This is a genomic window from Enterococcus sp. VV15 (assembly GCF_005236045.1).
Lineage (GTDB): Bacteria > Bacillota > Bacilli > Lactobacillales > Enterococcaceae > Enterococcus_B > Enterococcus_B durans.
In genome coordinates, this window is the sequence record NZ_QPTY01000001.1 from 1 (window position 1) to 115,343 (window position 115,343).

The following is a 115,343-nucleotide window of genomic DNA, read 5'->3' on the forward strand; positions in this document are numbered from 1 at the left end:
TTCCATTCTTTGCAAGTAAAATGATAAAAAGATTCTTCTTTTTCTAAATAACGAGGATGGGACCTCATAGTGATTTTTATATATGTGCTAACTTATATTATCCATCGGGAAATGTTATTCCATCCAAGCAAGATGTGCAGTTTACAAGAAGAGTACAGAGATGTGGAGAGATGATGGGGATCGATGTATTGGATCATTTGATCATTGGGCAAAAGCAATATTTTAGTTTACGAGAAGAAGGAATATTAGAAGAATAAGAGTGGCTTTCTTGCAAAAAAAATGAAGCAAGTGTACAATTATATTGTAATTTTGTTTGGGAATAGAAGTTGAAACATCTGTTGCACCTCTATCGTACGCGAGCAATGTTACAATCAATTAAGTGCTTAGGCACGAGGAGGGTATTATTAATGGAAAACGGAACAGTTAAATGGTTCAACGCTGAAAAAGGATTTGGTTTTATTTCACGTGAAGATGGAAGTGACGTATTTGTTCACTTTTCAGCTATCCAAGGTGACGGATTCAAAACTTTAGAAGAAGGTCAAGCAGTAACTTTCGATGTTGAAGAATCAGATCGTGGCCCACAAGCTACGAATGTTGAAAAAGCATAATTTCATTGAAAAAGCCAAACAAGTGTTGTTCACCTACTGATTTGTAGGAAAAGAATAAATACTGTTTATAAGAGGTTGTTATAAAAGTATTTGTAGTCAATATAGATCACTTTTAAACACTAATCCAAAAGAGACCGTAATTATTACGGTCTCTTTTTTTGTCTAAAAATAAAAAAGAGAAGTGAACTTCTAAGTCTAAGGGCAAATGATGATTTTTCCAATCGGTAGAATGTGAGACAAATCTAAAAATCAGTTTTACTGCAGACTCTAGTTCGGGATGAACGAATTTTGTCTCGAACTCCTCCATCAAATGATTTTTATTGTATTCAACAGCAGCTCCGTGGTATCAAGTTGGAAGAGGGGATTCCCATTTTCTTAGCTCTATTGTGTCTTTGGATCTATATTTCCTTCGACTTTTGATCAGACACGATAATCAAAAAAAGCAGACAGCCTCTAAAGGCTGCCTGCTTTTTATATTGAACAAACTTTTTTAAAAGCTTTTATTTTTCTTCGTCAGGTGTCATCACCATAGGAAGAATCATTGGATGTCTTTCAGTCCGTTCAAATAAGAACGGTTGTAAGGCACCTGTCATGGCTTCTTTTAATTTATGCTCTGAACAATCTGGTGCATTCAAGACATCGCGAAGAGCGTGGAATAAGATTCGTTGCGCTTCATTGATCATTTCACCAGATTCACGCATATAAACAAAACCGCGAGATAGAATATCTGGTCCAGCTAAGATTTCTCTCTTCTTGATATCGACAGTCGCAACTGCTAAGACCAGACCTTCTTCAGATAGTAGGTGACGATCTCTTAATACAACATTACCGATATCACCGATGCCGCTGCCATCGATGTAAACATCACCAGCAACGAAATGACCAGCGGGACGTGCACTATCGCTAGTTAAAGCTAGCACATCACCATTCTCCATGATAAAACAGTTCTCAGCTGGAACTCCTGTGGCTTGGGCCAATGAAGCATGGATTTTCAACATTCTGAATTCCCCATGAACTGGAACAAAATATTTTGGTTTCATTAAACGAAGCATCAATTTTTGCTCTTCTTGACCACCATGACCAGAAGTATGGACGTTATTGATTTTGCCGTGGATAACTTCTGCACCTGCTTCAGATAACAAGTTGATCAAATGATTGACACTTGTTGTATTTCCTGGAATAGGTGAACTTGAAAAGATGACTGTATCATCAGGTTGGATTTGGATCTGACGATGCGTGCCATTTGCGATCCGACTCAACGCAGCCATTGGTTCACCTTGAGAACCAGTACATAAAATCATTGTTTCATTTGCTGGTAAACGATTGATTTCATGTGCATCCACAAATGTCCCATCTGGCACTTTGATATATCCTAGACGCTGACCATTGACGATTGCATTTTCCATGCTACGACCAAATACAGCGATTTTTCGACCCGTCGCAACAGCAGCATCTGCAGCTTGCTGTAAACGGAAAATATTTGACGCAAAACTAGCAAATATGATGCGACCTTCAATCTTTTCAAAAATCTTTAAGATAGAAAGACCAATCGTTTTTTCAGATTTTGTGAACGTTGGGATCTCTGCATTTGTACTATCAGATAGCAAGCAAAGAACACCTTCTTCACCAATACGCGCCATTTTGTGTAAGTTTGCAGGTTCACCAACTGGCGTAAAGTCAAATTTGAAGTCACCTGTGGCAACGATGTTACCAGAAGGTGTTTTTACAACGACACCTAATGCATCAGGGATACTATGGGTCGTTCTGAAGAAGCTAACTGATGTTTTTCTGAATCGGATCACAGTATCTTCATTAATCTCATGCATTTCAGCATCTCGTAACAAACCGTGTTCGTCAAGCTTATTTGTTATCAACGCTAACGCAAGGGGGCCAGCATAGATAGGGATATTTGCTTGTTTCAATAAATAAGGGATCCCACCAATATGGTCTTCATGCCCATGAGTGATCACAAGTGCTTTCACTTTGTGTATATTTTGAACGATATAGTTGTAGTCAGGAATTACGTAGTCAATTCCAAGAAGGTCATCTTCTGGAAACTTGATTCCAGCATCAATGATGATGATTTCATCTTGAAATTGTACCCCATACGTGTTTTTCCCGATTTCACCTAATCCACCAACCGCAAAGACGCCTGTCTCGTTATTTTTGATGGAAAGTTTCATCTTAAAACTCCACTAAAGTGAATTCGGCATTTTCTTTTTCGTATTCTAGATGGCTTCCTTCTAGAAGTTGAACGAATTCAATATTGTATGGGGTATTTTCTTCCACTTTTTGACGTGCTTCGACATCGCTACTTGCTTCAATGTAAAGTGATTGAGTTTCTTCTCGTTTGGGATTACGAATCTTTGTTTCTTGATAGTATACTTTGTAAATCATTAGTAAGTCTCCTTTATCTGCGTATAGCAGTAATTTAGCTAGTTGATTTTAGACAACACAAAACGAGGGGACAAGCCACCTAGTTTTTCATATGCTTTGAGTAAAATGATCGATTTTACTCAAAGAGACAAGCCTCGTTTTGCTTATCCATTCAGATTATTCTTCAACCGTGCCCTTCTGTATGGTTTTCACATACAATAGTTAATTGCTATTTTAGCATAAAATTGGTGATAAGTATAGAAATCGACTAAGTGGAAAGGAAAATTGTTTTTATCATCCGAATATAATAAAAAAATTTTTTTCCCACTAGAAGTGTTCTATATAGTCACGGAGTATGCTATTATTTTTATTAATGGCTAAATTTAATTTGATTAAAAGGAGATGAGAAAGTGAAATTGATGTGGCATTACACCATGCGCTATAAAAAATATCTTGTATTGAATTTTATCTGCGTATTTGGTTTTATTTTGATCGAGTTGGGGTTACCAACGATCTTGGCTCGAATGATCGATGTCGGCATTCGCAACAACGATTTCGATTATGTCAAACAACAAGGAATTTTCATGATCATCATTACGGTGATAGGGATCATTATGAATATATTGTTAGGCTATTTTGGTTCTCGGATCACGACGAATATCGTAGCAGATATCAGAGATGATCTATTCAAAAAAATCCAAAGTTACTCACACCAAGAATATGAAACATTAGGGGTAGCATCTTTGATTACTCGAACAACGAATGATGCGTATCAAATCATGCTATTTTTACAAAATATCTTGAGAATCGGTTTTATGACGCCGATGATGTTCGTGGTGAGTCTCTACATGGTCATGCGTACAAGCGTATCATTAAGTTTGTATGTGATCGGGGCGTTACCTCTCTTATTAATCGCCGTGGTAGCAATTGCTAAATTTTCTGAACCATTGTCAAAAAGACAACAGAAAAATTTAGATAAAATCAATAGTATATTACGTGAAAATCTATCTGGTTTACGAGTTATTCGTGCGTTCGTCAATGAAAAATTCGAAGAAAAACGTTTTGCCAAGGTAAATAAGAACTATGCTTCTAGTTCAAAGAGTCTCTTTCGTTTGATGGCTGTTGCGCAACCTGGTTTTTACTTTTTGTTCAATATTGTTATGGTCTTGATCATTTGGAGCGGAACAGTTCAAATTGAAGCAGGAGCGTTACAAGTAGGTGACTTGATCGCATTTATCGAATATATTTTCCATGCGCTATTTTCATTCATGCTATTTGCAAGTGTCTTCATGATGTACCCGCGTGCAGCAGTTTCTGCTGGTCGTATCCAAGAAGCATTGGATGCTTCTCCATCAATCACTGAAGATCCTAATGGCGTTTCTGAAACAAAAACAAAAGGGTATATTGAATTTAAAAATGTGACCTTTGCTTATCCAGGACACTCACAAGAGCCAGTGATCCGCAACGTAAGCTTTACTGCCTCTCCTGGAGAAACGGTAGCATTTATTGGGAGTACTGGTAGTGGGAAATCAACACTGATCCAACTGATTCCTCGTTTTTACGATGTCAGTGACGGCGAGATTTTAATTGATGGAGTAGATGTGCGTGACTATCGCTTAAGCAAACTTCGAGATAAAATCGGCTTTATTCCACAAAAAGCGCTGTTGTTTACTGGAACGATCGCTGAAAATTTGAGATATGGTAAAGAGGATGCAACCCAAGAAGAGATGGAACAAGCTGCAGAAATTGCTCAGGCAGCGGATTTTATATCTAAGAAAACCGATGGATATGATGAACATCTTTCCGAAGGGGGAGCAAACTTTTCAGGTGGACAAAAACAACGGCTTGCAATAGCACGTGCAATTGTTCGCAGACCGGAGATCTATATTTTTGATGACAGTTTCTCTGCATTGGATTATCAAACGGATGCGAAGCTTCGTGCAAGACTGAAAAAAGAAACGACAGAATCAACTGTCTTGATCGTGGCACAACGTGTAGGAACGATCATGCATGCTGATAAGATCATTGTCTTGAATGAGGGGGAAGTGGTAGGTATGGGCACGCATCGAGAGTTATTGGAAAATTGCCCGATCTATTATGATATAGCTGCTTCACAGTTATCGAAGGAGGAATTAGCATGAAAAATACATTTGCTTCCTTAAAACGATTAGCTCGTTATATCAAACCCTACAAATTGACGTTTATCTTTGTTTTGTTGTTTACTGTATTGACGGTCGCATTCAATGTCGCACTACCTTACGTAGTTGGTTTGCCAACCACTGAAATCAGCAATAATATTGCGAATGGTGAGTCGATCAACTTTGATTATATTTTTAAGTGTTTGATTTGGATCACAGTTGTTGGGATCGGTTATTGTGTTTCACAATTGCTTTCAGGTGTTTTGATGACCAATGTTGTGCAAAGTGCAATGCAAGATCTGAGAAGAGATATCGAAGAAAAAATCAATCGCTTACCGGTTTCTTATTTTGACAAGAACCAGCAAGGAAATATTTTATCTCGTGTCACTAACGATGTGGATGCTGTCAGCGGTGCTTTGCAACAAGCGTTTATTGGTGTCGTGAATGCGATTTTAGGAATTACGATGGCAGCGGTAATGATGTTTTATATACAACCAATCATGGCTCTGATTTCAATGATCATGATCCCAGCTTCCATCTGGATCTCTAAACGAGTGATCAATGCTTCCCAAAAATACTTCCAACAAATGCAAAATTCATTGGGGGAATTGAATGGCTATGTTCAAGAAAATATGACTGGTTTTAGTGTATTGAAAGTCTATGGTCGGGAACAAGAGACCTTTGAAGGATTTAAAAAGGTCAATCATTCATTGAAACATTATGGATTCAAAGCAGCGTTTATTTCTGGCCTGATGATGCCTTTAGTTCAACTTACCGCCTATGCTACGTATATCGGAATGGCTGTATTGGGTAGTTTTTATGTGATTTCAGGTGTGATCGTTGTGGGGCAACTACAAGCGTTCATCCAATATATTTGGCAAATCAGCCAACCAATGGGAAATATCACGCAATTGTCTTCTGTTCTACAAAGTGCTTCGGCGGCTACGAAGCGTGTCTTTGAGATTTTAGATGAACCAGAGGAAAAAGAAAATAAAGTAGATGTCACTCTTCCAGAAACAATATTAGGAAATGTTTCTTTTGAACATGTGGACTTTGCCTATGATCCAAAAAAACCGTTGATCCAAGACTTGAATTTTGAGGTCAAAGCAGGGCAGACGGTAGCAGTCGTAGGTCCTACAGGTGCAGGAAAAACAACGTTGATCAACCTATTGATGCGTTTTTATGATGTGACACATGGAGCTATAAAAATCGATGGTATCGATACAAAATCAATGAGCCGAAGTGATGTTCGGTCATTGTTCGGTATGGTTCTGCAAGATGCATGGCTATATGAAGGAACGATTGCGGACAATATCCGGTTCGGTAAATTGGATGCGACAGATTATGAAGTGGTTGATGCTGCGAAAACAGCCAATGTTGATCACTTTATTCGAACGATGCCAGATGGCTATGAAATGGAGATCAATTCTGAAGGGGACAATGTTTCTCTAGGGCAAAAGCAACTGTTGACGATTGCTCGTGCAGTGGTTTCTGATCCTAAGATTTTGATTTTAGATGAAGCAACCAGTTCAGTGGACACACGTCTTGAGGCATTGATCCAAAAAGCAATGGATCGCGTGATGAAAGGACGAACCAGTTTCGTGATCGCCCATCGGTTATCCACGATTCGAGATGCTGATCTGATCTTAGTGATGGATCAAGGACAGATCATCGAAAAAGGAACGCATGAAAGCTTGCTTGCACAAGGCGGTTTTTATGAAAAACTCTACAATAGTCAATTTGCAAAAGAAGTAATAGAGGCGTAAAAAGCGCAACAAAAAAGAAGGTTTATTTTTGTTTTTCTGTGTCATTGGTGTTACGCTTAATGTATCAAATAAGAAGCGGAGATGGGATTATGCAAGAATTTTTGGACAAAAAAATTGCTGAAACAAAGAAGGAAATCGACCGTTTGACAACACGCCGACAAGAAGAACTAGGAAATTCCATTAATTTTATTGAAAATGAACTACAAATCGAACGGTTACGAGCACAAGTTGTGGCATATGAATCTGTATTAGAACATTTAGAAGCCTAAAAGAGAAGTATCAAACCATGAGAAATAAGCTGCGATTCACAGAAATCACTTTACAAATTTTTGAGAATCTTGATTTCTTTTCGAAGAGACTACTATTTCTACTGTTTGATTTAGAAGATGAGTGAAAGGTAAATTTTCCTTTTTCTCATCTTCTTTTTGTTGCAGTCATCACGATTCTGTTATAATGAACAACAAAAGAAGGGGGAGCATGGATGAAAGAACGATTTATTGCCCCAAACGCCACTGTTGTCGGTGAGGTTGAACTTGGGGAAGGAGTAACTGTTTGGTATCAAGCAGTTGTACGTGGTGACAGTAACGCGATCAAGATTGGCTCAAACACTAATATTCAAGATGGCACGATTATTCATGTGGATCATAATGCACCTGTCGAAGTCGCTGAAAATGTGACTATTGGGCACCAATGTTTGCTGCATGGCTGTACGATTGAAAAAGGGGCGCTGATCGGCATGGGTTCCACGATTTTGAATCATGCAGTGATTGGAGAAAATAGCTTGATCGGCGCTGGATCGCTAGTAACGGAAGGAAAAGTCATCCCACCCAGTGTATTGGCTTTTGGCCGACCGGCCAAAGTAATCCGCCCGCTTACGGAAGAAGAAATCGAAAAGAATCGGCAAAATATCCAGCATTATGTCGATCTAGGAGAAAAATACCTGAAAGGCGAGTTCGATCAGATACAGTAGCATGAAGATTTTTTGGGGAGTCTACTTTTGACTGCCTTGTCTAACGGATAAAAAATGTATTTCTTCTGGATAAACGAAACGAGCCGAATAACGGAAAAAACTACTTAGATAGTTTTCGTTATTCGGCTCGTTTGTTGTACGAATTTTTAGGCACGGAACTTATTCAGCACTCTCCGATTAGTTTAAAGAAGCACTGTTTTCCATTACTTCATCGATCAAACCGTATGCTTTTGCTTGTTCAGCAGTCATGTAGTTGTCACGATCTGTATCTTTTTCGATTACTTCAAGTGGTTGACCAGTACGTTCAGCCAAGATTTTATTTAAACGTTCACGAGTTTGTAAAATGTGACGCGCTGCAATCTCGATTTCTGTTGCTTGTCCTTGTGCTCCGCCAAGAGGTTGATGGATCATGATTTCAGCGTTTGGTAAAGCAAAACGTTTGCCTTTTTTCCCAGCTGTAAGTAAGAAGCTACCCATAGAAGCAGCCATACCCATAACGATTGTTTGAACATCTGCTTTCACGAAGTTCATCGTATCGTAGATCGCCATACCAGCTGTAACAGATCCACCAGGTGAGTTGATGTATAGATAGATGTCTTTTTCAGAATCTTGTGCATCTAGGAAAAGTAATTGAGCGATGATTGAATTTGCTAAATCATCTGTTACTTGTCCACTCAGCATGATGATCCGGTCTTTTAATAGACGAGAATAAATATCGTAGGCTCTTTCGCCACGAGAGGATTGTTCGATAACTGTAGGGATTAAATTCATAATAAGGTTCCTCCTTGATTTCTTTAGAAATAGTGTAACATAAATTGATTTCTAATACCTAGAATGTAGTATACATTTTTGGTCAATAAAGGTCAAATAAAAAACTTTGGCGAAATAGGTCTATCATATGAATTTATGTTATGATAAAAATTGAAATGCAAAACAAGGAGGAATAAGAATTGGTAGTTGGTATCATAGGTTTTATTGGCGTCTTATTAGGTGCTATCATCGTATATATAGGAATGGCTGTCCAAATGCGCCATCTTGAAAATAAAGAACAACGAAGACGTGAATTAGAATTGAAAGTCAAAGAAATAGAAACGTTGAATCAATTAAATAAGAAAATCAATGAGATATTGCAAAAAAGAGCGACCTTATTAGATGAATATGTTAGTTTTGATGCATTCGATGATTGCTATATCACGATCGATGATTTTGCTTATTTACAGTCTTTCTCCGCTCAAAATAATTTTTACCTACCGAACTATATCTTGGACGAGTTGTTTAAAAATATCGCCCATCGAAAAGTCATTCTTTCTCCGGATGAAACAATGAAAATCGGAGGATATGCCTATAAAGGTGGACGGGTCATTTTGGAAAATTTCACCGATAACTTAAATGAAATGATCATTGAAAAAAAAGCACAATTAAAGAATGTTACAAGACAACCAATCGGCTTTTTCTCAAAAGATGATGTATGGAGCTAGTAGCCTGTGGGATGCTATTCTCATGAAAGTGGCGAAATAAAAGTCGTTTAGGTTTGAAAAATTGGAGAGAAAAACGAACAATACGTTTTTTGTATTGCTCGTTTTTTTTGAAATTTCCGAAAAAACTGACTTTTGGACGCTGTTTATTCGAGAGTCTGTAGCAAAACTGATTTTTTGATTTGTTCCACATTGCTTTATTTGGTTTGCTACACGTGAAGTGAGTTGATAGTTGCTATATCAATTGGTGTTTTTTTACATATGGATAGGATAAATCACAGTTGTCACTACTTTTTCCTGTGTTACAATAAAGTGGATCGGAGTGAAGTGATATGGTACAGATTTTTGCCCATCGAGGCAGTAGTGGGACGCATCCAGAAAATACATTGCCAGCATTTGCTGAAGCTGTTCGTGTAAATGCAGATGGCATTGAGTTGGATGTTCATTTGACAGAAGATGGCGAGTTGGTCGTGATCCATGACGAAGAGGTGGATCGAACAACCAACGGCAAAGGACTTGTTCGAGAAAAGACACTAGAAGAAATCAAAAAGTTGAATGCGGGTCTTTGGTTCAATGACAAGTTTCCAGCAGCTAAGATTCCGACGTTAAAAGAAGTGTTGGATCTACTCTTGCAAAAAAACTATCGTGGAACAGTGATGATTGAAATCAAAACAGATAAATATGAATATGCAGGCATTGAAGAAAAAGTCTCCAAGCTATTGACCAATAGTGTTTGGCCTTTTCAACATGCGTATTGCAGTTTCAATATAGATTCTTTAAAGCGGCTATCTCTTTTAGAAACCGATGTACAGCTGGATCTATTATTAAGTAGCTCGCAGAAAAAAGTGACCTTAGCCAAAAATACAACTTATTTAGAAGGAATCCATCCTAAAGTTGATTGGTACTTTTCCAATCTGGAAGAAGTCCAAGCGTTTCCTAAGGCAATCAGATGTTGGACGATCAATGAAGAAGCACAAATGATCCGATGCTTCAATCAGCCGATGGATGCAATCATCACGGATTTTCCTGAAAGAGCAATAAGACTAAAACAATCAATGAAAAAGTAGGATAACGATGGAAAAAGTACTTGTGATCGTCGGACCCACAGCGGTCGGGAAAACCGCCCTTAGTGTGGAATTGGCAAAAAAATTCAATGGAGAGATCATTAGTGGAGACTCTCTGCAAATCTATAAAAAACTTGATATTGGAACTGCAAAAATCAGTACTTCAGAGATGAGTGGGATTCCCCATCATTTGATCGATGTGATCGAACCAACAGATAATTATTCTGTAGCAGATTTCCAAAAGGCTGGTAGACAGCTGATTACTGAAATAACTGAGAGAGGGCATCTACCGATCATTGCTGGCGGGACAGGACTTTATATACAATCGTTGCTTTATGACTACCAGCTGGGAGCAAAAGAAGAAGTGGTGTCTGAAGTTCGAAAAAAATATGAAGAGTTGGCTGAAAAAATCGGGAAAAAACAATTATGGGAGTATTTAAAAGAAAAAGATCCATTGGCAGCTGAAAAGATCCATTGGAACAATCAAAGAAAAGTCATCCGTGCTTTAGAAGTGTTTGAAGTAACTGGTTATAGTATCATGACACCAAAAGAAAAACCGCAATGCTTATATGAATATTGTATGATCGGGCTAGATACAGACAGGAAACTTCTGTATCAACGAATTGATCAGCGAGTGGACCAAATGATCGCAGCGGGGTTGGTTGACGAAGCACGCTTTGTTTACAGCTTGGGTGAGATACAGGCAAGCCAGGGAATCGGTTACAAAGAATTGTACCCTTATTTTAAAGGAGAAATAACCTTGGAAGAGGCTGTTGAACAAATCAAACAGAACTCAAGACGTTACGCAAAACGACAATTGACTTGGTTTCGTAATCGGCTAAAAGCGCAATGGTTTGACTTGTTAAAACAGCCAAAGCAACAAGAAGAGATCGAGCGAGTGATCAAAAAGTGGCTGGAGGAAAAATAGATGGAAAATGGACAGGAAAAAGTCATCATCGTGGGCGTTGAAACAGAAGAAAATCAACGCTATTTTGAAGAATCAATGACTGAATTAAGTAAGCTGACTATGACAGCTTCTGGGAAAGTGGTATTCACATTGACACAAAAAAGACCACAAGTAGATCGGCAAACGATCATTGGAAAAGGGAAGCTGCAAGAATTGATCCAACAAGCAGATGCTTACGAAGCAGACCTCATCATCTTCAATCATGAAATGACTCCTAGACAAAGTCAATTAGTAGGTGAAGCAGTCGGTCTTCCTGTCATTGATCGGGTACAATTGATCCTAGATATTTTTGCGATGCGGGCACGTTCGAAAGAAGGGAAGCTGCAGGTCGAACTGGCACAATTAGAATATCTTTTGCCACGTTTAGCTGGTCAAGGAAAGTCGATGTCAAGACTTGGGGGCGGAATTGGAACAAGAGGGCCAGGAGAAACAAAACTGGAAACAGATCGCCGTCACATCCGCAACAAAATTCTAGGAGTCAAGCGTGAATTGAAGGCAGTAGAAGCGCATCGAGAAAGAAGCAGACAAAAACGTCAGATGAGTGAGGTTTTTCAGATTGGTTTGATCGGCTATACAAATGCTGGGAAATCAACGATATTAAATCTTCTCACACAAGCAGATACGTATTCTAAAGACCAATTGTTTGCGACGCTGGACCCATTAACTAAAAAATGGCGGTTCGCTGAAGGGTTTGAAATCACTGTGACAGATACAGTTGGATTCATTCAGGATTTGCCTACACAGCTGATCGATGCTTTTCATTCGACACTAGAAGAAAGTCAAAACATGGATCTATTGTTACACGTGGTAGATGCAAGTTCGCCAGATCGAACATTACAAGAACAAACTGTATTACAGTTGATGGAAGAATTAAAAATGAACGAAATGCCTATATTGACGGTATATAATAAAGCGGATCAGATCGACCCCGCTCTCTTTACGCCGACACTATTCCCGAATGTATTGATCTCTGCTCAAAGTGTGGAAGGCAAAGACCAATTGATTGCTGGGATCAAACGCCAGCTGATGGAATTGCTAGAGCCTTACACACTACTTGTTGCAAGTGACGAGGGTCAGAAATTGAGTGCGTTACGTCGACAAACGCTTGTATTGAGTGAACACTTTATTGAAGCGCAAAATAGCTACGAAGTAAGAGGTTTTGCTAAAAAAACCTCAAAATGGCTAAAAATGGAATAAATTATAGTTATTTATTCCTATTTATTATATTAATAAGGACACAGATATCGAAAAAAAGATATCTGTGTTTTTTTATAAAAAAATCGAAGTTCCATGTTAGGAAATGTAACATATGCAGTTGACAAGTTTTTTAGTGATTGGTATACTTTACACAACTTATGAAACGAAAGGGGACGTCTGATGGGAGAAAAGGAATTGCGCCGATCAATGTCGGTATTTCCAATTGGTACAGTGATGAAATTAACTGATTTATCCGCGCGACAAATTCGCTACTACGAAGAGCAAGATTTTGTTCATCCTGAAAGAAGCGAAGGAAATCGCCGTATGTATTCATTGAATGACATTGATATATTGTTAGAAATCAAAGATTATCTTTCTGATGGGCTGAATATGGCTGGAATCAAGCGAGTGTATGAAATGGCTCAAGCGAAAAAACAGGAAGAAAAAAGTAAGAAGCCACTGACTGACCATGACGTTCGCCAAATTTTTCGTGATGAGATCTTGGCGCAGGGCGGATTAAGCAAAACAGGGCATTATCAGTCACAAGGAATGCAGAGACAATTTTTTGACTGAATGAAATAGACAAAAAAAGGAAGAGGGATATCATGGTAAAGAAACAGATAACAGGCGAGGAAATTAAACGAATCATCGAAGAGGAGAATGTTCGCTTTTTAAGATTGATGTTCACTGATATTTTAGGAACAATCAAAAACGTAGAAGTACCAGTTAGCCAAATTGACAAAGTTCTAGAAAACAAAATGATGTTTGATGGTTCTTCTATTGAAGGATTTGTACGTATCGAAGAAAGTGATATGTATTTGTATCCTGATCTTTCAACTTGGATGATCTTCCCTTGGGAAAGCGATCATGGAAAAGTTGCTCGTTTGATCTGTGATATCTATAATCCAGACGGCACACCATTTGCAGGGGACCCACGTGGAAACTTGAAACGTTCACTAAAAGATATGCGTAACCTTGGATTTACCTCTTTCAACTTAGGACCAGAACCAGAATTCTTCTTATTCAAATTAGACGAAGACGGTGAGATTACAACTACTTTAAATGATAAAGGTGGTTATTTCGATTTCGCTCCTACAGATTTAGGCGAAAATTGCCGTCGTGATATCGTATTGGAATTAGAAAGCTTAGGATTTGAAGTAGAAGCTTCTCACCATGAAGTTGCTCCTGGTCAACATGAAATCGACTTTAAATATGCTGATGTTGTAGACGCCTGTGACAATATCCAAACATTCAAATTAGTCGTAAAAACAATCGCTCGCAAACACGGCTTACATGCAACCTTTATGCCTAAACCACTATTTGGTATCAATGGTTCAGGTATGCACTGCAACATGTCTTTATTCAATGAAGAAGGCAATGCTTTCTACGATAAAGACGGCGATTTAGAGCTTAGCCAAACAGCATACCATTTCTTAGGTGGTTTATTGAAACATGCTCGCGCATATACAGCTGTATGTAACCCAACAGTGAACTCATACAAACGTTTAGTTCCTGGCTATGAAGCACCTGTATATGTTGCTTGGAGTGGACGCAACCGTTCACCGCTAGTCCGTGTTCCAGAATCACGTGGCTTGTCTACTCGTTTAGAATTGCGTTCAGTAGATCCTTCTGCTAATCCTTACTTAGCAATGGCTGTTTTACTTCAAGCTGGTTTAGATGGTATCCGCAATGAAATCACTCCTCCAGATGCAGTTGACCGCAATATCTATGTAATGGATGAAGACGAACGTGCAGAAGCACATATTTTAGATTTACCATCAACTATCCACAATGCTATCAAAGAATTACGTAAAGATGAAGTAATGATCGACGCATTAGGCCAACACATCTTCTCGAACTTTGTAGAAGCCAAACGTTTAGAATGGGCTGCATTCAGACAAACCGTTTCAGAATGGGAAAGAGAACAATATTTAGAATTGTACTAAAAACAGGAAAGAAAGAAGCGTAAGGTAAAACTGACGCTTCTTTCTTTGCTATTTTACTCGTTTTTTGAAGTTATTTCTTGAAGAGTGGATTTGCAGAAGTGACTTCACAGAAATCGTTAGAAAAAATAAAATCAAAATGAAAACGTATTGAATGGAAATGAGTACTTGACTTTCAATAATTCTGAATGTATCATACACCTTGGGCACCCTTTTAAAGGGTCAGAAGTTTGCAGAAATTTTGGCTCCCTATTCTAGTTAGAATAGGGAGCTTTGTTTATTTTCTGAGACTTTTCCTGCAGATAAAACAAGAAGGAGTTTTTGAACTTATGACAAAATACATTTTTGTAACGGGCGGCGTAGTTTCATCGATTGGTAAAGGAATCGTTGCGGCTTCATTAGGTCGTTTGTTGAAAAATCGTGGCTTAAAGGTAACTATCCAAAAATTTGATCCATACATCAACGTGGACCCAGGGACAATGAGCCCATATCAACATGGGGAAGTATTCGTAACAGATGATGGAGCAGAAACTGACTTGGACTTGGGTCACTATGAACGTTTTATCGATATCAATTTGAACAAATACTCCAATGTTACCACAGGAAAAATTTATTCTGAAGTACTTCGTAAAGAGCGTAAAGGGGAATACCTTGGAGCAACAGTACAGGTTATTCCACATATCACGAATGAGATCAAAGAAAAAATCATGCGCGCAGCAAAAATGACGGATTCAGATGTCATTATCACTGAAGTAGGTGGGACCGTTGGTGATATCGAATCTCTACCATTCTTAGAAGCTCTACGTCAAATGAAAGCAGATGTCGGTGCGGACAACGTGATGTACGTCCATACAACCCTTATTCCTTACTTAAAAGCTGCCGGTGAAATGAAGACAAAACCTACACAACACAGTGTAAAAGAACTTCGTGGTCTAGGTATCCAACCAAATATCTTAGTTGTGCGTACAGAACAACCAGTTTCACAAAACGTGAAAAATAAATTGGCACAATTTTGTGATGTCGAACCAGAAGCAGTTATTGAATCTCCAGATGTGGATACACTTTATTCAATCCCGTTGCTGTTACAAAAGCAAGGCATGGATCGGATCGTCTGTGAACATTTGAAATTAGACACACCAGAAGCAGATATGACAGAGTGGAAAAAATTAGAAGAAAAAGTATTGAATTTAAAGAAAAAAGTTCGCATTGCATTGGTAGGAAAATATGTTGAACTTCCAGATGCTTATATTTCTGTAGTGGAAGCATTAAAGCATTCTGGCTTTGCATTTGATTCTGATATCGAATTGGAATGGATCAAATCACAAGATCTAACAAGAGAAAATGTAGAGGAACATTTGAAAGATGCTGATGGAATCCTAGTTCCTGGAGGATTTGGCGATCGCGGTCTTGAAGGTAAGATCGAAGCTATCCGCTATGCCCGTGAAAATGATGTTCCATTTTTAGGTATCTGCTTAGGAATGCAAATGGCATGTGTGGAATTTGCCCGTAATGTAGTTGGATTAGAAGATGCAGCCTCTGCTGAAACAAATCCGGATACTGCTAATAACATCATTGACTTGATGGCAGACCAAGAAAATATCGAAAACCTTGGTGGAACACTACGTTTAGGCCTTTACCCATGTAAGATCAAAAAAGGAACGACAACAGCGACAGCCTATGATGGAGAAGATGTTGTTCAAGAACGTCACCGTCATCGTTATGAATTCAACAATAAATATCGTCAATTATTCGAAGAAAACGGCTTGGTATTCTCAGGGGTATCACCAGACAATCGTTTGGTTGAAATCGTAGAATTGACAGATAAAAAATTCTTTGTGGGTTGCCAATTCCATCCAGAATTGATTTCTCGTCCAAACCGTCCGCAAAAACTGATCAAAGCATTTGTTGGCGCTGCGTTATCTGAACGTGAAGGAAAATAACAAAGCTTTTTAGAAAGCGTAATGAACGAGGTCAAGCAAAAGTCGTTTAGGTTTGAGAAATTGGAGAGAAAAACGAACAATACGTTTTTTGTATTGTTCGTTCTTTTTTAATTTACGAAAAAACTGACTTTCGGACACCATCAATTCGAAATTAAAGTCTGCAGCAAAACTGTTTTTTAGATTTGTTCCACATTCGTTCTACATATGAACAAGCGGTGGGATCAGAAGCAACTTCTTCACAAATAAACCGGAATTCATAAAAATTTTAAAAAGTAAATTTCGTGAATTTTTGTTTATTTATCGAAGTAAAATACTTCTGTTCCGCCCTTTTTATATTTTGTTATTGATTGCCTCAAAAGAGTGGATGGATAAACCAGTTTTCACATTTATAACGAGTAGAAGTCTTATTTTTTACAAAAAACTTCTTGAAAATTTTCATTTTCAGTGATTTTAGTAGAAAACTACCGAAATGTTTGGTAAAATAGGTTCGTTGGTTAAGAATAGTCTTAACAAATTTAGTTTTACAAAAATTAGGAGGAATTTATTATGCCAGTAGTATCAGGAGCTGAATTTTTAAAAGCTGCTCGTAAAGGCGGTTACGCTGTCGGCGGATTCAACACAAACAACTTAGAATGGACTCAAGCAATCCTTGAAGCAGCTGAAGCTAAACAAGCACCAGTACTTATCCAAACTTCAATGGGTGCAGCTAAATACATGGGTGGTTACAAAATCTGTAAAGATTTGATCACTGATTTAGTTGAAACAATGAACATCACTGTTCCAGTTGCAATCCACTTAGACCACGGTGACTACGAAGCTGCTTTAGAATGTATCGAATTAGGCTATACTTCAGTTATGTTCGACGGTTCTCACCTACCATTTGAAGAAAACTTGAAATTAGCTAAAGACGTTGTTGAAAAAGCACATGCAAAAGGAATCTCTGTAGAATGTGAAGTTGGTTCAATCGGCGGCGAAGAAGATGGAATCATCGGTAACGGCGAATTAGCAGATATCGAAGAATGTAAACAAATGGTTGCTACAGGTATCGATTACTTAGCATGCGGTATCGGTAACATCCACGGACAATATCCTGAAAAATGGAAAGGATTAGCATTTGATCATTTACAAGCAATTGCTGATGCTGTAGGTCCAGATATGCCTTTAGTATTACATGGCGGATCAGGTATTCCTCAAGACCAAATCGAAAAAGCTATCTCAATGGGTATCTCAAAAGTAAATGTTAACACTGAATTCCAATTATCATTTGCTGCTGCTACTCGTGAATATATCGAAGCTGGTAAAGACCGCGAAGGTAAAGGATTTGACCCTCGTAAATTATTAGCACCAGGTAAAGCTGCAATCATCAAAGATGCAGAAGCTCATATCGACTGGTTCGGTTCAGCTAACAAAGCTTAATTTCAAAAAAATTAAGAATACCGCAAAATGGGGTTTCCTGTTTTGCGGTTTTTTGTTTTGTAGAATGAATCAAATGAGTAACTAGGAGTTGTTTCTGCTCCCACCCTTTATTCGTTTTTAAAGAATGAGACAAAAGTGTTTCTTACTTTTGTCCCACACTCATAAACTCCCACTCTTTTATTAAATCAAATCAACGAAACTCGTTTCTTTTTTTTATCTATGATAAAATACAAGCATATGCAATAAATTTGAACAATTACAAGGTGGAAATCAATGAAAAAAATCATAATCAATGGAAATCGCCCGCTCACTGGTGAAGTAACGATCAGTGGTGCAAAAAATAGCGCAGTTGCGTTGATTCCAGCAGCTATTTTAGCAGATTCTCCAGTTATTCTAGAAGGTGTACCTGATATTCAAGATGTTCATTCGTTAATCGAGATTTTAGAGATCATGGGCGCAAAAGTCCATTTTTCACAAAATGTTTTAGAAATCGATCCGCGAGAAATCGTTTCAGTACCCATGCCAAGTGGGAAAATCAATAGTTTACGCGCTTCTTACTATTTTATGGGTACATTGCTCGGGAAGTTTGGGGAAGCAGTCGTAGGTCTTCCTGGTGGCTGCTATTTAGGTCCTCGACCAATCGATCTACACGTAAAAGGATTTGAAGCTTTAGGTGCCTCAGTTAGTAATGAGCATGGGGCGATGTATTTACGAACAGATAAACAGTCATTAAAAGGCAATCGTATCTTTATGGATGTTGTATCAGTCGGAGCTACGATCAACGTGATGCTTGCAGCAGTTAAAGCAAAGGGACAAACAGTGATCGAAAATGCTGCACGTGAACCAGAAATCATCGATGTCGCAACTCTACTGAATAATATGGGCGCAAAAGTCCGTGGTGCAGGAACCGACGTGATTCGGATCGAAGGAGTGGAACAACTTCATGGGTGTCGTCATTTTATGATTCCTGATCGGATCGAAGCGGGCACCTATCTTGCCTTAGCAGCAGCGGCTGGCAACGGGATCAAAGTCAAAAACGTTATCTATGAACATTTAGAAAGTTTTATTGCAAAACTTCAGGAAATCGGTGTGAATATGACGATCAGTGAAGATGAGATCGAAGTCTTTCCATCGAAAAACTTGAAAGCAGCCAACATCATGACCTATCCTTATCCTGGATTTGCTACGGATCTGCAACAACCACTTACGCCACTCTTATTAATGACAAAAGGGACATCTGAAATCACAGATACCATTTACGCAAAACGAGTAAATCATGTGCCGGAATTAGCTCGAATGGGCGCTGACATCTCCGTTGAAGGAAATTTGATCATCACAAATGGACCAAATAAATTGCACGGTGCTGAAGTAGTTGCTTCTGACCTTCGAGCAGGTGCATGTTTAGTCATTGCAGGTTTACTTGCTGAAGGAACAACAACGATTTATAACGTAGAGTATATTTTACGTGGATATGATCATATAATTGAAAAATTGACAGCATTAGGTGCTGAAATTCAAATGGTGGAGGAAGTGGAAGCTGAATGAGTGATTATTTAACGATGGCAGAGCTCGAAAATAAGACGCTGAAAGAAGTATATAACTACGCAAAAGAATTTAAAATTCCTTATTATAGTAAGATGAACAAAAAGGAGTTATCCTTAGCAGTCATTCGTGCACAAGCAGAAGAGCAAGGATTTTATTACATGGAAGGGATATTAGATATCGTCGGTCAAGATGGGTATGGCTTCTTGCGTCCTATCAATTATGGACCGAGTGTAGAAGATATCTATATCTCTGCCTCACAGATCAGACGATTCAGCTTGCGAAATGGGGATAAAGTTGCTGGTAAAGCACGTCCGCCAAAAGAATCTGAACGTTATTATGGATTGATGCACGTTGAAAGCGTTAATGGAAAAGATCCGGAAGAAGCAAAAGAACGGCCTCATTTTCCAGCGCTGACACCTCTTTATCCACAAGAACAACTTCGATTAGAAACAACGCCACAACGCCTTTCTACTAGAATGATCGATATATTTTCTCCAGTAGGGTTCGGTCAACGTGGACTGATCGTAGCTCCTCCAAAAGCTGGAAAAACATCCGTCTTAAAGGAAATTGCTAATGGGATTACAGAAAACCATCCAGAAGTCGAATTGATCGTTCTATTGATCGATGAACGACCAGAAGAAGTGACGGATTTAGAACGCAGTGTCAAAGGAGATGTTGTCTCTTCCACATTTGACTTGCAGCCACAAAATCATACAAGGGTTTCAGAATTAGTCTTAGAACGTGCGATGCGTCTAGTAGAAGACAAGCGCGATGTGGTCATCTTGATGGATAGTATCACGCGTTTGGCTCGTGCCTACAATTTAGTCGTACCTCCTAGTGGCCGTACACTAAGCGGTGGGATCGACCCAGCAGCGTTATACAAACCAAAGAAATTCTTTGGCGCAGCTAGAAACATCGAAGAAGGTGGCAGCCTGACGATTCTAGCAACCGCATTAGTGGATACCGGTAGTCGTATGGACGATGTCATCTATGAAGAATTTAAAGGAACAGGTAACTTAGAATTGCAACTTTCTCGTGACTTGTCGGAACGCCGGATCTTCCCAGCCATCGACATCAAAAAATCTGGTACTCGTAAAGAAGAACTATTGATGCCAAGCGAACAACTAGAAGAAATCTGGAAACTTCGAAAAAATATGACAGGTGATTCTTTAGAATACACAGAACAATTGATTCGTTTTTTACGAAAAACTAAGAATAATCAGCAATTCTTCAAAGAATTTCAAGATGTATCTTTCAGTAAAAAAAATCAAACAAGAAATCTAAAAAGATAATTGCAACCTTATAAGAAACATGTTAAGATGTTACTGTTGTATATCGACAAATCAACTCTGATTCAGCAAATGGGTCAGGGCAAAGGAGCGAAAAAAGCATGAAAGAAAACATCCATCCAGATTACCATCCAGTAGTGTTCATGGATTCAACAACTGGTTTCAAATTCTTGTCAGGATCAACAAAATCTTCACAAGAAACAGTTGAATGGGAAGACGGTAATACATACCCAGTCATCCGTGTCGAAGTAACTTCTGACTCACATCCATTCTATACTGGACGTCAAAAATTCACACAAGCAGACGGACGTGTGGACCGTTTCAACAAAAAATACGGTCTCAAAGACGCAAACGCTGCAGAGTAATAAAAACGCTGATATATCAACGTTTGGCAGACTACGTTATGATGTAGTCTGCTTTTTTTCGCTTTTGACCATACTTTTGACCTTCTGGAAATGCCCATTATTTTCTTCTATAGAACTTATAAAAATCCGCAAAGCGATTCGCTGTTTCCTCTATTTGTCGTTTCGTCACATGGGTGTAAATATCCATCGTTGTTTTAATATCGGTGCGTCCGAGACGAACTTGAACTTCTTTAATCGAAGCACCTGATTCAAAAAGCAAACTACAATGAGTGTGACGAAAATCATGAGGTGTGATTCGTTTCAAATTGTGATTTACATAGTCTAAATAAAGTGGTTTATTCTCCTCTGATGAAAACAAAAGTTGTTCACCATCTTTTGTAGGCTTGATTCCCATTTTTAGAAAATATTCTTTTTGCTTCAATTGCCAGCGTTTGATTACTTGCAATGTTTCAGAGTCTATCGAGATTGTTCGAAGGCTCTTTTCTGTTTTGGAAATTTGAAATTTGATTTCCGACTTATCACAAGTGGCTAAAGTTTGTTTAACAGAGAGTGTACGTTTCTCAAAATCAATATCTTTCCAGCGTAAGGCTAACAGTTCACTTTTTCGTAATCCTGTAAAAGCCAAAATCCGAAAAAATTGGATAAATCGGATCAGGATAGTTTTTGGCAATTTCAAGGAATTCTAATAGTTCTTCCTTTTCATAGTAAGGTGTAGAATATCGCTTTTCGTCAATACGTTTCTGGCGTTTAGGACGAATAACAGTATCCATGTGATTATTTCGAATGAGCCGTAAACTCAAGGCATACTTGAAAACGGATGATGTTAAACCAATCAAGTTTGAGTATTTTTTTGTAATAGCTATACCAGTGATTTACCTGTTTTTGACAATAAGGAATTGAAATTTTTGAGATTTTCAAATTACCAAAAAAAGGAAAGATATGTTTTTTGTAAGCCGATTTTTGGGAGACATAGGTGCTTTCACGAACCGTATTTTTATATTGTTCAAACCACTCATCTGCCAATTCTGAAAAAAGGCGTTGTGAGTCCGTCACCACATCTTTTTCCTCTACTTGTACCTTCAAGCGATTATAAGCCTTCTTGGCTTCTTGTGGTGATTTAAAACCACGCTTGGTGGTATATTTCTTTTTTCCTGTAACAGGATCAATGCCGAGATATGCTTTGAACATATAGGTAATTGTGCCATTTTTCTTTTTATATTTTTTAATCATAATTGTCTCCTTTGATTCATTCGCCAGTACATCAAAGAGAAGATTAGCTCCTTTCTTATCGGTATCATAGTCAGCGAAAACAGGTAAGTCAAGGTTAGATTTTTAGACTGTCTAAAAATAGTTTTACATCTTCACGATCAAAGCGTTTTTTTTATCAAACTTATGTGTTTATTGGGCGGTCTTAACGGACAGAAACGGCTCTGTGGGCGCTGCCCCGCTACTCCCATTCTAACCACCCAACAAACTCACAGGGAAATTAGTTTTGTGCAGTGTTGCCTTGTTTTCTTGGGATCAAAGATGCCGCATCTGCCGTGGCCGATAAACCATTAACGTTAAGCGACTGATTCAAACGCTATATAGGGAAATCTTAATTAAAAATATATCTCTTAGTATAAGTGCTACAATACAGAACATCTTTTTGTTATTAGTAATCTTACGTGGTGGTTTTCTTGTTTTTGAAGGAGTTATTTCAATAGGGAAATTAATATCTTTTCAGATGATTATGCCATTTTTTATTTTGCCAATAAAAAATCTCTTATCTGTACAATCAGATGTACAAAATCTTATTTACTGAAAAAATGAACATTAGCTTTGTTGAACAAAATTCGAATTTCTTTCCTGGTAGTCTGCTAGAAAATATCTGTTTTGATTCGAATAACTTTAATGAGCAGAAATATAGTAATATTTTGTCTGAATGTGGCTTAGTAGGGTTTGATAAGCAATTTCCTTTAGGTATTAATACTCGTATTATTGAGAATGGAAATAATTTATCAGGGGGGCAAAGACAGCAATTGTCCTTAATTAGAGCAATGTATAATCAACCTGACTTTCTCTTATTAGATGAACCGACGAGTAACATTGATAAGGTAAAAGAAAAAAATATTTTTAGCAATTTGTTTATGAGCTCTACAAAAAAATCTATAGTAGCAGTCATTCATAATAAAGAATTACTATCATATTTTGATAGAATAGTTTTTTTGAAATCTGGAAAAATTGTCTCTGAGGGTAATTTGAGAGATTTGCTTTCTAATTATAATGAATTTGCAGAATTATATTATGATGGAGGAAAATAAGCAATTTCTTCAATTTTCTAAAATTATATTTTCGTTATTTTTAAAATAGAAGGTGAATTTGTTTTTATTCAGCGGAACTTCAATGTAAAAAAGAAAAGTTCTAAATTTTTATTTGTTTTATTCGGTAAAAATAGTAAAATTTCCAGATGTTTTTATTAATTTCTATTCGAAGAAAAAGATGAATAAATCTTTTTTTATTTTATGTTACTGTTATTTTGTACATAAATAAAATATAATGGGGAGTAGCTATGAAAAATAAAAAAAAGATTCTTTTTTGTTGTTCAGTGTTAGGGATCATTCTTTTTTCTAACAGGTTAAATGTGGAAGTCAAAGGAAATGAAAGAGAGATCGTATCAAGCGCAACGAAGTCAAATCAAAATATAGCAAAACGTTTAGAAATTAAGCAAAGTGAACATGTCGGAAATTATCGCACAAGAATTTTAGATAATTCGTTTGGTCCAAGCACGAATCAATCAACAGGTATCTACAAACAAATGCATGAAGCCATTGAAATTTATGTGGACGAGCAAACGGATCAGCGGAATATGCCATCCTATACGATTTCTAGTATGGCTTTGAACGATTATCACGAGGGAGCAAACTTTGGAACTCCCCTAAAAAAAGGAAAGAATGTCATTGCTGGGAATGTAGAAGGAATTATTCATATTCAAAATGAAACTGATCCAACGCCTCAAGGCAGCATTCATGTAGAAATTAAAGGGGGAATTACTGTCCCTCGCTTTATTCTGGGCGAGATGACAAATCAACAGTGGCGAGAGTTAGTCAATAACTATCCTGATGCACCAGGGTATGAGTTGGTTGGTGATCGAGTCTTAATTACTGGCTCGGATCGATCCATTTATTTGGTAAAAGATCCAACAAAGATCCTTGAAACGCAAGAAAAGGTAGTGAAACTTCACGACCAAACTGCAGGTTTAGATGGAAGTTCTGCTATTCATCGTAACCCGATTGGTTTGGTTCAGCACATGCGTGAAACGAAGGACTCAAATTACTTTATGTATGCCTATTATCAACACACAGCTTATCACACGGATACTATGGACGCTTTATTAGAACCTGAAAAGCTCAACCAATGGGGAATGTGGCATGAAATTGGTCATACCTATCAGATGAATCGTATGGATTGGTATGATATGGTCGAGGTTACAGTCAACATCTATTCTCTACGGGCACAAAAAGCATTTGGACAGCGTAGTCGTTTAGAAGAAGACAATACTTACAGAGAAATGTTCAAATATCTCAATCAAACGAAAAAAGAGTTTGATAAGCAAGATCTTTGGATACGTTTAGGGATGTTTTGGCAATTAGAACTTGCTTTTGGAGAAGATTTCTATCCTAATTTACATAAGCACTACCGAGAAGAACAAAAGTCCCTTTCATCTGAACAAGTAAAACGCCAATATTTTGTAGTTTCTGCTTCAAAGATCAGTGGAAAAAATCTGACACCATTTTTTGAACAATGGGGTATCGAAGTAACGAATGAGAGTAAAAAAGAATTAGCAGGATTGCCAAAATTAACGAAGAAGATTTGGGAATATCGTGACGAAATGACTGGAGAAGTTGGTGATATCGAAGAGGAAAAAGATACGCAAGCACCCACGATTCCTACGAATATAAAAGCAGCAATAGTTACTTCTGATTCGGTGCAGTTAAGCTGGAACCCTTCTACAGATAATACAGGTGTAACAGGGTACAATATTTATCGAAATGGTCAATGGCTTGCCAAAACAGAACAAATCAATTTTTCAGATCTTAACTTAAATAGTAACACTACTTATATTTACCAAATCAGTGCATATGATGCAAAGAACAATGAATCGGACAAAAGTCAAAGTTTAGTAGTAACCACCAAAGAAGAAAATAGTTCTTCTGATACTTGGATGAAAGAGTCAATTTATGTTGAAGGAGACATTGTAACCTATAAAGGGATTAACTACCGAGCAAAATGGTGGAATAAAGGAGCAGTCCCTGATGTTTCTGACGTATGGGAAGCAATAAATGATCCGGGAAATCAGCAATGGAGTAAGGAAAAAGTATACGTTCTAGGCGATATTGTTATTTATAATGGTGTGACTTATCGCGCAAAATGGTGGGTGAAAGGTGAAGCGCCTGATGTGTCACAAGCTTGGGAAACTATTGGGGGAAGAGCCGGATCGTTCAGCAGCATGGAGGATAAAATGATAGAACCATCGCAAGTTGAATAAGTTAAAAAAGAATAAATGATGAGATATGCACAGTTCTAAGTCAACAGACACCTATAAAGAGGAAGGAGACAAGATTTTTGTCCCTCCTTTTTTGCTTATCAGAGCGAATTTTGAATAACTCAAGCAAGCAGAAAAGCAATAACAATAACTTCTTAATAATGGAAAAAAATGGAACTTCGTAACAGTTATTTATTGCTATAGTAAAGTTATACCTTGGTAAAAGGTAAACGAGTAGTCTCATCTAAGATATAAGGAGGAAAAGTAATGAAGAAAAAATTCAAACATGTAATGACGTTATCTTCTGCAGCGCTAACTGTTATATCTGCTGTTCCGATGTCTCTAGTGGTGTCAGCAGTAGATACTTACGCAAAGGAAACAACGGAAATAAAAATTCAAACAAATTCAAATGAAAAAAAACAACCAACTTATCGAAACGTCATGTATTATGGTGACTGGTCGATTTACGATGGGCAGGGAAATTATTTTCCAAAGGATATGCCAGCTGATCAATATACCCACATCAATTTTGCGTTTGTTGATATGGATAGCAATGGTGATTTGCTTTTACCGGATCAAGATGCCGCATTTGCTTCAGGGGTTGGCTCTGGTCATGAATGGGGAAGCCAACTTGGTGGAATCATTCCAGCGTTAGCAGCTCTCCGTGAAAAAAATCCGAATATCAAAACGGGTATTAGTTTAGGTGGGTGGTCGAAATCTGGCGACTTTTCAAAAGTAGCAGCAGACCCGATTAAACGAGCGAAATATGTGGAAAATGTAATGCAATTTCTAAAATATACAGATATGGATTTTATCGATGTGGACTGGGAATACCCGAACAGTGTCCGTCAACCAGATTTAGTCGATAATAAAAATGATGAAGGCACACCTGATGCAGGACCACAAGATCGTGAAAATTATCTAACGCTGATGCAGGATCTCCGTAACGCCCTTGACAAACAAGGTGCTGAGATTGGCAAGACCTATGAATTATCAACAGCAATCCATGGAGCAAAAGAAAAACTAGAAGAACACATGGATGTTAAACGATTATTTGATATCATTGATTTTGGAAATGTGATGACCTACGATCTACACGGTGCTTGGGATGAAAAAGCAGGACATCAAACAGCGTTGTATACAAATCCAAGCGATCCAACAAGCTATTCTATTGATGCTGTCGTTGATTACTTACTTGGCAAAAATATTGATCCTCAAAAAATTGTCATTGGTGCAGCGTTTTATACCAGAGGTTGGGATACCGTCGAAAAAGGTGAGGACGTTTCACAGCCAGGGCTTTTTCAGCCTGCTAGTGCGACAAATAAAGATGCGGACGGGTCTGCTTCAAAAGGAGCAAACAATGAAGCAACTGCTGCTATTGGTGATGGTGGAAGAATGAGTGGCGTGTGGTCTTATCGCAGTATTGATAGACTAAAAGCACAGATGCCTGACTTAAAAGAATATTGGGATGAAGAGGCGCAGGCACCATTCATGTATAGTGAATCTACAAAAGATTTTTATACATTCGATAACGTCCGCTCAGTAACTGCTAAGGCGGAATACGTAAAAAAACATCAATTAGGTGGAATGATCTCATGGATGGCTTCACAGGACAAAGCAACAAATAATAGTGCAGTCCGTGACGAGTTAACTAAAGCAATTAAAGAAGGTCTATTTGGGAAGGAAGCATTACCGGTACAAAAGCAGGACTATGATTTACGGTTAGATGTAGATATGGATATTCAATTAGGCTCAACGGATTCTGGGAAGAAAGGGTTTGAACTCACACTTAAGAACAATGAAGTTTTAGAAAATTATGCTGGAAATGCATTGCAACCAGCGGATAAATTTTATAGTACAGTGAAACGACCTAAACTGATTTTCACTCTAAAAGATGGCGCAACCTTAGCTCGTGGAGACTACAAGGCAGGGACTGTAACCGTTGATGGAAACAAAACAATCGTAGACCTAGCTGCTGTTTATGATGGGCGTTTCTTGACTCCTGGAAATACATATACATTCAAACTGGTGCGTAATGACAGCCATGAGGTTTCTCCAGACCAGATTGAGTCGGTGGTCTTAGAGCAATACTATGATGATAAAACACAATTGTCTTCTCAAACAATCATTGGGGAAGCAGAAAGTAATCAAGCACCCGTGATCTCTGGTGTAGGGAACCAAACAATCACTGTGGGCGAAAGCTTTGATCCTTTAGCGGGAGTGACTGCGACAGATAAAGAAAATGGTGATTTGACAGATAAAATCGAGGTTACTGGCAGAGTTAACACGAATGAAGAAGGAAGTTATACACTGACTTATTCAGTTACCGATTCTGATGGAAATGAGACCACTGCAAAACGTGTGATCACGGTTAAAAAGAAATTAGTAACGAAAAACCACAATTGTTCGGAGTAAATAATCAAACGATCACTGTGGGCGAAAGCTTTGATCCTTTAGCAAGAGTGACTGCGACAGATAAAGAAGATGGTGATTTGACAGATAAAATCGAGGTTACTGGCAGTGTTGACACAACAAAAGCTGGAGTATATACCTTAACTTATGCTGTGACAGATAGTGACAACAATACGACTCGTCAAGAAAAAACGATAACCGTCAAACAAAAGGCTACAGTTGATTTTGGAGTGGGACAAGGAATCCAATGGCCAGCGCAAGTCATGGCACCATTCGTAGATATGACAGCTTATGTTTCAGATAGTGAATTTAGCAATAACGGTGCACCTAATTTAGCTGAAATTGCGAAACAATCGGAAACTAAATTCTTTAATCTTGGCTTTATGCAAGCAACCGGTGTAGTGAATGGTCGACTAAATTGGGCATGGGGCGGATTCAACGGCCTTAACGAATCAACCAATGACCAGTGGCAATATGAAGGAATTAAAAAAGCAATCCGTGAACTACGCGAAGAGGGTGGAGATGTAGCTCTTTCATTTGGTGGACTAAATTCTGGTGCTTTCTGGGAGTTGACACAAGATGTCACGATCCTGACTAATGCATATCAGGAATTGATCGAAGGTTACGGATTGACTCGAATTGACCTAGACGTAGAAGCAGGAGCAATGGATTATCAGCACAACAAAGCAAATGCAAAAGCGATAAAGAAAGTCCAAGAACTTACTGGCGTGAAGGTGACACTTACATTACCGGTAATGCCAACAGGTTTGATTCAAACGGGGCTTGATGTATTGAAAGCATACCTTGAAGAAGGTGTTGATCTAGAAAATATAAATATCATGACGATGTATTATGGTGCTAGTGTACCAGATTATGCAAAAGGATCAATTGATGCTGTGGATAATACAATGAAGCAAGTGAAAGATTACTTCAAAAAATATGCAGGGATTGATTTAACCACAGAACAAGCCTATGCAAAATTAGGAACAACACCATCTGTTGGTTTTGAAAATACCGGACATCCATACTTTACGACAGAAATGATGAAACAAGTTGTCGATCACGCGGTTGAGAAGAACATAGGAATGGTTTCATTCTGGTCGATCAATCGAGATGCAAAAATCGATAACGGTGTTGGACAAGTCAAGAATCGATTTGAATTTACAAAAGTTGCTCAAACATTCGGTGAAACTGATCTTGAGCCAGATACAGAAGCACCAACAATGCCAACAAATCTAATTGCGAATAAAGTAACTCATCACTCAGCAGCTATGAACTGGGATTCAGCAACAGATAATGTGGCTGTGAAAGAATATATTATTTTCCGCGATGGAAACAAAATCGGTACAACAAAAACAACTAGCTTCACGGACACGACTGTAGAAGCAGAAAAAGAATATGCGTATCGCGTGCAAGCAATTGACGCTGCAGGAAATACTTCTGCGTTAAGTAATGAATTAACGGTACAAACAGAAAAGATGCCTGTTGATAATCAAAAACCTACGGCGCCAAGTAACCTATCGATTCTAAACATTACAGAAAAAAGCGCAACTGTTTCCTGGAAGGCTGCAACAGATAATGTAGCTGTCTCTCACTACATCGTAAATGTTACTGGTAAAGGTTTGACGACGGAACATACAGTAACTAGCCTAAATTATTCGATTAATGGGTTGCAAGCTGGAGAAGAATATAAAGTAACCGTAAGAGCGGTAGACACTTCTGCCAATGAATCGGATGAAGTCAGTCAGTCATTTGTAACGAAAGAAAATAGCCCAGAAACAATTCCGCAATGGGATCCTAATAAGATTTACTTAGGTGGAGAAAAAGTGATGTTTGAAGGCAAAGAATATGTAGCTAATCATTGGACGAAAAATGATCGCCCAAGCGAATCAGGTCAATGGGGACCTTGGTCATTAGTCAGCCCAGAAGCATCTGGAAAAGATGGGGAGTGGAGTACTTCGGCTATCTATCTTACTGGACAAATCGTTACACTTAATGGTCAAAAATATCGTGCGAAATGGTGGAATCAAAACGTCAACCCAGAAACGGTCCAACAATGGGGGGTATGGGAAAAAATTTAGCTGAGTACTAAATAAAAGCTGTCAAAACGGAAACAACCTCAAAAATTCATACTTTTTCGGAGTAGAGAAATCTACTTCGTTTTTTGTGTCCGAATAAGCCATCTGTTGGATTTTTTTATGGGTTTACCTTTTTACTTTATGTCAATTAGTTTGATAAGGTTGCATGAAAAGTTGAGATGTGAATAATCACTTTTACATCATGGCGTAAATAGAAAAGGATGAAGTTGAACATAATTCCTTTAGCTTGTGTCATGAATTAGTGAAAAAAGTGAGCTAAATCGTTCATTTTTATGATTTATTTTTAGTAAATTTGCATTGTTTTCGTTATTCGGTCAAAGCATTGAACGGTTCAGCTAGCGATGCTATACTTGCCACAGTTAAAAAAGAAAGCGATAACAAATCGGATAGAGAGGTGATGAAAATGAACATTGAACAATTGATTACAGAAGAATTGATTATTTTCGATGAGACGATTCGTTCAAAAGGTTCATTGTTTGATTGCTTAGGTAGAAGGTTGGAAGCAAGTGGCAGAGTCAAGAACTCTAAAAAAATCATCAAGGATTTTCTAAAAAGAGAAAATGAGACCTCAACGGGGATAGAGGATGGATTTGGTATCCCTCATGCAAAAAGTAAGTATGTGCTGGAGCCGACACTCTGCTTTATCCATAGCGGAAGGATTACCGAATATGTTGGAATGGATGAACAGCCGATTGAATGTGTGTTTGCAATCGCCGTACCTAAAAAGTCAGCAGACGAACATTTAGAAATTTTGAGTTCATTGTCACGAAAATTGATCGATCCAGTATTTAGACAACAATTGAAAGAGGCAGTTACTGCAGCAGAAATCCTCACGTGTTTAACTGAGTAAAGCGACTATCCAAAAGCCGAACTATTGTTATCAGGTATCAGAGGTATGCTAGTAAAAAAGTAGATGGGGGAGAACAATGATGAAAATAATTGGTGTGACAGCTTGTCCTACTGGAATTGCCCACACGTATATGTCAGCGGAAAAACTAGAGATTACTGCTAAGAAAATGAATCTTGAAGCAAAGTTTGAAACACAAGGAATCAAAACTGAAAATACATTGACGGAAAGTGAAATTGCAGAGGCACAAGCAATTATTTTAGCAATTGATAAAGAGATTGGTATGGAACGGTTTACAGGTAAAGAAGTAAAACGAGTATCCACGAGTCGGGCAATCAAAGAGCCGGAACTGGTGATCAAAGAGGCATTAGAAGGAATTGGAGTAAGTGAAGTTTCAGGAGCAACGAAACAAAAAGCAAGAAAAAGTCAAAAGCCAACTCTCTATAATCATTTTATGAGTGGCGTGAATTATATGCTGCCATTTGTAATTGCTGGAGGCATTATCATTGCGTTGAGCTTTGCTTTCGGTATTACAGCTTCAGATCCGCAATCAGAAAATTATAATGCATTAGCAGGTGCGCTGTCACGTATTGGTGGCGATACAGCGTTTGCCATGATGGTGCCGGCTTTAGGAGCAGGTATCGCCACTTCGATTGCTGGAAAAGCTGGATTTGCTCCAGGAATTGTTGCTGGCCTACTTGCTTCAACTGGAGGTTCTGGGTTTCTTGGCGGAATGATCGGTGGATTATTAGCGGGGTATCTGACTGATTTTCTAGCAAATAAAGTAACGATCAAAAAAGAACTTCTTTCGATCTATCAGTTGATCGTAGTGCCGTTTGTATCGATTCTTATTGTTGGTCTAGCCATGGTTTTCATTGTCGAACAGCCGATTTCTTGGTTATTGGATACGTTGACTAACTGGTTGAATAGTTTAGGAAATACATCAGGATTGATGTTTGGTCTGATTATTGGGGTCATGATGGCGGCTGACATGGGTGGACCTATCAATAAATCGATTTCTACATTTTCCATCGGTTTGATGTCGGCAGGTGTGAATGCACCGATTGCAGCTTGTATGGCTGCAGGGATGACGCCACCTTTAGGTATCGCGTTAGCTACGATTTTGTTCAAGAAAAAATTTACGAAGGAAGAACAAACTTCTGGACAATCATGCTGGATACTAGGAGCTTCCTATATTACAGAAGGAGCGATTCCTTTTGCGGTATCTGACCCCATTCGCGTTATTCCTAGCTTGATTATCGGGTCTTCTACTGCTGCAGGGATTTCGATGGCAGCTGGAGTAACTTCGATGGCCCCTCACGGCGGTATTTGGATCATGCTGATCCCTAATGTGTTGAATGATTTACCAATGTATTTAGTGGCGATTGCCTCTGGTACAGTTGTTACAGCACTTTCCTTAGGATTGCTAAAAAAATCGGCGGAAGAAAAGACAGCTACAGAAAAAGTAAAAGAAGAAAAACGAACAAATGAGGTGGGAGCATAATGTTATATACAATGAAAGAGTTACTAAAAGTTGCAAAGGAAAATCAATTTGCCGTTCCGGCTTTCAATATCTGTAGTTATGATATGTTGAAAGCGATCATAGAAGAATCTGAAAGACTAAATGCTCCAGTTATTTTAGAGATCCATCCTGATGAAATTGCTTATCTCAATGATGAATTCATTGCTTCTGTTAGAGCCTATGCCCATAATAGTAAGGTTCCTGTAGTGATTCATTTGGATCATGGTGGTACAGTGAAAGATGTTTTGCGGGCGATACGAAATGGTTATACTTCGGTGATGATCGATGCATCTTTACAATCTTTTGAAGACAATTTAGCGATTACCAAAGAAGTCGTTGCATTAGCTCATGCAGTGGGCGTCTCAGTAGAAGCAGAAATTGGCACGATTGGCAATAACGGCTCTGCAGAAGGTGGGGCGGCGAACATCATCTATACGGATCCTGAACAAGCAAAACATTTTGTCGAAGAAACGAATATCGATTCATTAGCAATTGCTATCGGCACAGCTCATGGATTATATCCTAAAGACAAAACGCCAAAATTGAATATCGAATTATTGAAAGAGTTGAATCAGCAAATCGATAAGCCATTTGTATTGCATGGTGGTTCAGGTAATCCAGATGCGGAAGTCAGTGAATCAGTCAGATATGGAGTGGCAAAAGTCAATCTCAGTTCAGATCTCAAGAGTGTGTTCTTTGATGCACTACGAGAAATATTGAGCGACAATCCAGAAATGTATGAACCAAATGCTGTCTATCCTTACGCAAATAAAAAGGTTCAAGAGGTAGTGAAGCATAAAATGGGTGTACTGAATACGATTGGTAAAGCAGAACTATATTAAAAAGTCATGATCCAAAAGAGCGCTGGCTTTTGCCAAAGCTCTTTTTGGTGTTAAAGTAGATGCAAAGAATAGGAGGAGACGGAAATGCTAAGTGAAGTAGAAGATCGTCAACAGAAAATCGTGAATCATTTAAAAAGCAATCAGTTTGTAAGAATCACTGATCTGATCGATCTAGTTAATTACAGTGAGGCGACGATCAAGCGTGATCTTGTAGCCTTAGAAAAAAGTGGCTTGATTCGCCGAGTTCGTGGCGGTGCAATGTTAGTAGATAATCAAAAAATCGATGTGCCATATTTGATGAAAATCAATCAATTAGATGAAGAAACAGAAAAAAGAAAGATCGCAGACATTGCCTCATCTTTGATCAAAGATGATATGGTCTTGTTTTTAGATTCTAGCACGACTAGTTTGCACCTGATTCGAAATCTAGGAAGATATGAAGGATTGCAGATCATTACAAACGGCGTGATCACAGCAGCAATGCTAAGCGAATTTACATCAGCGAAAGTATCGATCGTAGGTGGGACGATCGTTCAAAAAAGAGCGACGATCAATGGCTCAAAAGCTTACAACGACGTACTAACCTATTCCGCAGATTTAGCTATTATTAGTTGCCGTGGCTTCGATTTTACTCAAGGAGTAACCGAAACACATGAAGGCGAAGCACTATTAAAAAAAGCGTTCCGGAAGCAAGCAAACCATTTGATGGTATTGGCAACACAAGAGAAAGTAGGGCAACGATTTATGCATCAAGCGATTGCATGCCATGAGATCGATTACTTAGTAACAAGTAAAGAACTATCAAAAGATCAATTCACGAAAATGAATGATCATCACATTCGTTGTTTTTATTGATACCTGAAACTCCATAACATAATCTATGATTTGTACTGATAAATCTATAATATGTTCATGTACACACCTTTTAGCAAGCGCTATCATTTTAATTGGAACGATTATTGGATAGAAAGGAGCATCGAGCGGGGATATTTTTATTTAAAATAAAGGTTGCGACATATTATAGGAGGACTGAATGAAAAAGCTAGCGAAGACTTTTAAAATAGGAACACTAGTTGGGTTTGGAATCATAGGATTATTTTTTGGAACTATGCCTGTCATTGCTGAGGAACAACCTGAAACACAAGGTGCAGTGGCCACTTCAATGGAGAATCAGCCAGAATCATCTTACTGGTTCCCAGATGAATTGTTAGAGTGGTCATTTGCGAAAGATGCAGATGCTAAATATAACGTCAGTACGGAACCGTTAGCAAAAAGAGTAGAAAAATCTCAATTGATAAAAGCAAACAAAACGCAAAATGAACAGATGAAAGTGGTTGCTTTATCGATCATGAATAGTAGTACAAGCGGTAATGCGCCACGAGGTTCAAACACGTTTGATGCGAATGTTTTTTCAAATTGGCAATATATTGATCAGTTAGTTTACTGGGGCGGTTCGGCTGGTGAAGGAATAATCGTTCCACCAAGTCCAGATGTGACAGATGCAGCGCACAAAAATGGTGTGCCAGTTCTTGGAACGATCTTCTTCCCTCAAGGAGCACATGGCGGAAAAATCGAATGGCTCGATATATTTTTAAAAAAGGATGCATCAGGCCATTTTCCCATTGTTGATAAAATAATTGAAGTTGCTCAGAAATATGGATTTGATGGGTGGTTTATCAACCAAGAAACAGAGATAGGCTTAACGAAAAAACATGCAGATCTAATGAAAGAACTAATCGTTGAATTTAAAGAAAAAACGAGTAATGAATTGGAAGTCATGTGGTATGATTCGATGACAAATGAGGGGAAGATGGATTGGCAGAATGCACTGACAGAGAAAAATCAAGATTATCTAGTGGATGCCGATTTGAATCCTGTAGCAGACAGCATGTTTCTTAATTTCTGGTGGAATACCGACCGACTAGCCAGTCAAGATTTATTACGTAAATCAAAAGAAAAAGCTGAAACATTAGGGATTGATCCATATGATTTGTTTGCCGGAATCGATGTTCAAGAAAGAGGATATGATACACCGGTAAGATGGAATCTTTTTGCTGACAATCAAGGCATACCCTATACCTCATTAGGCTTATATGTTCCAAGCTGGACGTATTCTTCTGCTAGTGATCCAAATGAATATCAACAAAAAGAAGAACATTTCTGGGTAAACAAACAGAATGATCCGACTAAGGGTGTTTTACCAGAAGGGATTGAATGGCCAGGGATCTCTACCTTCGCAGTTGAGCAAACCGCGATTACACAATGGCCATTTGTGACGAACTTTAATGTTGGAAATGGCTATAGCTATTATTTGAATGGAACACCGATTTCAACAACAGAATGGAACAATCGTAGTCTGCAAGACATCATGCCAACATATCGCTGGATCATTGAACAGGGATCCGGCAGTGAGTTGTCAGGTAGTATTGATTATACGACTGCTTATAATGGTGGAAGTTCAATTGCATTAGCTGGAAAGATAGCTGCAAAAGAACCAAATAAAATCAAGTTGTATCAAACAAAGGCTAAAATCGAAAAAAATATGACATTCACAACTACTGCAAAAGCAACGGACCGCACAAACTTAGACCTCATACTGGAATTTGAGGATGGAACAAGTGAAACATTTAAAGGGAATAAAAAAGTGACAAATGATTGGACTACGGTTGTCTATCACTTAAATAAAGCGGCGGGTAAAGTAGTGACTTCCATCTCTTATGATCTATCTTCTTTCACTGACAATAGCGAATATACATTGAATGTTGGACAGATCGTTGCGGCACCACAAGGAAAAGTATCCGCATCAATTGTTGAAAATCCCGTAATCGAAGAGGCCAAATTTGATGAAGAAGGGATACATGCAGGCATTCGATTGACATGGAATAGTATTCATCCAGAACAAAATGCACGCTATGAAATTTTCCGTGTACTGGAAAATGGTGAGCGTTCATTTATCGGGGCAACATCTGCAGAAACACATTTTATTGATGCGCTTGAACGGAAAGGAGAATCAGTAACAGGTATCGAAATCGTGCCTGTTGATCTTTACGGCAAGCAAGGCCAATCGTCACAGATCGTCACGTTTGACTGGCCACAGATGAAACCACCTAAGGCTTCTTTTTCTGTATCTAAAACGATAGCGGCGCCAGGTGAAAAAATTGAGTTTAGAAACACTTCTTCGGCAAATACACAAAATATCCAATGGACGTTTGAAGGGGCCTCAATCGAATCAAGTCAAGACCAAAATCCTGTGGTGACTTATTCTAAAGAAGGGGTCTACGATGTTCAATTGACCGCAACCAATGAGGCAGGTACAACCACGAATAGAATGCAAGGAATCATCACTATTACCAATGAAGCACAAAATGGTTTAACCTTATTATCTAAAGATGCCAAAGTAGAAGCTTCTTCTTATGTAAGTGAAGCGGAAGCACCAAAGTTCGCTGTTGATGGAGATTTAGGAACAAAATGGTGTGCAACAGGTAGTGCGCCACATACCCTGACAGTTGATTTAGGATCAGTAAAAATAGTAGGTGAAGTACAGATGGCACATGCCTCAGCAGGAGGAGAAAGTCCAAGTATGAACACGAGAGCGTATACACTTGAGCTGAGTGAAGATGGACTAAATTTTCATGAAGTTTCTCGTACGGTAAACAATAGTTCTAACAATACCCTCAATACATTTACAGCAACGCCCGCACGATTTATTCGATTGACTGTTAGTCAACCAACACAAGGAGCCGATTCGGCAGTGCGCCTTTATGAATTGGCAGCATATGGCTTAACTAAAAAGGAAAGATAAAAACTTTTTTAGGAGTAGATGAATCGAATCATTTTTATAGAAAAGAAATAAGCCAGATGGTCGCAAAAATATGAAAGATATTTTTGCGACCATCTGGCTATTTGTGAAATCGTTGCGTTATGTGAGAATCATTCTGTTAGCAAATGCTCAGTTTAATTCATTTCAAGTTTTATTTGTTGCTTCTTTTTATGATTGTATCCTAAATAAAGAACAGTACAAATCAACGGGATAATCCCTGAAATCACATATAATCCTCTGAATGAAGTGAGTGATTTCAATATACCCATCAAATAAGGGCCGACACCAAGACCTAAATCTAAACCGATAAAGTAGGTTGAAAGAGCAATACTGATTCGGTGCTCCTTCACGATCTTTAAGCAAACCGCTTGACCGTTTGACATAAATGTTCCATATCCTAGACCAACGAGTGCACCAGAAAGCAATAAAGTAATGCTATTTGTTGTTATACTTAATAAGAATAAACCAGCTGTTAAAAATAGGTAGCTAGGATACATGACATATTGTTCACCTTTTGCATCAAAGATGCGTCCAGTTAATGGCCGAGTAAAGGTAATGACTAAAGCATATACTACGAAGAAAAACGAACCAGCGGAAACCAAATGAATGACTTTAGTATAAGAAGATAAGAAAGACAAAACACTTGAATAAGAAAGACCCATCAAAAATGCGATACCAGTAATAAATAAAGCTTTCTTTTCGATAAAGCCGTTGATGTTCCAAGAACGTAATGAAGTTCTTTGTTCATCAGACAATACGATATTTTTCACTGGGAAAAATATACAAGCAATTGTTACAAGAAAAACAAGTACGATTGAGAACCAAATAATAAAGTGGAAATCTGTCAAATTAAGTAAGATCATCCCTAAAAATGGTCCAATAGCAGCAGCTAAACTTGTACTTAAACCGTAATAGTTGATTCCTTCACCTTTTTTAGATTCAGGAATATAGGCAGTTACGATTGCGTTTGTTGCAGTTGAAACTGTTCCATAACCAAAACCATTTAAAAAGCGAACAAGATATAAAACACCGATTGATGGTGTGTAAAGATAAGCTAGAGTTGAAAGGAAATAAAAGATCGCACCGCCACGCAATGTGAACTTACGACCGAAAAGTTCCAATTGTTTTCCCATAAATAAGCGAGCTAATAGTGTACCAATAATGTAAATCCCTGATGCAAAACCTGCCTGGCTCATGGTAGCATGTAGATCATCTTGAGCAATGACTGCGATGATGACCATAAGTAAATAGTAGATCAAATAGACAATGAAGTTAATAAGTGTGATTCCGATAAAATATTTATTGAATAATTTCTTTTCCATGTGTTCTGTAAGGTCCCCTTAATCTGAATATGCTTTTAGTTTTTCAATTTGGACTTCGACGTCATGATAGTTTGACGGATAACGATCCACCAATTGACGAATAAATAAATCACGAGTTGTCATAAATAAATCAAGAAATTCTTCTAATTCGTTTGATGGTTGTTCATCCACGGCTTTAACTAACTCAATAGAGTTTTGATACGCATCATTTAAGAAGACTAATGATGCTTTCATATCAAATCTTGTTTGATATGCCGTCTCAAGTCGATTAATGATTGTTTTCATCCAATAGTTCATTTTTTTCCCTCTATTCTTAAAAATTTTTACATTCGCAGTATACCGAAACAAAAAAAAGAAAAAAATCGCGTACGTAATATAAAATAGTACTTAACAAATGTTAATATCATTAGTAAAATACTTTTGAACTTTAAAAAGTACAGAAATCTTGTATTATCTTTTTTAGATGAAAGTTTGGATGGGGGAGCATCATTGGACAGTAGAGTGCTGAAGGAATATTTGGAAAGAAATAATTTTCCGATTGTACGAAAAAGATATCATAAGTATCTGACGTTTGAAGGTGTGGAAGATTGCTACACTTATATATTGAAAGAAGGAACAGTGAAGGCGAGTGTCATTTCAAATGATGGAAGAGAATTCAATCTGAGATACATAAAAGATCTTGAAATCGTCTCATTGATCAAAGATGAATATTCTCAGTTTATTGATTCTCCTTATAATATTCGAGTAGAATCAGAATATGCAGAATTTTATCGAATCAATCGTGTAAAGTTTTGGGAACAGATCAACGATGATCCTAAGATGCAACATTACGTCAAAGAGTATTATCGTTATCGCTTACTCTATTCAATGAAAAAAATGCAACAAATGTTATTAAATGGAAAGTTAGGGGCGGTTTGTACGCAATTATATGAATTGTATGATCTATTTGGTGTACGAACAGAGGAGGGACTGATGATCGATTTCATTATTACTAACGAAGAGATCGCTAAGTTCTGTGGGATCTCTACAGCAAGCAGTGTTAGCCGTATTTTAAAGCAGCTGAAAAAAAACGGGATAATCAAAGTGAAAGACCATCGAATCATCATTACAAATATGGACTTATTAGAGGACAACATCATTTTCTAAGAACAAAAACATACTTAACAAGGATCCTTTTTGCAGTGATTCCAAAAAGCGTCATGCACCTATAAAAACGGATCATTGAAAGTTAAGCTTAACTGCTTAGCTTTTTTAGGCTCATTGATAAATGATGTCGTTAATAAGAAATCTTAGAATAATCGGGACAGAAAGAACAAAAAATTCTTTCTGTTCTTTTTTCGTATAAGAACAAACTAGCAGCATCACTAGAATAACTTTTTGGTATTTCTTCTCTTACGTTGTCAAAAAGTGGTTAAGATTTCTCTTATGTTTTAGTAGGATAAGTTTTAGCCACTATAATCTTTCCGTTTATCTTAGCTTATTTTAATTAGATATAACTATACATGAGACGTTTTTGTGAGTCCATCGATTTTTAAGCGGAACAGCAGAATTTCCAATCTGGTTTTCGAGACTGGGACAACACTTGTCTCAGTCTCTTCTCGTATCTCTAAAAACGGATAAACGGTGAGACAAAAATGTTCTGATGCACAACTAGTGTAGTGTCGATGTCATCAAGTGGATGAATGAATTGGCAACAGTTAGTTTTGTATGATTTCATCGAAGAACTGTTAATTGCTAATTTTCAGTTTGATTAGTTATTTCAACACGATACTAGGTCCTTTTCTTTTAGTGCTATCAAATCTATAATGGAAGAAACGATAGGAGACGATGGTATGGATTTACTGCCTATAATCAGCAGTTATTTTCCGTCTTTGAGTAAATCTGAAAAAAAGTGACACAACTTATTTTAAGTAGTCCAGATGAAATTCCTAAATTATCCATTAATGAATTTTCATTGATGGCTAGGATTGGTGAGAGTACGATCATTCGCTTTGCTAGAAAGATTGGTTTCTTCGGTTACCAAGATCTGAAATTTGAGTTAGCTAAGAGTCAAGCAGCAATTGTCCGAGCAAGTGATTCCGAGGAGAAGGCGGATGCCGATTTAATTTATGAACAGTATCAACAAAGTTTGCAAGAAACCCGAGAATTTATCTAAAAATCCGATTTAGCTGCAGCTGCCCGCCTGATTCATGACACGAGTAGGATCGTGATTTTTGCAGTAGGGAGTTCTGGCTTGATTGGTTCGGAGTTCTCGAATCGGTTGAAACGTCTGGGAAAACATGTGGAATTCGTTCAAGATGGGCATCTCCAAAGTATCAATGCAGCATATATGATACCCGGTGAAGTCTGTTTTGCAATCAGTACCTCTGGAAACACACCAGAAGTGATTGCTAATATAGAGTTAGCACAATCTCAGGGCTGTTAGGCGATTGCAATCACTAATTATATGGGCTCAACGGTCGCTCAAATTAGCCAAGTGGCTCTGATCGCTTCAGCAAAGGAATATTCATCTGATGCAGGTTCTTTTACCGCCGCAATCAATCAACTGTATGTGATCGATACTTTGATCAAAGAGCTAGCACTAGAACGGTATCACCAGTCCCGGCTTAAAGCAAACAAAGCATTGATGAAACGGATTTAATTAGCTCTTTGGCAATAAGGATGGAAGAGTTGCATAAAATGAAATCTGAGACAGAATGAACAAAATTCTGTCTTAGATTTTTTGTAGGATTCGTAATCAACCGAGAGAACCTTAGTTAGCAGATCAGCTTACACTGTTCAAAGAATTTAATCCTACAGTATAAAAGAACGGTAAAAGTGTTTAGAGATTCTTTGAGAGACACTGAGTAAATGTAACGCAAAAGTGCACTGATTCAGTCAGTTTTTGAGGATTATACCGGTAAAAGAGGCTTTCAGTCGTAGAGAAAACCACCCGTGTGAACGGGTGGTTTAGAGTTCAGTGATATGGGAAAATGGGACTATTGAAAAGATGATCACTGTTAGAAGCTTCGTCCGCCTCCCCCAAAAGTGCCGCCACCACTTGAATGGGTGGTGCTTCCGCCTCCGCCACTGCCAGGTGGGGGACTTTTTGGGATACGGCGGGTAGTGACGAATGAGTTCGTTAAGCGATCCGTTTTGTCCGTTAATTTTATTGTTGATTTTTCACGGAACGGGTATTTATACGTACCAGATTTCAACTGATACCTTGAAACTGTCACAAAGTAGAAGACCAAGCTTAAAACCAAAGCAAGGACAATCGAAATCACTATTTCAACAGGTGTTAGGACTTTATAGCGAGTGATTTTACCTGTTTCTTCATCCACGCGATAATGACCGCCTGGTACGCCATCTGCGACATATTCACTTGCCTTTGTCAGATAAGTTTGCGCCGCTTCGTAATATGCATCGTTTGACATTTGATCGTAAACATCGTCAAGGATAGCATCAATTCGATTATCATCTAGATAGTCGATCATATTCCCTGAAGTAGAGATATAGATTTCACGTTGGCCCATATCTAGTAGTAGGACGGAGCCGTTATTGTCGTTGCCGACTGCATTTCTTAGATAATCATCAGCAAAATCACGTGGTTCTTCGGAATTCGAAGTTGTCGTCACAATTAAGACTTGCCCCTTGATTTTTTCATTTAGAGGCTGAACTTGTTTTTCTAAGGATTGGATCTGTTCTTGAGTGAACAGGCCAGCTTCATCGTTGATCGGCGGTGTGGCAGCTTGAACAGAAGAGGTCCAGAACAAGCCGATAGCTGTCAAGAAAAATAGGAGAATTTTTTTGTTCATATTAGATACCCTCCAATCATAAAGAGGATTGCTAAGACGGCAAAGATTCCAAAGACTGTCAGACCAAGTTTTTTGTGACTGATGGGTAAAACACCACTGACTTTACCTGTTTGTCCATTCATCGCATAGTAGTAAACTTTTTTATTGCTATCGCTGCTACGATAGGTAACTAGCCATACAGGGAGAAGAACATACTCATTTTTCTCGCTTGTGATGTCCACAGAGGCATGGACGTTCGTTAGTGTCGTATAGCCACTTGCAGTATCTCGTAGTAGTTTTTCTGAATAGTCTTGAAGCTCAGATTGGACTTGCGATTTGATTGCTTGATATTCAATATCACGTTTTTCAGCTTGGAAGCCAGCCAAATACTGACTTTTAAAGTCGATGGCTTTCTCTAAAGGAAATGGTTGAACAGTTTCTACCATTTTTTGTTGGGTATTTTTTGATAAGGCATTTTTTACCAACTCTTTAAAAGAGAGAGAACCTTCTCTGTGTACAGCAAACTGTTTTGTTTCCGTATATTCGATATCACCGACACGCCAGATACGGATAACAGTTCCATTTGCTTGTAAAGAACCATCTACGGTAGCATCAGTTGCCCAATAAGGGAAGTAGACTCCTGTTAATTTATCTATTTGGTCTTTGTTGAAAAAAGCTTTGGGAACAAACCATTTTTTCTTTGTCCACGCTAAGAATTTAGTGATGGCTTCTTCTTTTTCTACAGCAAAGGGTAGGACTTTATTCGGTAAAAATTTGCCACTCAGTCGTCCGGACAAAACGACCGGATTATGACAATAATAGCAATAAGTTGCTGCAGTCGTTGCATCTGTCACGATTTCTGCACCACAGCTTGGACAAAGAAACAATTCCATTGTTGCCTCATTATCCTCATTTTCCATCGTTCCAGTTGGTGTTGCATCATCTGCAGAATCAGATAGTCCACCAGATTCTGCGAATGCTTTTTTCTCTGCATCGTCCATCTGATCTAGTTGTTCTTCGGCAGTAAAGGTAAATTGATCGGCTCCGTTTTCCTCAGCAGAAGTTTGCTGCGTTTGGGCACCGCGAGCTTCTTTTTGTTCTTGTTCATATTGACTAACTTCTTCTTCCGTATAGATATTTAGACAGTAATCACAATGGAATTTTTGATCGTTGGGGTCAAATGTTAAGGGACCACCACAGTTGGGACATTTATGCGTAAGAACATCCATCCGCGCCACACCTTTCTAATACTTAATCAAGTGGGATACCTTTGAATGGTTTTCCGCAATTTGGACAAAACTTAGGGATACCATTTGAAAGATCCACGATTTCATGACATTCACTACATTTCATTTGTAATTTCGGTTGGACGTTTGCGACAGGTTTTGCTGTACCACAGTTCGAGCAGAATTTACCTGTATTTTCTGTGCTGCAGACAGGACAAGTCCAAGTGTTTTCGTTGCCTTGAGCTGCTTGTTGATTTTGTTTTTCTGCTTGTTGTTGGTTGATCTGTTCTTGATTATTTTGTGCAGCTTGTGAAAGGTACGTGCCATTTGCATTCATGCCCATACCCATGCCCATAAAACCAGTCATAGCACCAGCATCATTTTTGCCAGCAGCTTCCATTCCACGAGCGATTGATCCTTGGACGTAACCTTCTCGGATGCTAGGATCGCCTAACATAGCGCCTTCGTTTCTCATATTGATCAATTTGACAGAGTCATCTGTATAGGAAATACTTGCGACCGCAACAGAAACGATTTCCATTCCACGTAGCTCGTTCCATGAGTCATCCAAGACATTTCCCATATATTTACTTAATTCTAAACTTTTAGAAGGAACGTAAGAGATACGTTGTCCATCTGCAGACATTTGGTTGATTGCAGATTGTAAAGCGGTTAAAAATTCTGCTAAATATTGTTCGTTGATATCCGAGATATCCACTTGTGTTTTGTTTTTAGGGATAGCATTGGTATAGAATAAGATCGGATCAGTGATATGGATCGAATACGTACCATGCGCACGTAAAAACAATTCAGCGTTATAAAAATTATCAAAGTAATTGAGTGGTGAACTTGTCCCAAACTTGATTCCTTTTATTTCTTGCAGATTGATATAGAAAACCTGTTGTTTCTGAGGTGTGACACCGCCAAATTTGAAACGGTCGAAAGTTTCTGCAATCGCGCTTTTCAATGAACCATTGAACATTGAGGGAGCAGAATCATTTTTGATCGTATAGTAGCCTTCTTCAGCAGTATAATCGATGATTTTTCCACCATCTACGAGAAGCATCATCATATTTGGATAGACATGGACCACTGAACCATCTGTCAGAACATCTGCTGTGCCTTTTCGGTTTGACCCACGTTTGTCATCTTTTCGTACTTTTACGCCCTTTGTCATGACGGTGGTGTCGCTCATATCATCAGGTTCAATGACCTCGACCCACTGATCTGCTAATCCGCCGCCGATCATGCTTGTTGCTGCTTTGATAAGACCCATAAAAAATTCCTCCCTAATGAAAGTGTTGTTGTAATAGATTGATGATTTCATTATACCATAGGGGAAATGAAAAGCGCTCGGTCGAAAGATGTAGAATCAGACTTCGAATGAAAGAATTTATAGGGAAAAAGCACTCTTATGTGGGAATAGTTAATGAACGAGCAACGATAAAAAAAGCAGAAACTACACGAGAACTATAGTAGTTTTTTTTTCTAAAATCACGTATAATAAAAGATAGTGAATTTTTAAAAAAAGGGGGATCCTCATGGCATATCAAGCACTTTATCGCGTCTGGCGTTCCCAACGTTTTGACGATATCGTTGGACAAAAAGCAGTTACCCAGACCTTGAAGAATGCTATCGTTTCCCACAAAACTTCTCATGCTTATCTGTTTACAGGACCACGAGGAACTGGTAAAACGAGTGCAGCTAAAATTTTTGCAAAAGCAATCAACTGCCCAAATAGTAAAGATGGTGAACCCTGCAACCAATGTGAAATGTGTCAATCGATTACTGCAGGAACGCAAGAAGATGTCATTGAAATCGATGCAGCAAGCAACAATGGAGTAGAAGAAATCCGCTTTATCCGAGATCGAGCCAATTATGCACCTACTAAGGCAGCGTACAAAATCTATATCATAGACGAAGTACATATGCTTTCTACTGGAGCATTCAATGCCTTACTTAAAACATTAGAAGAACCAAAAGAAAATGTTATTTTTATTTTAGCAACCACTGAACCGCACAAGATTCCTGCAACAATCATTTCAAGAACACAACGATTTGATTTCAAGCGGATCACCGCAGCAGATATCGTTGAACATCTGAAATTTATTTTAGACCAATCAAATATCATGTATGAAGAACCAGCACTGGGCGTGATCGCAAGAGCTGCAGAAGGCGGGATGCGGGATGCTTTAAGTATCATGGATCAAGCAATCTCATTCAGTGATGGGACCGTTACTTTGGATGACGCGATGCAGGTGACCGGAAGTCTGACAAATGAGATGATGGATGCGTATCTAAGTGCGTGTGTGAATAAAGATGTTCCTAAGGCGTTAGAGGCGCTGACCAATATTTTGGCAGCTGGGAAGGAATCTCGCCGTTTCTTAGAGGACCTTTTACAATACTGTCGGGATCTATTGATGTTCCAACAAGCACCGAACCTTTTAGCAGAACAAACGACATCTATCAGAGAGCCTTTTGTGGCACTATCTAAAGAAGTCACAGCTGATCGCTTATTCCAAATGATCCGCATATTGAGTGACACACAAAATGAGATTCGTTTTACGAACAGTGCAACGATCTATCTAGAAGTAGCGACAGTCAAATTAGCACAGGCTCCTAGTGGCAATGGTACAAGCCAAGAAAGCGGAGTAGATGATCAGCTTGTGAAGCAGTTGCAAAAAGAAATCAGTGAACTAAAAAAAGAAATCAGTGCTATCAAGACCAGCGGAGGTGCCAATCAAGCACCTGCCAAGCAAACGCACGCACCTGTTCAGAAAAAGCAAGCAAATACGTATCGCGTACCAACTGAACGTGTTTATAAAGTATTAAAAGAAGCGACAAGAAAACATTTGAATAATGTCAAAGAAGTCTGGGACGATCTGCTAATGAGCCTATCTGTGACTCAACGAGCGATGCTAAAAGCAAGTGAACCTGTTGCTGCTAGTCCCAATGGGTTAGTGATTGCTTTTGACTATGAGATCGTCTGTCAACGAGCAGCGAATGATGAAGAACTAAAGCTTTCGATCCATAACAACCTTAGTCGGATGATCCAAGATTATGCACCAGAGCCAGTTTATATCACCCGAGAAAGCTGGCCTCTGATCCGTAAAGATTATTTGATCCAAGCAAAAGACAGTGGTACAGAAGATTCATTTGCGCCAGAAGATGAATCACAAGAAATCGAATTGATTCCTCAAAATGAACCGCAAGAAGAAACGATCGTTACAAAAGCAGAAGAGATATTTGGACCTGACATTGTGACTATCGTCGATGATTAACAAGTGATTATAGAATGAATAGCAATTAAATGAACTAAAGGAGAATGATATTATGATGCGCGGAATGGGCAACATGCAAGGTATGATGAAACAAGTACAAAAAATGCAAAAAGAAATGGTACAGGCACAGGACAAATTGAATGAAACAGAATTTACTGGAACAGCTACGAATGATTTAGTCAAAGTCGTTTTTACTGGTAACCGCCGCATGAAAGATCTACAAATCAACGAAGGTGTCGTTGATCCGGAAGATACAGAAATGTTACAAGATTTAGTGATCATGGCAGTGAATGATGCACTTGCAAAAATCGACGTAGAAACTGAAAAAACAATGGGAAAATACACAAAGGGCCTACCCTTCTAATTTTTCCTAAAGGGGTAATGAAAGATGCAATATCCAGAACCAATCGCAAAGTTGATCGACAGTTACATGAGACTTCCAGGTATCGGTCAAAAAACAGCAACGAGATTAGCTTTTTATACGATCGATATGAAGGATGAAGTGGTCAACGAATTTGCCAAATCTTTGCTAAGTGTAAAACGTGATCTTCATTTTTGTAGTATTTGTGGAAACATCACCGAAGAAGATACATGTGAGATCTGTAAAGACCCTTCACGAGATCGAGGAGTCATTTTGGTGGTAGAAGAACCTAAGGATGTCATGGCTCTAGAAAAAATGCGTGAATATCATGGCCTTTACCACGTGCTACATGGTGTGCTTTCTCCAATGGAAGGAACTGGACCAGAAGACATCAATATTTCTTCGCTTCTTGAACGATTACATGATGCACAGGTCCAAGAAGTGATCATTGCGACAAATGCTACGACAGAAGGTGAGGCAACGGCGATGTATCTTTCCCGATTGATCAAACCAGCTGGCATCAAAGTGACACGTCTAGCACATGGCTTGTCCGTTGGTTCAGATATTGAATATGCCGATGAAGTAACGCTTTTGAAAGCTGTCGAGGGCAGACGCGAGTTATAAATTGTTATAAACTAAATTTTTCAGCTACAATAGAGAAGGAACACGAGATGGGGGCAAAAATGTGAATGGACTATTTATCACGATCGAGGGGCCAGATGGTGCAGGTAAAACAAGTGTTTTAAATGAACTATTCCCTCTTTTGAAAAAAGTAGCAAAAACAACGATCATTCAAACAAGAGAGCCAGGAGGTATCCCGATTGCGGAAGAGATCCGCTCAGTGATTCTCGATCCAAAAAACGATCGAATGGATGAGCGGACAGAAGCATTGCTTTACGCAGCAGCTAGAAGACAACATCTAGTCGAAAAAGTCCTACCAGCGCTATCTAAAGGGTATATCGTCTTATGCGATCGCTTTGTGGACAGCTCACTAGCCTATCAAGGGGCTGGTAGACGGATCGGTATTTCTGAGATTGCTCGACTGAATGAGTTTGCTACAGAAGGTACGACACCAGATTTTACTCTTTATCTTGATGTTGATTCAGACACTGGGTTGCGTCGCATTGAAGAACATCGTCACAATCAGATCGATCGCTTAGATTCTGAAGGGCTTGAATTTCATCAACGTGTGCGTCATGCATATTTGAAGTTGGCAGAGGAAAATCCTGAACGCATCCATAAGATCGATGCAAGAAAGAGTTTTGAAGATGTTTTGCAAACTAGTTATAGAGCGATTATTGAACAATATCCACAATTTTTTGAAAATTAGGAAGGTGACTGTATATGAAAATCATTTTAGCTATTATTCAAGACAAAGACAGCAACCGTTTATCAAATGAACTGATCGATGCCAATATTCGTGCGACAAAACTATCTTCAACAGGTGGTTTTTTGAAAGCAGGGAATAGTACATTCATCGTAGGGATCGAAGATGACCGTGTGGAAGATGCGTTAGAGATCATCAAAAAAACTTGCGAATCCAGAAAACAGTTTGTGTCGACCCCAGTCACTTTAGACATCTCTATGGATGGTGGCGTTCCTTATCCAGTAGAAGTTGAAGTAGGCGGAGCAACAGTCTTTGTATTACCAGTTGAAGGATTTTACCAATTTTAGGAGGAGCTATGGATCAAGAATTTACTCTAGATCAAATGCAGCCTATCGTGTATCAACAGCTTCAACGCAGCTTTTGGCATGGGCGACTCGCTCATGCTTATCTTTTTGAAGGAGAAAAAGGTACGGGAAAACACGAGATGGGGATTTGGTTAGCACAACATCTTTTTTGTACAGATATGAAAAATGGACTTCCTTGTGGCACTTGTAATAATTGCCAGCGGATCCAAAATCAGGAACATCCTGATGTGTTAACGATCGAACCAGAAGGTCAAACCATCAAAGTGGATCAAATCAGACGGCTGCAAACAGAATTTAGCCGAAGTGGTTATGAGTCACGCAAGAAAGTTTTTCTTATCAAAGAAGCTGAAAAGATGAATAGTAGTGCGGCCAATAGTTTATTGAAATTTCTAGAAGAACCACTAGGAGAATTTTTGGCGATCCTCGAAACAGATTCAGTCGGGAGAATCTTACCAACTATCCAATCAAGGTGCCAAATCCTCCATTTTCAAGAATTGTCTAAAGAGGTATTGATCCACAAACTGCAAGAAGCGGGGATACCTGTGGAAAAAGCAAAACTTTTGGCGTTCTTAACCAACAGTTTCACAAAAGCAGTTGAAATATCGCAGAATGAATGGTTTAATGATGCTAAGGATTCGATTCAGCAGTGGTTTGTGTACATGAAAAGCAATGATACACAAGCATTCATCTATGTGCAAAAAAAGTTGATAAAGTTATTTAAAGAAAAATCACAGCAGTTTACGGCTTTATCGATCTTACTATTTTATTATCAAGAGGCATTAAAGCAAGCCCTAGAGAAAGACAAAATCATGCAAGTAAAAAAAATCAATCAGACGATCGAGCGTATATTATTTGCAGAACAAAAACTGAGAAGCAATGTCAGCTTTCAAGCAGTAGCAGAACAATTGGTGCTACGAACGATCAACTAAAAAGTAGCGAAAGAAGGATCAAGGGGGAAGGAAATGGTCGAAGTAGTAGGTGTCCGTTATAGAGATGCAGGTCATATCTATTATTTTTCACCTGGTGATTCAACGTATTATTATCGAGAAAAGGTTTTGGTTGAATCTCAGAAAACCTTACATATCGCAACTGTTGCCGTTCCCAAAATAGAAATGGATCCAGAGGACTTGCCAGATAAAGTTAGTCCCATTTTGCATAAAGCAACAGAAAACGAGCTGAAGAAAGATAACAAAAATAGAGAAGATGCGAAACGTGCGTTCAAAATCGCCAAAGATAAAATAGAAAAACATCAACTTGCGATGAAGATCGTACGTGTAGAATATACATTGGATCGCAGCAAACTGATCTTTTCATTTACAGCAGACGGACGTATTGATTTTCGTGAGTTAGTCAAAGATCTAGCTGGGGTATTTCGCACGCGTATCGAACTTCAGCAAATCGGTGTGCGAGATGAATCGAAATTGATCGGTGGGATTGGTCCCTGTGGTCGTCCGTTGTGCTGTGCCTCATTTTTAGGAGATTTTGTTCCTGTTTCGATCAAGATGGCAAAAGATCAGGGGTTGTCATTGAACCCAACAAAAATCTCTGGATTATGCGGACGTTTGATGTGTTGTCTGCAGTATGAGAGCGAAGAATATGAACGAACAAAAAAAGAACTCCCTGACTTTGGAAACGTAGTAGATACGCCTGATGGTAAAGGGAAAGTCGTTGGATTGAACCTTCTTAATCGTCTTGTAAGAATACGATTAGTTGGAAGGGAAAATCCTGTTGAATATGAATGGGACGAATTAAAAAGTTTCATCAAAGTAGGTGAGATGAATGGATAAACGATCATTATATGACGGATTGAATCAATTAGAATCAGAGCTTAGAAATACTTTGACTGAATTGGTCGAGATGAAACAAGCCTTACATGAAATTGTTGAAAAAAATACAACGCTAGAGATGGAAAATCAGCGTTTAAGAGAACATTTGCGCGAATTGAACCAAGCAGCACAAGCACCAGCAGAAAATGTGAAACAAGAACTTTCAAAATCACGTATGAATTTAGAAAAGATTTATGAAGAAGGCTTCCATGTCTGTTATGATCTTTATGGTTCAAGAAGAGAAAATGATGAACCTTGTGCCTTTTGTTTAGAAGTCATCTACCGTGAGAGCGGACGTTGATCAAAGTAAATAATAGACTGGAGTAGAAAATCCTGCTCCAGTTTTTTATAGGAGATAAAAAATGTTTAACCAAAAAAGTTTTAGAGGAAATCACACAACAGGAACACTTTACTTAGTACCTACGCCGATAGGAAATTTGGAAGATATGACTTATCGAAGTGTTCGGATGTTGCAAGAAGTTGCATTGATTGCAAGTGAGGATACGCGAAATACGCAAAAATTATTGAATCATTTTGAGATCCATACGCCTCAGAAAAGTTTGCATGAACACAACTATAAAGAGCGTATTCCTCAATTTCTGGAAGTATTGAAAAACGGTCAGTCGATTGCTCAAGTCAGTGATGCTGGCATGCCTTCGATCAGCGATCCAGGGCACGAATTGGTAGTTGCTTGTATCGAAGAAGGTATTCCTGTTGTTTCCTTACCAGGTGCAACGGCCGGCATGACAGCGCTGATTGCTTCTGGTCTACTGCCACAACCATTCCTATTTTATGGATTTTTAGGAAGAAAGAAGAAAGAGCAAGAAAGTACATTGAAAAAATTAAAGAATCATACGGCAACACTGATTTTTTATGAATCTCCTTATCGAATCAGTGGGACTTTAAAAAACATGTTAACTGTTTTAGGAAATCGTCAGGTCGTATTATGTCGCGAATTGACGAAAATCCATGAAGAATATTTGCGGGGAACTATCGAAGAATTGCTTTCGTATATCGAGGACCAACCAATAAAAGGGGAATGTTGTCTTCTCGTAGAAGGAAGTACAGGGATTCAGGAAGAAACAATTAAGATTGTCGGTTCATTGAAAGAGCAAGTGGAACAATTGATTGCAGAAGGCAAAAAAACCAATGAAGCAATCAAAGCCGTAGCCGTACAAAACGGATTAAAAAAGCAAGAAGTCTATCGCCAATTTCATGAATTAGACGAGGAATAAACTGGAAATCGTAATGATCTCTTCAATAAATGATGGCTCATTGCCAGATGATGTTGGTGAAGTTCACCAGCATCAAAAAGTATAGAGCCCTAAAAAGAGCGTTCCAAGAGTTGTAGCTAACTCTGGAACGCTCTTTTATGACACTTACTTAAATAAGTCCTCATAACTCAGTTGACTCTCCGTATCCAATTGTTCAAACAGGCGTGTCAAACGATGGAAATCTATGAAGCGTGCTTGACGTTCGATCTCCTTTTGCTCATGAAAAATCAAAATAACTGGAGCAGTCAATACTTGGAACATACTAGCCACTTCTGGTGTTTCTACAGCATCCAAGTGAAAACTTGGAAATGCATAGTGGGACAATAATTCTTCAAAGCGAGGCTTTACAGCATGACAAACACTGCAATTTGGCATCGATAAGTAAACAGCAACAGTTTCTGCTTGAGTGAGTGCTGCTTGGACTTCAGATAGATCAGTTGTTTTTTTCATAGGATCATTCCTTTCTGGTAGCAATCAGCAAGTTATTAAATTAACCAGTAATAAGAAAGCTACGAAGAAAATACTGTTCTTATTTAAACAGAATTACGGAATATGTCAATTGAATTGCTTTTTAGATAAAAACGAAAAAGTAAGAGTTGTGTAAATTATAACAACTTCTCTTGTTTTTTTTTAGTGGAAAGCGTATAGTATTTTGGCAAATGTAGCTTAAAGTAAGGGGAGAAATCATGTTTTCTTTTTTACCAAATTCGGTTTTGCAGATGAGTACGATCTTTTTATCGATCGTGATCGAAGCACTACCATTTGTATTATTGGGTTGTCTCATCTCTGGGGCCCTCCAAGTTTTTTTAACACCAGAAAGAGTGAAACGTTGGCTACCTAAAAATCGGTTTTTATCGATTTTAACTGGCTCAATCTTAGGTTTTTTCTTTCCTTCCTGTGAGTGTGGTATCGTTCCCATCGTTCATCAATTTGTAAAAAAAGGCGTTCCTGTACATACTGCTTTCGCATTTATGCTTACTGCGCCGATCATCAATCCGATCGTGATTTTTTCTACTTTTATCGCTTTCGGTAACTCATGGGTAATGGCAGGTTGGCGGATGCTTGGTAGTTTTGTTGTAGCACTCATCATAGGTATTTGGTTAGCCTATTTCCAAAAGGAATCTGTATTAAAAGAGAAGATAAGCCAAAAAATTGAAACATCCACGCACCATCATCATGAAATCGCTGGAATAAAGACAAATAAAGTGAAACGATTCGGACAGCAAACAGGACACGTTTTGACTCATAGCATTGATGAGTTTTTTGACACAGGCCGGTATTTGATTATTGGTGGGCTGATTGCTGCTGGTATGCAAACCTATTTACCAACGCGAGTGATGTTGACTCTTGGGTCGACAAAAATCTTGGCGATCGTCATTATGCTGATACTTGCTTTTACAATGTCCCTCTGTTCAGAAGCAGATGCCTTCATTGGTTCATCCTTACTAAGTCTATTTGGGACCGCACCAGTTGTGGTATTTTTAGTATTTGGTCCAATGGTTGACATCAAAAACCTTTTGATGATGAAACGTTACTTCAATGGTCGTTTCATTATCTCGCTGATTGCTTTGATCGCCATCAGTGTGATTGGCTTTACATTATTCATCTAGGAGGGAAAACATGCTACGATTTTTGATACTATCCGGTTATTTTGAATTGATGATGTACCTGCAAGTATCAGGTAAGTTAGATCAGTACATCAATGTCCATTATCGTTACTTAGCGATCCTTTCGATGATTTTGTCTGCATTACTTGCGCTTGTCCAATTATACGTTTGGGTCAAAAGTGATTCAGCCAAAAGGGATCATGACGAGCATCACCAAGACGAGCATCACCAAGACGAGCATCACCAAGACGAGCATCATCATGAAGAACATGATCATGGTCTATCGACTCCTTGGCAACGTGGGATTGCTTATGTTTTACTGGCTTTGCCTATCATTGTCGGCACACTTTTTCCAACAGTTAGTTTGGATACGACGATTGTTGAAGCAAAAGGGTTCAATTTTCCAGTAAGCAAAGAATCAGTTGGCGATCCAGAAATGCAGACACAATATTTGAAACCAGATACCAGCATTTATTTCAATAAATCAGATTACTTGGATCAGATGAATCAGTTGAAAGCAAAATATGGTGACAAAGAAAAAATCACGATCACTGATGAGAATTACTTAGAAATCATGGAATTGATTTATAATTATCCAAGCGAATTCATTGGTAAAAAAATATCCTATGAAGGCTTTGTGTATCAAACGCCAAACGGGGAACAGGAAGACAGCTTTTTATTTCGTTTCGGCATCATTCACTGTGTCGCCGATTCAGGAGTTTTTGGACTACTCACACACATGCCCGATAGGATATCGATCAAAAACGATGAGTGGTACAAAGTCGAAGGAACGATCCAATCCGATTATTATGAACCCTTTAAGCGAGAAATCCCTTCGGTTGAAGTAAGCAAAGCAACCAAAGTCGCTGCGCCAAAAAATCAATATGTCTACCGATCATTTTAATGAAAGTGTAAAGAAAACTTTGTGACGAAAAGAGGTCGAGACAAAAGTTGTTTCGGTTTGAGAAATTGGAGAGAAAACGAGGCTGGGACAGAAGTGTTTAACTCCGAGAAACAAGAAGAAATTCACGAAAATTACTTTTTAAATTTTTGTGAATTTCGGCTTATTTAAGAAGGCGTTGCTTCTGCTCCCACTGTTTATCTGTTTTTTAAGAATGAGATAAAAGTGTTTCTTACTTTTGTCCCACGTTCTTTTCGTCACAAGTTTTTTTGTATGGATTATTTTTTCGCTGATCTAAGTAAAAGTGAGAGTTGCACTTTTTACTGATTGATATCGATTACATATATATTAGTATCGTACCATATAGACAAAATCAATAAAAAATTTTTCTATCATTGAGGAAAAGAAGCGATAGAAAAGGTCACTTTAAACAACTGTTTGTGATTTGACTTTTTGCATGTTTCCGTTAGAACATCAACGTATGCCTGAGAAATAATGCAAGAAGAAATTATCCATGAAGAAAATCAAATTTTCGAAAACTTTTTCATTTATCTTACTCTTTACGCTTTTCTTGATCTTTCTAAGTTACTATGTCAATCGATCGACCGAAGAGATACTAGAAAATATTAGTTATACTTATATTTTAGGATTGTATTTCTTTTGGTTAGGTACTTGCCTCCCTAAACTAAACAAGCTACTTGCCCGTATTTTTCTAGTCATAGGCAGTTGTTTTTATTTGTATCTTTTCCTTTATTATATGACCGGATTTCATAACCCATATTGGGGGAACTGATCAAAGCAGTCACTGGAGGCAATATCAGTAACCGACCGAATACAGATGATGAGTACCTGTTTACTCGAACGATCTGATTCTTATACGCGCGACATGTTGATCATGATTTCACTTTCGATAAGTGGGATGAAATCAGCATGTTTTTTTGTTGTATTTCATCTTTCTATGCATTTTACATATTTACGTATTCAAAATGAAAGCGTACAATAGAAAAAAATCACAAATGAAAAAAGAGGTGTAAGATGATTGAATTTTGGAATTTGACAAAGAACTATGGGAAAAAAGTAGCTTTGAAAGAGTTAACGTTAACGATTGAGCAAGGGAAAATATTTGGATTTTTAGGTCATAATGGTGCAGGAAAATCAACTACGATCAAAAGTCTAGTAAGTATTATCGAACCTTCTTCTGGTTCAATAGTGGTCGATGGCAAAGATTTATCGACAAATCGTTTAGAAATAAAAAAGAAGATCGGCTATGTACCGGATTCGCCAGACATATTTTTGCAATTGACGGCTGGAGAGTATTGGGATCTGATTGCTGCAGCTTATGAAATAGAACCGGCACAAAAAGAAAAACGTTTAGCTGAGTTGACTACACTTTTTGATCTGGGGAGAAATCAGGAAGAGACAATCGCAAGTTTTTCTCATGGAATGAGGCAAAAAACGATCCTGATCGGAACCTTATTGCCTGATCCAGATATCTGGGTGTTGGATGAACCACTGCAAGGACTTGATCCCCAAGCGGCTTATGATCTGAAAGAAATGATGAGAGCGCATGTGGCAAAAGGAAAGACCGTGATTTTTTCAACTCATGTACTAGATACTGCGCAACAATTGTGTGATAAGATTGCTATCTTGAAAAAAGGAGAGCTGATCTATCATGGAAAAGTACAAGATTTATTGAATGAATCGCCAGCGGATACATTAGAGACGATCTATTTGAAAATGGCGGGGAGACAATCCGCAGGTGAGACGTATGAATAAACAACAACTGATCGAACTGATCCGTGTCAATCTTTTATACGTAAATCCGCAAATGACTAATAAGGCTCGAGAAAAAGGAAAGAAAGGAAAAAGTCTTTCACGTTATTTGATGTTACAGTTTGTGATTTCTGGCTTAGCATTTTTATTGATTTATAGTGTTACCATGTTTGCTATAGATTTTAATCGCATGCCAGGTTTTTTTACTTACTATGTGGCACTGTTTAGCTTATTGGGATTGTCACAAAGTATTTCTGTTATCTATAACATCTTTTTTGAAGGAACCGATCTTCAAGCATTTCTACCTTTGCCATTTAGACAGAGTCAACTATTCCTATCGAAGATCTTAGTAGTAGCGATGACTATCGCTCCCTTTGTTTTCCCGTTACTTGTGTTATTCCTATTAACTGGTTGGCGGGCGCAACACTTTTTTCTAGTGACGATTTTCTTCGCATTCTTATTATTTGCGCTATTTCTTATCTTGCTTTTTTGCATCGCTAGCTTACTCGTCTTTGGACTTGCGCAAACATCATTGTTCAAAAAACATAAAAAAGCAGTGACTAGTCTTTTACTTGGTGGGTCGATGGTCATTGCAGTAGTTGGAATCATGTGGATGAATCATCAGACGGTTGATATTAGCGTAGGCTTGACTGATCGACAACCGCTCGTGTTTCTTTTACCTTTTTATCATGTGATGAATCAGCCGTTTTCTACAAATGGGCTACTCAATCTTGGTATCATTTTGGTAACAGTTCTCGTGTTGTCATTTGCCATTCGCTCATTGATCGTACCAAAACTAACTGATCAGCTAACTGCGTCAACAACTGAGGTAAAAGCGAAGCGTAAACACAAAAAAGATCAGACCTTACGACAATTATTGTTTAACTACAATATGCAGTTAGTCGAAGAGCCTAGCCTGATCTTACAAGTTATTTCATCCTCGTTAATAACGCCGATTATTTTTATTATTGCCTTTGCTGTGGGGGATGGGATAAATTTAAGTACACTTGATATTCGTTTGATCGGGGTAGTTTTTTTCACTGGAATCGTCTTAGCTTCCTTGACGGTCAATCAAACATCCTTTGTCAGTAATCTGATTTCTTTAGACCAAGAAAATTATTTGTTCATCCGTTCATTGCCACTCTCCATGAAGCGCTATTTAAAAGAAAAATTTCGTTTTGGTTGGTTATTACAGAGTTGCCTATCAGGAGGAATTGCGATAATAGCTGGCTTGATTTTCCGCTTACCGCTTTTTTTTTTACTTAGTTTCTTACTAGGTACCTTAATTGGCACTTACATCTTATCACTGCGTTACTTTGCCCGAGACTATCGACTGCTTCTATTAAATTGGACGAATATCAATCAACTCTTTACCCGTGGAGCAGGAACCCTAGGATTGGTAGCGATGTTGATGGGGACGATAATTGGTAGTGTGATCATCCTAGTTATCTATGGAATTACTACACTCATGTTTCCTTTCTGGATCGTTAATGGGATTGCTTTTGCTATCCTCATCCCTGGTGTGCTTTGGCTTATTCGATACTACCAAAAGAATTTTTGGGAAAAACTATAAAATAGGTGATAGAGTGGAAAAGAGGCCGAGACAAAAGTCGTTTATTCGAGAGTCTGTAGCAAAACTGATTTTAGATTTGTCTCGACCTCTTTTTATATTGGAGAAAGAGCGTACTTCATTTCTCATACTGTTGATTATTTGATTCGTTTTTTTCTTTTTAACAGTATTGATTCTCTCTTGACTTTGAAATTGCGGATGTTATGGTTGAAGACTTCTGATAGAACTAGTCCTAATGCGATCGCACCAGCAATCATAATGGCTTGGACAGCATAATTCGCTGCCTCTTGGTAGGAACTTGTCACGAGATTTCTGACCGCCTGATAGGCTAATCCACCCGGAACTAATGGAACCATGCCAGGGATATTAAAGATAGTCACAGGCATTTTTAAGCGTTTAGAGAAAATGTTACTGATGAAAGCCACGCCAAGGGAACCCAGTAATGAACCAAAAGCGGGGCTACCGCCAAAATCAACACAAGTCCAATAGATCATCCAACCGAATGCACCGGATAGACCACAGTAGATCAATGCTCGTCTAGGAACATTGGTGATGATCGCAAAAGCTGCAGTAGCTAAAAAGCTAAATAAGAATTGAATAAATAGATTCCACATCATCATGTTCCTTTCCTAATAAAAAAGTTGGAAGATAAAGGCGATTGCAAAGCCAATCATCGTAGCTGTCATCATGGCTTCTGTTCCTCTGGAAACACCAGAAACATAGTGTCCAGCAAGTAGATCACGGATGGCATTCGTGATTTGTACCCCAGGGACAAGGGGCATGACACAACCAATGATGATCAAATCCTGATTGATTCCAAGACCAATTCGAGTACTAAGGATAGCGGCTACACCAATCAATAAGGAAGAAAGAAACTCAGATAAGAATTTAATACGGAAAAATTTCAAACTGTATAAATAAATTGCATAGCCAATTCCGCCAATGATCACAGTAATTGGTAAATCACGCATTTCTCCACCAAACAGCACCATGATCGTTCCACTAATGATCGCTGCGCTGACAATCTGAAGCCAGACGGGGAAGAAAGAGCGATCTTTGTCGATTTCTTGTAATTCTTGGTACAATTCGTCTAGTGTCAGCTGACCGGCAACATATTTTCTGGATAAATTGTTCACTTTAACAACCTTTTCTAAATTAATCGATCGGTTCGTGATCTGCTCCATACGAATCGTCGACGTTCGATCAAATCCAATGAAGAGTCCAGTTTGTGTCACATAGCTAACTAAGCGATAACTGCCGGAGGCAAGAGCAATCCGACTCATCGTATCTTCTACCCGATACATTTCAGCATTGCTTTCCATCATGATTTTTCCAGCCAATAAGCAGGTATCAAGTAATAAATTCAATTCTTTTTCCGACATAGCATCTTCTCCATTAGTTCATTTATTGCCTTTATTTTACTACAAACAGGTGAAAAAAGATAAAAACAAATAAAAACTTGAGTCTGAAAAAAATTAGGCGTATACTATTATTCGTGAGATGCGGGTGTAGTTTAGTGGTAAAATCCCAGCTTCCCAAGCTGATGTCGCGGGTTCGATTCCCGTCACCCGCTTATAGGAATTTTTGAATGAAGAGGTCGAGACAAAAGTCGTTTAGGTTTGAGAAATTGGAGATAAAAACGAACAATACGTTTTTGGTATTGCTCGTTTTTTTTGATATTTCCGAAAAACCTGACTTTTGGCCACCGTTTATTCGGAGTTAGAGTCTGTGGCAAAACTGATTTTTAGTTTTGTCCCAAACTCTTTTTTTGTCGTCAGAAATAAACAGCAAGCAAAAAGCCGATCTGTGGCGTATTTTATTTGTGAAGAAGACAAATAGAAAAGAACGATAAAAACAGGTAAATTACGTCAATTAAATAAATTTCTTTATTTTAAAAAAGGGGAACGTATGTTAAAGTTTAGAATAGTTGTTTTAGTAAAGGAGTAAAGAAATGGGAAAAAAATCATCAAAAGCAATTATGGGGATCGTTGTGGCAATTTTAGCTGGTGCACTTGGTTTATCAACACAAAAAGATTCCGATATAGTCCAACAAATCACTGGAATATTCGAGTCAACGCCTCAAGCCTCTAAGATAGCCGATGTTCCCGAATATGATGGAAAACATCAAGAAATCGAGATCAATAATAACCAACCGGATTTTTCCAAAGAAGATCTAAGCTTGTCAAAAGGAACATGGCAAAGCTATTCAAATATCGACCGTCTGAATCGTGTAGGTGCTGCGAACGCTATGTTAGGTAAAGAATTGTTTCCTAAAGAAAAACGGGAAGCTTTGTATGTCGATCCAACAGGATGGAAACAAAAGAAACTAAGCAATGGGAAGTGGTTATATAATCGTAGCCATTTGATTGGCTATCAGTTAACTGGCCAAAACAATAATATCAAAAACTTGATGACTGGGACACGTTCATTGAATGCACCTTATATGTTGGCACATGAAAATGATATCGCAGCTTATATCAAAGAAACCAATCATCATGTACGTTATCGGGTAACCCCGCATTTTCAAGGGGATGAATTGGTAGCAAGAGGGGTACAACTGGAAGCAGAAAGTATCGAAGACAAAAAAATCGAATTCAATGTCTTTATTTATAATGTTCAAGATGGTTATACGATCAACTATGAAACTGGTCAAGCAACAAAAAAATAGAGCAGTATTGAACAGATATATTCGAAAAAAGTGTGAAAATCTTGAAGAAAAATCGAAAAAGCTTATGTTTATTTAAATTTAGCGTATACTTAGTTTAGAATAACTTTAAATGAAAGGATTTGAATGAAGGTTATGGTATGCTAATGTAGCATATATTCTCAAATTATCTATAAGTTTCTGAAGATTTGTTTGTAGTTTTGAGCTACTTCGAGTAAAATAAAGGTGTATAAGGTAAATGGATTACCTTTGGGAAAGAGGTGTAGAATCATGGGTTTTACAGATGAAACCGTACGTTTTGGTTTTGATGATAGTCGTAAAAAAGAAGTCAGCGAAACATTAGCGATCGTTTATCGGGCTTTAGAAGAAAAAGGCTACAATCCAATCAACCAGATTGTGGGCTACTTACTTTCTGGAGACCCGGCCTACATTCCTCGTTATCGTGATGCACGTAATTTGATTCGCCGTCACGAGCGCGATGAGATCATGGAAGTAATCGTTAAAGATTATCTCACGAACCATGGAGTAAATCTATGAGGGTCATGGGCTTAGATGTAGGCTCAAAAACAGTCGGAGTCGCTGTTAGTGATCCTTTTGGGTGGACTGCTCAAGGCGTAGAAATCATTCGGATCAATGAGTCAGCTGAAGAGTTTGGCTTTGACCGTCTGAAAGAATTAGTGGAAGAATATGAAGTCGATCGTTTCGTCGTAGGCTTGCCTAAAAATATGAATAATACGGTTGGACCAAGAGCGGAAAGTTCGATCGCTTATGGAGAAAAAATCGAAGAATTGTTTTCCTTGCCAGTTGATTATCAAGATGAACGTTTGACCACTGTTCAAGCTGAACGAATGTTAGTTGAGCAAGCAAACACGTCACGAGCAAAAAGAAAAAAAGTCATTGATAAGTTAGCCGCTGTAATGATTTTACAAAATTATTTAGATGGTTCAGGGAAAAAATGGTTTTAACATAAAATGAAAAGAGGGAATCTTATGACAGAAAATAATCATACACATGACCACGATCACGAAGGACATGAGCATATCACATTAGTTGATGATCAAGGAAATGAAACATTATACGAAATCTTATTAACAGTAGATGGCCAAGAAGAATTTGGACGCAACTACGTGTTACTTTATCCAGCAGGAGCATCTGAAGATGAAGATGTCGAATTACAAGCTTATGCATACATCGAAAATGAAGATGGTACAGAAGGCGAACTAGAACAAATCGAAACAGATGCTGAATGGGACATGATCGAAGAAGTGTTCAACACATTCATGGCTGAAGAAGAAGAATAGTTAAAATATGTGGGAGAAACCTTGTTACGGCAGGGTTTCTCCTGTTTTATTTTTCTTTTGACCAAGAAATTGACCAAGATAATTAGAAATTTAGATGTGCTACAAGCTTTTCAATAGCTTTATCTTTAGTCTCTTTGCTAAGGTGCCCATAGGTATCCATAGTCATACTTATAGATGCGTGACGTAGTCGGTCTTGAACTTCTTTCATGTCTGCTCCAGCATCTAATAACATGCTAGCATGAGTGTGTCGTGTAACATGGATACCTAGGAATGGAACCCCACATTTTTCTGTGATTGTTTTCATGCGAGAGAAAATAGCATGATGGGTAATCATTTGTTTATAGATACCACAGAAAATCATTGTTGGATCCGTAATACCAAGATTAAGCATATACTTGCGCTGATTAATCTGCCATTTCTTTAGGATTTTAATTGTTTCAGAATCAAGAGAAACCTTAGCAGCGCTTTTGTCTGTTTTAGGATCACTAATTTTATAGCCGTGTTTTGTTTGACTCAAAGTTTTGTTGATAAGAACATTATTACCTTCAAAGTCTATATCTGACCAATTGAGTGCTAGGGCTTCACTGATTCGGCAGCCACTGTAGAATAAAAAGCGTAACAATGTTTTGTTATAGTCATTGCTATAGTTTGGCTTTAATGAGTTTACATAAGCAAACAATGTCCTTAGCTGTTCTTTAGTGTATACTTTAATAACACCGCTATCAGTGACTTTCTTTTCACGTTTTGGCATCATGATATGAGCTAAAGGGTTGTATTGTATTATACCCAGATTGATAGCATACTCAAAAATCCGTTTTGCATTAGAATGCAAAACTTTATATTGATCGGTTTTCTTTGCCCAATCATTAACGATTTGTTGCGCTCGCTTTACAGTAACCTCTTTAATTCGTAAATCACCATATACCGGTAAAATCCATTTGTTAAACTTGATTTCAGTTTTAATAAATGTTACTTCCTTAACAGTCGTTTTATATGTTTCAAGCCACAATTCATATACTTGTTTGAAAGTCTCTTTTTCATCTTTTTGTAAGCCGTTTTCTTCATAGTCAAGTTTTAGCCGTGATAGGGCTAGCTTGGCTTCTTTTTTTGTGCTGAAGCCACGTCTTGTGGTGTGTATTTCTTTTCCTGTTATAGGGTCAGTACCAAGGTAGCCCTTAAAGAGCCATGCTTTTGTACCGTTTTTCTTTTCGTATTGTTTAAATGTTGCCATTGTTTTTCCTCCCAGTACCTAACGTGGGGCGTTTGGTATGTATGGGATCAGTCACGAGTTTCATTGAATAATTCTATTTCTCTAAAAGCATACTTATCTAATATTTTGATTAATTTCTTCCTATCCTTATAATATTGTTCTTTTTTTTCTTCAGGGTTAAGTTCAGTATGGTTACTATTAATAGAATAATCACCGATAAAGATTCCACTAACTATTCTACTAGCATAGGCAAAATCTTTAGCTATACATGCAGTTCCGTCACTAGATTCATCTACGACTTCCATCCAAGCAAGTGATAAACGGATTAAAGTATCTGTAATTGAACCAGAAATTTTATTTTCAGAGTCGCTAATTAAACCCATTAGGATATCGAAAAAAGGATCTACGGTATTCAAGTATTTTTCGTTTATTTCTGTGCGATAAATACTAGCACCTAGCAAGTAAGCAACAGATACTTCAAAATAATTAGCTATTTTTTCTAAAGTATCCTTCTTAGGTTCGCTATCGCCATTCTCATATCTGCTTAAAGTAGACTTTGGTATGTTTAGTTCATTACTCAAGTCTATTAATGTCATTTTTTTTTCTTTTCTTAATTCTTTTATTCTATTCACTCTTATCGCTCCTTTCTCCTATAATACTTCAAAATACTTCAAAACAAGAGTACACATTTTTTTTATTAAATGCAATATTTTTCCCAAAAAATGAGAAAAATATTGACTTCCCAATTTGTGGGAATTATAATATAACCATCTAATCCCATAAAATGGGAAAAAAGAGGGGGTGAACAAATGTTTGAACTTGATTTAGAAATGATTGCAAAACTTCGAGAACGTCGTGCGCGAAAGAATATCACTCTTGCACAAGCTTCTGAAGAAACAGGAATTTCAGCTAAGACATTAGGAAAGATAGAAAATGAGAAAATTTTATCTGTCCGTAAAACAGTCTATAAAAAGTTAATTGACTGGCTAGTCAACGAGAAAATTTATAAGGAGGGCTAGAAATGAAAGACTTAGTATTTTTACAGTCAGAAAACTTAAACAATGATCCATTTACTACAGATGAAGTTATCGCTGAATATTCGGGTAATAGTAGAGAAAGTGTTACACGATTAATAAGAAAATATCAAGGTGATTTAGAAGAGTTTGGAACGTTCGGATTTGAAATCCGACCTATGCCAAGTGGTCAAAAAGCAAAAGTGTTCCATCTCAACAGAGAACAAGTAACACTGCTTATTACCTATCTTGATAACACCGAACCAGTTAGAAATTTTAAAAAAGAATTAGTTAAACAGTTTTATGAGATGGAAAAAGAGCTAATGGCAAGAAGGTTAGAACGAATCAAAGGTAAACATATCCGGTGTTCTATGACAGATGCAATTAAAGAAGCTGGATTTAGTGGTCATTTTTATAAACATTTTACTGATTTAGTTTATAAGAAAGCATTGGGCTTCAATGCTAAACAATTACGTGAAGCGAGAGAAGCAAACGCTAAAGCAACCCCGTTAGATTTCCTTACAACTAAAGAACAAGCGGCTGTTAATCAAATTGAAGAATTAGTATCGAGTCTTATTCAATTAGGGCGTTCCTATGATGAGATTAGGGATATTTTAAACGTGGGGATTGTCTTGTATCAAACCACGCTTAAAATGCCTGAAATGGCTCATTAGGGAGATTTTGGGGAGGTGATTTAAATGGCTAAATTAAGTATAGATGAATTAGATTTATCTGTTACGTTGCGTGAGGTTATACGTGAAACGGCTGCAAAAGAGGGTAAGCAACAAGCTTTTCAGTTTATCGAAGAATACAAGAAAAAGCTACTGCTTCCTCGCTTTATGAATTATAAGCAAGCAGCTAAGTATATGAATACAAGCTACAATACACTGAAATACAATTTCATTGAGAAACAAGGATTAAAGGTCATATTGATGGATGGCTATGAAAAAATTGATCAGCGAGATGCTGACGAGTTTTTAGAGAAACACAAGAAATAAAAAATCCAAGCGTGGGGCGAGGAACATCTCATCAAACTGAGGGCACATAATTGGAAGTCGTAGAAGTCAAGCAGTTGTTGTTAATGAATTATATTCTAGGAGGATTCAGTATGCAAGATAAAACAGATAAATTATTACAAGAAATACATGAACAGGGCGAATTAACAAAGCCACAGGTTACAGTAAAAAGTTTATTGGATGAAATGGATGACATTCTGATGGATATAGCAACTCTAGATGACAAAGAATATCCATGTGCTCTAAATGGTAAAGATACTACTGAAACAGCTTTAGAGCGTGCGAAAAGTGCAGCGGAGTACTTGAGTACCATAACATTGTATGACCTGTATGAACTATTGGGGATTGAGCCAGATCAAGAAGGTAACGTGCCTACCAAAGGATGAAGGAGTAAATGTATGAATAAAGGCAGAAAAAAAGCCTTAACGATTCCACCGACCAAAGCGAACGTTAAAGGCATCACAACGGCTAATACAGCCTATTTCTGCCTTCATTCTAACACAAACGAATGGAGGAATAAAACAAAATGAATAAAAAAATAATCGATCCAGTTGATTTAGTAATAGATTCTACAAATATTGCAAGCGCCTTAGAAGGCTTGGGCCTTTTTGCAAGTGAACTCACAGTAAACTCTTTAAAAAGAAATGACTTAAATATTTTAAATGGAATGATTGCAGCTGTCGCATGTTTAGCAAAGCAACACTCGGATGATATTGTTCATTTTGAAAGTGAGGTTCCTGTAAATGAGTAAGCGTAGAAATCTGTTTTTACTAGCCTTTCTTTTTGGATCGCTCACTAAGCTGTTACCTTTTATTTTATGGCTGATTTGTGTAGTACCTATTGCTGTATGTTTGTTTTTGGCCTTTGATTTTTGGGAGTATGAGAGACATGTAGGAGGTACAAGCAATGATTTATATAGGTAAAGTGCGTCCTAGTATTATGGAACCACCGATTGATAAAACTGTTATTCAGTTTTTTTCTGATTATGCACCGCTTAAAATCAAAGTTTCTAATGATTCCGAAGAACAGAAAAAGCTAAAAATGATTGGCATAGATGGGTTTATAGCTGGTGAAATGAAAGCCTTAATACGTAAGAATGAGAATTTAATCAGTCGAGATTGTTTAATTTTAGATTTAGATGATGTGATTGTATCTGAAGTTAATTTGATAGATACTATCAAACAAAAACTAGGCAAGTTTGCTTATGTTCTTTATCCGAGTATTAGTCACGGATTAAAAGGCGTACGCTATCGTTTAGTCATTCCATTGGATAAGCCAGTGAATGAACAAGAGTACAAATTACTAGTTTATTTCTTTACAAACAAGATACTAGAAGGAATTATTAACAATGCAGATCAATCTAACCTGACTTGGTCGCAAATACAATTACTACCAGTATTGACACAATACATTAAGGAAGAACAAATTATTATCCATAACGGAGAAAACTTATTTCCCGTATCTGATGGCTTAGATACCGCAAAACGTTGGCTAAAAGATTACAAGCAAGACACAGGTGGCGTAACTTCACGTAAATTGTACAAAAACACAAGCCAATTCAAAAAAGGCGGTTCACGTTATCGGAATACCACGACTGAATTATTTGAAAGTATTGTGACAGGTTGTGAGGAAGGAAATCGCAATAATCGTATTGCACAAATAACTGGTGGTTTGCTGGCTCGTGCTGTAGATGTAGGGGCAGTGTTAGAACTGGTGAAAATTGCCAATCAGCATTTTACAGAACCGTTATCAGAAAAAGAAGTGGAGGAAACTTTCTATTCGATAGCGAAAAAGGAGTTGGGCGCTAATTGAGTGAGCTAATAGAGTTAATGGAGTTGCAAAAGAAAAAGCAACAGGAAAACAAGGAATTGCCAGCTTGGATATATTTTGATGATAAAAGAAATATGAAGGTTAGTGCTTCAAAATTAGGTTATGAGATTATGAAGGAAATACCAATGATTCGTACTAGTGAATTATCACAAGGCGCTAGATTCGATTCAAAAACAGGTTCTTGGCGTATGGATAGTTTAAGCGATTTTTTAGACGGTCATATCACTAAGAAATTAGAAAGCGTGGGCCAGTGGTCGCAATCAAAACTGTACGAAACAAAGAAGTTTATCTTTATCAAAATTTTTGATTCTACCATGAAAGAGAACCCTTTTAACCGTAGCAAGCCATACCTAACTAATTTTAAGAATGGCACTTACAATATTAAAACCGGTGAAATGAAGCCGCACGATACGAAAGATTACATTCTGCAAAGTCATAACTACGCAATTGATCCAACCACAAAGAAAGTACCTACAAAAACAATTGGATGGCTAGAGGATTTAACAGGTAATTCTGATAGTGCAAAACATTTGGTGGAGATTATAGGCTACTGCTTTTATAGAAGTTATGCACCATTTCAAACAATCACTATCTTACAAGGTACGGGAGAAAACGGTAAATCTACTTTCTTAAATATCCTTAATCAGTTACTGGGTTCTGAAAATGTAAGCAATATGATGTTGCAAGATTTAGGAAATAAACAAAATCGCTTTGCCAGTGCTAACCTATTTCAGAAAGAAGCCAATTTATTTGCGGATGTTGATTCTGAATTTCTCAAGTCAACAGGACTACTCAAAGCCTTAACTGGTGGAGATCGCTTATCTGCTGAGTTTAAAGGAAAAGACCATTTTATGTTTGTGAACTTTGCAAAACTTATATTTTCAGCGAATGAGTTACCAGCGTTTAATGACTTCACACGAGGATTTGAACGTAGACTATACGTTGTTCCATTTGATTGTGTCATAGATGAAGCGTTCAAAGCTAGGCATGACTTGAAGGCAATTGAAGCGGAAATACCAGTGTTTGCAGTTTATTGTATGAATGTCTTCAAAGACGCATTAGAACGTAAAGAATTGACTGTATCAGATAAGATGATCCAAGCCAAAGATAAATGGTTGAAAGAATCTAATCATATACTACGGTTCATTGAGGAAAAATGCAGTATTGATATGGAATCCAGTGAAGGTGATTCTTCCAAAACAATTTACGAAGAATATCAAAAATTCTGTTATCAAGAAAGTTTACGTGAATTGTCACAACCTAAGTTTAGTAAGCAACTTGAGAAGATGGGTATTTATAAGAAAAATACAAGACAAAACGGAACGAGAATTTGGCGCTATATTCACTTGAAAATGAAAAATTCATACATTGAATAAGTCTACCTTAATAAATAGTTGAAAAACGTTGTACCAGTTGTACCGCTACTTGCAAATGCTGATATACCAATGTTTGTGCATGGACGAAACACTAATATTTTTAGTTTATGCCCGTACCACTATCCGTACCACTTAATGATGGTACAAGCGGTGGTACAAGTGAAATCGTAATAAAAGCGGAATCAATCCTCTTGAAAATGGCTATATATCAATGTTCATGAGTTGTGGTACAGATGGTACAAGTATTTTTAATTCCTATTAGGGGTACACTAGTTTTTTGCGACGACACGAGACTAGATGCAAAAGTCCGGGTAGTCATGGATAACCACCCGGATTGGATAAAGTCCAAAAAGAATGGGATTAGGTTCGGGAAACAAGCGAACACAGGATACATGCGGAAAAAGGTAGACAAGTAGACAGGAGGTAGACAGACAGGTAGATAAGCAAAATTCTTGGAGTGTATAGCTTTATAGATAGTTTATCTACCTTATCTACCTAATATCTATTAAAACTATTATTTAAGTAAATAAGATGTGTGTCATATAACCTTATATATATAAGGGATGTTTAGGGGAGACACGGTAGACAAATACTTGTTCCTCTTGGGAGGGTAAGGCTAAAGTTGTCTCCCTAGGGGGTAAACGTCTGACAGACAGGTAGATAATTAAAAACGAAGTTATGGGGGCACAATATGAAAGTAAAAATCATTGAAGGATCAAATAATTATACTACTCAAAAATCGCCATACACGGAGACATTAGAAGAGAAAGTAAATGATTTTCTTCGTGAAAATTATGGCATCAAAGTACGCCATATTCTACAAAGTAGTGCATTAGATGGCGAAGCAGACAGCTTTGAGACAAATACAGTCATTTCTATTTGGTACGATCTGTAGAAAAAATATTGTAAGAGAAGGAGAAAGAAATGGATAAAGTATATATTGACAACAATAAACGACCAGAGGTAGTCGAGTTACCAACATACGGAGAAGTGAAGCTGATCGTCAAAGATGGAAAAGTAGTCAAATATGATGTGATTACATCCCATAAAATCAGTGAAAAATAGCCAATTAAAGTGCTAAAATGGTATAATGAGTATAGTTAAAAAACGTATATCTTACTATTTTAGAGTTATGTATTTGAATGCAGTATAATATTTTAATATTTTTATCTTACTAGGAAGAACCAGAGGATATGAGAGGTTGGCCGAATTTTCGGCTTACCCCTTGTGTCCTCTTTTTATTTCATAAAAATCCGACATTTCCGCCGCCTGAAAAAGAGGGAAAACTTCCGTTTATTCCGTCTTAAAAAAGAGATAGGCGGAAAATCCCCCAGATTAAAAAAAGATCGGCTGAAAATTCAGCTGATGTGAAAGATGTGTCCAATTTTGAACAGACCTAAAAAGGGGTGGCACAAAATTATGCCGACCTATAAAGCAACAGAACTAGATAGGCTCAAATCTGAGCCAAACTGTAACGTACAGAAAATAGTATCAAATAAAGAAAGTAGAACCAAAAAGGACGTTACAAAACGTGACAAATACGGTAAATCAGCTATCAAAATAAGAGGAGGTTAAGCGGTGGATTCATTTGATGAAATTGCCATAAAAAAATATCTCTCCCTGTCGCTCCAGGTACACCGCTTAGAACTAAAAAGGAAACAACTCAGACAAGAGTTTTACAGTCAAAATATGGCTACTCACATGGAGTATCACAGAGTAAGAAAAGATACCTATGAAATGATTGTAAAAGGATTCCGACCAGATCGAGAAGTTGAGAAGCTGCTAACCAATATAGATGCTTTAGATCGTCGGATTGATCGGTATTTGTTTAGGCAAAAGCATTTCAAGGTATTTTGGGCTAGTCTTACATCTTTAGAGCGTTCTTTTCTGATTGAGCGATATATAAACCCTAATACAGTTATGTGCCCTCAATGCCTCATTGAGAAGGTCTTAGATGAAATCAATGAGATAGAAACAGCTATATGCTTTAGAGAAGGAATTGAACCGGACAACGAAAATAATGAAATCTTAGAAGATGCCGAGGAAAATTTAGAAAGGATGTGTGATTTCTTTGCAATATGATACTATTCGACCCGTTTATTATCTGAAGAAGTGGCAGTACTACGAAGCAGCAAGGCATGAATTATCAGAAGTTGAACTAGAACAAGCAAAAGTATTTTTCAATGCTTTAAAACAGTTAGATGAACAGGAACGCCAAATTTTATCGGATGCCTATTATTACTCAAAACAGCCATGTACATTTAGGGGAAAAACAGGACATTACCATTCATTGATTCCTGTAAAAGATGATGTCCTAGCTAAAAAGTATGGTGTAACGATAGATCGTTTTCGCAATATGAGACGACTAGCGCAAATGAGCTTAAAAAAGGCTATGCAGAATATTTTAAATCAAATAGGTGATTCTTTTCAGTTTCGTGTCAATACAAGATTATACTTGGTGGATTTCATAAATCAAAACACAAACGAACAGCAATATATTCTAGGAACTAAAGAGGAAGCAAGAATTTTTGATCAGACAGAAGACAAACAAGGATTGTTTTTTGATTTGTTGTTACTCGGTTTTGATAAGGTCTCAGTAAAACAAAAAAATATTTAAAACTAAGGAGAAATTTAAATGAAAACATTAAACGAGATCCAAACATATTTAGCAGAAAAAACAGCGGAGAATAAAAAAGAAGTAGCAGCAACCAAAGAGAATATTCGAAAAACAGAACAAACCATTCAAAAAGCAAACGAAGAATTGATTGTAGCAGAAACAGAAGTAGATGTGGAACGATATAACAAGGCAAAAGATACCATTTGGACTGCAAATCATGCGAAGGAACTGTATCAAAAGCAGCGGGATAAACTTAAGCAGGAACCGCTAATTAGCAAGTCAGAATACAACGAACTATTAGCTGAAATCACTCAAGCAGCGAACAAAGTGCATGAGGAACAAAATGAACGTGCAGTAGCATTGATCAGTGAATTGAGAAAGATTTCAGAAGAATCTAGTCAAACGTCACAACAAGCGAATGAACTTATACACACGTTGCAACGTAAAGTGTATAAAGAATCTGAAGGCACTATTCAATTAGAAAATGGTGGAACAACCTGGTCTTCGGATAAAACATATGAAAACAGTGAAGCAGTTCATATTTTTTATCAGAGTAAAATTGCCGGAACATCATTATCAAAAATGGCCGGAGAAGAACCACAGTCAACCCGTAATTATTGGTTTAAATAAGGAGGTATATAAACATGACAGAAAAGAAATACATTGATATCAAAGGCATGCAAAATAAAGTTGATAAAGAAAATAAAAAGAAATCAGAGAAGTTTCGAGCTAATTTAAATGCACAAAATAAGCGTAGAAAAAAAGAACAAGATGAACTAAATAATTTATTTGCTAAAGCCGTATTATCGGAACGCAAAGAAAACGAAAGAAAAAGAGTTACAGAAATTGAAGCCGAAAAAGCGAAGTCTGTCGCGGATATTGAATCCAAATATGAGCGCAAAGGCGTGAAGTCTGAAGCTACCAAACAGAAGGAAAAAGCTTATAAAAATATGCTTACGAACCTTCGAGGAATGAATAATCAAGAATAAATAAAAACATAATTATACAAACGCTATTTCTAACTTATTGATCAAAAAATAGTGACGCAAGAAAAAAGCTGAGTGGGGGCATACCTCCCCCACCAGTGGTTGCTTCGTACTTCACGCAGTCACTGTACATTTTTTCTCGTGTCTTATGCCAAAGTAAAGAAAGAAGGAATAAATTTGGCAGTTAAAACATGCCCAGTATGTGGTAAAACAGTCTCCAACAGTCGAAGTAATACTGTGTATTGTAACCCTGAATGTAGACAGAAGGCACGCAATAAAAGGCGTTCTCATAAAGATAATAAAAAACCTAAACAGCCTCCAAAAATAGTCGATAGACCTAAAAATCATCCGACTCCTTATGGTGGTACGGATCCATTAGAATATTGGCGTAATTACAAGGAACGAATTTTAGAATCTGAAAGAGAGTTTAATTTTAGAGGAATTCATCTTATAGGTGGGATTGAAGTTTACGAAGAAAATTTTGAGTATCTAGTTGTTGAACAAATAGAAGATAAAAAAGATTGTAACGAATAATCGTTGAATAATACTTAGAAGGGTAGCGATAAATTCGGCTGCCTTTTTTGGTGGGAAAAGGTGGAAGGTGTTTAGTGGTAATTTTTTTGTTGAGTTAACAGCTTGAAACGTTTTGACTTCTATTAAACTATTCTATTATTGTAAAGAGCTAAAGTGTAATGCTATAATAATTTAGAAATATAAGTCTATGAATTATAGAGAAAGCTGCTTAAAAGTAATATGAGACTTAATGGGAAAGGTATTTAACTATGGATGAAAATGCCAAACGAGAATTAAATACGATAAAAGAAACATTAGAAATAGATATGAAAGAAGAAGCTATAAAACGACATCCCAAAGCGTCTTTTGAAGATCTTATAAGTGAATTGTCTATGAAAGGCATTAAATTCAATGTAATGAGTGAAAATGACGCAAAAGATATCCTGAATGATTTAAATTATTATTATAAGTTATCTGTTTATAGGAGGAATTTTAAAAGAGATTTAACTGGAAAGTATGTAAATTTAGAGTTCAGTTATTTGGCAGATTTAGCTAGTGTTGATATGCAACTAAGATATTTACTTTTAACTGCTACTCTAGATATAGAACATGCCATGAAAACTTTTTTAATTACCCATATTACTGAAAATGAAGAGGTAGACGGATATGCCATAGTTGATAGATTTTTTCATTCTACAATAGGTACTGAATACGTGCTGAATAAGAAAACTATTTTAGAAAAAGTGAAACATAAAAGTCATTATCAAAGAAAATTATATGAGGCTCATAAAGATGCACCTTCTGCGTGGGTTCTTGTCGAGATAATGAGTTTTGGAGAATTTATAAGATTTTTTGAATTTTATTTTAAAAAATATCCAACTCCTAAATTTGATTTGTCTATCATGAGTGGATTGCTAAATGCTGTAAAAAGGATTAGAAACTGTTGTGCTCATAATAATGCTTTCTTGTTTTACATGAGTAAAAATGAATTGAGACATCCTAATAGCTATGTTGTAGCATATGCTGAAGAAGCAAAAATAGGGAAAGCGTTTTATTCTTGTGCTAAAGTTCATGATATTATTGCGGTTCTATACACTCATAATTTTTTTGTTAAAGGAATAGGTTCTAGAAAGTATCGACATAAAGAATTATCAGACTTAACTGATAGAAGCAGTGAACGTTTTAAATGTTTAGATAAAGATAATGATATTGTTTATTTTTTTGGAATATTAAAGAAATTACTTAACTCTTATCATGTTTAGTAATTTATCCCTTGACAGGTCTAAAAAAGAATTGGTATGATTGTGTATGTAGAAACAACGTGTAGGAACGTTGGGCGTGGATGGATTTATTCAGAAACGTTTAAACACTTTTATTATGAAGGTATTAACCCCAAGAGGTTAGCACCTTCTTTTTTTATGTAACAAAAAACTGCTTTAAAAAAATGTTGACAGAAGCAGCGAATGTGTTTAAGTAAAGCTATGTAAACGCCCCACGTTAGATGAAGTTTTTTGACCAAGAATTTGACCCAGGTTCTATTTAAAATATCTAAAATACTATTAAAGCGATATGTTATTACTGATAAAAATTATCAGACTTTAATAGCAATGAAAAGCTTGGTAAATCAACAGATATTCATGGCTGAAGAAGAATAGTTTCAAAAAATGGGAGAAACCTTCTTAGACAGGGTTTCTTCTTTTTTCTTTTGACTGAGGAATTGAGGCTCTTTGTCAATCAGGACTGATGAGTTTTGAAAAATGAAATCTGGGGCAGGAGGACTAACCTTCTGTCTCAGATTTTTTTGTTATTTCACTTGAATCAATCGATTGATCAAAATGATCCTGATTTTCATGTTCTCAAATGATTTCAAGATATCATCCTAAGATATAAGAGTTGGGAAATGAGTGCCTATTTGAGGAGAACACAACATGCTAAGGAAGTTAATTTCATCACATTGATGACTGTATATTTTAAATTACAAAAAGAAGAAGCAGAATCAGTGATCCTGTTAGCGAATGCGGGACTAACTGAAACATTGATCACCACTTTTGAAACTGTCTATTCTCATCTCATCGAGCAAGGCTATGTAAAATTACAGAGAAAAAATAATAAATATACGAGTATTTTTATGGCAGGTGCTGTTATTTCTGTCGAATTACGGTGGATCCAATCAGGAATGAAAGAGACTCCACAAGAAATGGGGAAAATATTACCCGTTTTATTTAATTTTGATAAATGAATAGTTTCGGTAAATATGTGTAGCAATGGACCATATCTATCGAAAATTATGGAGATACACTTAAACAACGAATTGTCCTATTCAAAAGACTTTTCGTAGTGAAAAACTTTATTTTTAAATATTTAGATATGTGTAATGGATGCTTGGTTCAATCTTGCCAATCCTCATGGTTGAAGATGAATAGAATTGAAAAAAGAAGAAACCTTGGCTTTATGCTGTCTGGATTTCTTCTTTCTGTAGATCAGTTTACAACAAACTGAAAATCGTTTGATTGAAAAGTGGTTTTGGGCATTACATTTAAGTAAATGTTTGACTATTTTTCCACAGGCTCATCAAACCTCATGACAATAATAATCAAAGAGTATCTCTTTTCTGAAACCTAGCTTTGTGTAGAGGTGCAACGCACGTTGGTTGGTTGATTCAACTTCCAAGTAGATTTCTTTTTGCTTTTTTGCTAGTAATTGTTGGATGACGGTAGTCAAGATCGATTGACCTAATCCTCGACCACGATGATCAGGATCGACGACAAAGCCATAGATACCATAAGTTTTAAGACTTTCGTCGATACGGATACAGGCGATTACTCGATCTTTTTTGGCAAGAACGAGGGTATTTGCTAAATCTTCTGGTAAAAGGGGCTCTATCTTGTCTTCAGGAATTTCAGCCAGTAAGCGAGCAATCTGTAGGGATTCCTCTGCTTTGGCATGACGTAGAGGTACTTCTTGTTGTGCGTTGAAGTTTGAGCTGTCAAGAAATAGACGATACTCAGAAAATTGATGTACATAACTTTGTTCATTTTTTAGGAAGGTCGTTAAAAGTTGGTCGTTAATATCTGTGATGATCAAAACAGTCGGAATGGCTTGTTGGCGTGCAAAGTCGTTAAGGGCTACTAAACTATCCGCAATCAACTCTTTTTCTTGAACGATCAATGTGGCTTCAAGGACTTGTGAGTCAAAAAAATTCAAAAAAACATAGGCTAGAAGTGTATTCTCTTGATAGTAAAGAAAATGCCGGCGATTTGCTTGATGAAGAAAATCAGGTTCTAATTTGAACCGACATGTGCGTTGACGTTCGACGGTCTCCTTTAATTGTTTTACCTCGGTCATTTCAAAAGAAGATAATTGAGTATTGAATATTTTTTTCATTAAGGCTCCTTTGGTACACTATTTTTTACTATCGTAGTTTATCAAAGTGGATTTTTCAATTGAAAAAAGCCATTTACTTATAGAAATCTTGGTATCTGAATAATCAGAAAGCTGTTATAATGACAATGGTTTGTGGCATGAAAATGGCGTTATAGTTTAGGAATCTATTTGGAGCAATAGGAGGAGAATATGAAAAAAAATAGGATCGATTAGAAATATCATTCTTTCGATCATCATTGTATTTATTGGCTTTCTTGCCTTGTCATTTGGGATAGGTGGAAGGATCATTGGAGAATTTTGGTTGTTGATTGCAGGATTGCTTGCTAGTCGTATCATTTACGGCAAGATGTTTTATTTGTTCAAAAAAATGAAAGTAAAAGATGGTCTATTGGTGATTGGTTGTTTAGGTCTGGCGATTATCTGGGTGATTATTTATGGAATCGTTTCGCAATTATTAGGACTCAGCATGGAATCTAATCCAGTGATGGAGTCGCCAAATTTTTGGACTTTTGTTTTTTTCATACCAGCTTTACTCGGAGAAGAATTACTTGTATTAGTCCCAGTTCCAGTCATTTTGAGACGCTTAGAAGAAAAACAGAAGAAAACAAAATGGTCAGTGGCTTTACTCGTATTGATTAACTCACTTTTATTTGGGGCATTGCACTTGAACATATCAATGGAATTTCTTACAAGCAGCCTTAGCTGTTGGGATCGTGAGAGTACCTTTTACACTGGCGTATATGAAAACAAAAAATATCCTTCCAGCATTTTTAACTCATTTTCTGTATGATAGTTTACTCGTGTTGATAAGTATTCTTGTATCATGAAGTTCGTCTGATCAAGGTTACTTGATAGAAAAAATGTAAAAAAAGAGAAGTTGGGACAGAAGTGTTTAACTCCGAGAAATAAGAAGAAATTAACGAAAATTGCTTTTCAAATTTTTGTGGATTTCGGCTTATTTAAGAAGGAGTTGCTTCTGCTCCCACCGTTTATTCGTTTTTAAAGAATGAGACAAAAGTAAGGAATACTTTTGCCCCATGCGCTACATATAATAGACATTCAGATTTCTCAAACCTAAACAACTTTTGTCTCGATCTCTTTTTCATTTCTAAGAGAGTAATTGCATCAAGAAACCGGAAATGATCAAAACGATTGCTCCGCCTAATCGATTCCCCATTTGAGCAAATGCGATCAATTCCATTCGGTTGGCAGCAGAGAGTACTGCAACATTCCCAGTACCACCCATTGAGTTATTACATAGTCCGGCAGTGATTGCTGATTCTACTGGATATAGACCGAATAGACGACCAACAAAACCTGAAACAAGTGAGATGACGATTACGCTTGTTAAGCACAATACAACAAATTGCCATGTCAAAGCAGAGGCTAAGACATTTAAGTTCAACAATGCGATACCAATACCAGCAAGAACAGCTGCAGTTAAGTTTTTAACGATCAGATTGTTGAACATGATTGCGGCATCTTCATAGTATTCTGGTAATACATTAGTGATTTTACAGATAACTACAATGATGATCATGAAGGCATAAGCATGGACTTTTGGTATAAAGAAATTACAGATTTGGCCCAAAATAAAGAAAGTGATAGAGACCATCAAGCCAACCCCTAATTGTTGGATCGTTGGTTTTACATCCCGTGGTTTTCCATCACCAAGGTCACCTTTTGCCATTAATTTTCCATTTCCGTTTAACTTAGGCATTGATTGTCCAGCACGTGCCACTAAAGCTGCTCCAATAATCGCTAAGACATTTGTCATTGCTGTAGCTGGGATCAAACGAGAAATAATAGACGAAGCATTTGTTCCCAAAACATTTGCATAAATCGTTGATAATGGTACGGCACCAGCGCCAACTCCTCCAGCCATTGCAGGGAGTGAGATATACAAAACGGAATTAGCAAATCCATTTCCGATCAACATACCAACTAATCCAACGGTAAAAAATGAGGCGATCATTGAAATAAGTGCTACAGGAATAAAACGTACAGAAGCTTTCATCAATAAACTGCGATTCATTCCTAAAATGCTCCCTGTAATCAAGGCTGCAATATAAAAATCTAGAAAACCCATATTATTGACAAAGTTTTCTGTTGATTTGACTACATAATCAGGTAAAATACCAAACGTTGCAATGGCCGCCGAAGCAAAGATTGCAAAAACAGAGCCACCACCTAGGTAACTTTTAACGATTGGGATCTTTGTTCCAATAAAATGGAAGAGATTTCCGAATATCACAAGCACAGCGATAGGTCCTATCATATTACTAGGTAGTTTTCCTAAAGCCATCGCAACGATCAGAACAATGACCATGATCAAGTAGATAGGCAAGCTTACACCACTGATTTTAGTTGCCCAAAAGCTTTCTTTTTTGGTTTCTTCAACTGTTACAGTTGCTGTTTCTTTTTGTGTCATTCATACAGATCCTTTCTTATTTGAAAAAATTCAGTCAAATGAAGACATCAAAAATTAGAGGAGCGAAAATACCCGCTCCCGTAATTCGAGTCAACATTATTTACACGAGTCAGCAAAAAAGATATCTTAGTGAGTTCTTTTGCTGACTCGTTAGACGTACTCTAAAGGTGACTTTGCCACAGAGTAGTCGCTGATTAACGCGTTAGAATAGGAAAGATTATTGTTCTAAATCTTGGTATTCTGGTACCCATTTTGCTGCTTCAACTGCTGCTTTGATATCTGTGATTTCTTCACGATTCAAGTGTTGTGAAACAACTGATTTTGCCACTGTTTCTGCAATTATTTGAGAAAATTCAGTGATTTTCGCAACTGGAGGTAAGATAGCTGCACCTGGTTTTGTTACATCAACGATTCCACCTAGTGCACGGCTAGCTTGAGAAATGATTTCAGCATTTACACGTGTAGCAGTAGAAGCAATCAAACCAAGTCCTAGACCAGGGTACATCAAAGCATTATTTGCTTGACCGATTTGGTAAGTAACACCATTATATTCTACATCAGCAGCAGGGATACCTGTCCCAACTAATGCTTTACCGTCTGTCCATTCAATTAGATCTTTTGCTTTTGCTTCTGCTAATTTTGTTGGATTTGACAATGGCATAATAATTGGACGAGTTGTGTGAGCAGCCATTTCTTTTACGATTTCTTCAGTGAAGGCGCCAGGTTGTGTAGAAGTTCCGATCATGATCGTTGGATGGATTTCTTTCACGACTGCTTCTAAGTTTGTTAATTCAGCATGATTTGCAAATTCAGAACGTTTGCGAGCAAATGGAATTTGTCCTGGTGTCAAGCCTTCTGTGTCTTCGAATAAAAGACCTTGTTTGTCTACTTGATAGAAGTGTTTACGTGCATCTTCTTCTGGAACACCTTGGCGGATCATTTCATCTAGCAAGATATTGGCAATACCAACACCGGCTGTTCCGGCACCAAATGTTAAGATTGTTTGATCTTTCAATGCTTCACCAGAAATATTCAAACCACCTAAAACGCCGGCAAGAACAACGATACCAGTTCCTTGGATATCATCATTGAAGGTAGTGATTTTATCTTCATATTTTTCCAAAATCGTTGCAGCATTTCCACGACCAAAGTCTTCCCAGTGTAGAAGTAGTTCAGGAAAAAGCTCAGTTGCAGATTCAACGAATTGATCGATGAATGTGTAGTAAGTTTCGCCTTCGACACGGCTATGACGGTTCCCTAGATACAAAGGATTATTCAATAATTCTTCATTGTTGGTTCCTGCATCGATTGAAACAGGTAGTACTTGTGTAGGATTGATACCTGCAGCAGCAGTGTAGACCATTAATTTTCCGATAGCGATGTCGACACCATTTACGCCCCAGTCACCCATACCTAAGATCCCTTCAGCATCTGTTACAACGATCAAGCGGATATCGCGACCGTCAGCAGCATTTTTCAAGCTTGTTTTGATTGATTCAGGTTCGTCAATTGAAAGGAAAGCTGCATCTTGTGGTTTTAAGAAAATTTCATTGTATTGTTCGATTGAGTCCGCAACGACTGGATCATAAACAACTGGCATAAATTCAACAAGGTGTTGTCCCATCAATTTATAGAACAATGTACGGTTTGTGTTGAATAGATTCATTAAGAAAATACGTTTTTCTAAATCTGTTTGTTTGCTCAAATATTGACCATAAGCTTGTACTGATTGTTGTTCAAGTGTTTGGACAGTACTTGGTAACATTCCTGTGATCCCATATTTTGCACGTTCTTCTTTTGTAAAAGCAGTTCCTTTATTTAAAAATGGATTGTTTAATAAGTTTAATCCTGTAAGCATGTATGTTTTCCTCCTAAGATTTGATTACAAGCGAAGTATAGGCGCCGTTAAATACTATAGTCAAAAGCAAGGGTAATGATAAATATTATTTATATGAAGAAATTGAAAAAAACGTAATTTTGTGATTTAAAACTTTTTACTCTTTCTTGTATATGATCCATTTTATTTAATTTTTCAGTTGGAACATTTATTTTCAAACAGATTATTTGCCTGTATCAATTTTGCGAGGTACCATGGTTATGCAAACGCTATCATAAAATCATGTTTTTTGATTATCTAGAAAGAAGGCTTTAGTATGGAAAAAGTTTATCAAGCTGGAACGAATGAAGGACTTATCGATTTTATTAATATAGAAGATTTAGAACTTGCTGCAACACAAGTCATTCCTAACGGTGGATATGGGTATATCAGCAGTGGAGCAGGAGATCTTTTTACGTATAGAGAAAATGAAAAGGCTTTTAATCACCGATTGATCATTCCTCATGTCTTAAAAGATGTAGAATTGCCTGATACAACGACCGGTTTTTCGGGTGAAACCTTAGCGGCACCGATCATCATGGCGCCAGTAGCAGCCCATGGATTGGCTCACGAACAGGCGGAAAGAGCTTCTGCAAAAGGAGTGGCAGAGTTTGGGACTATCTATACAGCAAGTTCTTATGCTTCCTGCACATTAGAAGAAATCAGGAAAGCGGGCGGAAATACCGTACCACAGTGGTTCCAATTTTATATGAGTAAAGATGATGGGATCAATACAGATATCTTAGAAATGGCCAAACACAATGGTGCTAAAGCTATCGTCTTGACAGCGGATGCAACAGTTGGCGGTAATCGTGAAACAGATCGACGGAACGGATTTACCTTCCCTTTGCCAATGCCGATCGTCCAAGCATATCAATCAGGGGTAGGGCAAACGATGGATGCCGTTTATAAATCGTCTAAACAAAAACTGAGTCCTAAAGATATCGAGTTTATCACTACCCATTCAGATCTACCAGTGTATGTCAAAGGTGTCCAATCAGAAGAAGATGTCTATCGTTCACTTGATTCGGGTGCGCAAGGTATCTGGGTATCGAACCATGGAGGAAGACAATTAGATGGTGGTCCTGCTTCCTTTGACTCTTTACAATATGTGGCTGAAGCAGTGGATAAACGTGTACCAATCGTCTTTGATAGCGGTGTTCGTCGCGGGCAGCACGTTTTTAAAGCAATTGCCTCAGGCGCGGATCTAGTTGCCATTGGAAGACCTGCTATATACGGATTAGCGCTTGGAGGAAGTACAGGGATCAAACAAGTATTTGATTTCTTCAAAAGAGAACTTGAAATGGTCATGCAATTAGCAGGTACGCAAACGGTAGAAGACATCAAACAGGCGAAATTGAGAGAGAATCGGTTTATTTAGCGAATAGTTAAAACAAAAGCAGTGAAGAGACTGAATGTCATTAGTTCAGGTTTCTCTCACTGCTTTTGTTGTTTAATCAAGTAAAGTATTGTTTCATGTACTTAATAAGAGTACTCTTTTTTACAATGTATCAGAAAAGTTCAATAGTAGGAAAGTCTTTTATCCGAATTACTTTTATACCCGTTTCACTGATCTCCTTTGCGATTTTTGTCGGACAGAATTGATCGGTGATTAAATAGTCAAATGAAGAAACGTCAGCAATTTTAAATTTTGAAGTCAAGCCGATTTTGCGATGGTCAGCAACTAATATTTTACTCCTTCTCGTTTTATTGATCATCAGTTCATTGATTTTTGATTCATTTAAAATTTTAGTTGTAACGCCATTTTCTACGCTGACACCACTACATCCAATCACACAGATATCTGCATTCATATCCATTAAAGTTCGTGTAGCAATATCTCCAACTAATACTTCTTTTGGTATACGCAATTCCCCTCCAGTCAAGATATAACTGTAGTTTGGTTGATGAGTAGTGGCGACAACTTTCAAATTATTGGTAACGATTGTCACATGTTTAACAGTGAGATAGTTCAAAATAGCTAGAGCAGTAGAACTAGAATTGATGAACAACGTATCATAATCATTGACATATCTACTTGCATATCTAGCAATTTGTTGTTTGAGCATGAGAGGTCCCGACTCATCAAAGTTTGTTTTATTTTTGTAATTAAAAAGGCAGTAACCATATTTTCTGATGATATCATTTTTTTCTTCTAAGACATTTAGGTCTCTTCGGATTGTGCTCAACGAAACATTTAATTCAGACGAAAGCTCAAGTGTTGTCAGCTGTTTTCGTGCTTCTAAAATATCTAAAATCGCTTTTCGTCTTTTCTCAATACTTTTCAGTGAATTTTTCAAAAAACTACCTCCTCAAAGAATGGCTTAATTTCTTATATGACTGAGTATATAAGAAAAATCATATAAAAAAATAAAACAATCATATAAAGTACAAACAATCATTTAAAACTATTTAAATGAGTTTGTCAGCGCTTTATCATTTAGGTGTTGATACTCACATTTCAAGGAGGAATAGAAAAAATATGAATATAGCAGATATCACAAAGGAAAATTGGATTTTATCGACTTTTCCAGAATGGGGTACGTATTTAAATGAGGAGATTGCGAGAGAAGAAGTTGAAGAAGGAAATGTATCTATATGGTGGTTAGGTTGTACAGGACTTTGGATAAAAACAGCTGAAAAAACAAATATATTATGTGACTTATGGTGTGGCACTGGGAAAAAAACACATGGGAAAGGATTGATGAAAAAAGGACATCAAATGATGCGAATGAGTGGGGTCCAAGAGATGCAGCCTAATTTACGTACGCAACCTTTTGTGATTGACCCTTTTGAAATGAAAAACATCGATGCATTAGTTGTGACCCATATCCATTCTGACCATTTAGACATAAATACTGCTGCAGCTGTCCATCAAAATTGTCCGCAAGCACGCTTTATTGGACCTAAAAAGGTAGTTGAAACGTGGCTTGACTGGGGGATACCGAAAGAAAAGACGACAATCGTCAAGCCAGGTGACGAAATAACCCTCGGTAAAACGAAAGTGATCGCTTTGGAAGCTTTCGATCGGACGGCCTTGATTACTTGTGATAAGCCTGATTATTCCTTCAAGGGAAAGGTGCCACAGGCGATGGACGATATAGCGGTGAATTATCTATTTGAAACTACTGGAGGAAATATCTATCATGCAGGGGATTCTCATTACTCTAATTATTTTGCAAAACACGGAAATGAATATACTGTTGACGTTTGCTTAGGTGCATATGGGGAAAACCCACGAGGAATCACAGATAAAATGACTTCAGCCGATATATTACGGATGGCAGAAGCTCTGAAGACAAAAGTAGTGATTCCAGTTCATTATGATATTTGGTCAAATTTCATGGCTGATCCGAAAGAAATCACCCTTTTATGGCAATCTAAAAAAGAGCGTTTGGCCTATCAATTTCACCCCTTTATTTGGCAAGTTGGTGGAAAGTTTACATATCCACAAGATTTTGAAAAGCTAGAATTTAATTTTGATCGAGGGTTTCATGATGCTTTTACAACTGAAAATGATACACCATTTCCATCATTTTTATAGAACAGGGGGAGAAAGAGATGCTGAGATATTTTTGGTCAGAAGGGTTGGTGTATTATTCAGAAAAAGAAGTCACAGATTGGCAAGAAGGTGTACGTGAGAGTTGTCAGCTGCTATTAGAGAAAAAGATCATCAAAGCAACGTATATAGAAGAGATAATCAAATGTATAAAGATGTTTGGACCATACATCATTGTTGCACCAAATGTTGCGATGCCCCATGCCTCTTCACAAAGCGATGAGGTGTTAGGAACAGCTATCTCATTTACAAAATTAAAGTCTCCTGTCAATTTTGGCGATCCTGAGAAAAAAGCACAACTCTTTTTTACATTAGCAGCAAAAGATTCTACAGCACATCTGAAAAACATCCAAAAACTATCTGAATTATTGATGAAAGAAAGAGTAATCGATAGCTTAATGGCAACCGAATCAATAGAAGATTACTTAAAAGTGATGCGTCGCTACGAAAGTTAGGAGGAGAAAGATGGGAAAATTTTTATTACATATTTGGACATATTTCGCCACAAATATTTTAACGCAACCGGCTTATTTGATCGGATTCATTGTTTTATTAGGTTATTTATTATTGCGGCGCCCATTCTATGAGTGTCTGGCAGGTTTTTTGAAAGCCACTGTTGGCTACTTTATTCTTACTGTTGGTTCAGCTGGCTTAGTAAATAATTTTCGCCCTATCTTAGTAGGTTTGAAGGATCGATTCAATCTAGATGCAATGGTAACGGACCCTTATTTTGGACAGAATGCAGTGGATGTCGGTTTAGAGAAGACATTTGGACGTACCTTTGGAGATGTGATGATTTTACTTTTGATTGCTTTTATCTTGAATATCACACTAGTAAGATTTCAAAAATATACAAAATTACGTGCGGTATTTACTACAGGAAATGTTCAGATCCAACAAGCAGCAACAGCCTTTTGGATTTTGTTGTTTTGCTTTCCTAATCTAGGAAGAATAGAAGTGTTAGTCTTTATGGGAATCATCTTAGGTTGTTACTGGGCTGTTGCATCAAATTTGACAGTCAGTATCACACAAGAATTAACAGAAGGTGCTGGTTTTGCGGTAGCCCATCAACAAATGTTTGGTATCTACCTTTTTGCAAAACTATCGGAATGGATGAAAAAAGATCAGAAAAAGAAGGGATTAAATAAAGTAGATAGAAAACTAGAAGATATCGAGCTACCTGGATTTTTGTCTATTTTCAATGAGAATATGGTAGCAACTTCTCTTCTTATGCTTTTCTTTTTCGGTATCATTTTACTGGTTTTAGGAAAAGATTATTTAATTCAATCCGAGTTCATGATTGAAGGCCAAAGTTTTCTTTTCTATATTCTCACTACTTCTTTAAATTTTGCTGTATATCTTGCGATTTTGCAGTTAGGTGTCCGAACATTTGTTGATGAACTGACACAATCTTTTCAAGGAATCTCCAACACTATTCTTCCAGGCGCAGTTCCTGGAATCGATGTTGCAGCGACTTTTGGATTTGGTTCTCCAAATGCAGTGACAGTTGGATTTTTATTTGGTGCATTAGGTCAATTTTTGATGATTGGCTTACTGATTTTACTACGCTCTCCAACGATTGTGATCGCGGGTTTTATTCCCTTATTTTTTGATAATGCGGTCATTGCTGTTTTTGCCAACAATAGAGGTGGGTTTAAAGCTGCTTGTATTTTTCCTTTTTTGTCTGGAATGATCCAGGTTGGAGGGTCAGCGTTATTTGCTACATGGATTGGGCTATCAAAATTCGGAGGGTATATCGGCATGTTTGATTGGGCAACCGCGTGGCCGTTCATTACAGTAATCATGAAATTTGCTGGTTATATCGGTGTAGTACTAGTTGCCTTTGGTTTATTGATCATTCCTCAACTACAATACCGAAAAGATCCAGAAGGATATTTCATGATCGTTGCTGATTATGAGCAGTACAAAGAAAATCGACAAAAAAAATAAGTGATTTTGGAGGACCTAAACATGAGAATTTTAGTATCTTGTGCAAATGGATCAGGAACAAGTCTAATGATGATGCGTAGTGTAGAAAAAGCAATGGCAGAATTGAAAATTCCTATCATCAAAATCCATCATTGTGCGCTTTCAGAAGGAAAAAGTTCAGCTAGTCAATATGATGTAGTTTTTACACCTCAAAATTTTTTAGCGATGTTTAAACAAGCAGAAAAAAGAGGAGTCCTTGTTATAGGAATCAAAAATGTAATGTCAGCAAAAGAGATCAAGGAAAAATTTTCAACATCAAATTTATATAAAAAATACAAGAAAGAGGAGGGAGAATGATGCAACCAAACTTGCAAATTGCTTTGGATCATAATTCATTAGCGGAAGCACTAGAAGACATTGATCAAGTTGGTAAAATAGTGGATACCATTGAAGTTGGAACGATTTTGTGTCTTCAAGAAGGAAAAAAAGCAATTCGTTATATTCGTGAGTTATTTCCTGATAAGCAAATTGTTGCGGATACGAAATGTGCAGATGCGGGTAGAACTGTAGCAAGAAATGTAGCAGACGCTGGAGCAGATGTGATGACCGTGATTTGTTGTGCTTCTTTAGCAACCATGGAAGCAGCTCAAACACAGGTTAAGCAAATACAAATAGAATTTTACGGAGATTGGACATTTGAACAAGCGGAAAAATGGCACAAACTTGGAATTGAACAGGCTATTTATCACCAAAGCAGAGATTCATTACTTGCAGGTGAATCATGGGGCGAAAAAGACTTAGAAAAAGTGGAACGATTAGTTGAATTAGGTTTCAAAGTTTCTGTGACAGGTGGACTATCTCCAGAGATATTACCATTATTCAAAGACCTGCCTATTTACAGTTTTATCGTTGGTCGAGGAATCACTGCGTCCAAAGAACCACTTTTAGCCGCAGAGCGATTTAAGACTGAGATTGCTCGTATTTGGGGGTGAAGTGATGGCTGTTATAGGAATCTATGAGAAGGCGTTACCGCAAGATATTTCTTGGACGGAGCGTTTCGCTTTAGTAAAAAAACTTGGCTTTGATTTTATGGAATTATCAATTGATGAGAGTGACGAACGGTTGGCACGACTTGATTGGTCTGAGGAAGAAATTAAAATGATACAAAGTAAGCTGTTCGCTTCGGAAATTTGGCTCCATTCACTTTGTCTTAGTGCACATCGCAGATTTCCATTTGGTTCGGACGACGAAAAAAAGCGAAATAAAGCTAAAAATATCATAAAAAAGGCTATTCGATTAGCCCATAGATTGAACATAAAGATAATCCAGCTTGCAGGCTATGATGTATACTATGAACAAAAATCTGTATTATCTAGAGAACGATTTATCGAATGCTTAACTGAAAGTGTTCAAGAAGCATCTCGTTATGGGATCATCTTAGCTATTGAAATCATGGATGATCCTTTTATAAATTCTGTCACGAAATTTATGGCAATAAAAAATCAAATCCCGTCTCCTTTCTTACAGCTCTATCCCGATTTAGGCAATTTGTCTGCTTGGTCAGAAAATGATCCGGCAATGGAATTGGAAAAAGGGAAGGAACATCTTGTGGCTATTCACTTGAAAGATACTTATCCCGTTACAACAGAATCAACAGGTAAATTTCGAAACGTCCCATTCGGAAAAGGATGCGTTGATTTTTTAGGTTTATTAAAAGTACTTAAACGTTCGGGATATGAAGGTGCATTTCTCATAGAAATGTGGAGTGGGGAAAACGCTGGATATGAAAATGAAATACAAGAAGCGAAAGATTATCTTTATCCAAAATTGAATGAGGCGGGATATCATGTGGAATGAAACAAAGATCGCAGAGATAAAAGAAAGAGTTTACCAAGCAAATCGGCGACTTCCTGAAGAAGGCTTGGTAAAACTGACGTGGGGGAATGTCAGTGAAATTGATCGTAATTTAAAAATCGTTGTAATTAAACCAAGTGGGGTTGCTTATGACGAATTAAAATCGGAAGATATGGTCGTGTGCGATTTGCAAGGAAAAATGGTTGAGAAACTTTCATTGAAGCCATCCTCTGATCTATTCACACATCTCATGTTATACCAACAGTTCAAGGATATTTCAGCAATCGTTCATACACATTCATCTCACGCAGTGGCTTGGGCTCAATCAGGACGAGGAGTGCCAGTATATGGAACGACCCATGCAGATACTTTTTATGGCGATATTCCTTGTACTCGTCAATTGCTAGAAGCAGAAGTGCAAACAGAATATGAAGAAAATACTGGGAAAGTAATTATTGAATGTTTCAAAGAGAAAGAAATCTGTCCTCAAGCTATCCCAGGTATCCTCGTTTTTAGTCATGGACCGTTTACCTTTGGAGCTACGCCAGAAAAAGCAGTCGAAAATATGATTGTATTGGATGAAATTTGTCAGCTAGCAAAAGCAACAGAAGAACTGAATGGCAATACTGTTCGAACACCTCAATATTTATTAGATAAACACTATTATCGAAAACATGGAAAAACAGCATATTACGGCCAATAGTCGTACATGAAAAGAGAGATCAAGACAAAAGTAAGAAAAACTTCTGTCCCAGCCTCTTTTTTTTGAAATTTCCGAAAAGCCTGACTTTTGGACGCCGTTTATTCGAGAGTCTGTAGCAAACCTGAATTTTAGATTTGTCCCACATTCTTCTTTTTTCATGAGCATAATATTCCCTTGAAAATTTATCGAGTGATAAAATAAATTTATCGATCGATCATTTTTTAAGGGGGAATTAGATGTTTTTAGCATTAAATGAAATTGTTCATTCAAAATTACGTTATGCTTTAGTAGCTGGAGTCATGTTTTTGATTGCTTACCTTGTCTTTTTTTTAACAGGATTAGCTTATGGGTTGGCACAAGATAATCGTACGGCAGTGGATAAATGGGAAGCAGATTATATCGTTTTATCCAAAGATTCTAACACAAATCTTTGGATGTCGATGATCACGAAAAAGACAGCCGAAGAAGTGAAAGGTGGAGAAGTTGCGTACTTAGCGCAAACACCTGGAGTAGTAACTAGCAAGGACAATAAAGATGCGGGTAAGATCAATGTGAGTTTTTTTGGTATCGATCCAAGTCAATTCTTAATGCCGAAGCTTGTGGAAGGAAAAGAATTTTCTGGAAACGATGAAGCAGTTGGGGATATCAGTTTGAAGGAAGAATATGGACTGAAGATTGGTGATACGGTCAAACTTTCTGGAAGTGATAAGACATTTAAGCTGACAGGTTTTACAGAAAATGCCAAATTCAATGTTTCACCAGTCTTATATACGACTCTTGATGCGTATCAAGAGATTCGTTTTGAAAAAACAGATACTAGTGAAAATGCGCGAATCAATGCTGTAGTGGTTAGGGGCAGTGTCGATAAAATGCCTGATGGTCTCGAAAAAATCAGTATTGCAAAATTCATCAATGAATTGCCTGGATACAATGCACAAGTTTTGACTTTTGGCTTTATGATCGGCTTTTTGATTGTGATTGCAGCAACCGTGATTGGTATTTTTATTTATGTGTTAACGATGCAAAAAATCAATATTTTTGGTGTACTAAAAGCGCAAGGGATTACTGGTGGTTTTATTGCACGTTCGGTAGTAGCGCAAACATTTTTACTTTCAGTTTTTGGTGTTGCTCTGGGATTGTTGGGAACAGTAGGAACTTCCTTGGTGTTACCAGATACCGTACCTTTCCAAAGTAATTGGCTTTTCTTTGGAGTGATCAGTGTCTTGATGTTAGTAGTCGCTGTTTTGGGCGCGCTATTCTCAGTTCGGACGATCGTAAAAATCGATCCATTAAAGGCGATTGGATAGGAGGAAAATAAAAATGGCAGCAATTGAATTTAAAGAAGTGGAAAAGAGTTTTCAAGATGGCGATCAGATCGTCCACGCACTGAAAAAAACGAATGTGCGTATTGAAAAAGGCGAGTTCGTCGCAATCATTGGACCTTCTGGATCAGGAAAGAGTACATTTTTAACGATGGCTGGTGGATTGCAGACGCCTAGTAAAGGCTCTGTACTGATCAATGGGGAAGAGTTCAGTAATCAACCTGAAAGTAAACGGGTGAAACTTCGTTTTAAAGAGATTGGTTTCATTTTACAAGCTTCAAACTTGGTTCCGTTTCTAACGGTGAAAAAACAGCTGATTTTGGTGGATAAAGTGAAACATGAGAAACGACAAGAGAAAGCCAACGAATTGTTTGAACAGCTAGGGGTCGACAGTTTGGTCAATAAATACCCAGAAGAACTGTCGGGCGGTGAACGACAAAGAGTAGCGATTGCAAGGGCTTTGTATAACGATCCTTCAATCATTTTGGCGGATGAACCTACAGCTAGCTTAGATTCTGAAAAAGCGAGAGAAGTAGTCGATATACTGGCAAAAGAGTCAAAAGAAAAAAATAAAGCAATCATTATGGTCACACATGATACAAGACTTATTGACAAATGTGATAAAGTCTTTATGATGGAAGATGGTGTTTTTAAAGAAAAAACAGACTAAGCCTGAAAAGAGGGTGTGCATATGGTTCATCGCTACAATAAAGATACGCAAGAAAAGATTTTGAAGGAAGCCAATCGCTTGTTTATGTCAAAGGGATATCTGGGTACTTCAACTAGGGAGATAGCCCAGAGAGCCGGAATCACTCAACCGAACTTGTATCATTATTTTAGTGATAAAGAAAAATTATACAAAGCAGTTCTTGAAGAACATCTGACGACAGTCGGTCAAGATTTAAGAAAAATCTCAGAAACAAGCGATGTAACCTTTCAGCAAACATTGACAGCGATGGCGAGGTATTTGATTGACAGTCATTTGGTCGATCTATTCATGATGCTCCATGATTTGAAACAAAATATTTCAAGCGAAACGAGAAACCATCTTTTTGCGTTATGGAAGCAAAATTATCGTGAACCTTTTGAAGTCATTTTTTCAAAGAACCGAGAAGCGCTTCGAGAAAATGTCACACAAGAAATTGCAGCCAGACATTTCTTTTTGATCCTCTCGCCATATATCACACAAGCAGGTAACTCTGTTGAAAAGTCCATGACTGTGGAACAGTTGATCGACTTATATTTACACGGCGTGATCAGTGAATAGTTGTGTTGAACAAAAAATTTAACAGCAACCAGCGGATCATCGTGAGGCACACGATGAAGGGATGAAACAATTCCTTCATACGTGTGTCTTTTTTGACTAAAAATTCAATTTAAGTTGTCTTTAAGTTTAACATCATATTGTTTGCTTCACGAGGTGAAAGAACATGAAGAAAGTGATTCTGATTCTTTTTATTGGGTTATTCGGTGTGATAGCGAGCAATGAATCCAACTTTTTTGATAAACAAACAGCTGCAGAAGAAACAAGTACTAGTCAAGAAAAGGTCACGCAAGCTGCAACAACGAGTTCGACAGAAACAAAAACAATGGTAAAAATTGGAAAAGAAGATAGCACGCTATATGCAGACGCTGCGTTGACAACACCATTAACAGTAGTCAATGGTGGGGAGCTTACTACTTATCTCACCCAAAAAGATGATGCGTATCAAGTAACCACCAATGACGGAATGACGGGATATCTAGCTTTGACAAATGGGAGCATAGTGGAACAAACAGTGCAGGAGACCCCAACAGACTTATCTGATGCGGTGATCGTAATCGATCCAGGTCACGGAGGAAGTGATACAGGGGCGTTGAGTACTAACGAAGAAATAGAAGAAAAAACGATTACTTTGAGTACAGCTAAGAAAGTAAAGAAAGAACTTGAAGCAGCAGGTGCTACGGTTTATCTTACCCGAACTAGTGATACATTTGTACAGCTAGGAGATATCTGTACGTATAGTGAAGCAAAAAAAGCGGATATTTTTATCAGTCTGCATGCTGATTCTACAGAGTATGCCAATGAGGCAACAGGAATCACGACGTACTACTATTATCAAGAGAACGAAAAATTAGCCCAGACAGTTTCGGATTCATTTGACGATTTGCCGCTTGCCTCAAGAGGCATTGCAACAGGTAATTATCAGGTCTTACGGGAAAATCTCCAACCTGCACTCTTAGTAGAGATGGGGTACATGAATAATGATGCTGATCTAGTAGAAATGACGACTTCTTCCTATCAACAACAACTAGCAGAAAGTTTAACTCAAGCGTTACGCGATTATTTTGAACTTCAAGGTTGAGCAGCTGCGTATGCTGTACTTAAAAAAACGAGTCTGGGACAAAAGTAAGAAATACTTTTGTCTCATTCTTTAAAAACGAATAAACGGTGGGAGCATAAGCAACTCCGAAAAATAAGCCGAAATTCACAAAAATTTGAAAAGCAAATTTCGTTGATTCCTTCTTATTTCTCGGAGTTGAACACTTCTGTCCCAGCCTCTTTTTTTCTATAATTTCTCAAACCTAAACGATTTTTGTCTCGACCTCTTTGATTTGTGAAGATTAGCCCATCAATCTTTTGGCTTTTTCTGTATTGGCAAAGTGAAGTTTGGCGTAATTTTCCAGTAAAGGTAACCCGCCTTTTTGTAAAATCTTAACGGCTACGTGATCAGATTTTGTGCCAGCACCAGAAGGCAGTATAAACCCTAATTCTGCAGATTCTTTATCGAGTTCTTCTAAAAAACTCGCGCGACTGATGATAGAGGCAGCTGCTACAGCTAGATGGTATTGTTCCCCTTTAGTAACGAAATAAAGTTTTTCTTGGATTTGATTTTTTTCTGACTGTACATATTTTTTAAAGTTTGCTTCTGGTGTGAACTGATCGATCAAAATAGCATCAGGTTTAGTGGGTGCTATTTTTTGCAACAACAAATGGATTGCTTGATTATGCAAAGCGACCTTCATCCGAACTGCATTATACTTTGGCTGGATCTCATTGTATTTCTTCGGGGATAAAACAAGTAGCTGATAGGGTATAGTTTCTTTTAGTATCTTCGCTAATTGAACGATCTGGGGATCTTTCATTTCTTTTGAATCGCGCACACCTAATTTTTTCAATAAATCAAGTTTTGTTTTGTCGACATATGCGGCACAAACGGTCAGCGGGCCAAAGTAACTTCCATTGCCGACTTCATCACTTCCTAGGACGGATAAATGAGGAAGATCAGGTGGCAAATCAGTACTTTTACTATTTTTTTTGGCTGCTGATGGAGCTTCACCCCAAAGACCAGCCTCTTTTTCTGCATTTGTGCCTTGAAACATGACTTTTCCAGAAGTATAAGCAGTGATCGTAGTGCCGTTTTTTTTGGCTACAAAAGATGTATAAGGAATTTTTTTTGGTAATAAAAAAGTTGAATAAGCTTGTTTCATTTTTTCGATCTGTTTAGCAGTTGTTTTTATGATTACGTTACTCATGGTGCCTCCAATTTATTGACATTGTCCAAAATAGTTTGACCTCCATACATTCTAAACATAAGAATAGTAGGAGACATAGCATTTTTTTTTAGTTTATCATATAATGATAAAGTAAATTAAAGAAATGTGTGTACAGCTGTTAAATCATTAACTTCATGGTACACTAGATAATAATTTTATCAATAGGGGGAAATGATTCGGATGGCGCACGAAAAAACACGCTATAAAGCAGTGATTGCCGACCAAACTTACACGATCATTGGACGTGAAACGAAACATCACATGGATATCGTGACAAATTTGATCAATGAACAATTAGCAGAATTGAAGGAATTGTCACCTCAAATCGATAACGAACAAGCAGCTATTTTGATGGCTGTCAATGCGCTCTCGGATCAATTGAAAAAACAAGAAAAAAATTTAGAACTTGAAAAAGAAGTGGCAAACTTAAAGAAAAAAATGATTAAATTTACCGAAATGGAGAACCGTATCAAACGGATCGAAGCAATTGAGAATGAAGCTCGAGAAGTTTTGAAAGAAAACGGACAACCTGACCGTGAAATCAAAAATCATATGGAAGCACAACAAATCTTGAATGAAAAAAGAAAAGGCCAAATCAAACAAAAATCTTCAAATTAACGAGGAGAAAGGAACGTGGCATGTTAAGTTTATTGATTTTATTTATTTTGCTGATTGCGTTTTTTTCAGGGGCTAGGCGAGGTTTTGCTATGCAAGTGGTTTATACGATAGGCTATGTACTATCGTTTTTTGCGGCCCAGCATTTTTACAAACAGTTAGGGGATCATTTAGAGTTATATATTCCTTATCCAGCAGTGACTTCTACATCTAAAATGGTCTTTTTTGATCAAGCAATCTCTTTTAGATTAGATGAGGCTTTTTATGCAGGGGTGGCCTTCTTGCTGATTCTATTGGCGGGTGCGTTGATCACTCGCTTCATCGGGATTTTTGCTCACAGTTTGACCTATGTCCCTGTATTGAGGCAATTAGATTGGCTAGCAGGCGGTGTGCTGTCTGTTGTGGTTGCTTATGTGACGATTTTCTTGCTTTTGAGCTTATTGACTCTTGTTCCAGTAGATTTTATCCAAAATCAATTTAGTGGGAATAGTCTTGCACGCTTTATTGTTGAGAAGACACCGCTATTGAGTGACAAAATCCATGATCTATGGGTAACGAATATCATCAATCAATAGGATTGATGAAACAAAACGATTGAAAAGAGGTTGTGACAGGACGGCAGAAGCGAAAGAGCTGATGCGAAGAGTTACAACTTTTTTTAGTGAAAGATAAGGTGATAAAGTGAATAACCGAATCCTTGAAACATTAGAATTTGAAAAAGTAAAACAACTTGTTCGTCAATATTTAGTGACAGCTCAAGGACAAGAAGAACTAGTGAAATTAGTTCCCGTTAATCAGAAAGAACACATCACGGATTGGTTGGCTGAAACAGAGGATGGATTGAAAGTCCAACGTTTACGTGGAGGCATCCCGATACCAAAATTGGAAAATATCCGACCACATATGAAACGGATCGAAATCGGTGCAGATTTGAATGGGGTTGAATTAGCGGAAGTTTCTCGTGTGTTATCAACAACTAGTGAATTGAAACGATTCATTGATGATCTAGCCGACAGCGAAATCGACTTTTATCGTTTGTATTTTTGGGCTGACCAGCTAGTTACGATCCCGGTTTTAAGCCGTCGATTAAAAGAAGCAATCGATGAAGATGGCAGAGTGACAGATGATGCTTCACCAGAACTAAAAAGTATTCGTCAAAACATTCGTCGCAGCGAACAAACGGTTAGAGAGCAATTAGATGGCATCATTCGAGGGAAAAACGCAAAATATTTGAGTGATGCAATCATCACGATGCGAAATGATCGCTATGTTATCCCAGTAAAACAAGAATATCGCGGTGTGTTTGGTGGCGTAGTCCATGACCAAAGTGCTTCTGGTCAAACTTTATTTGTTGAGCCAAAACAAATCGTTGACTTGAACAACCGGTTAAGACAGTACCAGATTGCCGAACGTAATGAGGTCCAAAGAATATTAAGTGAATTGTCAGCAGAGCTTGTTCCTCATCGTCATGAGATCATCCATAACGCATATGTTATTGGAAAAATGGATATAATGAATGCCAAAGCTCGTTTTGGGAAAGAATTAAAAGCAATTGTTCCGACAATCAGCGAAGAGAATCATGTTGTGCTCAAACAAGCACGGCATCCATTGATTGACCAAGAGAAAGTTGTGGCTAATGACATTACGATCGGTGAGAATTATCAAGCAATCGTCATCACTGGTCCAAATACAGGTGGGAAAACCATCACGTTAAAAACGCTTGGCTTACTTCAATTGATGGGGCAGGCTGGACTGCCGATCCCTGTAGGTGAAGATAGTCAGATCGGAATTTTTGAAGAAGTATTTGCCGATATCGGAGATGAGCAGTCGATCGAACAAAGTTTATCGACTTTTTCTTCTCATATGACCAATACAGTGGATATCTTAGCAAAAGTAAACGAAAAAAGTTTAGTTTTATTTGATGAGTTAGGTGCCGGAACAGACCCGCAAGAAGGAGCAGCATTAGCTATCGCTATCCTAGATGATCTAGGGAAAAAATCAGCTTATGTCATGGCAACGACTCATTATCCAGAGTTGAAAGTGTACGGTTATAATCGTGCCAATACGATTAATGCAAGTATGGAGTTTGATGTGGATACATTGAGCCCAACATATCGCTTGCTGATCGGTGTTCCAGGTCGAAGCAATGCATTTGAGATCTCGAGTCGGTTAGGACTAGATCAAGATGTGATCAATGAAGCAAAACAATTGATGAATGATGAAAGCCAAGATTTGAATGAAATGATTTCTGATTTAGAAAGTCGTCGTAAAATGGCTGAAACAGAATACTTGGAAATGCGTCATTATGTTGATGAGGCACAGAGTTTGTATGAAAATCTAAAAGATGCGTATAGTTATTTCTTTGAAGAACGGGAAAAAGAACTAGAAAAAGCGAAAAAGAAAGCAAATGATCTGGTAGCGGAAGCAGAAGAAAAAGCCGATCACATCATCGCAGATATTCGGAAAATGCAACAACAGATCGGACAAGGAAATGTGAAAGAGCATCAATTGATTGATGCGAAAACACAATTAGCAAACTTACACCAAGAAGAACAATTGAAGAAAAATAAAGTATTGAAAAAAGCGAAGGAACAAAAGATGCTCAAACCTGGAGATGAAGTTCTTGTAACGACTTATGGTCAGCGAGGAACCTTGTTACGTAAAAACGGGGATGAATGGCAAGTGGAGATCGGTATCTTGAAGATGAATGTTTCTGAAAGTGAATTGATGCCAGTAGCTCCGCAAAAAGAACCAACACAAAGAGTGGTGCATACAGTAAGATCAGAATCTGCCAGTCATGTGGCGAATCAACTAGATCTTCGTGGAAAACGTTATGAAGAAGCACTGACTGAAGTGGATCAATACCTTGATGCAGCAATCTTGGCTGGGTATCCTCAAGTCACTATTGTCCATGGTAAAGGAACAGGAGCACTACGCAAAGGGATCACGGACTATCTAAAAAATCATCGAAGTGTAAAAAGCTATGAATTTGCTCCCGCTAATCAAGGTGGGAATGGAGCAACGACCGTTAAGTTTAAATAAAACTTACTTAATGTAAGCAGAATGCTCGTTTCTGGAAAAGAAAAATGCTATAATACCATCAGACTAAAAAATGGAGGTCTTTTATATGTCACAAGTAGTTACAGATACGACATTTAACGAAGAAACAGACAAAGGCTTAGTATTGGTTGACTTTTGGGCAACTTGGTGTGGACCTTGTCGCATGCAAGCACCAATTTTAGATCAATTAGCAGAAGAATACGATGAAGATGAATTCAGAATCGTAAAAATGGATGTAGATGAAAATCCGCAAACACCACAAGAGTTTGGGATCATGAGTATTCCAACGTTATTGTTGAAAAAAGATGGACAAGTAGTTGAAAAAGCGATTGGTGTTCATACGAAAGAACAATTACGTCAAATGATCAGCCAATATCTATAAAATAAACAATCTTATTTACAAGGTCATGAAAACTAGTTATAGGGGTTAAAAAAGATCGTTAATTCGAATTCAGAGGGTGAGACAAAAAGTGATGTTTACTTTTGTCTCGCCCTCCTCTTTTTGCGCAGTGTCATAATGCAGACGATACTTGTAAAATTTAATTTATTGTCAAAATAAATGACAGTGAAACAACGAATTTATCAATCATGTTATAATGAATACAATGAAATCTGAAAGGAAGTATACAATGAATGAACGTATCAAAAACAAATTAGCTTTACTTCCTGATCAACCAGGCTGCTATTTGATGAAAGATAAAAATGGAACGATCATTTATGTGGGAAAAGCAAAAATCCTAAAGAATCGTGTCCGTTCTTATTTTACAGGTAGCCACAATACCAAAACAGAACGATTAGTTAGTGAGATCGTAGACTTTGAATATATCGTGACTGAATCAAATATCGAAGCCTTGCTTTTAGAAATCAACTTGATCAAGAAAAACGATCCTAAATATAATATCATGCTAAAGGATGACAAGACGTATCCTTTTTTAAAAATCACCAATGAAAAATATCCACGTTTAGTGATCACACGTAAGGTATTGAAGGATAAAGCTTTTTATTTTGGACCTTATCCCGATGTAGGGGCTGCGAATGAAACAAAGAAAATACTTGATCGGTTGTTTCCTTTACGCAAATGTAAGCCAAGTCAAACAAAAGAACCATGTTTGTATTATCATTTAGGCCAATGTTTATGTCCGTATTACTTTAATGTCGATCCTAAGGTATACACGAAAATCGTCGATGAAGTAAAAGGGTTTCTAAACGGGGGGCATGAAAAAGTCGAGTCAGAGATCCACCAAAAAATGATACAGGCTGCCGAAAATATGGAATTTGAAAAAGCCGCAGAATACCGCGATCAGATTCGAGCAATCGAAACGATCATGACAAGACAGAAAATGACGAATACCGATTTAGTGGATCGAGATGTATTTGGTTATGCCATCGATAAAGGGTGGATGTGTGTCCAAGTATTTTTTGTGAGACAAGGAAAATTGATCGAACGTGACGTTTCTATTTTTCCTTTTTATAATGAAGCAGAAGAAGACTTTTTAACGTATATCGGTCAATTCTATCAAGAAAATGAACATTTCATCCCCAAAGAAGTCTTGATCCCTGATACGATCGACCAATTAAGCGTGGAAGCTCTATTAGATACCAAAGTGTTACAGCCAAAAAGAGGCGAAAAGAAAAAACTAGTGGAACTTGCCAATAAAAATGCAGCGGTTGCCTTAAATGAACGATTTGATCTGATTGCACGAAAACAGGAGCGAACGATTGGCGCCGTGGAACGGTTAGGTAATGCAATGAACATCCCTACACCAACGCGTATCGAATCTTTCGATAATTCAAATATCATGGGAACAAATCCAGTCGCTGCGATGGTCGTATTTATTGACGGGAAACCAGCAAAAAAGGAATACCGCAAATATAAGATCAAAACAGTGAAGGGACCTGATGACTATGCCTCCATGAGGGAAGTTATCTATCGTCGGTATGCACGTGTGATCCGCGAAGGCTTACCTTTACCTGATTTGATCTTGATCGATGGGGGGAAAGGGCAAGTCGATGTTGCAAAAGATGTGTTGGAGAACCAGTTAGGTATCGATATTCCCGTAGCAGGAATGGCCAAAAATGAAAAGCATAAAACGAATGAATTACTTTTTGGTTCAGATCTAGCTGTCGTTCCATTAGAAAGAAATTCACCTGAGTTCTTTTTATTGCAACGAGTACAAGATGAAGTCCATCGATTTGCAATCACGTTTCACCGACAACTTCGAAGTAAAAATAGTTTTGCTTCTCGCTTAGATGAAATCGAAGGATTAGGACCAAAACGGAAAAAAACTCTTTTGAAAGAATTCAAATCTCTTAAAAATATTACAGCAGCAACAGTCGAAGAACTTCAACAAATCGGCTTACCTAAAAATGTCGCACAAAATGTTTTTGACAAATTACATGAAAACTAACATAGGACGCTTTACAAACAATGTAAAGTGTCCTATGATTTTTTTATGAGAAAAATGATAGCCAACAATCGTTTCGGTACAATAGGGAGGATTTCTTCTTAAACGTCAGGTTCCCCTCTTGTTCTATTCTTACGAATGTATGCGATTTATTTTTTGAAGAAATATACTAGTGGCTAAGGAGTGAAACGATGTTAGAAGTTAAAGATCTGGTAAAGACTTTTGGGAACTACACAGCTGTTGACCATGTATCATTTCAGATTCCAGATGGAAAGATCATGGGATTGATCGGACAAAACGGGGCGGGAAAAACCACGACGTTTCGACTGATTTTAGATTTTTTGACACAAGATCAAGGGGAAGTATTATGGAATGGTCATCATTTAGGAGAAAAAGATTACGATATCATTGGGTATCTGCCTGAAGAACGAGGATTATATCCAAAAGTGACGATCCAAGATCAACTGGTGTATTTTGCGGAATTACGAGGAAAATCAAAAAAAGAAATTGAACCGAAAATCGATTTTTGGATGGAAAAATTCCAAGTAAAAGGCAAGAAAACAGATAAAGTCAAATCTCTATCAAAAGGAAATCAGCAAAAGGTACAGTTGATTGCCACGTTGATCCATGAACCCAAGCTGATAATACTAGATGAACCATTTAGCGGATTGGATCCAGTAAACGCAGAACTATTGAAAGATGGGATCATTGAATTAAAAGAGAAGGGTTCTTGTGTGATCTTCTCAAGTCATAATATGGATAATGTTGAAAAAATCTGTGATCATTTGATCATGTTGCGAAATGGGAAAATGGTTTTAGATGGAAAAGTACATGAAATCAGAGAATCTTTTGGTCGGACAAAAGTATTTTTAGAATCTGATCTGACACAACAAGACGTAGCTGAAATTGAAGGAGTTAAACATGTGGTCCTTCATGAAGACCAAACATTGGAAGTCACATTAGAAGATCCAGATGCAGGGAAAGAGATTTTCACGCGAGCAACTCAGTTTGGCTACATTCCGATGTTCAATCAGCAACCGCCTACTTTGGAAGAGATCTTCAAAATGAAAGCAGGTGAGATGGATGCGTAAATTTTGGATCATTACAAAAGATGTCTATTTAAAAAATATCAAATCTATTTCTTTTTTGATCATGATCTTAGTTCCATTTATTATGATGGGGGTCATTTACGTTGCAGGGAATTTTGCGCAACAAAATAGTGAGGTCAATAAAATTGGGGTCCTATCAGATGATCCGCAGTTGACACAACAACTAAGTCAAGTGAAAACAGATGATTTTGAGTTTAAAGCAATCGATTCGACAGAAAAGGCACAAAAAGAATTGGCAGATGAAAAAATCGATGCCTATATGACCGTTTCGGTAGCCAACGAGGAGGTCAAAGGGAAACTCTATAGCGAAAATTCATTAGGTCAAAGTACACAGTTACTTATCCAACAACAACTTACGGGTGTGCAATCGATGCTCAGAGCAAGTACGCTGGGCGTTTCGCCAGAAGAAGTAGCAAGTCTTAGTCAGCCAGCAAGTTTTTCCCGACAAAAAGTCAGTTTCAACGATCAAGGAAAGATGACTGTGGGAGAAGACAATTCTGATGTACAATATGTAGTTAGCTATGTCGCAACGATCATCTTGTTCATCATTATCTTAACGTATGCACAAATCATTGCACAGGAGATTGCTTCTGAAAAGGGTACGCGTATCATGGAAGTGATCTTATCTAGTACAACGGCTCAAAAACATTTCTATGGCAAATTGACAGGCGTTTTGCTTGTTGCTGTGACACAAATGGCATTATATGGCGTGATTTTTGGCATCGGATTTAATCAATTCAAAAATATGGATATCGTGAAAAATACTTTAGATGGGATTTCTTTAGATAGTATTTTTGGACCATTCCTATGGTATTCATTGCTATTTATGTTTTTTGGTATCTTGATATTCGCTGTTCTAGCAGCACTATGCGGATCATTAGTGAATAAAGCAGAAGATACAGCAAAGGCGATTTTACCTGTCACCTATCTATCGCTAGGTGGATATATGTTAGGTCTGATCTTAGGTGCGTCTGATCCTAATAATATCGTCATTCGTATCACCTCTTATATTCCATTCCTTTCTTCTTACATCATGCCTGTTCGTTTAGCGAATGAAACGGTTGATGTGAGTGGAGCGATGGTTTCACTTGTCATATTGATCGTAGTCACTTTTGTTTTAATGTTTCTTTCTGCAAATATGTACAAATCCAATGTGCTTGTTTATAGCGAGGGTGGACTATGGAGTTCATTGAAACAATCGATATCGATCATGAGAAATGAACGCAAAAAAGCGTAACACAAAACGAAGATGATGAAACGAGGTCGAAGTCGTTTAGGTTTGAGAAATTGGAGAAAAAAACGAACAATACGCTTTTTGTATTGCTCGTTTTTTTTTTGAAATTTCCGAAAAAACTGACTTTTGGGTGCCTTTTATTCGGAATTATGATCTATAGCAAACCTGATTTTTAGATTTGTCCCACATTCGTTTCTTTTTATAGATAGACCAATATTTTTTTGATCCGAGATGAATTGAGATTTTAATATTGAAAAAAGCGCTTATATTCACTATAATTTTAAGTATACCAATCTGGAGGTCTTAGAATGGATCAATATTTAGAGTTATTGTCAGAAAAATTTCCTACAATGGAAGATGTGATCACAGAGATCATTAATCTGGAGGCAATCTTGCAGCTTCCGAAAGGGACAGAGCTGTTTTTAAGTGATATCCATGGAGAATTTCCAGCGTTCGATCATATTTTGCGTATTGGTTCAGGAAATTTAAAAGAAAAAATCAAAGAGTTGTTTCGTGATTCTTTGGATGAAGAAGACATCAAACAACTGACGATCTTTGTTGCATATCCAGAATATACAGTCACAACTGAATGGTACGAAAAGCAAGACAAATCACAGCTGATCCATCAATTGATCGAATTGTTACGTTTTACTTCTGTAAAGTATACACGTTCAAAAGTTCGAAAAGGACTGCCTAAAGAGTATAGTTACATCATCGAGGAACTATTGTATATCGATGACCGAGTTGCCGGCAAAAAAGAGTATGTCAAAAAAATCATTGATCAATTGACGTTGATGGGTGAAGAACAGCGTTTTTTGAAAAAATTGGCACAGACGATCCAAACAATGGTCATTGATCATGTCCATATTGTTGGAGATATCTTTGATCGAGGTACCCAAGCTGCAAAAGTGATGGATCGACTGATGAAATTCTCATCTATCGATATCCAATGGGGAAACCACGATCTTTTATGGCTTGGCGCTTATTGTGGTTCGGAAGCCTGCTTGTTGACACTGTTAAGGATTGCCGCTCGGTACAACTATTTATTTGATTTGGAGAAAGAATATGGCTTGAACTTCCGTATTCTAGCTTCTTTTTCAAATGATAATTATGATGAAAATCCTCTGTTTACACCAAAAAATCATGAGGAGTTAACAACAAGAGAACGAAAAGAAATGGAGAAGATCCATCAGGCACTTGCAATCATGCAATTTAAAGTGGAGTCACAAATATTGGAACGACGACCAGAGTTTGAGATGACCCAACGAGATTTATTGACTCAAATCGACTATTCTCACAACACGATCAAGTTAGATGGAACGATTCATACGATCAATGGCGCTTGCTTTCAAACGATTGATCCAAAGAAGCCGAATCAATTGTTGCTAGAAGAAAGACAAGTGATCGATAGCTTGATGTACTCATTTCAACATTCTTTGAGAATGAAGAAGCATATGGAATTTTTATTGACCAAAGGATCAATGTATCTGACATATAATCAGCATCTTTTGTTCCATGGATGTATACCGATCGATCAAGAAGGTGGCTTCCTGTCATTATCTTTAGAAAATAAAAGTTATTCTGGAAAAGAATTATTGGATTTCTTTGAAAAGCAAATCCGAACTAGTGCGAAAAAGATTACTGTGAAAGATGATCTGGCAACAGATTTGATTTGGTATGCTTGGATAGGTCCATTTTCGCCGCTCTTTGGGAAAAGTAAGATGGCAACATTTGAACGTTATTTCCTAACTGAAAAGGAAACTCATATAGAGAAAAGAAATCCTTATTATACTTTAAGAAACGAGGAATGGTTCAGCAAGAAAGTTCTTAAAGAATTTGGTGTAGAAGAAAATGGATCAGTCATCATCAACGGTCATACTCCGGTCAAAGTCAAAAAAGGAGAATCACCGATCAGAGCCAATGGTACCGTCTTTGTGATTGATGGTGGATTATCGAAGGCGTATCAAAAAACGACTGGGATTGCTGGTTATTCGCTATTGTGTAACTCTTATGGCTTTCAAATCGTTACCCATTACCCCTTCCTTGGTATTGAACAACAATTAAAAAAAACGAGTAATCAAGCAGATGTCAAGAAAGTGATCGATCAACAACTACCTAGAAAATTTAACCGAGATACATCCAAAGGCATAGAGTTACAACAACAAGTCAACCAATTGAAACGTTTGTTGGCCTATCAACGTAAACAATAAAAAAATACGCGGAAGACTGATAGATTCAAGTGATCTGCGTATCATATTGCATTAATATTCTTGCACAAAATAGGTGAATAGCTGCTGATCAAGTGGATTTGTGCGGTGAGTAAGCTCTGGATGCCATTGGACACCTAATAGTTTTAGTTCTGTACTTTCCACGCCTTCAATCAGGCCATCTGGTGAAAGAGCAGTAGTTTTTAAATCAGGGGCCAATTCTTTTACTGCTTGATGATGGTACGAATTTACAAAATACGATGTAGTAAGAAATTTATTTAATGTCGTATCCGTAAGAATAGTGACTTCATGAGTGGCAAATTGTGGCTCAGTCGGAAATTGATCGTGTTTGACAGACCAGTCGGAATATAGAGATAGGTCTTGGTATAAGCTTCCTCCAAGGGCGACATTCAAAAGTTGCATGCCACGACAAACAGCCAGGATCGGTTTCTTTTGTTTTAGTGCTTCTTTGATCAATACTTCTTCAAAATGATCTCTTTGTAGATTCGTTTCCATTAGTTTAGGATGCGGAGCTTCATGATAAAGTTGAGGTGAAACATCTTGTCCGCCTGCAAGGATCAGCTTGTCGATCTTCCGGATGTAAGAAGATGCATTGCTAGGTTCAGAGATCGGCAAGATCATGGGTAGTCCGCCACCCTGCTGGACAGCATTGACAAATCCTTGAGGTGTATAGGTTACTTGGTTTCCCTGAAAGGTATCAGTTGCTCTGATCAACTGATTACCGGCAATTCCAATGATAGGTGACATAAAAATTCCTCCCAATAATAAATTAGACATATTCTATCAGTAATTTAAAAAATTTTAAAACACTTTGTATATATGAAGAAAAAACTTAATTTGTCGTTCGTCCCTTTGAAAAAATAGTTTTTTACAAAGAGAATGATAGAACGCTGTTGAATTCTATTCATATTTTGTTATACTTTAATTAAAGTACGAATAAAAAAGGTTGGGCGCAAGCTTCAAGGATCTAGTTCTTCAAGGGGTGAGAAGAACGTTTTTTGAAAGTGCCTGATTTTAAACAGTTATCTTAAAAGGGTACATACTTTCAATGAAAAAGAAAGCATGTGCCCTTTTTTTTAACAGAAAGGATGTGTGAATTTTGCTAGAGGCTCTAGAGAAGATACAAGAAGCGGAACAAAAAAATCAACAATCGTTGGTCAAATTAAACGAAGAATTAAATAATTATTCTGAGTCAAAAGAAAAAGAATTAGCAGCAATAGAAGAAAAACATCGGCAACAGTTAGCGCAGTTGATCGAGGAGAAAATCAGTTTGGAAGAAAAACAAACTGCAGAACAAAAAGCGCAGTTGAAGGCAACTGAAAAAGAACTTCGGGAACGCTTGCTTGAGCAATATCAGACACATCAAGAACAAGCAATCGCGGCGATTATCGAAAGGGTGATACAGACATATGGCCGTCACTAAGATGGAAAAAGTGACTCTCATTTCAGATAAGAAAAATCAAGAGCAGATCCTGCAAGCTGTCCAAGGAATGCATGCTGTTGAAATTCGTGACCTTTTTCAAGAATCTGAGAATAATGAATGGGTAGAAAAATATTTCCCTGAAACAGCTACGATCGACAAAGAATCTAAGGTAGCCGTTTTGACAAGTGAACTATCAGAAATAAGAACAGCGATTCAATTTATTGAACATCACGGGGAAAAAGGACAGAAAAAAAGACATCTAAAAAGACGGGAACTCTCTTTACAAGAATTGGAAAGAGATTACTCTGAAGAGGCGTTTCAAAGGAAATTAAATGAAGTACTCTCACTGAAAGAACGATGGGAACAATTGATAAATGAACGTGATCAGTTAGAAAGCGAAGAAGAATGGTTGAATAACTGGCAAAATCTTGATGCGGCACCTTCTGCTTTTCTTAGTCAGGTTACGTCATTCGTCATCGGAACAGTCAGTGCAGCCAATGCCGAAGCCTTCAAGGAAGAACTGGCAAAGATACAAGATATCTATCTTGAGGAAGTCAACGCGACACAAACAACGGTCTATTTTGCTTATATCGTTTTGCAAAACAAGATACAAGCTGTAGATGATATCACTAGTCGTTATGGGTTCGTCAAAGAAGAGTATAAATACGAAAATAGTCCGCGCCAACAGCTAAATGTTGCAAAGAAACAACTAACTGAAATCAGTAAGCAACAAAAGAAGCTTGCTTCTGAAATTGCTAGTTGCAGCGGCTATATTGTTGAATTTGAATGGACAGAAGAAATCCTTTTGGCTAGAGCGGAGCGAGTAGCAATCACGAATCGACTGGTCCGCTCACCATACTTGATCATTGTGCAAGGTTGGATAGATAGTGAAGAAAAAGAAGATTTTATCCATTTGTTGCAACAAGAATATTTGGCAGAAGAAGTATATGTGAGTTTTGAAGAACCAACGGTGAACGAAATAGCGGAAGAAGTACCAACTAAACTGAAAAATCATCCAATCGTAGCACCATTTGAAATGTTGACGGAGATGTACAGTTTGCCAAAGTATGAAGAGGTAGATCCTACGCCATGGATGACCCCATTTTATCTAGTCTTTTTCGGGATGATGGTGGCTGATATCGGGTATGGATTACTGATGTTTCTAGGCGCTTTTCTTGTCCAAAGATTCATCGTATTGCCTCGTAGTATGCAGCGATTTGCTAAATTTTTTGAGATTTTAGCGGTCCCTTCAATTATTTGGGGATTCATCTATAGTTCCTTCTTTGGAAACGAGCTACCAAAAGAGATAGTTGGTATCCATTTACCGTTTCCGATATTATCAACGACCAACGATGTCAATACGATCTTGATCTTGTCTGTCATCTTTGGCTTGATCCAAATACTAGTTGGATTATTTATTGCAGCAAAGGAAAACATGAAACGTAAAGCGTATATTGATGCGATCAATGAAGGTTTCGCTTGGCAAGGGATTTTGATGGGGATCATCTTTGTTTTGTTAGGCATGATGGTCTTAAAGAATCAAGCATTTGTTTACCTAGGAATCGGATTAGCAGTTCTTTCCGCATTGTGCATCCTGATCATTCCTATTTTTCAATCTTCATCGAAAGTCAAGGGGATGGCGAAGGGTGCCTATAACTTGTATGGCTTGACCGGATATATCGGAGATTTGGTCAGTTACACTCGTTTGATGGCTTTAGGAATATCTGGAGGGAGCATCGGTGCTGCGTTCAATATGTTAGTGGCATTCATGCCGCCCGCTGCACGTTTTAGTTTGGGGATCATCCTGATCATTGCGCTTCATGCCCTTAATATGTTTTTGACACTTTTAAGTGCATATGTTCATGGCGCAAGATTACAATACGTTGAATTTTTCGGGAAATTTTATAGTGGAGGTGGACGTGCCTTCAAACCGTTCAAAACAGCGGAGAAATACGTCAACATCAATCATAAGAAAAAATAGATATAATTGGAGGAATTTGAAACAATGATGGATTATTTGATTAGTCAAAACGGTGGAATGGTATTTGCGGTATTAGCGATGGCAACAGCAACGATTTTTTCAGGGATTGGATCTGCTAAAGGAGTTGGTATGACAGGGGAAGCTGCAGCAGCTTTGACGACAAGCCAACCGGAAAAATTTGGTCAAGCACTGATTTTACAGTTGCTTCCAGGGACACAGGGACTTTACGGATTTGTTATTGCCTTTTTGATCTTCATCAATTTGGGAAACGATATGACAGTTGTTCAAGGACTTAATTTTTTAGGTGCCTCTTTACCAATCGCGTTTACGGGCCTATTTTCTGGTATCGCTCAAGGGAAAGTTGCCGCTGCTGGTATTCAAATCTTAGCGAAAAAACCAGAACACGCAACGAAAGGGATCATTTATGCGGCGATGGTAGAGACATATGCTATCCTAGGATTCGTTATTTCTTTCTTACTTGTTCTAAATGCTTAAGATTCATAAGGAGGAAGCCCAGTGGACGCTATTGATAAAATCATCACGCAGATGAATAAAACAGCGCAAGAAGAACGAACACTTCTCGAAGCGACGAAACGAAATGAAATCGAGCAAGAATTTGAAACGAAGCGATTAAAATTAGAAAATGACTTTCAAAAACAAAAAGCAAGGCAATTAGAAGGCATTGAGCGAAATTACCGCCAATTGAGAAATAGGCAGCAAGTAGAAAGTCGACAACAGACGTTGAATGAGAAGCAAAATTTTTTACAACGGTTATTTACAGAAGCTACTACTCAACTGGAAGGCCAACCTAAAGAAGCGCAAATCGATTTGATGACAGAAATGCTTCATACATTGACTTTGACGGGACAAGTTCGTTTGATTTTAGGCGAAAAAACAGTGGATCATGTTTCTTTAGAATTGATCGATAAGTGGAATAATGAACTTCCCTTTGAATTGGTATTGGATGAAGAAGTGATTGAAAAGCAAGCTGGTTTTTTGATCGATGATCAAGGCGTACAGTATAACTTTTTGTACCGTAATTTAATAAGAGAAGTAGAAGAAACGATGCGCTTTGAAATTGCTCAACAATTATTTGATTAAGGAGGGATGACGAATGGAGTACCATGAATTGAATCCCTTGATACGTGGCAGAGAACTGGAATTGATCTCTAAAGAGACTTTTGACCGAATGCTTCAAGTTGATTCAATCGAAGGTGTTGGAGAGATTTTAAAGACCACGATCTACAGTCCCTATATCCACGAAGGATTTGAGTATGATTTTGAAGACAACCTTGCAAAAGAACGAAGCGAGTTATTCAAATGGTTGAAAGAGTCTTCCCCAGAACCAGAAATTGTTTGGATCTACACGATGCGTTATACATTTCATAATTTGAAGGTGTTGACGAAGTCAGAGATGACTGGAAAAGATTTAGACCATCTGTTCATTGATGATGGGTTCTATACACTTGAGGAAGTAAAAGATGCGATCCATACACAAGCATCGTCTGTCTTACCAAGTAACCTGATGACTTGTATCAAAGAAGTTCGAGAATATTTTGATGCCTCTTCTGTTTTGCAGGGAATAGATGTCATTTATGATCGATGTTTTCTGACAGAACAGCGTAGGTTAGGGGAAAAACTTGGCTATCAAGAGTTACTAGAAGAAATCATCGCTTTCATTGATTTGACGAATATTACAACTATGGCAAGAGGAATCCTACAGCAACAATCTCTTGGATTCATGACCACAGTCATCTCTAGCTCAGGAGAGATTGCGAAGGAAAGTTTCTTGTCTTTTGTGCATAGTAATCTCGAATCGTATATTCAATTTTTACAATCTACAAATTATAGTGAGTTATTAAAACCGATAATACAGGATGGAACGATCGATTTGGTGAGGTTAGAGCAACTGAAAGATGACTATTTAAGTTCTTATTATCAAATTGCTCAGACCCAAGCTTTTGGACCTTTACCTCTATTGGCCTTTATGAACGCGAAAGAAGTAGAATGCAAGAATCTTCGACTGTTGATCATTGGTAAAAGAAATCATTTTTCGATCGAACAGTTAAAAGAAAGGATGAGACAAGTCTATGACGCATAAAATAGGTGTAGTGGGCGATAAAGATTCTGTCTTGCCATTCAAATTATTTGGATTCGATGTTCGAAATAGTGCTACGAAGCAGGAGATCAGACACGCTGTTGATGAGATGGCTAAACAAGGATATGGGGTCATTTATTTAACGGAGCAGTGCGCAAAGGAAATCCCTGAAACGATCGAACGCTATAAAGGACAGTTGACACCAGCAATCATCTTGATCCCAAATCATCAAGGATCTTTGGGGATCGGGATTGCTGAGATACAAAAGAGTGTAGAAAAAGCAGTTGGACAAAATATCTTATAATAGAAAAAGGAGATAATCATTTGCAAATTGGAAAAATCATAAAAGTCTCCGGTCCTCTCGTTATGGCAGAAAATATGTCGGATGCAAGTATCCAAGACATGTGTTTAGTGGGAGATTTAGGAGTCATCGGTGAAATTATCGAGATGCGTGGCGATGTCGCATCGATTCAGGTTTACGAAGAAACTTCAGGCATTGGTCCTGGAGAACCCGTTCGATCGACTGGTGAAGCATTGTCAGTCGAACTTGGACCAGGGATCATCGCTCAAATGTTTGATGGTATCCAACGGCCTTTAGATACATTTATGGAAGTAACTCAAAGTAATTTCCTAGGCCGGGGTATCCAATTGCCCGCATTGGATCATGAGAAAAAATGGTGGTTCGAACCTATAAGTGAAATCGGGGATGAGGTCAGTGCTGGTGATGTAATCGGCTATGTCGACGAAACTAAGATCATCAAGCATAAAATCATGGTTCCTCACGGTATCAAAGGGAAAATCGAGAAGATCGAAAGAGGCTCATTTACGATCGACGAACCAGTCTGTGTCATTAGTACAGAAGATGGCAAGAAAGAATTAACGATGTTACAGAAGTGGCCCGTACGAAGAAGCCGCCCTATTAAAGAAAAATTGAATCCTGATGCACCAATGATCACGGGACAACGGGTCATCGATACATTTTTCCCTGTAACAAAGGGTGGAGCAGCAGCTGTTCCAGGTCCATTCGGTGCGGGAAAGACAGTTGTACAGCATCAGATCGCCAAATGGGCAGATGTTGATTTAGTGGTCTATGTGGGCTGTGGTGAACGTGGCAATGAAATGACGGATGTACTAAACGAGTTTCCAGAATTGATCGATCCAAATACTGGGGAGTCATTGATGGAACGTACAGTATTGATCGCTAACACCTCCAATATGCCGGTAGCGGCCCGAGAAGCTTCTATCTATACAGGTATCACCATCGCGGAATACTTCCGTGATATGGGGTATGATGTGGCAATCATGGCAGATTCAACTTCTCGCTGGGCAGAAGCACTCCGTGAAATGAGCGGACGTTTGGAAGAGATGCCTGGGGATGAAGGTTATCCTGCGTACCTAGGTTCTCGTTTAGCAGAATATTATGAACGTTCTGGTAGAGTGATTGCGTTAGGTTCAGATAATCGTGAAGGCAGTATTACAGCAATCAGCGCAGTTTCACCATCTGGCGGGGATGTTTCAGAACCAGTCACACAAAATACGTTACGGGTCGTGAAAGTTTTCTGGGGATTGGATTCAACGTTAGCCCAAAAACGACATTTCCCATCGATCAACTGGATTCAAAGTTATTCCTTGTATTCAACTGAAGTAGGAAAATATATGGATCAAGTGTTACAAGAAAACTGGTCAGAGATGGTTGCCACTGGCATGCGTATTTTACAGGAAGAAGAACAATTGAATGAAATCGTACGCTTAGTAGGGATCGACTCCTTATCCGACAATGACCGTTTGACATTGGAAGTCGCAAAATCGATCCGTGAAGACTACTTACAACAAAATGCGTTTGATGATGTCGATACATTTACTTCTAGGGAAAAACAATTCAAAATGCTAAAAATGATTTTGATGTTTGGGGAAGAAGCACGAAAGGCTTTAAGTTTAGGTGCGTATCTTAATGAGATCATGGATGGCACTGTTTCTATCAGAGAACGTATCGGTCGAAGCAAATACATTCCAGAAGACGATCTATCAAAATTAGATGCGATCAATCAGGAAATCAAAGAAACGATGAAAGCAATCATCTCTGAAGGGGGAATGACCAATGATTAAAGAATATCGAACGATCGAGGAAGTGGTCGGACCTTTGATGGCGGTAGAAAAAGTTTCTGGAGTAAAGTATGAAGAACTGATCGAAGTCCGCATGCAAAATGGCGAGATCCGTAGAGGACAAGTACTTGAAGTGCAAGAAGATAAAGCGATGGTGCAGATTTTTGAAGGAACTAGTGGAATCAATCTAAGAGATTCTTCTGTTCGTTTCTTAGGTCATCCATTGCAATTGGGTGTATCAGAAGATATGATTGGTCGCGTTTTTGACGGACTAGGTAGACCAAAAGACAATGGACCAGAAATCTTGCCAGAGAAATATTTGGATATCAACGGTGAAGTAATCAATCCCGTTGCGAGAGACTATCCCGATGAGTTCATCCAAACAGGTATTTCGGCAATCGATCATTTGAACACGTTAGTTCGCGGACAAAAACTACCAGTCTTTTCTGGTTCAGGGTTACCCCATAAAGAATTAGCTGCACAAATTGCGAGACAAGCAACTGTACTGGATTCTTCAGATGATTTTGCTGTCGTTTTTGCCGCAATAGGAATCACTTTTGAAGAAGCAGAGTTTTTCATGGAAGATTTCCGTCAAACGGGTGCAATCGATCGTTCGGTGATGTTCATGAATTTGGCCAATGATCCAGCAATCGAAAGGATCGCGACACCAAGAATGGCGCTGACAGCTGCAGAATATCTGGCTTATGAAAAAGGAATGCATGTGTTGGTCATCATGACAGACATGACCAACTATGCCGAAGCGTTGCGCGAAATCTCCGCTGCTCGTCGAGAAGTACCAGGGCGCCGTGGCTATCCGGGCTATCTCTACACGAATTTGGCGACATTGTTTGAACGTGCAGGGCGTATTCGAGGGTTGAAAGGATCAGTGACACAGATACCGATCTTGACGATGCCAGAAGATGATAAGACCCACCCAATACCCGATTTGACCGGCTACATCACTGAAGGACAGATCATTTTGACTAGAGAGCTGTATAAGAGTGGCATCCAGCCACCAATCGATGTATTGCCGTCTCTTTCTCGCTTGAAAGACAAAGGAACAGGTGCTGGGAAAACGCGAGAGGATCATGCAGCAACGATGAATCAACTATTCGCAGCTTATGCACAGGGAAAACAGGCAAAAGAATTAGCTGTCGTTTTGGGCGAATCTGCATTATCAGATGTCGATAAAATCTATGCGAAATTTGCGGAGCGATTCGAGAATGAATATGTGAATCAAGGATTCTATACAAACCGAACAATTACAGAAACACTTGATTTAGGTTGGGAACTTTTAGCGATGCTTCCACGAACTGAATTAAAACGGATCAAAGACGATCTACTGGACAAGTATCTGCCGGAAGGGAAGTGAGTTTTTCGATGCGATTAAACGTCAATCCAACTAGAATGGAATTAACTCGATTAAAAAAACAATTGACGACCGCAACCAGAGGGCATAAACTTTTAAAAGACAAACAGGATGAATTGATGCGACAATTCATTCTATTGATTCGTAAAAATAATGACTTGCGACAGACAGTAGAAAAGACAATGGGACAGGCGATGAGTGACTTCGTTTTGGCGAAATCAACGATCAATGACTCGTTCATCGAGGAGTTGCTCGCTTTGCCTACTGAAAACGTGGAACTTTCTGTCGTAGAGAAAAATATCATGAGTGTCAAAGTACCGATCATGAATTTTCAGTATGATGAGCAACTAAGTGATGCGCCATTAGAATATGGTTTTCTGAATTCCAATGCTGAATTGGATCGTTCGATCGACCGTTTCACTCATTTGTTGCCGAAACTTCTAGAGTTGTCAGAAATCGAAAAATCGTGTCAGTTGATGGCAGAAGAAATCGAGAAGACAAGAAGACGGGTCAATGCTTTAGAGTATATGACGATCCCACAGTTGGAAGAAACGATTTATTATATTAAAATGAAACTGGAAGAAAATGAACGTGCGGAAGTGACTCGTTTGATCAAAGTCAAAAATATGGGCAACAAGCAGCAGCCAAAAAGCGACCGTCCGAGTGAATGATTCTTTAGACGAAACGAAAAAGTTGCTGCAAAAACTTGAGAGAATCGAGAAAGAGGCTGGGGCAGAAGTGTTTAACTCCGAGAAATAAGAAGAAATTCACGAAAATTGCTTTTCAAATTTTTGTGAATTTCGGCTTATTTAAGAAGGAGTTGCTTCTGCTCCCACCCTTTATTCGTTTTTAAAGAATGAGACAAAAGTGTTTCTTAATTTTGTTCCACGCGCTCACTTTTGTAAATGAAAACAAAAAAAGGAATGTCTGTCATGAAAAAGAAAAGGAACAAAAAAATATCGCCTGTACAATTGATTGCGGCAGGATTTTTTGTCTTGATACTCATTGGAGGAGGCTTGCTCTCCTTGCCAATGTTTAGTCAAAACGGGCAACAAACCAATTTTTTGGATGCGTTGTTTACGGCTACTTCGGCAATCTGCGTCACAGGATTGACCACACTAAATACAGCAGAGCATTGGAACAGTGCCGGCCAGTTTTTGATCATGATGCTGATTGAAATAGGTGGATTGGGTTTTATGATGATCCCTATTCTCTTTTTCGCATTAGCGAAGAAAAAAGTCAGCTTCAGTATGCGGATCGTTTTAAAGGAAGCATTGAACCTTGAAGAGATTTCTGGTGTCATGAGTCTTATGCTTTATATCCTGAAATTTGCAGTAGTAATCCAGTTATTGGGTGCCTTAGCATTGAGTTTCGCATTTGTGCCTAAATTTGGCTGGGGTAAAGGTATCTGGTTTAGTATTTTTCATGCAGTATCCAGTTTTTGTAATGCAGGGTTTGATTTACTGGGAGATAGTTTGCATGACTATCAGACAAATGCTTATTTGATCATGGTGATCTCAGTATTGATCATTGCAGGTGGGTTAGGGTTCATTGTTTGGCGAGATTTGTTAAGCTATCACAAAGTAAAAAGAATCACGCTACATTCCAAAATTGCGTTGACAGTGACAGCCAGCCTATTGATCGGTGGATTTATTCTGTTTTTCTTTACGGAAAGAAATGGACTGAAACTAGTAGATGGAACATTTTGGGAAAAGTTAGCGAACACCTTTTTCATGAGTGTGACACCAAGAACTGCAGGGTATTATTCCATTGATTACTTGAGGATGAGCCATGCAGGATTGATCGTAACAATGTTTTTGATGTATATCGGAGGAACTTCTGGGTCAACAGCTGGCGGCTTGAAAACAACGACGTTAGGGATATTGTTCATTCAGATGCGGGCGATGTTCAAAGGGAAAACTCGTGCGGAAGCATTTGGTCGAACAATTCGCCAAGCGGCTGTTCTACGAGCTTTGACACTCTTCTTTATTACTCTGACGTTATGTGTAGTGGCTATCATGATCTTGTCTGTCACAGAAACTATTCCAAGTACTTCGGGAATCGAGTACATTGCTTTTGAAGTATTTTCAGCTTTCGGTACGGTAGGGCTCACAATGGGTCTGACACCAGACTTATCAGTTGTTGGCAAACTGGTCATCATTTCATTGATGTATATCGGACGTGTTGGGGTCATGACTGTCATTTTTTCTTTATTAGTCAAAGCAAATAAAGCAGAACCAAACTACAAGCTCCCTGAAGAAAGTGTCATGATTGGCTAGAGGTTGGAAAAGAAGGGTTTCACTTCAAAAAAATAAAAGGGTCACAGAAATTGCGTTTCAACTTTTTGTGAATATAGGATTGATTACCGAAGAGGCTGCTTCTTTTTCATCGTTTCATATTTAAAGAGGTCGAGACAAAAGCTGTTTAGGTTTGAGAAATTGGATAAAAAAACGAACAATACGCTTTTTGTATTGCTCGTTTTTTTTTAATTTCCGAAAAACCTGACTTTTGGACGCCATTTATTCGAGAGTCTGTAGCAAACCTGATTTTCAGATTTGTCTCGACCACTTTTTTTAGTATCTAGGTAGTGATCTAGCCACGGATGATTTCGATTTTGTAGCCGTCTGGATCTACAATAAAGTAATAAGAAGGGGCTGTTCCAGGCAGACCTTTTAAGTCAGTCACATTGAATCCTTCTGCTTGATGTTTTTCATGAAGTGCTTCTAAATCATCTGAGGCAATCGCAATGTGTCCATAGCCATTTCCTAAATCGTACGCTTCATGGTCATAATTATAAGTAAGCTCTAATTCGTAGTCATCTCCAGGTAAAGTTAAATAAACAAGTGTAAATTTACTTTCTG

Annotated in this window: 116 protein-coding genes, 1 tRNA gene, 2 pseudogenes and 1 other annotated feature (1 of these 120 running past the window's edge); of the genes and pseudogenes, 97 read left to right on the plus strand and 22 right to left on the minus strand. The window is 37.8% G+C overall.

Features of this window, described 5'->3' with window-relative positions; all coding sequences use genetic code 11:
* Positions 1-98: 98 nt before the first annotated feature.
* Positions 99-257 (plus strand): annotated as a pseudogene (locus DVW83_RS00005) (JAB domain-containing protein); the annotation flags it as partial.
* Positions 258-407: 150 nt separating this feature from the next.
* The gene (locus DVW83_RS00010; protein ID WP_005875700.1) at positions 408-608 is read left to right on the plus strand and encodes a cold-shock protein; all 201 of its coding nucleotides are present in this window, start codon (positions 408-410) and stop codon (positions 606-608) included.
* A gap of 500 nt (positions 609-1,108) precedes the next feature.
* On the opposite strand, the gene rnjA is transcribed toward DVW83_RS00010, so the two are convergent.
* Positions 1,109-2,791, minus strand: coding sequence for a ribonuclease J1 (gene rnjA, locus DVW83_RS00015; RefSeq protein ID WP_005875702.1), 1,683 nt, complete (start codon positions 2,789-2,791; stop codon positions 1,109-1,111).
* 1 nt (position 2,792) lies between these two features.
* Positions 2,793-3,005 carry a DNA-directed RNA polymerase subunit epsilon gene (locus DVW83_RS00020; RefSeq protein WP_005875704.1) on the minus strand — a complete coding sequence of 71 codons (213 nt, stop codon included), beginning with the start codon at positions 3,003-3,005 and terminating at the stop codon, positions 2,793-2,795.
* 389 nt (positions 3,006-3,394) lie between these two features.
* Between DVW83_RS00020 and efrA the strand changes: the two genes are divergently transcribed.
* The 4 genes from efrA to DVW83_RS00040 all read left to right on the plus strand — a co-directional run bounded on the left by efrA (position 3,395) and on the right by DVW83_RS00040 (position 7,858).
* Entirely contained in the window at positions 3,395-5,125 is a 1,731-nt protein-coding gene (gene efrA / locus DVW83_RS00025; protein WP_123862520.1) for a multidrug efflux ABC transporter subunit EfrA, read from the plus strand.
* Positions 5,122-6,888, plus strand: a complete 1,767-nt coding sequence (gene efrB / locus DVW83_RS00030; RefSeq protein WP_137238882.1) for a multidrug efflux ABC transporter subunit EfrB — start codon at positions 5,122-5,124, stop codon at positions 6,886-6,888. Before efrA ends, efrB begins: the two co-directional genes overlap by 4 nt.
* 89 nt (positions 6,889-6,977) lie before the next feature.
* A complete protein-coding gene (locus tag DVW83_RS00035) occupies positions 6,978-7,157 on the plus strand; it encodes a hypothetical protein (RefSeq protein WP_016177331.1) in 180 nt (59 codons plus the stop codon).
* A 212-nt stretch (positions 7,158-7,369) separates the two neighbouring features.
* Positions 7,370-7,858, plus strand: coding sequence for a gamma carbonic anhydrase family protein (locus DVW83_RS00040; protein WP_104661642.1), 489 nt, complete (start codon positions 7,370-7,372; stop codon positions 7,856-7,858).
* Between the two features lie 177 nt (positions 7,859-8,035).
* Here DVW83_RS00040 and clpP read toward each other — a convergent pair whose 3' ends face one another.
* The gene (gene clpP / locus DVW83_RS00045; protein WP_005875713.1) at positions 8,036-8,629 is read right to left on the minus strand and encodes an ATP-dependent Clp endopeptidase proteolytic subunit ClpP; all 594 of its coding nucleotides are present in this window, start codon (positions 8,627-8,629) and stop codon (positions 8,036-8,038) included.
* A gap of 179 nt (positions 8,630-8,808) precedes the next feature.
* Between clpP and DVW83_RS00050 the strand changes: the two genes are divergently transcribed.
* From DVW83_RS00050 to DVW83_RS00105, 11 genes are all read left to right on the plus strand, one after another.
* Positions 8,809-9,336 carry a hypothetical protein gene (locus tag DVW83_RS00050; protein WP_104661643.1) on the plus strand — a complete coding sequence of 176 codons (528 nt, stop codon included), beginning with the start codon at positions 8,809-8,811 and terminating at the stop codon, positions 9,334-9,336.
* Between the two features lie 329 nt (positions 9,337-9,665).
* Positions 9,666-10,400 (plus strand): glycerophosphodiester phosphodiesterase, encoded by a 735-nt coding sequence (locus DVW83_RS00055; protein ID WP_104661644.1) that lies wholly within the window; start codon positions 9,666-9,668, stop codon positions 10,398-10,400.
* A 7-nt stretch (positions 10,401-10,407) separates the two neighbouring features.
* Positions 10,408-11,325 (plus strand): tRNA (adenosine(37)-N6)-dimethylallyltransferase MiaA, encoded by a 918-nt coding sequence (gene miaA, locus DVW83_RS00060; protein ID WP_104661645.1) that lies wholly within the window; start codon positions 10,408-10,410, stop codon positions 11,323-11,325.
* The gene (gene hflX, locus DVW83_RS00065) at positions 11,326-12,561 is read left to right on the plus strand and encodes a GTPase HflX (protein ID WP_104661646.1); all 1,236 of its coding nucleotides are present in this window, start codon (positions 11,326-11,328) and stop codon (positions 12,559-12,561) included.
* Between the two features lie 180 nt (positions 12,562-12,741).
* Positions 12,742-13,134 (plus strand): MerR family transcriptional regulator, encoded by a 393-nt coding sequence (locus DVW83_RS00070; protein ID WP_005875723.1) that lies wholly within the window; start codon positions 12,742-12,744, stop codon positions 13,132-13,134.
* Positions 13,135-13,166: 32 nt separating this feature from the next.
* A complete protein-coding gene (glnA, locus tag DVW83_RS00075; RefSeq protein ID WP_104661647.1) occupies positions 13,167-14,507 on the plus strand; it encodes a type I glutamate--ammonia ligase in 1,341 nt (446 codons plus the stop codon).
* A gap of 326 nt (positions 14,508-14,833) precedes the next feature.
* The gene (locus DVW83_RS00080) at positions 14,834-16,444 is read left to right on the plus strand and encodes a CTP synthase (RefSeq protein WP_104661648.1); all 1,611 of its coding nucleotides are present in this window, start codon (positions 14,834-14,836) and stop codon (positions 16,442-16,444) included.
* 546 nt (positions 16,445-16,990) lie between these two features.
* Positions 16,991-17,860, plus strand: a complete 870-nt coding sequence (locus DVW83_RS00090) for a class II fructose-bisphosphate aldolase (protein WP_137238884.1) — start codon at positions 16,991-16,993, stop codon at positions 17,858-17,860.
* Between the two features lie 273 nt (positions 17,861-18,133).
* The gene (locus DVW83_RS00095) at positions 18,134-19,405 is read left to right on the plus strand and encodes a UDP-N-acetylglucosamine 1-carboxyvinyltransferase (RefSeq protein WP_104662133.1); all 1,272 of its coding nucleotides are present in this window, start codon (positions 18,134-18,136) and stop codon (positions 19,403-19,405) included.
* Positions 19,402-20,697 (plus strand): transcription termination factor Rho, encoded by a 1,296-nt coding sequence (gene rho / locus DVW83_RS00100; RefSeq protein WP_005875733.1) that lies wholly within the window; start codon positions 19,402-19,404, stop codon positions 20,695-20,697. Before DVW83_RS00095 ends, rho begins: the two co-directional genes overlap by 4 nt.
* A 98-nt stretch (positions 20,698-20,795) precedes the next feature.
* Positions 20,796-21,059, plus strand: coding sequence for a type B 50S ribosomal protein L31 (locus tag DVW83_RS00105; protein WP_005875735.1), 264 nt, complete (start codon positions 20,796-20,798; stop codon positions 21,057-21,059).
* A gap of 97 nt (positions 21,060-21,156) precedes the next feature.
* Here the strand turns inward: DVW83_RS00105 and DVW83_RS15300 are convergent, their stop codons facing one another.
* A complete protein-coding gene (locus tag DVW83_RS15300; protein WP_224784352.1) occupies positions 21,157-21,729 on the minus strand; it encodes a site-specific integrase in 573 nt (190 codons plus the stop codon).
* A gap of 104 nt (positions 21,730-21,833) precedes the next feature.
* Positions 21,834-22,289, minus strand: coding sequence for an Arm DNA-binding domain-containing protein (locus DVW83_RS15310; RefSeq protein ID WP_224784353.1), 456 nt, complete (start codon positions 22,287-22,289; stop codon positions 21,834-21,836).
* 551 nt (positions 22,290-22,840) lie between these two features.
* On the opposite strand from DVW83_RS15310, the gene DVW83_RS00120 reads away from it, so the two are divergent.
* From DVW83_RS00120 to DVW83_RS00165, 9 genes are all read left to right on the plus strand, one after another.
* Positions 22,841-23,362: an ATP-binding cassette domain-containing protein gene (locus tag DVW83_RS00120; RefSeq protein WP_137238885.1), complete on the plus strand. Its 522-nt coding sequence runs from the start codon at positions 22,841-22,843 to the stop codon at positions 23,360-23,362.
* Between the two features lie 248 nt (positions 23,363-23,610).
* A complete protein-coding gene (locus DVW83_RS00125; RefSeq protein ID WP_104662135.1) occupies positions 23,611-25,587 on the plus strand; it encodes a M60 family metallopeptidase in 1,977 nt (658 codons plus the stop codon).
* Between the two features lie 264 nt (positions 25,588-25,851).
* On the plus strand, positions 25,852-27,999 hold the full coding sequence (locus tag DVW83_RS00130) for a glycosyl hydrolase family 18 protein (RefSeq protein ID WP_104662136.1): 2,148 nt from the start codon (positions 25,852-25,854) through the stop codon (positions 27,997-27,999).
* On the plus strand, positions 27,987-30,077 hold the full coding sequence (locus DVW83_RS00140) for a fibronectin type III domain-containing protein (protein ID WP_202978478.1): 2,091 nt from the start codon (positions 27,987-27,989) through the stop codon (positions 30,075-30,077). The genes DVW83_RS00130 and DVW83_RS00140 overlap by 13 nt, the downstream gene beginning before the upstream one ends.
* Positions 30,078-30,498: 421 nt before the next feature.
* On the plus strand, positions 30,499-30,945 hold the full coding sequence (locus DVW83_RS00145) for a PTS sugar transporter subunit IIA (protein WP_104662137.1): 447 nt from the start codon (positions 30,499-30,501) through the stop codon (positions 30,943-30,945).
* A gap of 79 nt (positions 30,946-31,024) precedes the next feature.
* Positions 31,025-32,446, plus strand: a complete 1,422-nt coding sequence (locus DVW83_RS00150; protein ID WP_137238911.1) for a PTS fructose transporter subunit IIC — start codon at positions 31,025-31,027, stop codon at positions 32,444-32,446.
* The gene (locus DVW83_RS00155) at positions 32,446-33,306 is read left to right on the plus strand and encodes a ketose-bisphosphate aldolase (RefSeq protein ID WP_137238887.1); all 861 of its coding nucleotides are present in this window, start codon (positions 32,446-32,448) and stop codon (positions 33,304-33,306) included. The genes DVW83_RS00150 and DVW83_RS00155 overlap by 1 nt, the downstream gene beginning before the upstream one ends.
* A gap of 84 nt (positions 33,307-33,390) precedes the next feature.
* Positions 33,391-34,161, plus strand: coding sequence for a DeoR/GlpR family DNA-binding transcription regulator (locus DVW83_RS00160; RefSeq protein ID WP_104662139.1), 771 nt, complete (start codon positions 33,391-33,393; stop codon positions 34,159-34,161).
* Positions 34,162-34,339: 178 nt separating this feature from the next.
* Positions 34,340-37,108: an endo-beta-N-acetylglucosaminidase gene (locus DVW83_RS00165; RefSeq protein ID WP_104662140.1), complete on the plus strand. Its 2,769-nt coding sequence runs from the start codon at positions 34,340-34,342 to the stop codon at positions 37,106-37,108.
* 152 nt (positions 37,109-37,260) lie between these two features.
* Here DVW83_RS00165 and DVW83_RS00170 read toward each other — a convergent pair whose 3' ends face one another.
* Complete coding sequence (locus DVW83_RS00170; protein ID WP_104660102.1) at positions 37,261-38,448, minus strand: MFS transporter; 1,188 nt, start codon at positions 38,446-38,448, stop codon at positions 37,261-37,263.
* 18 nt (positions 38,449-38,466) lie between these two features.
* Entirely contained in the window at positions 38,467-38,745 is a 279-nt protein-coding gene (locus tag DVW83_RS00175) for a hypothetical protein (protein ID WP_005878249.1), read from the minus strand.
* 192 nt (positions 38,746-38,937) lie between these two features.
* On the opposite strand from DVW83_RS00175, the gene DVW83_RS00180 reads away from it, so the two are divergent.
* The 4 genes from DVW83_RS00180 to DVW83_RS15325 all read left to right on the plus strand — a co-directional run bounded on the left by DVW83_RS00180 (position 38,938) and on the right by DVW83_RS15325 (position 41,089).
* Entirely contained in the window at positions 38,938-39,594 is a 657-nt protein-coding gene (locus DVW83_RS00180) for a Crp/Fnr family transcriptional regulator (RefSeq protein ID WP_104660103.1), read from the plus strand.
* A 745-nt stretch (positions 39,595-40,339) separates the two neighbouring features.
* Positions 40,340-40,603 carry a hypothetical protein gene (locus tag DVW83_RS15315; RefSeq protein ID WP_224784354.1) on the plus strand — a complete coding sequence of 88 codons (264 nt, stop codon included), beginning with the start codon at positions 40,340-40,342 and terminating at the stop codon, positions 40,601-40,603.
* 51 nt (positions 40,604-40,654) lie between these two features.
* Positions 40,655-40,873, plus strand: a complete 219-nt coding sequence (locus DVW83_RS15320) for an SIS domain-containing protein (protein WP_238699315.1) — start codon at positions 40,655-40,657, stop codon at positions 40,871-40,873.
* 21 nt (positions 40,874-40,894) lie between these two features.
* Positions 40,895-41,089, plus strand: coding sequence for a hypothetical protein (locus DVW83_RS15325; RefSeq protein WP_238699316.1), 195 nt, complete (start codon positions 40,895-40,897; stop codon positions 41,087-41,089).
* A 358-nt stretch (positions 41,090-41,447) separates the two neighbouring features.
* On the opposite strand, the gene DVW83_RS00190 is transcribed toward DVW83_RS15325, so the two are convergent.
* From DVW83_RS00190 to DVW83_RS00200, 3 genes are read right to left on the minus strand one after another with little or no spacing between them, the layout of a single operon-like run.
* Positions 41,448-42,245 carry a TPM domain-containing protein gene (locus DVW83_RS00190; protein WP_104660104.1) on the minus strand — a complete coding sequence of 266 codons (798 nt, stop codon included), beginning with the start codon at positions 42,243-42,245 and terminating at the stop codon, positions 41,448-41,450.
* Complete coding sequence (locus tag DVW83_RS00195) at positions 42,242-43,453, minus strand: ATP-binding protein (protein WP_104660105.1); 1,212 nt, start codon at positions 43,451-43,453, stop codon at positions 42,242-42,244. Before DVW83_RS00195 ends, DVW83_RS00190 begins: the two co-directional genes overlap by 4 nt.
* A 22-nt stretch (positions 43,454-43,475) precedes the next feature.
* Positions 43,476-44,726: an SPFH domain-containing protein gene (locus DVW83_RS00200; RefSeq protein ID WP_104660106.1), complete on the minus strand. Its 1,251-nt coding sequence runs from the start codon at positions 44,724-44,726 to the stop codon at positions 43,476-43,478.
* A gap of 265 nt (positions 44,727-44,991) precedes the next feature.
* On the opposite strand from DVW83_RS00200, the gene dnaX reads away from it, so the two are divergent.
* From dnaX to rsmI, 9 genes are all read left to right on the plus strand, one after another.
* Positions 44,992-46,731 (plus strand): DNA polymerase III subunit gamma/tau, encoded by a 1,740-nt coding sequence (gene dnaX, locus DVW83_RS00205; RefSeq protein WP_104660107.1) that lies wholly within the window; start codon positions 44,992-44,994, stop codon positions 46,729-46,731.
* A gap of 52 nt (positions 46,732-46,783) precedes the next feature.
* Complete coding sequence (locus tag DVW83_RS00210; RefSeq protein ID WP_104660108.1) at positions 46,784-47,095, plus strand: YbaB/EbfC family nucleoid-associated protein; 312 nt, start codon at positions 46,784-46,786, stop codon at positions 47,093-47,095.
* A gap of 24 nt (positions 47,096-47,119) precedes the next feature.
* The gene (gene recR / locus DVW83_RS00215; protein ID WP_104660109.1) at positions 47,120-47,716 is read left to right on the plus strand and encodes a recombination mediator RecR; all 597 of its coding nucleotides are present in this window, start codon (positions 47,120-47,122) and stop codon (positions 47,714-47,716) included.
* A gap of 61 nt (positions 47,717-47,777) precedes the next feature.
* Positions 47,778-48,422 (plus strand): dTMP kinase, encoded by a 645-nt coding sequence (tmk, locus tag DVW83_RS00220; RefSeq protein WP_005878275.1) that lies wholly within the window; start codon positions 47,778-47,780, stop codon positions 48,420-48,422.
* Between the two features lie 14 nt (positions 48,423-48,436).
* Positions 48,437-48,766, plus strand: a complete 330-nt coding sequence (locus DVW83_RS00225; RefSeq protein ID WP_104660110.1) for a cyclic-di-AMP receptor — start codon at positions 48,437-48,439, stop codon at positions 48,764-48,766.
* Positions 48,767-48,774: 8 nt separating this feature from the next.
* Positions 48,775-49,713: a DNA polymerase III subunit delta' gene (gene holB, locus DVW83_RS00230; protein ID WP_137238890.1), complete on the plus strand. Its 939-nt coding sequence runs from the start codon at positions 48,775-48,777 to the stop codon at positions 49,711-49,713.
* A gap of 33 nt (positions 49,714-49,746) precedes the next feature.
* Complete coding sequence (locus DVW83_RS00235) at positions 49,747-50,571, plus strand: PSP1 domain-containing protein (RefSeq protein ID WP_104660112.1); 825 nt, start codon at positions 49,747-49,749, stop codon at positions 50,569-50,571.
* Entirely contained in the window at positions 50,564-50,911 is a 348-nt protein-coding gene (locus DVW83_RS00240) for a DNA replication initiation control protein YabA (RefSeq protein ID WP_005878284.1), read from the plus strand. The genes DVW83_RS00235 and DVW83_RS00240 overlap by 8 nt, the downstream gene beginning before the upstream one ends.
* A 61-nt stretch (positions 50,912-50,972) precedes the next feature.
* A complete protein-coding gene (rsmI, locus tag DVW83_RS00245) occupies positions 50,973-51,845 on the plus strand; it encodes a 16S rRNA (cytidine(1402)-2'-O)-methyltransferase (protein WP_104660113.1) in 873 nt (290 codons plus the stop codon).
* A gap of 144 nt (positions 51,846-51,989) precedes the next feature.
* Here the strand turns inward: rsmI and DVW83_RS00250 are convergent, their stop codons facing one another.
* Positions 51,990-52,334: a thioredoxin family protein gene (locus DVW83_RS00250; RefSeq protein WP_104660114.1), complete on the minus strand. Its 345-nt coding sequence runs from the start codon at positions 52,332-52,334 to the stop codon at positions 51,990-51,992.
* 236 nt (positions 52,335-52,570) lie between these two features.
* Between DVW83_RS00250 and DVW83_RS00255 the strand changes: the two genes are divergently transcribed.
* From DVW83_RS00255 to DVW83_RS00280, 5 genes and pseudogenes are all read left to right on the plus strand, one after another.
* On the plus strand, positions 52,571-53,494 hold the full coding sequence (locus tag DVW83_RS00255) for a permease (RefSeq protein ID WP_104660115.1): 924 nt from the start codon (positions 52,571-52,573) through the stop codon (positions 53,492-53,494).
* 10 nt (positions 53,495-53,504) lie between these two features.
* Entirely contained in the window at positions 53,505-54,395 is an 891-nt protein-coding gene (locus tag DVW83_RS00260) for a TIGR03943 family putative permease subunit (protein WP_137238892.1), read from the plus strand.
* Between the two features lie 64 nt (positions 54,396-54,459).
* Positions 54,460-54,534: pseudogene (locus DVW83_RS15885) on the plus strand (DUF3788 family protein); the annotation flags it as partial.
* A gap of 893 nt (positions 54,535-55,427) precedes the next feature.
* A complete protein-coding gene (locus DVW83_RS00275) occupies positions 55,428-56,168 on the plus strand; it encodes an ABC transporter ATP-binding protein (protein WP_104660212.1) in 741 nt (246 codons plus the stop codon).
* Positions 56,161-57,738, plus strand: coding sequence for an ABC transporter (locus DVW83_RS00280; RefSeq protein ID WP_137238894.1), 1,578 nt, complete (start codon positions 56,161-56,163; stop codon positions 57,736-57,738). The genes DVW83_RS00275 and DVW83_RS00280 overlap by 8 nt, the downstream gene beginning before the upstream one ends.
* Before the next feature lie 134 nt (positions 57,739-57,872).
* Here the strand turns inward: DVW83_RS00280 and DVW83_RS00285 are convergent, their stop codons facing one another.
* On the minus strand, positions 57,873-58,349 hold the full coding sequence (locus DVW83_RS00285) for a threonine/serine exporter family protein (protein WP_081134867.1): 477 nt from the start codon (positions 58,347-58,349) through the stop codon (positions 57,873-57,875).
* A gap of 15 nt (positions 58,350-58,364) precedes the next feature.
* The gene (locus DVW83_RS00290; protein ID WP_123862533.1) at positions 58,365-59,117 is read right to left on the minus strand and encodes a threonine/serine exporter family protein; all 753 of its coding nucleotides are present in this window, start codon (positions 59,115-59,117) and stop codon (positions 58,365-58,367) included.
* Positions 59,118-59,237: 120 nt separating this feature from the next.
* On the opposite strand from DVW83_RS00290, the gene DVW83_RS00295 reads away from it, so the two are divergent.
* The 5 genes from DVW83_RS00295 (at position 59,238) to DVW83_RS00315 (ending at position 61,701) form a co-directional block, all read left to right on the plus strand.
* Positions 59,238-59,308 (plus strand) — tRNA-Gly (locus DVW83_RS00295).
* 378 nt (positions 59,309-59,686) lie between these two features.
* Complete coding sequence (locus tag DVW83_RS00300) at positions 59,687-60,403, plus strand: DNA/RNA non-specific endonuclease (RefSeq protein WP_104660215.1); 717 nt, start codon at positions 59,687-59,689, stop codon at positions 60,401-60,403.
* 267 nt (positions 60,404-60,670) lie between these two features.
* On the plus strand, positions 60,671-60,937 hold the full coding sequence (locus DVW83_RS00305; protein ID WP_005878304.1) for an IreB family regulatory phosphoprotein: 267 nt from the start codon (positions 60,671-60,673) through the stop codon (positions 60,935-60,937).
* Complete coding sequence (gene ruvX / locus DVW83_RS00310) at positions 60,934-61,365, plus strand: Holliday junction resolvase RuvX (protein ID WP_104660216.1); 432 nt, start codon at positions 60,934-60,936, stop codon at positions 61,363-61,365. Before DVW83_RS00305 ends, ruvX begins: the two co-directional genes overlap by 4 nt.
* 24 nt (positions 61,366-61,389) lie before the next feature.
* On the plus strand, positions 61,390-61,701 hold the full coding sequence (locus DVW83_RS00315) for a DUF1292 domain-containing protein (RefSeq protein WP_005878307.1): 312 nt from the start codon (positions 61,390-61,392) through the stop codon (positions 61,699-61,701).
* Positions 61,702-61,783: 82 nt separating this feature from the next.
* On the opposite strand, the gene DVW83_RS00320 is transcribed toward DVW83_RS00315, so the two are convergent.
* On the minus strand, positions 61,784-62,932 hold the full coding sequence (locus tag DVW83_RS00320; RefSeq protein WP_104660217.1) for a site-specific integrase: 1,149 nt from the start codon (positions 62,930-62,932) through the stop codon (positions 61,784-61,786).
* A gap of 47 nt (positions 62,933-62,979) precedes the next feature.
* Entirely contained in the window at positions 62,980-63,543 is a 564-nt protein-coding gene (locus tag DVW83_RS00325) for a helix-turn-helix domain-containing protein (RefSeq protein WP_104660218.1), read from the minus strand.
* Positions 63,544-63,720: 177 nt separating this feature from the next.
* Here DVW83_RS00325 and DVW83_RS00330 point away from each other — a divergent pair, with 177 nt between their 5' ends.
* The 17 genes from DVW83_RS00330 (at position 63,721) to DVW83_RS00405 (ending at position 74,501) form a co-directional block, all read left to right on the plus strand.
* Positions 63,721-63,930, plus strand: a complete 210-nt coding sequence (locus DVW83_RS00330) for a helix-turn-helix domain-containing protein (protein ID WP_104660219.1) — start codon at positions 63,721-63,723, stop codon at positions 63,928-63,930.
* Positions 63,931-63,932: 2 nt separating this feature from the next.
* The gene (locus DVW83_RS00335; protein ID WP_137238896.1) at positions 63,933-64,598 is read left to right on the plus strand and encodes a Rha family transcriptional regulator; all 666 of its coding nucleotides are present in this window, start codon (positions 63,933-63,935) and stop codon (positions 64,596-64,598) included.
* Between the two features lie 24 nt (positions 64,599-64,622).
* Complete coding sequence (locus tag DVW83_RS00340) at positions 64,623-64,922, plus strand: DNA-binding protein (protein WP_104660221.1); 300 nt, start codon at positions 64,623-64,625, stop codon at positions 64,920-64,922.
* Between the two features lie 110 nt (positions 64,923-65,032).
* Complete coding sequence (locus tag DVW83_RS00345; RefSeq protein WP_104660222.1) at positions 65,033-65,326, plus strand: hypothetical protein; 294 nt, start codon at positions 65,033-65,035, stop codon at positions 65,324-65,326.
* 12 nt (positions 65,327-65,338) lie between these two features.
* The gene (locus DVW83_RS15795; RefSeq protein ID WP_258078919.1) at positions 65,339-65,470 is read left to right on the plus strand and encodes a hypothetical protein; all 132 of its coding nucleotides are present in this window, start codon (positions 65,339-65,341) and stop codon (positions 65,468-65,470) included.
* Positions 65,467-65,691: a hypothetical protein gene (locus DVW83_RS00350; protein WP_104660223.1), complete on the plus strand. Its 225-nt coding sequence runs from the start codon at positions 65,467-65,469 to the stop codon at positions 65,689-65,691. Before DVW83_RS15795 ends, DVW83_RS00350 begins: the two co-directional genes overlap by 4 nt.
* Before the next feature lie 155 nt (positions 65,692-65,846).
* The gene (locus DVW83_RS00355) at positions 65,847-66,752 is read left to right on the plus strand and encodes a primase alpha helix C-terminal domain-containing protein (RefSeq protein WP_104660224.1); all 906 of its coding nucleotides are present in this window, start codon (positions 65,847-65,849) and stop codon (positions 66,750-66,752) included.
* A gap of 17 nt (positions 66,753-66,769) precedes the next feature.
* Positions 66,770-68,146 (plus strand): DNA primase family protein, encoded by a 1,377-nt coding sequence (locus DVW83_RS00360; RefSeq protein WP_224784369.1) that lies wholly within the window; start codon positions 66,770-66,772, stop codon positions 68,144-68,146.
* A gap of 691 nt (positions 68,147-68,837) precedes the next feature.
* Positions 68,838-69,041 (plus strand): hypothetical protein, encoded by a 204-nt coding sequence (locus DVW83_RS00365; RefSeq protein WP_104660227.1) that lies wholly within the window; start codon positions 68,838-68,840, stop codon positions 69,039-69,041.
* Between the two features lie 29 nt (positions 69,042-69,070).
* The gene (locus DVW83_RS15155; RefSeq protein ID WP_104660228.1) at positions 69,071-69,211 is read left to right on the plus strand and encodes a hypothetical protein; all 141 of its coding nucleotides are present in this window, start codon (positions 69,071-69,073) and stop codon (positions 69,209-69,211) included.
* A 513-nt stretch (positions 69,212-69,724) separates the two neighbouring features.
* Positions 69,725-70,228 (plus strand): hypothetical protein, encoded by a 504-nt coding sequence (locus tag DVW83_RS00375; protein WP_104660229.1) that lies wholly within the window; start codon positions 69,725-69,727, stop codon positions 70,226-70,228.
* Complete coding sequence (locus DVW83_RS00380) at positions 70,209-70,763, plus strand: hypothetical protein (RefSeq protein ID WP_137238898.1); 555 nt, start codon at positions 70,209-70,211, stop codon at positions 70,761-70,763. The genes DVW83_RS00375 and DVW83_RS00380 overlap by 20 nt, the downstream gene beginning before the upstream one ends.
* A gap of 18 nt (positions 70,764-70,781) precedes the next feature.
* Entirely contained in the window at positions 70,782-71,393 is a 612-nt protein-coding gene (locus tag DVW83_RS00385) for a hypothetical protein (protein ID WP_238699317.1), read from the plus strand.
* A gap of 14 nt (positions 71,394-71,407) precedes the next feature.
* Positions 71,408-71,752, plus strand: a complete 345-nt coding sequence (locus tag DVW83_RS00390; protein WP_047649736.1) for a hypothetical protein — start codon at positions 71,408-71,410, stop codon at positions 71,750-71,752.
* A 174-nt stretch (positions 71,753-71,926) separates the two neighbouring features.
* Positions 71,927-72,283 (plus strand): hypothetical protein, encoded by a 357-nt coding sequence (locus tag DVW83_RS00395; RefSeq protein ID WP_104660231.1) that lies wholly within the window; start codon positions 71,927-71,929, stop codon positions 72,281-72,283.
* 248 nt (positions 72,284-72,531) lie between these two features.
* Complete coding sequence (locus DVW83_RS00400; RefSeq protein WP_104660232.1) at positions 72,532-73,524, plus strand: Abi family protein; 993 nt, start codon at positions 72,532-72,534, stop codon at positions 73,522-73,524.
* 638 nt (positions 73,525-74,162) lie between these two features.
* Positions 74,163-74,501, plus strand: a complete 339-nt coding sequence (locus DVW83_RS00405; protein ID WP_224784358.1) for a TetR-like C-terminal domain-containing protein — start codon at positions 74,163-74,165, stop codon at positions 74,499-74,501.
* Between the two features lie 332 nt (positions 74,502-74,833).
* On the opposite strand, the gene DVW83_RS00410 is transcribed toward DVW83_RS00405, so the two are convergent.
* Positions 74,834-75,646 carry a GNAT family N-acetyltransferase gene (locus tag DVW83_RS00410; RefSeq protein WP_104660233.1) on the minus strand — a complete coding sequence of 271 codons (813 nt, stop codon included), beginning with the start codon at positions 75,644-75,646 and terminating at the stop codon, positions 74,834-74,836.
* A 713-nt stretch (positions 75,647-76,359) separates the two neighbouring features.
* On the opposite strand from DVW83_RS00410, the gene DVW83_RS15890 reads away from it, so the two are divergent.
* Entirely contained in the window at positions 76,360-76,473 is a 114-nt protein-coding gene (locus DVW83_RS15890) for a hypothetical protein (RefSeq protein WP_338401021.1), read from the plus strand.
* A 281-nt stretch (positions 76,474-76,754) separates the two neighbouring features.
* Here the strand turns inward: DVW83_RS15890 and DVW83_RS00425 are convergent, their stop codons facing one another.
* Together DVW83_RS00425 and DVW83_RS00430 are read right to left on the minus strand one after the other, a co-directional pair.
* A complete protein-coding gene (locus DVW83_RS00425) occupies positions 76,755-78,077 on the minus strand; it encodes a 2-hydroxycarboxylate transporter family protein (RefSeq protein ID WP_104660091.1) in 1,323 nt (440 codons plus the stop codon).
* A gap of 217 nt (positions 78,078-78,294) precedes the next feature.
* Positions 78,295-79,935, minus strand: coding sequence for a malolactic enzyme (locus tag DVW83_RS00430; protein WP_104660090.1), 1,641 nt, complete (start codon positions 79,933-79,935; stop codon positions 78,295-78,297).
* 295 nt (positions 79,936-80,230) lie between these two features.
* On the opposite strand from DVW83_RS00430, the gene DVW83_RS00435 reads away from it, so the two are divergent.
* Entirely contained in the window at positions 80,231-81,334 is a 1,104-nt protein-coding gene (locus tag DVW83_RS00435; RefSeq protein WP_104660089.1) for an alpha-hydroxy-acid oxidizing protein, read from the plus strand.
* Between the two features lie 130 nt (positions 81,335-81,464).
* Here the strand turns inward: DVW83_RS00435 and DVW83_RS00440 are convergent, their stop codons facing one another.
* A complete protein-coding gene (locus DVW83_RS00440; protein ID WP_104660088.1) occupies positions 81,465-82,253 on the minus strand; it encodes a DeoR/GlpR family DNA-binding transcription regulator in 789 nt (262 codons plus the stop codon).
* 182 nt (positions 82,254-82,435) lie between these two features.
* On the opposite strand from DVW83_RS00440, the gene ulaG reads away from it, so the two are divergent.
* The 11 genes from ulaG to DVW83_RS00495 all read left to right on the plus strand — a co-directional run bounded on the left by ulaG (position 82,436) and on the right by DVW83_RS00495 (position 91,665).
* Positions 82,436-83,497: an L-ascorbate 6-phosphate lactonase gene (ulaG, locus tag DVW83_RS00445; RefSeq protein WP_104660087.1), complete on the plus strand. Its 1,062-nt coding sequence runs from the start codon at positions 82,436-82,438 to the stop codon at positions 83,495-83,497.
* A gap of 17 nt (positions 83,498-83,514) precedes the next feature.
* Positions 83,515-83,967, plus strand: a complete 453-nt coding sequence (locus DVW83_RS00450; protein WP_104660086.1) for a PTS sugar transporter subunit IIA — start codon at positions 83,515-83,517, stop codon at positions 83,965-83,967.
* A gap of 10 nt (positions 83,968-83,977) precedes the next feature.
* Positions 83,978-85,462 (plus strand): PTS ascorbate transporter subunit IIC, encoded by a 1,485-nt coding sequence (locus DVW83_RS00455; RefSeq protein WP_123862545.1) that lies wholly within the window; start codon positions 83,978-83,980, stop codon positions 85,460-85,462.
* A 21-nt stretch (positions 85,463-85,483) separates the two neighbouring features.
* The gene (locus DVW83_RS00460) at positions 85,484-85,798 is read left to right on the plus strand and encodes a PTS sugar transporter subunit IIB (protein WP_104660084.1); all 315 of its coding nucleotides are present in this window, start codon (positions 85,484-85,486) and stop codon (positions 85,796-85,798) included.
* Entirely contained in the window at positions 85,795-86,433 is a 639-nt protein-coding gene (locus DVW83_RS00465; RefSeq protein ID WP_137238900.1) for a 3-keto-L-gulonate-6-phosphate decarboxylase UlaD, read from the plus strand. The genes DVW83_RS00460 and DVW83_RS00465 overlap by 4 nt, the downstream gene beginning before the upstream one ends.
* A gap of 4 nt (positions 86,434-86,437) precedes the next feature.
* Positions 86,438-87,298, plus strand: a complete 861-nt coding sequence (locus DVW83_RS00470) for an L-ribulose-5-phosphate 3-epimerase (RefSeq protein ID WP_104660082.1) — start codon at positions 86,438-86,440, stop codon at positions 87,296-87,298.
* Positions 87,288-87,998, plus strand: coding sequence for an L-ribulose-5-phosphate 4-epimerase AraD (gene araD, locus DVW83_RS00475; RefSeq protein WP_104660081.1), 711 nt, complete (start codon positions 87,288-87,290; stop codon positions 87,996-87,998). Before DVW83_RS00470 ends, araD begins: the two co-directional genes overlap by 11 nt.
* Positions 87,999-88,234: 236 nt before the next feature.
* Positions 88,235-89,305 (plus strand): ABC transporter permease, encoded by a 1,071-nt coding sequence (locus tag DVW83_RS00480; RefSeq protein ID WP_104660080.1) that lies wholly within the window; start codon positions 88,235-88,237, stop codon positions 89,303-89,305.
* A 13-nt stretch (positions 89,306-89,318) separates the two neighbouring features.
* A complete protein-coding gene (locus tag DVW83_RS00485) occupies positions 89,319-89,990 on the plus strand; it encodes an ABC transporter ATP-binding protein (RefSeq protein WP_005878346.1) in 672 nt (223 codons plus the stop codon).
* A gap of 21 nt (positions 89,991-90,011) precedes the next feature.
* On the plus strand, positions 90,012-90,587 hold the full coding sequence (locus DVW83_RS00490; RefSeq protein WP_081135585.1) for a TetR/AcrR family transcriptional regulator: 576 nt from the start codon (positions 90,012-90,014) through the stop codon (positions 90,585-90,587).
* A 163-nt stretch (positions 90,588-90,750) separates the two neighbouring features.
* Positions 90,751-91,665 (plus strand): N-acetylmuramoyl-L-alanine amidase family protein, encoded by a 915-nt coding sequence (locus DVW83_RS00495; RefSeq protein ID WP_104660079.1) that lies wholly within the window; start codon positions 90,751-90,753, stop codon positions 91,663-91,665.
* Between the two features lie 259 nt (positions 91,666-91,924).
* On the opposite strand, the gene rnhC is transcribed toward DVW83_RS00495, so the two are convergent.
* Complete coding sequence (gene rnhC, locus DVW83_RS00500) at positions 91,925-92,836, minus strand: ribonuclease HIII (RefSeq protein WP_104660525.1); 912 nt, start codon at positions 92,834-92,836, stop codon at positions 91,925-91,927.
* A 201-nt stretch (positions 92,837-93,037) separates the two neighbouring features.
* Between rnhC and zapA the strand changes: the two genes are divergently transcribed.
* The 8 genes from zapA (at position 93,038) to DVW83_RS00540 (ending at position 103,490) form a co-directional block, all read left to right on the plus strand.
* Complete coding sequence (gene zapA / locus DVW83_RS00505) at positions 93,038-93,475, plus strand: cell division protein ZapA (protein WP_005878354.1); 438 nt, start codon at positions 93,038-93,040, stop codon at positions 93,473-93,475.
* Positions 93,476-93,495: 20 nt separating this feature from the next.
* Complete coding sequence (locus DVW83_RS00510; RefSeq protein ID WP_104660526.1) at positions 93,496-94,047, plus strand: CvpA family protein; 552 nt, start codon at positions 93,496-93,498, stop codon at positions 94,045-94,047.
* Between the two features lie 106 nt (positions 94,048-94,153).
* Positions 94,154-96,514, plus strand: coding sequence for an endonuclease MutS2 (locus tag DVW83_RS00515; RefSeq protein ID WP_104660527.1), 2,361 nt, complete (start codon positions 94,154-94,156; stop codon positions 96,512-96,514).
* Between the two features lie 85 nt (positions 96,515-96,599).
* Positions 96,600-96,914, plus strand: a complete 315-nt coding sequence (gene trxA / locus DVW83_RS00520) for a thioredoxin (RefSeq protein ID WP_053109215.1) — start codon at positions 96,600-96,602, stop codon at positions 96,912-96,914.
* Between the two features lie 247 nt (positions 96,915-97,161).
* On the plus strand, positions 97,162-98,940 hold the full coding sequence (uvrC, locus tag DVW83_RS00525) for an excinuclease ABC subunit UvrC (protein ID WP_219842347.1): 1,779 nt from the start codon (positions 97,162-97,164) through the stop codon (positions 98,938-98,940).
* Positions 98,941-99,128: 188 nt separating this feature from the next.
* Positions 99,129-100,028: an ABC transporter ATP-binding protein gene (locus DVW83_RS00530; protein WP_104660529.1), complete on the plus strand. Its 900-nt coding sequence runs from the start codon at positions 99,129-99,131 to the stop codon at positions 100,026-100,028.
* Positions 100,021-101,283 carry an ABC transporter permease gene (locus DVW83_RS00535; RefSeq protein ID WP_123862550.1) on the plus strand — a complete coding sequence of 421 codons (1,263 nt, stop codon included), beginning with the start codon at positions 100,021-100,023 and terminating at the stop codon, positions 101,281-101,283. Before DVW83_RS00530 ends, DVW83_RS00535 begins: the two co-directional genes overlap by 8 nt.
* Positions 101,284-101,588: 305 nt before the next feature.
* The gene (locus tag DVW83_RS00540; protein ID WP_104660531.1) at positions 101,589-103,490 is read left to right on the plus strand and encodes a fructose-1,6-bisphosphatase; all 1,902 of its coding nucleotides are present in this window, start codon (positions 101,589-101,591) and stop codon (positions 103,488-103,490) included.
* Between the two features lie 51 nt (positions 103,491-103,541).
* Here DVW83_RS00540 and DVW83_RS00545 read toward each other — a convergent pair whose 3' ends face one another.
* A complete protein-coding gene (locus DVW83_RS00545; RefSeq protein ID WP_104660532.1) occupies positions 103,542-104,255 on the minus strand; it encodes a gamma-glutamyl-gamma-aminobutyrate hydrolase family protein in 714 nt (237 codons plus the stop codon).
* 197 nt (positions 104,256-104,452) lie between these two features.
* Positions 104,453-104,500, plus strand: a sequence feature (sodium ion sensor (DUF1646 type); this cis-regulatory element may regulate processes involved in with the transportation of sodium ions).
* A gap of 107 nt (positions 104,501-104,607) precedes the next feature.
* On the opposite strand from DVW83_RS00545, the gene DVW83_RS00550 reads away from it, so the two are divergent.
* From DVW83_RS00550 to DVW83_RS00595, 10 genes are all read left to right on the plus strand, one after another.
* Positions 104,608-104,931 (plus strand): hypothetical protein, encoded by a 324-nt coding sequence (locus DVW83_RS00550; RefSeq protein WP_104660533.1) that lies wholly within the window; start codon positions 104,608-104,610, stop codon positions 104,929-104,931.
* Positions 104,918-106,912 (plus strand): V-type ATP synthase subunit I, encoded by a 1,995-nt coding sequence (locus DVW83_RS00555; RefSeq protein ID WP_104660534.1) that lies wholly within the window; start codon positions 104,918-104,920, stop codon positions 106,910-106,912. Before DVW83_RS00550 ends, DVW83_RS00555 begins: the two co-directional genes overlap by 14 nt.
* 24 nt (positions 106,913-106,936) lie before the next feature.
* Positions 106,937-107,407 carry a V-type ATP synthase subunit K gene (locus DVW83_RS00560; RefSeq protein WP_104660535.1) on the plus strand — a complete coding sequence of 157 codons (471 nt, stop codon included), beginning with the start codon at positions 106,937-106,939 and terminating at the stop codon, positions 107,405-107,407.
* A gap of 21 nt (positions 107,408-107,428) precedes the next feature.
* Positions 107,429-108,013 (plus strand): ATPase V, encoded by a 585-nt coding sequence (locus DVW83_RS00565; RefSeq protein ID WP_104660536.1) that lies wholly within the window; start codon positions 107,429-107,431, stop codon positions 108,011-108,013.
* 13 nt (positions 108,014-108,026) lie between these two features.
* A complete protein-coding gene (locus DVW83_RS00570; RefSeq protein WP_104660537.1) occupies positions 108,027-109,013 on the plus strand; it encodes a V-type ATPase subunit in 987 nt (328 codons plus the stop codon).
* Entirely contained in the window at positions 109,003-109,314 is a 312-nt protein-coding gene (locus tag DVW83_RS00575) for a V-type ATP synthase subunit F (protein WP_053109206.1), read from the plus strand. The genes DVW83_RS00570 and DVW83_RS00575 overlap by 11 nt, the downstream gene beginning before the upstream one ends.
* A gap of 20 nt (positions 109,315-109,334) precedes the next feature.
* On the plus strand, positions 109,335-111,116 hold the full coding sequence (locus DVW83_RS00580) for a V-type ATP synthase subunit A (RefSeq protein WP_123862554.1): 1,782 nt from the start codon (positions 109,335-109,337) through the stop codon (positions 111,114-111,116).
* Positions 111,109-112,485: a V-type ATP synthase subunit B gene (locus DVW83_RS00585; RefSeq protein ID WP_005878385.1), complete on the plus strand. Its 1,377-nt coding sequence runs from the start codon at positions 111,109-111,111 to the stop codon at positions 112,483-112,485. Before DVW83_RS00580 ends, DVW83_RS00585 begins: the two co-directional genes overlap by 8 nt.
* A gap of 8 nt (positions 112,486-112,493) precedes the next feature.
* On the plus strand, positions 112,494-113,153 hold the full coding sequence (locus DVW83_RS00590; RefSeq protein ID WP_104660539.1) for a V-type ATP synthase subunit D: 660 nt from the start codon (positions 112,494-112,496) through the stop codon (positions 113,151-113,153).
* A 261-nt stretch (positions 113,154-113,414) separates the two neighbouring features.
* Entirely contained in the window at positions 113,415-114,761 is a 1,347-nt protein-coding gene (locus DVW83_RS00595) for a TrkH family potassium uptake protein (RefSeq protein ID WP_104661995.1), read from the plus strand.
* 313 nt (positions 114,762-115,074) lie between these two features.
* On the opposite strand, the gene gloA is transcribed toward DVW83_RS00595, so the two are convergent.
* Positions 115,075-115,343: the 3' portion of a lactoylglutathione lyase gene (gene gloA, locus DVW83_RS00600; protein WP_005878391.1), read on the minus strand. The gene runs 103 nt beyond the window's last position; the window shows 269 of its 372 coding nt (coding positions 104-372); its start codon lies off the right edge, out of view; the stop codon is at positions 115,075-115,077.

Bases quoted from the DNA above. Each gene is read 5' to 3' on its own strand.
- DVW83_RS00010 (WP_005875700.1), top strand. From the start codon at position 408: ATGGAAAACGGAACAGTTAAATGGTTCAACGCTGAAAAAGGATTTGGT.
- rnjA (WP_005875702.1), bottom strand. From the start codon at position 2,791: ATGAAACTTTCCATCAAAAATAACGAGACAGGCGTCTTTGCGGTTGGT.
- DVW83_RS00020 (WP_005875704.1), bottom strand. From the start codon at position 3,005: ATGATTTACAAAGTATACTATCAAGAAACAAAGATTCGTAATCCCAAA.
- efrB (WP_137238882.1), top strand. From the start codon at position 5,122: ATGAAAAATACATTTGCTTCCTTAAAACGATTAGCTCGTTATATCAAA.
- DVW83_RS00035 (WP_016177331.1), top strand. From the start codon at position 6,978: ATGCAAGAATTTTTGGACAAAAAAATTGCTGAAACAAAGAAGGAAATC.
- DVW83_RS00040 (WP_104661642.1), top strand. From the start codon at position 7,370: ATGAAAGAACGATTTATTGCCCCAAACGCCACTGTTGTCGGTGAGGTT.
- clpP (WP_005875713.1), bottom strand. From the start codon at position 8,629: ATGAATTTAATCCCTACAGTTATCGAACAATCCTCTCGTGGCGAAAGA.
- DVW83_RS00055 (WP_104661644.1), top strand. From the start codon at position 9,666: ATGGTACAGATTTTTGCCCATCGAGGCAGTAGTGGGACGCATCCAGAA.
- miaA (WP_104661645.1), top strand. From the start codon at position 10,408: ATGGAAAAAGTACTTGTGATCGTCGGACCCACAGCGGTCGGGAAAACC.
- hflX (WP_104661646.1), top strand. From the start codon at position 11,326: ATGGAAAATGGACAGGAAAAAGTCATCATCGTGGGCGTTGAAACAGAA.
- DVW83_RS00070 (WP_005875723.1), top strand. From the start codon at position 12,742: ATGGGAGAAAAGGAATTGCGCCGATCAATGTCGGTATTTCCAATTGGT.
- glnA (WP_104661647.1), top strand. From the start codon at position 13,167: ATGGTAAAGAAACAGATAACAGGCGAGGAAATTAAACGAATCATCGAA.
- DVW83_RS00080 (WP_104661648.1), top strand. From the start codon at position 14,834: ATGACAAAATACATTTTTGTAACGGGCGGCGTAGTTTCATCGATTGGT.
- DVW83_RS00090 (WP_137238884.1), top strand. From the start codon at position 16,991: ATGCCAGTAGTATCAGGAGCTGAATTTTTAAAAGCTGCTCGTAAAGGC.
- DVW83_RS00095 (WP_104662133.1), top strand. From the start codon at position 18,134: ATGAAAAAAATCATAATCAATGGAAATCGCCCGCTCACTGGTGAAGTA.
- rho (WP_005875733.1), top strand. From the start codon at position 19,402: ATGAGTGATTATTTAACGATGGCAGAGCTCGAAAATAAGACGCTGAAA.
- DVW83_RS00105 (WP_005875735.1), top strand. From the start codon at position 20,796: ATGAAAGAAAACATCCATCCAGATTACCATCCAGTAGTGTTCATGGAT.
- DVW83_RS15310 (WP_224784353.1), bottom strand. From the start codon at position 22,289: ATGATTAAAAAATATAAAAAGAAAAATGGCACAATTACCTATATGTTC.
- DVW83_RS00120 (WP_137238885.1), top strand. From the start codon at position 22,841: ATGTACAAAATCTTATTTACTGAAAAAATGAACATTAGCTTTGTTGAA.
- DVW83_RS00125 (WP_104662135.1), top strand. From the start codon at position 23,611: ATGAAAAATAAAAAAAAGATTCTTTTTTGTTGTTCAGTGTTAGGGATC.
- DVW83_RS00130 (WP_104662136.1), top strand. From the start codon at position 25,852: ATGAAGAAAAAATTCAAACATGTAATGACGTTATCTTCTGCAGCGCTA.
- DVW83_RS00145 (WP_104662137.1), top strand. From the start codon at position 30,499: ATGAACATTGAACAATTGATTACAGAAGAATTGATTATTTTCGATGAG.
- DVW83_RS00150 (WP_137238911.1), top strand. From the start codon at position 31,025: ATGAAAATAATTGGTGTGACAGCTTGTCCTACTGGAATTGCCCACACG.
- DVW83_RS00155 (WP_137238887.1), top strand. From the start codon at position 32,446: ATGTTATATACAATGAAAGAGTTACTAAAAGTTGCAAAGGAAAATCAA.
- DVW83_RS00160 (WP_104662139.1), top strand. From the start codon at position 33,391: ATGCTAAGTGAAGTAGAAGATCGTCAACAGAAAATCGTGAATCATTTA.
- DVW83_RS00165 (WP_104662140.1), top strand. From the start codon at position 34,340: ATGAAAAAGCTAGCGAAGACTTTTAAAATAGGAACACTAGTTGGGTTT.
- DVW83_RS00170 (WP_104660102.1), bottom strand. From the start codon at position 38,448: ATGGAAAAGAAATTATTCAATAAATATTTTATCGGAATCACACTTATT.
- DVW83_RS00175 (WP_005878249.1), bottom strand. From the start codon at position 38,745: ATGAACTATTGGATGAAAACAATCATTAATCGACTTGAGACGGCATAT.
- DVW83_RS15325 (WP_238699316.1), top strand. From the start codon at position 40,895: ATGGGCTCAACGGTCGCTCAAATTAGCCAAGTGGCTCTGATCGCTTCA.
- DVW83_RS00190 (WP_104660104.1), bottom strand. From the start codon at position 42,245: ATGAACAAAAAAATTCTCCTATTTTTCTTGACAGCTATCGGCTTGTTC.
- DVW83_RS00195 (WP_104660105.1), bottom strand. From the start codon at position 43,453: ATGGATGTTCTTACGCATAAATGTCCCAACTGTGGTGGTCCCTTAACA.
- DVW83_RS00200 (WP_104660106.1), bottom strand. From the start codon at position 44,726: ATGGGTCTTATCAAAGCAGCAACAAGCATGATCGGCGGCGGATTAGCA.
- dnaX (WP_104660107.1), top strand. From the start codon at position 44,992: ATGGCATATCAAGCACTTTATCGCGTCTGGCGTTCCCAACGTTTTGAC.
- DVW83_RS00210 (WP_104660108.1), top strand. From the start codon at position 46,784: ATGATGCGCGGAATGGGCAACATGCAAGGTATGATGAAACAAGTACAA.
- recR (WP_104660109.1), top strand. From the start codon at position 47,120: ATGCAATATCCAGAACCAATCGCAAAGTTGATCGACAGTTACATGAGA.
- DVW83_RS00225 (WP_104660110.1), top strand. From the start codon at position 48,437: ATGAAAATCATTTTAGCTATTATTCAAGACAAAGACAGCAACCGTTTA.
- holB (WP_137238890.1), top strand. From the start codon at position 48,775: ATGGATCAAGAATTTACTCTAGATCAAATGCAGCCTATCGTGTATCAA.
- DVW83_RS00235 (WP_104660112.1), top strand. From the start codon at position 49,747: ATGGTCGAAGTAGTAGGTGTCCGTTATAGAGATGCAGGTCATATCTAT.
- DVW83_RS00240 (WP_005878284.1), top strand. From the start codon at position 50,564: ATGGATAAACGATCATTATATGACGGATTGAATCAATTAGAATCAGAG.
- rsmI (WP_104660113.1), top strand. From the start codon at position 50,973: ATGTTTAACCAAAAAAGTTTTAGAGGAAATCACACAACAGGAACACTT.
- DVW83_RS00250 (WP_104660114.1), bottom strand. From the start codon at position 52,334: ATGAAAAAAACAACTGATCTATCTGAAGTCCAAGCAGCACTCACTCAA.
- DVW83_RS00255 (WP_104660115.1), top strand. From the start codon at position 52,571: ATGTTTTCTTTTTTACCAAATTCGGTTTTGCAGATGAGTACGATCTTT.
- DVW83_RS00260 (WP_137238892.1), top strand. From the start codon at position 53,505: ATGCTACGATTTTTGATACTATCCGGTTATTTTGAATTGATGATGTAC.
- DVW83_RS00275 (WP_104660212.1), top strand. From the start codon at position 55,428: ATGATTGAATTTTGGAATTTGACAAAGAACTATGGGAAAAAAGTAGCT.
- DVW83_RS00280 (WP_137238894.1), top strand. From the start codon at position 56,161: ATGAATAAACAACAACTGATCGAACTGATCCGTGTCAATCTTTTATAC.
- DVW83_RS00285 (WP_081134867.1), bottom strand. From the start codon at position 58,349: ATGTGGAATCTATTTATTCAATTCTTATTTAGCTTTTTAGCTACTGCA.
- DVW83_RS00290 (WP_123862533.1), bottom strand. From the start codon at position 59,117: ATGTCGGAAAAAGAATTGAATTTATTACTTGATACCTGCTTATTGGCT.
- DVW83_RS00300 (WP_104660215.1), top strand. From the start codon at position 59,687: ATGGGAAAAAAATCATCAAAAGCAATTATGGGGATCGTTGTGGCAATT.
- DVW83_RS00305 (WP_005878304.1), top strand. From the start codon at position 60,671: ATGGGTTTTACAGATGAAACCGTACGTTTTGGTTTTGATGATAGTCGT.
- ruvX (WP_104660216.1), top strand. From the start codon at position 60,934: ATGAGGGTCATGGGCTTAGATGTAGGCTCAAAAACAGTCGGAGTCGCT.
- DVW83_RS00315 (WP_005878307.1), top strand. From the start codon at position 61,390: ATGACAGAAAATAATCATACACATGACCACGATCACGAAGGACATGAG.
- DVW83_RS00320 (WP_104660217.1), bottom strand. From the start codon at position 62,932: ATGGCAACATTTAAACAATACGAAAAGAAAAACGGTACAAAAGCATGG.
- DVW83_RS00330 (WP_104660219.1), top strand. From the start codon at position 63,721: ATGTTTGAACTTGATTTAGAAATGATTGCAAAACTTCGAGAACGTCGT.
- DVW83_RS00335 (WP_137238896.1), top strand. From the start codon at position 63,933: ATGAAAGACTTAGTATTTTTACAGTCAGAAAACTTAAACAATGATCCA.
- DVW83_RS00340 (WP_104660221.1), top strand. From the start codon at position 64,623: ATGGCTAAATTAAGTATAGATGAATTAGATTTATCTGTTACGTTGCGT.
- DVW83_RS00345 (WP_104660222.1), top strand. From the start codon at position 65,033: ATGCAAGATAAAACAGATAAATTATTACAAGAAATACATGAACAGGGC.
- DVW83_RS15795 (WP_258078919.1), top strand. From the start codon at position 65,339: ATGAATAAAGGCAGAAAAAAAGCCTTAACGATTCCACCGACCAAAGCG.
- DVW83_RS00350 (WP_104660223.1), top strand. From the start codon at position 65,467: ATGAATAAAAAAATAATCGATCCAGTTGATTTAGTAATAGATTCTACA.
- DVW83_RS00355 (WP_104660224.1), top strand. From the start codon at position 65,847: ATGATTTATATAGGTAAAGTGCGTCCTAGTATTATGGAACCACCGATT.
- DVW83_RS00360 (WP_224784369.1), top strand. From the start codon at position 66,770: ATGGAGTTGCAAAAGAAAAAGCAACAGGAAAACAAGGAATTGCCAGCT.
- DVW83_RS00365 (WP_104660227.1), top strand. From the start codon at position 68,838: ATGAAAGTAAAAATCATTGAAGGATCAAATAATTATACTACTCAAAAA.
- DVW83_RS15155 (WP_104660228.1), top strand. From the start codon at position 69,071: ATGGATAAAGTATATATTGACAACAATAAACGACCAGAGGTAGTCGAG.
- DVW83_RS00385 (WP_238699317.1), top strand. From the start codon at position 70,782: ATGAAAACATTAAACGAGATCCAAACATATTTAGCAGAAAAAACAGCG.
- DVW83_RS00390 (WP_047649736.1), top strand. From the start codon at position 71,408: ATGACAGAAAAGAAATACATTGATATCAAAGGCATGCAAAATAAAGTT.
- DVW83_RS00400 (WP_104660232.1), top strand. From the start codon at position 72,532: ATGGATGAAAATGCCAAACGAGAATTAAATACGATAAAAGAAACATTA.
- DVW83_RS00405 (WP_224784358.1), top strand. From the start codon at position 74,163: ATGAGTGCCTATTTGAGGAGAACACAACATGCTAAGGAAGTTAATTTC.
- DVW83_RS00410 (WP_104660233.1), bottom strand. From the start codon at position 75,646: ATGAAAAAAATATTCAATACTCAATTATCTTCTTTTGAAATGACCGAG.
- DVW83_RS00425 (WP_104660091.1), bottom strand. From the start codon at position 78,077: ATGACACAAAAAGAAACAGCAACTGTAACAGTTGAAGAAACCAAAAAA.
- DVW83_RS00430 (WP_104660090.1), bottom strand. From the start codon at position 79,935: ATGCTTACAGGATTAAACTTATTAAACAATCCATTTTTAAATAAAGGA.
- DVW83_RS00435 (WP_104660089.1), top strand. From the start codon at position 80,231: ATGGAAAAAGTTTATCAAGCTGGAACGAATGAAGGACTTATCGATTTT.
- ulaG (WP_104660087.1), top strand. From the start codon at position 82,436: ATGAATATAGCAGATATCACAAAGGAAAATTGGATTTTATCGACTTTT.
- DVW83_RS00450 (WP_104660086.1), top strand. From the start codon at position 83,515: ATGCTGAGATATTTTTGGTCAGAAGGGTTGGTGTATTATTCAGAAAAA.
- DVW83_RS00455 (WP_123862545.1), top strand. From the start codon at position 83,978: ATGGGAAAATTTTTATTACATATTTGGACATATTTCGCCACAAATATT.
- DVW83_RS00460 (WP_104660084.1), top strand. From the start codon at position 85,484: ATGAGAATTTTAGTATCTTGTGCAAATGGATCAGGAACAAGTCTAATG.
- DVW83_RS00465 (WP_137238900.1), top strand. From the start codon at position 85,795: ATGATGCAACCAAACTTGCAAATTGCTTTGGATCATAATTCATTAGCG.
- DVW83_RS00470 (WP_104660082.1), top strand. From the start codon at position 86,438: ATGGCTGTTATAGGAATCTATGAGAAGGCGTTACCGCAAGATATTTCT.
- araD (WP_104660081.1), top strand. From the start codon at position 87,288: ATGTGGAATGAAACAAAGATCGCAGAGATAAAAGAAAGAGTTTACCAA.
- DVW83_RS00480 (WP_104660080.1), top strand. From the start codon at position 88,235: ATGTTTTTAGCATTAAATGAAATTGTTCATTCAAAATTACGTTATGCT.
- DVW83_RS00485 (WP_005878346.1), top strand. From the start codon at position 89,319: ATGGCAGCAATTGAATTTAAAGAAGTGGAAAAGAGTTTTCAAGATGGC.
- DVW83_RS00490 (WP_081135585.1), top strand. From the start codon at position 90,012: ATGGTTCATCGCTACAATAAAGATACGCAAGAAAAGATTTTGAAGGAA.
- DVW83_RS00495 (WP_104660079.1), top strand. From the start codon at position 90,751: ATGAAGAAAGTGATTCTGATTCTTTTTATTGGGTTATTCGGTGTGATA.
- rnhC (WP_104660525.1), bottom strand. From the start codon at position 92,836: ATGAGTAACGTAATCATAAAAACAACTGCTAAACAGATCGAAAAAATG.
- zapA (WP_005878354.1), top strand. From the start codon at position 93,038: ATGGCGCACGAAAAAACACGCTATAAAGCAGTGATTGCCGACCAAACT.
- DVW83_RS00510 (WP_104660526.1), top strand. From the start codon at position 93,496: ATGTTAAGTTTATTGATTTTATTTATTTTGCTGATTGCGTTTTTTTCA.
- trxA (WP_053109215.1), top strand. From the start codon at position 96,600: ATGTCACAAGTAGTTACAGATACGACATTTAACGAAGAAACAGACAAA.
- uvrC (WP_219842347.1), top strand. From the start codon at position 97,162: ATGAATGAACGTATCAAAAACAAATTAGCTTTACTTCCTGATCAACCA.
- DVW83_RS00530 (WP_104660529.1), top strand. From the start codon at position 99,129: ATGTTAGAAGTTAAAGATCTGGTAAAGACTTTTGGGAACTACACAGCT.
- DVW83_RS00535 (WP_123862550.1), top strand. From the start codon at position 100,021: ATGCGTAAATTTTGGATCATTACAAAAGATGTCTATTTAAAAAATATC.
- DVW83_RS00540 (WP_104660531.1), top strand. From the start codon at position 101,589: ATGGATCAATATTTAGAGTTATTGTCAGAAAAATTTCCTACAATGGAA.
- DVW83_RS00545 (WP_104660532.1), bottom strand. From the start codon at position 104,255: ATGTCACCTATCATTGGAATTGCCGGTAATCAGTTGATCAGAGCAACT.
- DVW83_RS00555 (WP_104660534.1), top strand. From the start codon at position 104,918: ATGGCCGTCACTAAGATGGAAAAAGTGACTCTCATTTCAGATAAGAAA.
- DVW83_RS00560 (WP_104660535.1), top strand. From the start codon at position 106,937: ATGATGGATTATTTGATTAGTCAAAACGGTGGAATGGTATTTGCGGTA.
- DVW83_RS00570 (WP_104660537.1), top strand. From the start codon at position 108,027: ATGGAGTACCATGAATTGAATCCCTTGATACGTGGCAGAGAACTGGAA.
- DVW83_RS00575 (WP_053109206.1), top strand. From the start codon at position 109,003: ATGACGCATAAAATAGGTGTAGTGGGCGATAAAGATTCTGTCTTGCCA.
- DVW83_RS00585 (WP_005878385.1), top strand. From the start codon at position 111,109: ATGATTAAAGAATATCGAACGATCGAGGAAGTGGTCGGACCTTTGATG.
- DVW83_RS00590 (WP_104660539.1), top strand. From the start codon at position 112,494: ATGCGATTAAACGTCAATCCAACTAGAATGGAATTAACTCGATTAAAA.
- DVW83_RS00595 (WP_104661995.1), top strand. From the start codon at position 113,415: ATGAAAAAGAAAAGGAACAAAAAAATATCGCCTGTACAATTGATTGCG.